This is a genomic window from Pseudomonas pohangensis, from assembly GCF_900105995.1.
GTDB classification, from domain to species: domain Bacteria; phylum Pseudomonadota; class Gammaproteobacteria; order Pseudomonadales; family Pseudomonadaceae; genus Aquipseudomonas; species Aquipseudomonas pohangensis.
The window spans coordinates 1,592,615-1,706,362 of record NZ_LT629785.1; the positions used below are offsets into that span (position 1 = coordinate 1,592,615).

Sequence of the window (113,748 nt, forward strand, 5' to 3'; positions counted from 1 at the left end):
CCAATGCCGAGCAGGCCGTTTTCGCTCTGCAGCCAGACATCCATACCCTCGGGGATGTAGTTGGCGACCAGGGTCGGCAGGCCGATGCCGAGGTTGACGTAGAAGCCGTCCTGCAATTCCTGTGCGGCACGCTGGGCCATTTGTTCACGAGTCCAGGCCATCTCATGCGCTCCTTACAGTACGTTGTTCGATACGCTTTTCCGACTGGGCATTGAGCACCAGGCGCTGCACGTAGACGCCCGGCAGATGCACCTGATCCGGTTCGAAGCTGCCGGTCTCGACAATTTCTTCCACCTCAACCACGCAGACCTTGCCGGCCATGGCCGCCAGCGGGTTGAAGTTGCGCGCGGTCTTGTTGAACAGCAGGTTGCCGGATTTGTCGGCCTTCCTGGCTTTGACCAGGGAAACGTCGGCAGTCAGCGAGTGCTCCATGACGTACCACTCGCCATTGAACTGGCGGGTTTCCTTGCCCTCGGCAACCAGGGTGCCGTAGCCGGTTTTGGTGTAAAAGGCCGGAATTCCGGCGCCACCGGCCCGTAGTTTTTCCGCCAGGGTGCCTTGTGGGGTGAAGTCCAGTTTCAATTCGCCAGCCAGGTACTGGCGCTCAAACTCCTTGTTCTCGCCCACATAGGAGGAAATCATCTTGCTGATCTGCCGCGTGGTCAGCAGTTGGCCGAGGCCAAAACCATCGACACCGGCGTTGTTGCTGATCACAGTGAGGTTCTTCTTGCCGCTATCGCGCAATGCCGCAATCAGCGCCTCGGGAATGCCGCACAGGCCAAAACCGCCGACGGCCAGGGTCATGCCGTCTTCCACCAGCCCGTCGAGGGCGGTGGCTGCATCCGGGTAGATTTTATTCATGGAGCGCCTCGTTGGTAGGGTGGGCTTCAGCCCACCGTGTAGCTAATGCGGGTGGGCTGAAGCCCACCCTACGAATTCAATCAGTGCTGGCGAGCCCGCGCCACCCGCGAGCCGTTGTCGCGGCCGAGCAGAGTGCAGATGCGTTGCCCGGCGCTGATCAGCTGATCCAGATCGATACCGGTATTTATACCCAAACCGTTGAGCATGTAGAGCACGTCCTCAGTCGAGACATTGCCGCTGGCGCCCTTGGCGTAAGGGCAGCCACCGAGGCCGGCGACCGAGCTGTCGAACACGCTGACGCCTTCCAGCAAGCTGGCGTAGATATTCGCCAGTGCCTGACCGTAGGTGTCGTGGAAGTGCCCGGCCAGCTTGTCCCGGGGAATCCTTGCACTCACCACGTCGATCAGCTGGCGGGTCGCGCCGGGGGTGCCGGTGCCGATGGTGTCGCCCAGCGAGACTTCATAGCAGCCCATGGCAAACAGCTCGGCGGCGACATGGGCGACTTGTTGCGGGTCGATGGCGCCGTCATAAGGGCAACCGAGCACACAGGAGACATAACCACGTACGCGGATGCCATTGGCCTTGGCGGCCTCCATCACCGGTACGAAGCGCTCGAGGCTTTCGCTGATCGAGCAATTGATGTTCTTTTGCGAGAAGGCTTCAGAGGCGGCGGCGAACACCGCGACTTCTTTCACGCCGGCGGCCAGCGCGCCTTCAAAGCCCTTGAGGTTGGGGGTCAAGGCGGCATAGGTGATGCCCGGCTGTTGCTGGATTTGTGCGAACACCTCGGCGCTGCCGGCCATTTGCGGCACCCACTTGGGCGAGACAAAACTGCCGACTTCGATATAGCTCAGCCCGGCGCTGCTCAGGTCATCGACCAGACGCACCTTGTCGGCCACGCTGATCGGCTGTTTCTCGTTTTGCAGGCCATCACGCGGGCCAACTTCAACCAGGCGGACGTTACTGGGCAATGGCATATCCATTTCTCCGTAGGGTGGGCTGCAGCCCACCGGATTCAAGTGGTGGGCTGAAGCCCACCCTACGTAACTGTAGTTTGATCGTTCCCACGCTCTGCGTGGGAACGCAGCTCTTGACGCTCTGGCGTCCACGCCACAACAGCGTAACGCAGAGCGTCACCGGCCAGGCTCCCACGCTGGAGTACGGGAGCCATCAGCGTAAAACGGTTTTAGGCAGATTCAAGCTCCACCAGGGTGGTGCCTTCGTTGACCAGTTCGCCTTCACTGCAATACAGCGCCTTGACCACACCGGCTTCGGCGGCGCGGATGCTGTGCTCCATCTTCATCGCCTCCAGCACCACCAGCGCGGTACCGGCCTCCACCGCCTGGCCGACTTCCACCAGGATGCGCACGATGCTGCCGTTCATCGGTGCAGTCATGCCGCCGTGCTGATGATGGCTGGCTTCGGCCGCGGCAATGGGGTCGTAGCACTGCACGCAGAGCAACTCGTCTTGCCATTGCAGATACAGATTGTCGCCGCGACGAATCGCCAGGTGCTGGCTGCGCAAACCGTCCTGCTCGACCTGCAGGAAATCACCGTGCAACTGGATCAGGCCGGGTGCGTTATGGCGCAGGCGCACCTGTTGCTGCTCGCCATTGCATTGCAGGTGCAGATTGATTTCCGTCGGGCCGCCGGCACGCCAGCCGCTATTGCTCGCCCAGGACGAGTGCAGGTCGTCACTGCGCTGGCGTTGCGCCTGGCTCTGGCGCATGGCTTCGGCGGCCAGATTCCAGAAGGCGGCGGGCAGGGTGACGGGCTCGGGCAGCAGGACCGCCTGATGCCGCTCGATAAAGCCGGTATCCAGCTCAGCCCCGGCAAAGGCCGGGTGGGCGAGGATGCGCTGCAAGAACAGCAGGTTGGTCCTGAAACCACCCACGGCGGTTTCCCTGACCATGGCCAGCAAACGCTGGCGGGCTTCCTCGCGGTTCTCGCCCCAGGCAATCAGTTTGCCGAGCATCGGGTCGTAGAAGGGCGAAATCTCGTCACCTTGCTCGACGCCGCTATCCACGCGACGACCGGGGCCGGGGTTGGATTCGCGGTACAGGTCCAAGTGGCCGGAGGCGGGCAGGAAGTCATTGGCCGGGTCTTCGGCATACAGGCGCACTTCAATCGCATGGCCATTGAGTGGCACCTGTTCTTGGCTGATCGGCAGCGCTTCGCCACGGGCCACGCGAATCTGCCAGGCCACCAGGTCGAGGCCGGTGATGGCTTCGGTCACCGGGTGCTCCACTTGCAGGCGGGTGTTCATCTCCATAAAGAAGAACTGGCCACGGGCATCCAGCAAAAACTCCACGGTGCCGGCGCCGACATAGCCGATGGCTTGTGCGGCTTTCACCGCGGCCTCACCCATGGCACGACGCAACTCTGGCGTCAGGCCCGGTGCCGGGGCTTCTTCGACCACCTTCTGGTGGCGACGCTGGATCGAGCAATCGCGCTCATTCAGGTACAGGCAGTTGCCGTGTTGATCGGCGAATACCTGGATTTCTACGTGGCGCGGTTGCAGCACGTACTTTTCCACCAGCATGCGTGAGTCGCCAAAAGCGGACAGTGCCTCGCGCTGCGCCGACTCCAGGCACTCGATCAGCTGCGCTTCGCTTTCCGCCACCTTCATGCCCTTGCCGCCACCGCCGGCAGTGGCCTTGAGCAGCACCGGGTAGCCGATTTTTTCGCAGGCGGCGCGGAAGGTTTGCAGATCCTGGGCCTCGCCGTGGTAACCAGGTACCAGCGGCACCCCGGCTTGTTCCATCAGGGATTTGGCGGCGGATTTGCTGCCCATGGCGTCAATCGAACTGGCCGGAGGGCCAAGAAACACCAGTCCGGCGGCTTCGATGGCCCGGGCAAAACCGGCGTTTTCCGAGAGAAAACCGTAACCCGGGTGAATGGCCTGGGCGCCGCTGGCTTTGGCTGCGGCGATAATCTTGTCTACCAGCAGGTAGCTGTCAGCCGGTTTCGCGCCGCCGAGGTTGATCGCGATATCCGCTTCACGCACATGCCGGGCATGGCTGTCGATGGCGCTGTGAACCGCCACGGTAGTCAGGCCCATGGCCTTGGCGGTACGCATCACGCGGCAGGCGATTTCGCCGCGGTTGGCCACCAGAAGAGTGGTAATCATCGGTTATTGCTCCTGCCAGGATGGTTTGCGCTTTTCCAGAAAGGCATGCAGCCCTTCCTGGCCTTCGGCGCTGACGCGGATGCGCGCAATGGCGCTTTCGGTTGAGCGGCGCAGGCCGGGGGTCAGTTCACCGGCGGCCACTTCGTTGTACAGCGCCTTGCAAGCGACCATGGCCTGCGGGCTGTTGAGCAGCAGATTGCTGATCCAGCCAGCGAGTTGCGCCTCCAGTTCTTCGGCCGGGTAGGCCTCGCTGAGCAGGCCCAGTTCGGCCGCTTTGCGGCCGTCAAAACGCTCGGCGGTCATCGAGTAGCGCCGCGCGGCGCGTTCGCCCATGGCCTTGACCACGAACGGACTGATGGTTGCCGGCATCAGGCCGATACGCACTTCGGACAGGCTGAACAGCGCGGTATCGGCACCGATAGCCATATCACAGCAGCTGACCAGGCCCACTGCGCCACCAAAGGCGGCACCTTGCACCACAGCCAGTGTCGGCTTCTTCAGCTGATAAAGGTTGTACAGCAGCTCGGCCAGATTGCGCGCATCGGCCAGGTTGCCGTTGAAATCCAGGGTGGCGGCTTCCTGCATCCAGCCCAGGTCGCCGCCGGCGCAGAAGTGCTTGCCGCGACCGCGCAGCAGCAGCAGGCGCACGGCCGGATCGGCCGCCACCTGGTCCAGGGCCAGAATCAGTTCGCTGATGGTGGCGCTGTTGAAGGCGTTGTTCTTTTCCGGGCGGTTCAACCACAGGGTGGCGATGCCACGGCTGTCGGTTTCCAGCTCGATGTTCTGGTAGTCAGTCATGTGCTCAGGCTCTCGGAACTCGGTAGGGTGGGCTTCAGCCCACCGCTTGTTGTGCATATCACTGGTGGGCTGAAGCCCACCCTACAGACATCCGTTACATGCGGAACACGCCGAAGGTGGTCGGCTCGATCGGGGCATTGAGGCTGGCCGAGAGCGCCAGGGCCAGGACTTCGCGGGTTTGTGCCGGGTCGATGACACCGTCGTCCCACAAACGGGCGCTGGAGTAGTAGGGATGACCCTGGCGCTCGTACTGCTCAAGGATTGGCTGCTTGATCTTCGCTTCTTCCTCGGCAGACAAGGTTTCTCCGGCCCGCTCCAGTTGCTCGCGCTTGACCTGCACCAGTACGCCGGCGGCCTGTTCGCCGCCCATAATGGAGATGCGCGCATTCGGCCACATCCACAGAAAGCGCGGGTCGTAGGCGCGGCCGCACATGCCGTAGTTGCCGGCACCGAAGCTGCCGCCGATGATCACGGTGAACTTCGGCACCTTGGCGCAGGCCACCGCCGTCACCAGCTTGGCACCGTGTTTGGCGATGCCGCCGGCTTCGTATTTTTGCCCGACCATAAAGCCGGTGATGTTCTGCAGAAACAGCAGCGGAATACCGCGCTGACAAGCCAGCTCGATAAAGTGCGCGCCTTTCTGCGCCGACTCGGCAAACAGGATGCCGTTGTTGGCCAGAATGGCGATGGGGTAGCCGTTGATATGGGCGAAGCCGCACACCAGAGTGGCGCCGAACAGCGCCTTGAACTCGTCGAATACCGAGTCATCAACAATGCGCGCTATCACTTCGCGCACGTCATAGGGCTGTTTGGCGTCGGCCGGAATCACTCCGTAGATTTCCTCGGCGGCATAGCGTGGCAGAACCGGCACTTTGCTGTTGACCACGCCCAGCTTGCGCCAGTTGAGGTTGGCGATGCAGCGCCGGGCCAGGGCCAGGGCGTGTTCATCGTCTTCGGCGTAATGGTCGGCCACCCCGGAGATTTTGCAGTGCACATCGGCGCCACCGAGTTCTTCTGCAGTCACCACTTCACCGGTGGCCGCGCGCACCAGCGGCGGCCCGGCGAGGAAGATGGTGGCCTGGTTGCGCACCATGATCGACTCGTCGGCCATGGCCGGCACATAGGCACCGCCAGCGGTGCAGGAGCCCATGACCACGGCAATCTGCGGGATGCCCATGGCACTCATGTTGGCCTGATTGAAGAAGATATGCCCGAAGTGCTCGCGATCGGGGAATACCTCGTCCTGCCGCGGCAGGTTGCCGCCGCCCGAATCCACCAGATAGATACACGGCAGGCGGTTTTCGCGGGCGATGGTCTGCGCGCGCAGGTGCTTTTTCACCGTCAGCGGGTAGTAGCTGCCGCCTTTGACCGTGGCATCGTTGGCCAGAATCATGCACTCGACACCTTCCACCCGGCCTATACCGGCAACCACGCCAGCGGCTGGTACGTCCTCGCCATACACCTCGTGGGCGGCCAGCTGGCCAATCTCGAGAAACGGCGAGCCGGCATCCAGCAGACAGTTGATACGGTCACGCGGCAGCAACTTGCCGCGCGCGACGTGCCGTGCCTGGGCCTTCTCGCCGCCGCCTTCGTGAGCACGGGCGAGCAGGGCGCGCAGTTGCACGACCTGCTCGAGCATGGCCGCGCTGTTGTTGGCGAACTCGGGGCTGCGGGTGTTGATCTGGGTGCTGAGAATGGTCATTTCTGATCCCGTACAGTGTCTTTCGTAGGGTGGGCTTCAGCCCACCAGTACGCTGGCAGCGTTGGGCTGAAGCCCACCCTGCGTCCTGAGCTATTTGGTTTCGTTGAACAGCTCGCGGCCGATCAGCATGCGGCGTACTTCGCTGGTGCCGGCGCCGATCTCGTAGAGCTTGGCGTCGCGCAACAGGCGGCCAGCCGGGTACTCGTTGGTGTAGCCGTTGCCGCCGAGCAACTGGATGGTATCCAGCGCCATCCTGGTAGCCATTTCGGCGGTGTAGAGAATTACCGCAGCGGCGTCCTTGCGCGATTCTTCACCGCGATCACAGGCCTTGGCCACGTTGTACAGGTAGGACTTGGAGGCGTTCATGCCGGCGTACATGTCGGCGACCTTGCCCTGCACCAGCTGGAATTCACCGATCGACTGGTTGAATTGGCGGCGTTCGTGAATGTACGGCAGGACCACGTCCATGCAGGCGGTCATGATCCCGGTGGGGCCGCCGGAAAGCACGGTGCGCTCGAAATCCAGACCGCTCATCAGTACGGCTACGCCACGACCTTCTGCACCAAGGATGTTTTCCGCCGGCACTTCGCAGTCCTGGAACACCAGTTCGCAGGTGTTGGAGCCGCGCATGCCGAGCTTGTCGAGCTTCTGGTGGCGGGAGAAACCCTTGAAATCGCGTTCGACGATAAAGGCGGTCATGCCTTTGGAACCGGCATTCACATCGGTCTTGGCGTAGATCACGTAGGTGTGGGCGTCCGGGCCATTGGTGATCCACATCTTGTTGCCGTTCAGCACGTAGTGGTCGCCTTTGCGCTCGGCGCGCAGCTTCATCGACACCACGTCGGAGCCGGCATTCGGCTCGCTCATGGCCAGGGCGCCGATATGCTCACCGCTGCACAACTTGGGCAGGTACTTGAGCTTCTGCTCGTGGGTGCCGTTCTTGTGGATCTGGTTGACGCAGAGGTTGGAGTGGGCGCCGTAGGACAGGCCGACCGAAGCCGAAGCGCGGCTGATCTCTTCCATGGCGATCACGTGGGCCAGGTAACCCATGTCGGTGCCGCCGTATTCTTCCTTCACGGTCATGCCCAGCAGGCCCATGTCACCGAACTTGCGCCACATGTCCATGGGAAACTCGTTGCTGCTGTCGATCTGTGCTGCGCGGGGTGCCAGTTCGGCTTGCGCAAACTGGTAGACCGAGTCGCGCAGCATGTCGTTGGTTTCACCAAGACCGAAGTTCAGGGACGGGAAGGACATGATTTCACCTCTGCAAAAGTGGATTAATTTGTTTAGTTAATAGATTGTTTTTTAAGTGTTTCTTCCAGCGCAGCACGGCAACGCTCTTCAGCGGTATCCAGTTCCAGCTGCATTTGCTGGATGTCCAGCATCTGCTGTTCCAGTTGTGCGCGACGTTCGGCCAGCTTGCCGAGCATGGTATTGAGCTGCTTCTGGTTGCCGGCTGTCGGGTCATACAAACCGATCAGTTCCCGGCACTCAGCCAGGGAAAAGCCGATGCGCTTGCCACGCAGAATCAGCTTCAGGGCGACCTTGTCCTTGCCGGAGTAAATGCGCTCCTGGCCACGCCGTTCGGGACTGAGCAGGCCTTGCTCTTCGTAAAAGCGGATTGCGCGGGTGGTGATATCCAGCTCGCGCGCCAGATCGGAGATGCTGTAACTGGGGCTCATGACTGCATTGCTCTGTGCTTACCTTTACGTTAACGTAAACCTGTAAGCCGTTACTGTCAATCCGTGGAGAGTCCTGATGTTGCCAAGCGCCGAAGACCTGCAGATCCGTGATATGGCCCGCCAGTTTGCCGAGCAGCGGCTCAAGCCCTTTGCCGCCGACTGGGACCGTGAGCATCGTTTCCCCAAAGAAGCCTTGAGCGAGATGGCCGAACTGGGCTTTCTCGGCATGCTGGTGCCGGAAGAATGGGGTGGCGCACAGACCGGACACCTGGCTTACGCCATGGCGCTGGAGGAAGTTGCAGCGGGTGATGGCGCCTGCTCGACCATTATGAGTGTCCATAATTCAGTAGGTTGCATGCCAATCCTCAAGTACGGCAGCAACTTGCAAAAAGAACAGTTTCTGCGCCCGCTGGCGACCGGACAGATGCTCGGCGCCTTCGCCCTGACCGAACCCCAGGCCGGTTCCGATGCCAGTGACTTGCGCACCCGCGCCCGGCGTGACGGTAACGACTACATACTCAATGGCAGCAAGCAGTTCATTACCTCGGGCAGCCATGCCGGGATGGTCATCGTGTTTGCCATGACCGACCCAGAGGCCGGCAAGAAAGGCATCAGCGCCTTTATCGTGCCCACCGACACGCCGGGGTTCAGTGTGGTGCGGGTCGAGGAAAAACTCGGCCAGCACGCCTCGGACACCTGCCAGTTGCAGTTCGATGACCTGCGTATCCCGGCCAGCCTGCGTCTGGGTGAAGAGGGCGAGGGCTACCGGATTGCGCTGGGCAATCTGGAAGGCGGGCGCATCGGCATCGCTTCACAGGCGGTCGGTATGGCCCGCGCAGCCCATGAGGCGGCTTGCGCCTATGCCCGCGAGCGGCAAACCTTCGGCAAACCGATCATCGAGCATCAGGCGGTGGCCTTTCGTCTGGCCGACATGGCCACCCAGATCGCCGCCGCCCGCCACCTGGTGCAGCATGCGGCCGTGTTGCGCGAAGCCGGTTTGCCCTGTCTGACCGAAGCCTCGATGGCCAAGCTGTTTGCCTCGGAAATGGCCGAACGGGTTTGCTCGGCAGCCATCCAGACCCTGGGTGGCTACGGCTACCTGAAGGACTTTCCGCTGGAACGCATCTACCGCGACGTACGGGTGTGCCAGATCTACGAGGGCACCAGCGATGTGCAGCGCATGGTGATTGCCCGCAACCTGTGATCTTTACTCGAAGCGGTATTCCAGCCCGGCGCCGACATACCAGGCGCGCTCCGGGCCGGGTTCGTAGTAACGGCCATTGCTGTCACCGACCACGATGGAGCCGATGTATTCACGGTCAAACAGGTTGTCGACGCGCAGCACCTGGTTGAACGTCAACTGCTTCACCTGCTGTTCGGCGCGTGCCTGCCAGTTGACCAGCGCATAACTGGGTGCGGTCTTGGCCGTGTTGCTGTCTTCCACATACAGATTGCTGCGGTACAACGCTTCCAGCCCGGTGCTGAAACCGTTTAGCGGCTGCCAGGTCAATTCACCGAACAGGCTGCGCTGCGGAATATTCGGGATATGCCGGCCGGACTTGACGGTCTGGCCGCGGCTGACAAAGTCCTGACTGTAGATGGCGCTCATGTCGGTGAGTGCGAAGCGGCTGGTCAGGCTGTCGGTCAGGCGGCTGTCGAGGGACAACTCGATGCCCTGACGTTCCGTTTCCGTAGCGTTCTGGTAACTGGTGCGGCCGCCGACGGAGGCCAGGACCACCAGTTCATCCTGGGTGTCGATCTGGAACAGTGCCAGTTGCAGATTGGTATTGCGGCCCAGGCGCGTCTTCAGACCGACCTCGTACTGCTCGCTGGTGGCGGCATCCAGGTCGAATCCGAAACGGCCATCCGGGCCGGAATAAAACAATTCGTTGAGCGTGGGAGTCTCGAAGCCGCGGCTCCAGCTGCTGTAGATGCTCAGCTGCGGGGTCAGCAAATAACTGACACCCAGGTTGGGCGTGTAGCCGTCATAGGTGACCTGACCGCTGTCATCGCCGTTGCTGCCGGTGATGTACTTGTCGTCCACCTGGAACTCCACGTGGTTGTAGCGCAGGCCGCCCTGCAGTTGCAGGCGATCCTTTTCCCAAACCAGCTGGCTGAAGGGCGACAGGCTGGTCACGTCGTCCTGTTCGGAGCGGCGCAGGGCACCTTTCACACCGAGCATGTCGCCGACAAAGTTCTCGTAACCCTGGCGGTCATCGCTGGAGGCGTCGTATTCCAGGCCGCTGGTCACCGTCAGCTCGCCGCTGAACAGGCCGAAGGGTTGTATCCAGCGCGTGCTGGCGCCCTGGAAGTTCCGGTCAAAGTCGATTACGCCGCCGGATGACAGCGGATTGCTCTGGACGAACTTGGGAATCGACAGGTACTGGGTGACATGCCGGGTACCGCCGTACAGGGTGTTCTGCCAGGTACCGGCGGAAAATTCGCGTTCGAAGTTCAGCGACAGGCTGGAGTTGTCGACAGTCTTGCGCGTGTCATACAGCTCCGCATTGGGCGAGGCGGCGTTCTGGTTTTCCTCATACTCGTCCCAGGTCAGCCCCTGCGGATCCTTGGTGTCATCCTGGTTGAGCCGGGTGTAGATCAGCGCCAGCCGGGTGTCGATATCTGGCGTCAGGGTCAGCTTGGCAAAGCTCTTGTCGATGCTGGCGTTGCTGTGTTCGCGGTAACCATCGGTGCTGAATTGCGACTGGTTGAGCAGAAAGCCGCCGCTCTCGTTGCCACCTTCGGCGCCGGCCTGATAGCGCTGGGTATCCCAGGCTGACATGGCGGTATTCGCCGATACGCTTGGCGCGCCAGCCCCGTCGCGGGAAAACAGCTGGATTACGCCCCCCGAGTTGCTGCCATAGAGGTTGGTGAAGGGGCCGCGCAATACCTCGATATGATCCAGGGTATCCAGATCGAAGGTGGCTGCCTGGCCCTGACCATCGGGGTTGGACAGCGGAATGCCGTCAGCCATCAGCTTGATGCCGCGAATCCCGAAGGCCGAGCGTGCGCCAAAACCGCGCGAGGAAATCTGCAGGTCCTGGGCGTAATTGTTGCGATTCTGTACCACCAAGCCGGGAACGCTGCCCAGCGCCTCGGAGATATTGACCTTGGGCTTTGCTTCGGTGGCCTGTTCGGCCTCGATGCGTTGCACGGAAAACGGCAGATTGAAACTGTTGGCCTTGTAATGGCTGCCGGTAATCACCAGCGGCGGCGCCTCGAACACCAGCGGCTCCTGCTGTGCATCGTCCTCGGCCAGCGCCGTGACCGGTAACAGCAGGGCGAGCAGGGCGGCGGCGAACTGGGGCGGAGTCAATTTGTTCAAGACGGCTGGCTACCTACTTTCTGGGCTATTTCAATGATCTGTTCGCGCATCCAGCGATTGGCCGGATCCTGATCGGTGCTCTCGTGCCAGTAAAGATGCAATTCCAGTGTGGGTATGCCGCTGACCGGCAGTTCGACACTGTGCAGATTGTGCTGGCGGGCAAACGAGCTGGTCACGGTGATGGCCATATCGGTTTCCTGTATCACCGAGGTTGCCATCAGGTAATGCTGGGAGCGCAGGGCGATCCGGCGCTGCAAGCCCATCTTGCCCAACGCCAGGTCGATATAGCCCAGACCGCTGCGGCGACTGGATATCTGGATATGGTTGAGCGACAGGTACTCATCCAGACTGATCTTGTCCCTGGCCAGCGGGTGCCCCGGACGCATGACACATACATAGCGGTCATCGAACAGCTTCACATGGCGCACCTGGGTATCGGTATTGAGCGGTGCATCCACGGCAAAATCCAGGCGGCCAGCGGCCAGTTCCTTGGTGGTTTCGCGGCGCCGCGACAGAAAGCTCTCGATCTGCACACCCGGTGCCTGCCGGCGCAACCGCTGGAACAGGGTTGGCAGCAGCATCTCTTCGCTGAGATCGGTCATGCTGATGCGGTAGGTCTTGTTCGCTTCCTTGGGCGAGAAGACGCGGCTTTCCTGCACGGAAACCCGCAGTAACTGCAGGGCATTGCGCACCGGGCCGATGATGTTCTGCGCCATTGGCGTGGGCACCATGCCCTGGGCTGTGCGCAGAAACAGCGGGTCATTGAAGGTTTCACGCAGGCGCGAGAGGGCGTTGGACACTGCCGGCTGGGTGATGCCGACAATCTGCCCGGCACGGGTCAGGTTGGCTTCGGTGTAGATCGCATCGAAAACAATGAACAGATTGAGATCAACCTTGCTCAGATTCATCCTGACGGGCTCCTGTGGCTGAAAAAACAATGCTAATCAATGGCACTTGAATATAACTTATGAATGTTCATACAGCTCGAAAATAGTTTAGGCATATTCTCGTTGCTGATCTAGCATCACTTTATCTAAAGCCAACCGGAAGCAAATGCCATGGAATTCGCCTACTCCCCCAAGGTTCAACAACTCCGCGAACGCGTCACTGCCTTCATGGATACCCATGTGTATGCTGCCGAAGCGGTGTTCGATCAGCAGGTGTCTACCGGGGACCGCTGGCAGCCGACTGCAATCATGGAAGAACTCAAGGCCAAGGCCAAGGCGGAAGGTCTGTGGAACCTGTTTCTGCCCGAGTCGGAACTGGGCGCCGGCCTGACCAATCTGGAATACGCACCGCTGGCCGAGATCATGGGCCGCTCCCTGCTTGGCCCGGAGCCGTTCAACTGCTCGGCACCGGATACCGGCAACATGGAAGTGCTGGTGCGTTATGCCAACGAGGCACAGAAGAAGCAGTGGCTGGAACCTCTGCTGCGCGGCGAGATCCGCTCGGCCTTCGCCATGACCGAGCCCGCCGTAGCCTCCTCGGACGCCACCAACATGCAGGCTCGCGCAGTACGCGAGGGCGATGAGTGGGTGATCAATGGCACCAAGTGGTGGACCTCCGGCGCCTGCGATCCGCGCTGCAAGATCATGATTTTCATGGGCCTGACCAACCCGGATGCGCCGCGGCACCAGCAGCATTCGATGATCCTGGTACCGACCGATGCGCCCGGCGTGAAAATCGTGCGTCCGCTTCCGGTGTTCGGCTACGACGATGCGCCGCACGGCCACGCCGAGGTCAAGTTCGAGAACGTCCGTGTACCGTACGAGAACGTATTGCTGGGCGAGGGCAGGGGCTTCGAAATTGCCCAGGGTCGCCTTGGCCCGGGACGGATTCACCACTGCATGCGTTCTATCGGCATGGCCGAACGCGCCCTTGAACTGATGTGCAAGCGCTCGATCAGCCGTACCGCCTTTGGCAAACCGCTGGCCCGCCTGGGTGGCAATATCGACATCATTGCCGACTCGCGCATGGAGATAAACCAGGCGCGCCTGCTGACCCTGAATGCCGCCTACATGATGGATACCGTCGGCAACAAGGTGGCCGCCAGTGAAATCGCCCAGATCAAGGTGGTTGCCCCCAACGTGGCACTGCGGGTCATCGACCGTGCCATCCAGATGCACGGTGGTGCCGGGGTTTCCGGTGATTTCCCGCTGGCCTATATGTATGCCATGCAACGCACCCTGCGCCTGGCCGATGGCCCGGACGAGGTACACCGCATGGCCATCGGCAAGTACGAGATCGGCAAGTACATGCCGCGCGACATGCCACGCAGCAAGTAACTGTCAGTAGCAAGCGCTTGGACTCTGTGCAGTGGTGCGGGGTCCAGCCTCTCCGGAAGCATAATCAGCCGCTGCGGTATCCGGGCTGTAGCTTTCTCTTCTCCGGCTTCAGTCCAATGGCTCCCAGCCGGGCAGGCTGAACTCCTGACGCAGCATTTTCACTTCCTCCTTGTGCAACTCGGCGATACGAGCCACCAGCTCCAGGCCATAAGGCAACAGGTGTATTTCTACCTGGCGTCGATCTTCCCGGCTGGGTTTGCGCTCGACCATACCCGCTGCCTCGCAACGATCAACAAGCGCAACCACGCTGTGATGCTTGGATTGCAGGTGCTCTGCAAGCTCGCCGACGGTAGCCCAATCCCTTTCGCAGGCTCCACGCAGCTGCAATAACATCTGGTATTGCAGTGCCGTTATTCCATTCGCCTTGCACAACAATTCACTGTTGCGCATGAAGCGGCGCAAGCGCTGTCTAAAGTGCGCAAGGCGCTGGTAATCCTGCTTGTCCAATCTGTTGAATTCCTTGTTGATCAATGCGGGAAATTATGCGAAACATATATCGTGTCACGATACAAAAGGCGACAACCAACCGAGCGGTACGGAGCGCGTGGTTTCCTGCCTCACTGTTCCGAACAATAGGGACTTGCTGCGGATTTGCATATCGGCACAGCAGTTAAGGAGTCAACCTGGCAGGCATGTTATGAGGGAGTAGCAATATGACTACGAAGTTTCTTTCCCCGGATGCAGTCGGTGACCAACCACTATGGATCGTGTTCTGGATCTACGGCGTGCTGGTTAGCCAAGTCTTTTTCGGCGCGATTCTGTATTACTACAACGTACTGGAAACACCGCTATTGGGCCTGTTGCTGGCGGGATTCGTTATATATACGGCATGGATAATGCGTTCTGTCTGGGTGAACGCCGGTAATGTAGGCACAGAGATATATGGCCAGCTCGCGCGCTATCTGACGGTCGCCTGGGCGCTCAATGCGGTGCTGGTATCCGCTTTCCTGTTCCTTGGGCATCTGGGCGTGATAGAGCGGCCCTTCTGAAACAGGTGACGCGACCAAACAGGCCTGCATATCTTCGGCCAATCGGGATCTCAAGCGCGGCTGCTGTCTGCGCCTGAAGGGTGTGTGGAACTGACAAAACTGCTCTGCCCGATCCTGCGAGCGGGCAGAGCGCATCGCTCAATCCAGTTGCAGCCAGATCGGCGCATGGTCGGAAGGCTTTTCCATCCCGCGCAGTTCGTAATCCACTCCGGCCGCCTGCAGGCGATCCTGCAGGCCGAGGGAGGCCAGGATCACATCGATACGCAGGCCACGGCGCGGGTTGTCCTCGAAACCGCGGCTGCGGTAATCGAACCAGCTGAAACAGTCATTCACCTGCGGATTGAGCTGCCGGTAGCTATCAACCAGCCCCCAGCCCTTGAGCCGTGCCAGCCACTCACGCTCCTCCGGCAGGAAGCTGCACTTGCCGGCCTTCAGCCAGCGCTTGCGGTTTTCCTCGCCGATACCGATATCGCAGTCCTCGGGTGAAATGTTGATGTCACCCATCACCAGCAAGCGGTGTTCGGGCTGAAAGCGGCTTTCCAGCAGCTGCTGCAGATCTGCATAAAAACGTTGCTTGGCGGGAAATTTGAGCGGGTGATCGCGACTTTCACCTTGCGGAAAATAGCCGTTCATCACGGTGACGGGATTGCCATGGCAATCATTGAAAGTACCCCAGATAAAACGGCGCTGGGCATCTTCAGCATCACCCGGAAAGCCCTTGTGGATTTCCAGCGGTGCTTCACGGGAGAGCAGGGCGACGCCGTAATGACCCTTCTGGCCGTGGTAGTGCACGTGATAACCAAGCTGGCGAATATCTGCTTCAGGGAACTGTTCGTCGGCAACCTTGATCTCTTGCAGTCCGATGACATCGGGCTGGTGTTTGTCGATCAGCGCAGACAATTGATGAGGGCGTGCGCGCAGCCCGTTGATATTGAAGGAAACGATCTTCATTGCCTGGCTTCCGGAAGAAAAAAACATGCTAGCGGATAAATGGCTTGTTCAGCCAGTAGTGGCAGGGCTGGCAGGCTAGTGATACCTTGAATCCGGGCTTTGCATTAAGTAGCGGGTTAGCAAGGCCAGACACAGACTCGAACAAAATCAAGAGGTCTTTGTGCATGCCGTTATCTACACCGGAAATTCGCATCCTTGATAGTGGATACGCCCGTGAGGCGCGCTCGCTGCTGTATCACGCATACCGTCACGAACCGACTTTCGCCTATCTGTTTGAAGCCAATCGTGCCGGCTACGATCAGCGCATCCGCGCCACGATTCGTGAACTGGTTCAGCAGCATTTTTCCCAGGAACAACCGGCAATCGGTCTGCTGATTGATGATCGGCTGGTCGGCATTGCGCTGATTGCACAGCCACAGCGCAGGCTGGATATCACCGAGAGCTGGAACTGGCGTTTGCGCATGGTGCTGACCACCGGCTTCCGCTGCACCAGACGCTATCTTGATTACCATGAAGCCATCATCAGCAGCCTGCCACCTGGCCGTTTTCACGTGCTGCCGCTGTTAGGCGTTCACCCGGAGTTTCAGGGCAAGGGTCTGGGCGAGCAACTGCTCGGAGCACTGCATGACTGGTGTGCCGAAGACCCCAACTCGCAGGGTCTGGTACTGGATACCGGGAATAATCGCTATCTCGATTTCTACAAGCGCCAGGGCTATGAAGAAGTGGGCGAGGTTGCTGTCGGGCCGATCACCGAACACGTGTTCTATCACGCCAACCCGCAGCAGACGCTGAAAGCCAGCGCCTGAATCGTCAAGGCAAAGTCGCACTGACAGCAGCGCAGTGCGACTTTTTCATTTCTCCAGCACGCTCAATAGCCCCGGGCAGCGCTCAGCGCCTGCATGATCTTTGCCGCCGGCACCTTCTGCAGGGTACAGAGAAAATCATGCGAGACCTCGCGTATGCCGTGTTGCTCACGCAACAAGCGGCTCAGATAAAGGGTCAGATTGGCCGCCATCTCGGTATCGGCCATGGCCCGGTGGGCCTTGCCGGTGTGCGGCAATCCGGCCCAGCTATTGAGCGTACCGAGCTTGTGGTTCGGCGCCTGTGGCAGCAGACGCCGGGCCAGCAACATTGAGCAGGCAAAATTCTGCCGGCGCGCCCGCTGAATCAGCGCCAGTTCGCTGTCCCAGAACTTCTGGTCAAACGCAGCGTTGTGCGCCACGAGAGGCAACGAGCCGACAAAATCGGCCACCTCGCCCATGACCTGGGTGGAAGAGGGTGCGGAACGCAGCATCGCATTACTGATCCCGGTCAGGTTTTCTATGAATGGCGGCACCCAGGCACCGCTGTTCATCAGGCTTTGATAGCGGGCAACGATCCGGCCATCCTGGACAATCACTGCGGCAATCTCGGTTGCCCGGCAGTTTTGCCCGGGCGACATGCCGGTGGTTTCGAAATCGATGACGGCGATAGGTTCCATGGAGAGGTGTCCTGTACAGCGCTGAAAAACGCTGCAATATTAATAAACTAGTTTAATATCAATTAGGTATAGTTATAAATTAATGTTTCATACGAGAAGTGGCCCGCTTGAATCAAATATCAAAGTTGATTATCAGCTTTATTATGCAACCATATGTAATCAAAGGATTTATTGATATTTATCTGGATCGCCGCCCGGCCAACACATTGACTCACATTAACAAGCGGACGAAAGCGGCAGGGCGTGCTTAAATTTCACTCTTAACACTCATCAGGAGCAGCAAACATGTCCCAGGTTACTTTGCACGGAAATCCTATCAATGTTGCCGGTGAACTTCCCGCAAAAGGACAGCAGGCGCCGGCTTTCAGCCTGGTCAACGGTGATCTGGCCGATGTCACGCTGGGCAATTTTGCCGGCAAGCGCAAAGTTCTCAACATCTTTCCCAGCGTAGATACGCCCACCTGCGCCATGTCTGTGCGCAAGTTCAACGGCGAGGCCAGCCAGATGGCCAATACCGTGGTCTTGTGTATTTCAGTCGACCTGCCATTTGCACAGAAACGCTTCTGCGGTGCGGAAGGGATCGACAATGTGGTCAATCTGTCCACCATGCGCGGCCAGTCTTTCCTCAAGGATTACGGCGTGGCGATCAGCAACGGCCCGCTGGTTGGCGTAGCGGCTCGCGCCGTGGTGGTTCTGGATGAAAACGACAAGGTATTGCACAGCGAACTGGTCAAGGAAATCGGTGACGAGCCGGATTACGCTGCAGTGATTTCCGCGCTGCAATAGGTTGCCAGGGTTGCTGCATGCGGTCTGCCTTGGCAGACCGTTTTCAGCAGCAATAACTGCCGTTTTTGCAGCAAATCAGCCAGGCCTGTTCAGGCATCAGTCTGGCTACCCGACATGCGCGTGAGCCACCAGGCCCACAAGCGCCGCAGCAAGCCCGAAAACGCCAGCAACCAGACACTCACGGCAATCCAGATGATGAGCTGGGAAATCCAGTGCAGAGGAGGGAAGTCGGCAGCCAGTCCCAGACGTTCGCTGGCCACCGTATACATGCCTAGCGGGAAGACCAGACTCCACATGGATGGCTCATAGCGAAAAGGCAGTTTGCTGATCAGGTGCTTCCAGATGCCGAACAGGAACAGCAACGGAATCCACCAGGTGGCCCAGGACCAGATCATCAACGTGATGCCATCGATAAAGGGTTTTTGCGCATTGAGAAAAGGCAGATGTGCATCTTCAATCAGCAAGCTGGTGCCTGCATTGGCGCTGATGGCCGCAGCACCCATTACCACCCAGAGCAATGGCGTAATGTCGTTCGGTTTCAGCGCCAGAAAGAAAATCCGGTAGCAGAACAGCGTGACGAAAATCCCGTAAAAGGCCAGCCCGAGGCCCCACAACATGTGCACTTCAACCATCATGTAGGGCGCGTATTGGCCAAGATCCGGAGCAATGCGCGCACCGAGCAGCACCAGTGATTGCGTGCCCACAATGGTGATCAGCCAGCCGCCATGCATGATATTGACGTTGTTCTCATGACTGAGGAACGTCAGCACGCTGAAAGCCAGATACAGCAGTGCGCACCAGGCAGTAAAGGCCAGTATCCAGCAGGCAATCGCCAGTTGCGGGTGACCTGCGGCGTGCAGCAACAGGCCGACGATATTGGTCGCGGCCACCAGCGTGAAGTACGAGAAGACCATGCGCGGATTAAGCAGGTCGATCAGCACAGAGCGGCTATACAGGCTTGCGCGAAGGCAACTCAGCAGGATCAGAATGCACCATGCAGCCAGTGCGATGAACTGAAATACTTTTGCCAGTAAATCGAAATGCAGAGCACTCAGACCGATTGAAATGATGCCCGTAGACATTACCAGTGCAAAGTTGCCGGGATGCAGTGACTGCAATGAAGGCTGCGTGGGCATGAGTGTAATTTCCAATTCTTGTTTTTATGGCTTGGCCAGCAGGATTCTAAAGCTAATGCCGTGCTGGCTGCGGTGTTTTCTTTGCAGCTATCGGGCAAGCGTTAACCAGGGGTTGAACATGAGCAACTGCGGGACAGGCTTTGATATCGTAGCCAATCCGAGCGCCACATCAGCAATTCCAGCCAGACTTGACCCTGAGACAAATATACGACAGTTCGCATAATGTATATTATGTTAAATTACGTATACGGATCAGTAGTCGCACCTCTGGCTTAAACCCTCGCCTGGACAAGATCGGCGCACCCATGCCCGGCTCTGGTTTGGCCAATGGCCGCGCCATACCTATGCTGAACATGGCTGTGCTTGCCTGCATGCTGCGTAACTGTCGTTCGCCAATTGTTTGAATGATTGCAGTGTCTGCTCGTCGAAGACACGGAGGCTTATCCATCCGGTGGCAATTGAAGTCCAGATCTATCGCTATCACCCTGAACAGGATCGGCGGCCGCGACCAGGCCGATGCCGAGCGGCTGGCACGGCTGGAAGATCCCTTCAGTCTGTTTCGCTGCCGCAGCATCGGCAATTACGTCTGGGTTTGCCCAAAGGGCCTGAATCCCATGGCCGCTATCGGAAAAATCCGTCAGGAACTGCTGGATAAGTCCACCTGGTTCTGTGCACTGAATAACGCAGCTGATTTCGCCATTCAACGCACGGCCGCCAAATTGCGCAGCCGCCTGCCCATGACCTGCGGTTCAGCCCTTCCCTGCTCCAGCGCCTTGCACACAGCGCCGACCAGCAACCGACCTGCAGGCAGGATGCTCAAGGCGTGGCTATCCAGTTCCAGCAACCCATCGTCGGCCATCTGTTCCAGTACCGGCAGGCGCGCGGCAAGGAAGTCGCTGAACAACGGGCCAAAACGTGCGGCAAGGGCCTGCAGATCAACATGAAAATTACACAGCAAGGCTTCAGTGAAAATGTGTTGCAGCTGTTCTGGCGCAGCGCAGTGGCGACCATGAAAAGCCGCCAGTTGGCCGATCTTCAGCTGTTCCTGATAGCTCGTTGCATCCCGCCGGTTCTGCAACTGCAGCGCGCCGATGTGGCTGACGGCTGCCATACCGAGACCAAGCAGATCGGCTGCCGGCTGACAGTGGTAGCCCAGCAGGCTGTGCCGCAGGGTGCCCTCCTCGCGGGCGCTGAGCAACGGATCATCTTCCAGGACAAACTGACCCAGACCGAGGTAGCAATAACCGGCCGCATCCAACTGTTCGACCGCGTGCTGATGCATGGCCAGCTTGTCGGCTACGGCAGCTATCTGGAAGCTAGCCGAGCGCTGGACCACCCGGTAACGCTGCGGCGGGTGCGCGTAATCGAAGAGCAGGATCCGCTCCGGTTGCAGCTCGACAATTGCCGCCACCTTGTTCCTGAAACTGGCCAGGCTTTGCCAGGCACGGCCATAGCCGAGATCAATATTCACCGAAGAAAAATGCAAGGCCCGCGCCGCTTCAATCAGCCAGCGGGTCCTGCGCGGATCACGGAAATTCACCACCACGCCGGGAGCTGGCGGGCAAGCGTCCGGTACGCCGATACTGATGTGGTTGAAGCCCAGCTCGCGCAGCATGCCCATGCTGGCCCAATCGGCCTGCGCCGGATCTACCTCGGCGCTGTCGGCGCCCAGTGGATTGGCTGGAATATTGAAACGTCGGCGCAAATGAGTCAGCAACCTCTGCAGTTGCCCGGCTTCGATTGCACCAGCAGCAAGATGCAGTCGCTGCACCGGCTGGTCATGTGCCAGATGGCAGCTGAGCAGGTCCGCTTCACGCGCCAGGCAATCAAGATAGCTGTCGCTGGCAGCGCTCTGTTCAGGCGGCAAACTGACCGCCAATTGCAGCGGACGGTGGCCATTGCGCAATTGGCGCAGCAGATCAAGCGCGGCAAAACCCTGCTGGAACTGGCTGACCGACGGGTAACCGCTACAGGTGGCCGCCGCATGCCCGTAGCGCTTGATCAGTTGTCGGTTCCACTGGATATCTGCAGACATAACGCTCTCCCGGCGCTTCGCTAGCCTGCAGTGTCACTGCGAACGGCGTTAAGGGTACTTGACCTGAGTCAACCCCGAGTGCATCAGCTACTTCAAACCCAGCCGGCGCGCCAGTTTATGCAGATTGCTGGGGTCCAGATCCAGGGCCCGTGCGGCGCTGGCCCAGTTGCCGGCAAAGGCTTCCAGAGCCTGCTGGATACTCTGCCGCTGGCAATTCTCGACACTCTCGCGCAATGCCCGGACACCTGTCTGCGCCGTTTCGTGCACTGGTGTCGGTGTGATGGCCGCAGGCTGTTCAACCGAGCTATCCAGATCCAGCAGCTCCGGCTCTAGAGTAAGAATTTGCGTGCGACTGGCCCCGCGGCTGAGCAACTTGACCGCCGCGCGACTGATCACGTGTTCCAGTTCGCGCACATTGCCCGGCCAGGCATACGCAAGCATGGCGCGCTCCGCAGCCGGTGACAGACGCATGCTGCGCAGGCCGAGACGCGCGCGATTGAGCTCGAGAAAATGCCCGGCAAGCATCAGTACATCCTGCTCGCGCTCACGCAGCGGCGGAATCGGCACCGGGTAGACTGACAAGCGGTGGTACAGATCGGCGCGGAAATGGCCGTCACGGATACTGTCCGGCAGGTGCCGGTTGGTCGCCGCGATGATGCGCACATCGACATGCAACGGCTTGTCGGCACCCAGCCGCTGGATCTCGCCGTTCTGCAGCACACGCAGCAGCTTGGCCTGCACGCTCAGCGGCAGTTCACCGACTTCATCAAGCAGCAGCGTGCCGCCATTGGCCGCATCGAAACGCCCGGGACGGTCGCTGGCTGCGCCGGAAAAGGCGCCCTTGACGTGGCCAAACAGCTCACTCTCGGCCAGCGATTCAGGCAACGCGGCGCAGTTGACCTGAATCAGCGGCTTATTGCTGCGCCTGGACAATGCATGAAGGCGCCGTGCAAACAGCTCCTTGCCTACCCCGGTTTCGCCCAGCAGCAACACCGGCAGTTCGGATACCGCGACCACTTCCAGTTCTGTCAACAAGTCACGGATAGCCGTACTCTGGCCGATGATCTCGCCTTCACCGGTTAGCTGCTGGGGGATTTGCCCCTCGCTGCGCGACAGACGCAGGCCCCGGGTTTCCTGTTCCAGGCGGGTTACCCGCACCGCTGCCTCAATGAGCAGGCTGTAACGCTGCAGGTCGCGCCGTGTGCCGCTGTCGAAGGTGCCCGGGTGCAGCGCATCCAGCGTCAGCGCACCCCACAGTTGCCCCTCGACATACAGGCTCATGCCCATGCAGTCATGCACCGGCAACGGCTCGCCGACGTGATTGTCGAGCAGCCCGTCATAGGGGTCGGACAAACGACTATCAGGTTCAAACCAGGTTGGTTCACGACTCGCCATGATCGCCGCCAGACGCGGATGCTGGGCAATCACAAAACGCCGGCCCAGCGCTTCATGCACCAGCCCTTCAGCTGCCACCGGACGCAGACTGTCACCGTCCAGACGCAGCAGGCCCACCGCGCCACAGTTGAAGCGTTCACGCAGGGTGCTGACCAGACGCTGCAGGCGTACGGCATTCGGCAAATCGACCAGCAAATCGGCAAGCAGGCTTTCTTCCAGCATGGTTATTTATACCCATATGGTTTTAATTACCCTAACAAACCCGGGTAATTAAAACCATGCATAAAAATAATCCGTTAAATATCAGCATGTTATATTTGGCATGCAAACTGCAAAACATGACAGCAAAGCCTCTTACCAGCCAAGGAAACTGTCATGAACCACAACCTGTTGCAGCAGACACTCGGCAACATCGCCTGCGAGCTACCCGGCGCTACACGCATTTTTCATGCGCACAAGCTCGACTTCTGTTGTGGCGGCCAGTTGAGTCTGAGCGAGGCTGCCGCGCGCCGCGGCATCGACGCTGAAGCCATCGCCGACGAGTTGCAAGCACTGGGCGCGCTCAAAGCTGAAGCGGTGGATTGGCGCACTGCGCCGGATGCCGAACTGATCAGCCATATCCTCGAGCGTTATCACGCCCGTCATCGCCTGCAGCTGCCCGAGCTGATCCGACTGGCGCAGCGCGTGGAGCAGGTGCATGGCGACCGCGATGATTGCCCCGCCGGTCTCACCGACCTGCTGCGCTACATGCAGCAGGAACTGGAAAGCCACATGCTCAAGGAGGAGCACATTCTGTTCCCGGCATTGCTCGACGGCATGGGCCTGCAGGCCACGGCACCGATCTCGGTAATGCGCATGGAACACGAGCAGCACGGCGCCGCCTTGCAGCGCTTGTTCGAACTGACACAGCAAATCACCCCACCGGCGAATGCCTGCAATACCTGGCGCGCCCTGTATAGCGGCCTCGACGAATTCGTCCGCGATCTGATGCAGCACATTCATCTGGAGAACAACGTGCTGTTCAGCAACGCCCTCAACCCGACCAGACAATCGCTATGAGCGCTACAGCAAAGCCGCTGGGCAACAGCCCCATGAGCCAGGTTCTGCAGCCACTGCTGTGGTTCCTGCTGATGGCTTCGACTTTGGCCTGCGCCAGTCACTTTGCGCTGGACATGGTCCGTTAGCCCGCACCTGGCAGCAAGAGATTCGAGCCGCTTGCCGGCACGAACGACACCACCGATTAAGGATGACAGTTATGGTGCTGCACCGCATACATCAACAGATACTTCGCAGCCATCACCTCTTCGAGCCCTTGAGCGAAGAGCAGATGGAAGAGCTGATGGGCAACAGTCAGCTGCTCAATATCGACAAGGGCGCGCCGCTGTTTCTGCAGGGCGAGCCCGCCAGTTCGTTCTATTTCATTATCAGTGGCTCGGTGAAGGTTTACCGCCTGGCTGCCGATGGCCAGGAAAAAGTCTTTGACGTCATCAACGCGCGCCAGACCGTGGCCGAAGCCATGTTGCTGACGGACTCGGCGGACTACAGTGCCTGTGCCGAAGCACTCGAACCAACCCAGCTGTACCGCCTGCCCAGCAACGTGTACCTGCACCTGTTGCAAAACAACAACCGTCTGGCCTTCGCCCTGCTTGGACGCCTCTCCGGGCGCATGCAGCAGCGCCTGAACGAGATCGAAACCCTGTCCCTGAAAAATGCCACCCACCGCGTGGTGCGCTACCTGCTCAATCAGCTGGGCCAGTGTCAGGAGAGCGTCACCAGTTTCAATCTGCCGATGGCCAAACAGTTGATCGCCGGCCATCTGTCGATCCAGCCCGAGACCTTCTCGCGGGTCATCCGCCGTCTGGCGGACGAGCAGGTGATCAGCCAGAGCGGTCGTCAGATCAACATTCTCAACCGTTTTCGACTGGAACAGTTCGAGTGAGGACTCGTCATGACTAACTGCCTGTATTGCCAGTGTGACAACCCGGACAATGCCGCTGACTGCCACAACTGCGGCATGCTCCTGCCCAGCCGGAGCCAGTTTGCCGCAGAGCGGCGCGAACGCCGCTTCATCTGGTTCTGTGCCGCCCTGACGGTGTTTTGCCTGGTCATGTCAATCTGGCTGCCGCGTGCATTGTCCTGAGCACTGTCGGGCCCATTGCACAGGCAAGGAGTGGGTCAGGCTTTGTTCCGGCAGGACTACCCTCTTCCCTGGTGAGCGCTGCTGATTTCCGCAAAGTGGGTACTCGCGAGTCGCGAGGCAGGCGCAGCAAGGGTATATTGCCGCCCCGCGTGCAAGGCCGCTTACGGCCACTGCAGCGCCCTGTTCTGTTTTGATGTTTCGAGGTGATTCCAATGGCGCAGCCCCTGTATTTCAATCGTGCTCTGGTCGAGAAATACGACCGGCCGGGCCCGCGCTACACCTCTTACCCGACCGCGCCACAGTTCCATTCGGCGTTTGCCGAGGACGATTACCGTAGCGCCGCACGGGCCAGCAATCAGCTGGCCACGCCCAAGGACTTGTCGCTGTATATCCACATCCCGTTCTGCAAGAGCCTCTGTTATTACTGCGCCTGCAACAAGATCATCACCCAGAAGACCCATCGCGCGGTCGAGTACCTCGACTACCTGAAGCGCGAGATCGCCATGCAGGCAGCGCTGTTTGATCCGACCCGTAAATTGACCCAGCTGCATTTTGGCGGTGGCACGCCGACCTATCTGAGCAGCGCGCAACTGGGCGAACTGATGGACTGTCTGCATCAGGCGTTCAATCTGGATGACAGCGATGAGCATGAGTTTTCCATCGAGGTCGATCCGCGCACCATCAGCCGCGAGCGCATCGCCGAGCTGCGCGCCCAGGGCTTCAATCGCCTGAGTTTCGGCGTGCAGGATTTTGACGAAAAGGTGCAGGCGGCGGTCAACCGGCTGCAGAGCGAACAGCAGATCTACGATCTGCTGGCAGCGGCCCGCGAAGCGCGCTTCAAGTCGGTGTCGGTGGACCTGATCTACGGCCTGCCACTGCAGACCGTGGCCAGTTTCGACACTACGCTGGGCAAGATCATCGCCCTGCGCCCGGACCGTATCGCTGCCTACAGTTATGCCCACCTGCCCTCGCTGGTACGTGCCCAGCGGCTGATCCGCCGCGAGGACATGCCGCCACCGGAACGCAAGATGGAACTGCTGGAGCTGACCATCGAACGCCTGACTGCCGCCGGCTACGTGTATATCGGCATGGATCACTTCGCCCTGCCGGACGATGAGCTGGCTCTGGCGCGCGCCAACGGCACCCTGCAGCGCAATTTCCAGGGCTACTCGACCCACGCCGATTGCGATCTGATCGGGCTTGGCGTGTCGTCCATCGGCAAGGTTGGCGACAGCTACAGCCAGAGCGTCAAGGAACTCTCGCAGTACTACGCACGGATCGATCAGGGCCTGCTGCCGGTGCATCGTGGCTATGGCCTGAATGCCGATGACCGCCTGCGGCGTGAGGTGATCAGTGATCTGATGTGCCACGGACGGATTGATTTCGCGCGCATCGAGGCGCGCCATGGCATCAGTTTCAGGGACTACTTCGCCGATGCGCTGGCCAGTCTGGATGAACACGTGGCGGATCAGCTGGTGCAGATCGAAGACGCTGCCCTGCAGCTGCTGCCGCAGGGCTGGCTGATGCTGCGCAGTGTGGCGATGGCCTTTGATGCCTATCTGGGCGACAGTCAGAAAGGCAATTTTTCGCGCACGGTGTGATGCCTTGGCGGGTGTGTGGTAACGCAGGATGTGCTTTAGGCCATGGTAATTGCCGCTGGTGGGCTGAAGCCCACCCTATGCTCGCCCTACGCCCGCCCAGTGCGCTCTAGCGGCTGAACAGGAGAAATTGCAGTGTGGTATGCCCTGTTACATGTGTTGCATCTGCTGGCGGCGATCGCCTTTATCGGCGTGGTGTTTTTCCAGCTGGTGATTCTGGCCAAAGTCAGGACGCAGGTCGAACCTGCTGCCTTGCCTGACCTGGATATCGCGCTGAGTGCGCGTATCCGCACGGTGCTGCACTGGGTGGTAGTGCTGCTGTATGGCGCCGGGCTGGGGCTGGCCTGGCAATACCGGCAAGCGCTGGGTGCGCCGTTTTCCAGCAGTTTCGCCACCCTGTTGACGCTGAAGATCGCTCTGGCGCTGGCTGTGTTTGTCAGCTACGGCGCACTGGCCCTGTTGCTGCGCAGCGGCCGCATGACCCCGGCGCTGTATCGCAAACTGCACTGGGCAGTGCTGGCACAGATGCTGGCGATCGTGGTGCTGGCCAAGGCCATGTTCTACGCCCACTGGTAGCCCGGCACGCTGGATTGGCGCTGTATCAGCCGCTATGCGGCAGTCGCACCAGAGTGACCAGCACGATTGCGCCATCGCGGGCTTGCAGGGCGTGCTCGACGCCTTCGGCAATGTATATCAGCTGCTGTTCCTGCAGGTTTTGCCACACGCCTGCGGTCTGCACCTCGACACAACCTGTGAGGCATTGAATGGTCAGTGGCCCGGCAACGGCGTGCCCGGGGATCAGCTTGCCAGCCTCCAGAACCAGACGCATGACTTCAAGGCGCGGGGCGCAGACCAGGGCCTGGGAGATCAGCGCGGTGGCTGGCGTAGCCGGCAGCAGCTGGAGCACTTCCCCGGATGCCGCGTGTTTCAAGGCCATGAGTCAGGTCTCCATAGTGAGCAGTTACTCGACCATACCCCAGACAAGCGGCAATGTTCAAAGCCTGCTTGTACAGCCTGCCGGGCAGGCAAGCGGCTTGCCTGTACGCCGTTGCGCCAAGGTTGGCGATGATCCCGGACAAGAATCGCTGCTGTTCCAGTGGCGCTGATGGAGCCTGATTCAGGCTCTGGAGCATCCTCGGTTTTGCCTGCGGGTCTGGTTAAGGTGGCAATTCAACCATAGTCCAGACCGTCCGAGGTTCCATATGAATTTTGCCTACAGCGCCCGTACTGAAGCCTTGCGCCTGCAACTGCGGCGTTTTCTTGATGAGCATATCGTGCCGCGTATCGCTGCCTGGCACGCCGAGGTGGCGGCCGGCCAGTACCCGCCTTCGTTCATGCCCGACCTGAAGGCGCTGGCGCGCGCCGAAGGTTTGTGGAACCTGTTTCTGCCGGCGTTGCAGGCCGATGAGCCGGGCACCGCACTGACCAATCTGGAATACGCCCCGCTGGCAGAAATCATGGGCCGGGTGTCCTGGGCCTCCGAGGTGTTCAATTGCAACGCGCCGGACACCGGCAATATGGAGCTGTTGCATCTGTTTGCTACGCAGGAGCAGCGCCAGCGCTGGCTGTTGCCCTTGCTCGAGGGGCAGATCCGTTCGGCCTTCGCCATGACCGAGCCGGACGTGCCCTCCTCCGATGCCAGCAACATCCAGACGCTGATTCGCCGTGACGGCGATGAATATGTGATCAATGGCCGCAAGTGGTTCATCACCAACGCCGCGCACCCCGATTGCAAGTTGCTGATCGTCATGGGCAAGACCGACCCGGATGCCGCCGCGCACCAGCAGCAGAGCATGATTCTGGTGCCGTTCGACACCCCCGGCGTGCAGCTACTGCGCAATATCCCGGTGCTCAACCACATCGCCCCCGAAGGCCATTGCGAGATGCTGCTGCGCGATGTACGGGTACCGGCCAGCAACCTGCTTGGTCGTGAGGGTGACGGTTTCATGATGGCCCAGGCGCGTCTGGGACCGGGACGCATTCACCACTGCATGCGTTCGATCGGCATGGCCGAGCTGGCGCTGGAGTTGATGGTCGAGCGCTGTCAGGAGCGCAAGGTGTTCGGCAAGTATCTGCAGCAGTACGCCAATATCGGTGACTGGATCGCCGAGTCACGCATTGAAATCGAACAGGCGCGCCTGCTGGTGCTGAAGACCGCCTGGATGATCGACGAGGTCGGCGCCAGGGCCGCGCGCAATGAAATCGCCATGATCAAGGCACTGGTGCCGGCCATGCATACCCGCGTGGTCGATCGCGCCATTCAGGTCTACGGCGCCATGGGCTTGAGCCCCGATACCCCGCTGGCGGATATGTGGACGGGGGGCCGAGCGCTGCGCTTTGCCGACGGTCCCGACCAGGTTCACCTGCGCAGCATTGCGCGTTTCGAGCTGAAGGCTGCCGAACAGCAGCGCGGCGCCACCGCCGCCTATCTGACGCCGCCGCACAGCCTCGGCTGATGCTTTGCAGCCTGCCGGAGCAAACTGTGCGTAAAACCTAAAGCTGATTGCAGTCAAGTCGCCCGACCTGCTGGTGCCTGTACAAAGACCTTGCCAGTCACAGAGCAGCTAGTGGAGAAATGGATGGACAGCGAGTTTGCCGATCGCCTGGTGGTGATTACCGGCGCCAGTTCAGGGATCGGTCTGGCGCTGACCGCGCAACTGTTGCAGCAAGGCGCGCGGGTGCTGGGCATGGCCCGGCATGTACGTGGTTCGCAGACACTGCAGGCGTTGCTGCAAAGCTATCCGCAGCAGCTGCTGTTGCAGGCCGGTGACGTCACCCGCAGTGCCGATCTGGCAATGCTGCGCCAGCGTGCGGTGCAACTGGGTGGCGTGGATTATCTGGTCGCCTGCGCCGGTCATGCCGAGCTGGCCGGCAGTCTTGATCAGGCGGCGTTCGACCGGCAGTGGGCGGTCAACGGCGCCGGCGCGCTGAATACCCTGGCGGCGTTGCGCGGCGCTCTGGGCAGCAACAGTTCGGTGGTGTTTCTCGGCAGCTTTCTCAGCCAGGCGAGTTTTCCCGGGCTGGCCGCGCACAGTGCCGGCAAGGCGGCACTGATTACCCAGGTACGCAGCCTTGCCGTGGAGTTTGCACCGCTCGACGTACGGATCAATCTGGTGTCGCCAGGACCGACTGCCACCGCCCTGTGGGACGGGTTGGGATTGGCTGAAGGAGAGCTGGAACAGCTGGCCGGACAACTCGGTCGGCGCCTGCTGCCCGGGCACTTTGTGGATGCTGCAGCAGTGGCGCAGGTGATCGCCTTTCAGCTGTCGCAAGGCGCACGGGGCGTCTACGGGCAGGACTGGGTAGTGGATAACGGCTACAGCCTGCGCCAGGGCCACGGAGCAGCGTAAGCCCCGGCAATCAATGGCCTGACCACTCCGGCCAGATCGCCGCGACCCCTATGCTGGCCGTCCGCGCTATCGGGTTAAAGCCCCGGCTTTTGTGCCAATGGTTTTATCCAGCCATTCAATCATTTCCGCCACGGTGTCGAGCAAGGTATCGGTACCGCGGAAATGATGGCCCTCGTAGGGCAGCACCACCAGTCGGGCGGTGGCGCCATCGCCAACCAGCGCATGAAAGAAGCGGGTTGACTGGAACGTCGGTGTACCGGTGTTTTCATCATCCGCACCATGCATGATCAGAATCGGCCGGGTCAGCTCATTGGCATAAAAGAATGGCGAGACGCTCATGTAAAACTCCGAGGCCTCCCATAAATTGCGCTTTTCACGCTGAAAGCCGAACGGGGTCAGCGTGCGGTTATAGGCCCCGCTGAGCACCACTGCCGTTGCGAACAGGTCTGAGTGGATCAACAAGTTGGCGGATGAAAAAGCGCCATAGCTTTGCCCGCCAATGGCGATTTTCCCTGCTGTGCTTATGCCGCTTTCCGTCAGGTAGTTCACCGCAGCCTGGGCGTCGGCGGTCAGTTCGGTCAGATAGTTCTCATTCAGTTCATCGCCTTCCTGAATGATCGGCATGGACGGGTTGATCAACACCGCATACCCGGCCAGAGCCGCAGAAACGGGTGAAGGGCCACGGATATGGTGGAACTGGTACCAGCGCTCGTTCACCTGTTCGGCAAATTCAACATCCGAATATTCGTAGGGATAAATCCAGATGAGGGTTGGCAACGGCGTACCCTTGGGCACGTTTTTCGGGCGATACAAAGTACCCCGCAGTGCCACACCATCGCTGCGCTGGTAATTCACGATGGAGCGCTCGACCTGATCCAGTTGTGGATACGGGTTGGCCAGCGCACGCAGGGTTGTTCGTCCATGCCCGGAAAGCAGGAAAAAACCGGGTGGCGACGTTTGGCTTTCGCGGGAAGTGATCCACTCCTGTGCAGCAGCATCCTTTATGCCGATAACCTTTTCAAACACACCCTTTTCGGACTCATAGACGCGCTTGCGGGTGCCGGTCTGCAAATCCATCTGATCCAGAAACGGACGTGCGCCCGCGTCACTCAGGCCATCACCGGACAGGTAAATATTGCCCCTGATCTCGAGAATCGCCCCGTTCTCGCCTTCGGTCCTCAGGGCTTTGCCGGGATTTTCGTATTTGTCCTTGGTCTCGATCGAGGCCACCAGACGCGCCTTGTGGTTTTCAACTACAAAATAATCAAGCCCGTTTCTTTCACTTGAACGCGTCGAAAAATAAGGGGTCCCGGAAGAGGTCCAGCCGAAGTCGCGGATCCGTTTGGGCGAAGTTGCGACTTCCTGCAGGACACCCTGATGCAGGTTCATCCAGCGGTAAATTTTCTCCTTGCTGTCATCCGCCGGGCGCTGGATCCAGCCAAGTGACGAACCAACATCTTCACGCCAGACAAACTCGCGAACAGTCGGCGCATCATCGCCCGACTCATCGCTGTCGACGTTGTATCCGGCAACGCTGGACTGGTAGAGCTGCTTCTGGTTTGCCAGATCCCAGATTTCTATCGTCGATGGGAACTGATTGGCCCTGACCAGGTTGGAAAAGGGCCGTTGCAATTTTTTGATAACCACCAGGGTTCCATCAGGCGATGGTTTCATCCGCGAAATCAGTCCGCTGATATCGCGCAAATACGTGGTAGCTCCGTGGATATCGACACGCGCCAGAGTGACGTCGAAGTAATGTTCGAAGGCCAGTTCATCGGCGGTATTTTTCAATAAATTGCTGTAGGTACGCACCGGCGCCGGTCCGCCATCATGCTCGATCGCTACCGGTTGATTGAGTACCGGTGCGGAAAATTCGCTGGTGTTGCTGACCAGACGGCACAGCATCTCCTGATTGGAAAACCACTGGCAGGGAGAACCCCAGGCAGGATTGATCGGCGTATTGAAAATGGTCGCCTTGCCGGTCTGCGTGTCATACACAGACAGTCGGGTTGGACCGGTAGACACCAGCTGTGCAGACAGATAGCGACCATCCGGCGAAAACTGCACATCGTCGAAACGTGCCTGCTGGTCAGTGGGCTCCCATACCCTGACAGCACCCGCAGCAGCCTTGTCGGTACTGATTATCTCCACCTTGGTCAACAAGGACCCGACCCCCGAGCGGCGGGTCTGCGGGTTAAACCTAAATCCGGCAAGCCCCCGGTACGGCTGACTCAAGCGGGCCATGGACATGGTTGCTTCGCTATACAGCAAAGCGAGCTTGCCGGAAGCGTGATGCACCAGAGGCTCGGGTGGCGGGGTTGCAGTAAGCAGCGCCGAAATTTCCGCTGACGGTCGTTTGTAGCCACTGGCAAGCGGTTCGGCCAGCGCTGACGTCGCCAGTGCCAGACAACCGATGAAAGCCATAATCTGAGCGCGCAAGGGAGTTTGCATGGTGAATCCTGAATACATGTCCGGGGAAATAGTCGCGAGGCGAAGTCTAACAGCGTTCAAAGCAGCGTAATTCAATCTTGCGTTTTACCTTCGCATCAGCGGCTGATTCCACCCCGGCTTGACGCCAATCAAGAGTTCCGCGCAGGCGCCTTGAGCCGCTGACAAGCGACCGCTAGCGTGCAAGCCTGAACAATCTTGCATGAGGTGTGCCGTGAATGCTCCGCTGACTATGGCCCAGGTAACCCCACCGCCGACGCGGCCTTTCTATCAGGCCTGCGGCAATGAAGAAATACTGTTCCAGCATGCCTGGGAGCATGGCTTGCCGGTACTGATCAAAGGCCCGACCGGCTGCGGCAAGACCCGTTTTGTGCAACACATGGCCCATCGCCTGAACCTGCCGCTGTACACCGTGGCTTGCCATGATGACCTCAGCGCTGCCGACCTGGTGGGTCGGCATCTGATCGGCGCACAAGGCACCTGGTGGCAGGATGGCCCGTTGACCCGCGCAGTGCGCGAGGGCGGCATCTGCTATCTGGATGAAGTGGTCGAGGCGCGGCAGGACACCGCCGTGGTGTTACACCCGCTGGCCGATGACCGCCGCGAACTGTATCTGGAACGTACTGGCGAGGTGTTGCGCGCGCCGCCGGGCTTCATGCTGGTGGTGTCCTACAACCCCGGTTACCAGAACCTGCTCAAGGGCATGAAGCCGAGCACCCGTCAGCGCTTTGTCGCGTTGCGCTTCAGCTATCCGGAACCTGCCGAAGAACAGCGCATCGTCGCCACCGAAGCGCAGGTCAGCGATGCGCTGGCAGCACAACTGGTCAAGCTCGGCCAGGCGTTACGCCGTCTGGAGCAGCATGACCTGGAAGAGGTTGCCTCGACCCGTTTGCTGATCTTCGCCGCACGCATGATCAGCGCCGGCATGAGTCCGCGCGAAGCCTGCCTGGCGTGCTTGGCCGAACCGCTGTCGGACGATCCACAAACCGTGGCGGCGCTGATGGATGTGGTCGACCTGCACTTTGTCTGAAGCACATGCGGTTGCGGCCCGGCGCTTGCCCGGTGATCTGGCGATGTGGTGGTTCATCCTCGCCGAACTGACGGTGTTTGCCATGCTGCTGCTTTCCTTCGCTGCCGCCCAGGCCCTGCAGCCGGAGCTGTTCCATGCCAGCCGGCAATTGCTCGATCGCTCCATGGGCCTGGCGCTGACCCTGAGCCTGCTGACCTCCGGCCTGCTCGCTGCCCTGGCGCTGGAACAACTGCGTCAAGGGCGTTCGCGGCACGCTGCGGGTTTACTGCTGGCTGCGCTCGGCTGCGCCTGTGGCTATGTGTGGCTCAAGCTTGGCGAGTACCGGCATCTGGCCGGGCTGGGACTGGATATCGAACACAACACCTTCTTCACCCTGTACTGGATCGTCACCGGCTTCCACTTTCTCCATGTACTGCTCGGCATGCTGATTCTCGGCTGGCTGGCCAAACATTGCTGGCAGCGAGCCAATGCCGCCGGCAACCACCCGGCTGCGGAATCCGCAGTGCTGTATTGGCACATGGTCGATCTGGTCTGGGTGCTGCTGTTTCCGCTGGTGTATGTGCTCAATTAACCGGATGTTGAACACGCAGGGTGGGCTTCAGCCCACCAGTAATCCCTGCCCAACGGTGGGCTGAAGTCCACCCTACGGTCATTTTTTCCGACACTGAAGGGTTCGATGAATTCGACTTCCAGACTATTGATCGCTTGCTGGCTGGCACTGGTGGCGCTCAGCGTGGCCAGTGTGCAACTGGCCGGCAGCGGCATGCTGTTGGCAGCACTGGTGCTATTGGCTGCGGTAGCCAAGGCGTGGCTGATCAGCGAGCGTTTCATGGAGCTGCGGTATGCGCCGCCTCTATGGCGCGGCTTGCTGTTCAGCTGGGCGCTGGTGATGGCGCTGGGCATGTTGCTCAGTCTGCAGTTTGCGGTTTCATCTTGAACGGATGGCTGGAACAAACTGCACCCTCTACTACCCCGCCTGCCCGGCTAATCCAGGCGGGCTAACCGCGTAACACCGGCCTCCTCCCCTCCTCTATGGGTCAAACCCTATATCCGAGTAAAACCATCAAGCTTTCTTGATTGCCATCAAGCGGGTTTGTCTGGCCGGCTTTCTAGAATGGGCGCGCCAAGTAAAGAGGAAACGGCCATGTCAGATACCTTCACTAAAGGCATGGCCAGAAACATCTACTTCGGGGGGAGCGTGTTCTTCTTCCTGGTGTTTCTGGCCCTGACCTATCAAACAGAGCAGTCCTACCCGGAACGTACCAATCAGGAGCAGATGAATGAGTCAGTGGTGCGCGGCAAGCTGGTCTGGGAGCAAAACAACTGCATCGGCTGCCACAGCCTGCTCGGCGAAGGCGCCTACTTCGCGCCGGAGCTGGGCAATGTGTTCCAGCGTCGCGGTGGCGAGGACGGTTTCAAACCCTTCCTGCATGCCTGGATGAAGGTGCAGCCACTTGGCGTACCGGGGCGGCGGGCAATGCCGCAGTTTCACCTGACCGACCAGCAGGTGGACGATATGGCGGAGTTCCTCAAGTGGACTTCGAAGATCGATACCAACAACTGGCCACCAAACAAGGAGGGTTGAGTGATGAGTACTGCAAATCCCTATCTGAAATTTGCCTCGCAGTCCGTGGCCAAACCTTACTTCACCTTTGCCCTGATGCTGTTTGTCGGGCAGATATTGTTCGGTCTGATCATGGGGCTGCAATACGTGGTGGGCGACTTCCTGTTCCCGCTGATTCCGTTCAACGTGGCGCGCATGGTGCACACCAACCTGCTGATCATCTGGCTGCTGTTCGGCTTTATGGGCGCGGCTTACTACCTGATTCCCGAGGAATCGGATCGCGAGCTGTACAGTCCGAAACTGGCATTGGTGCTGTTCTGGGTGTTCGCTGCGGCAAGCGTGCTGACCATCATTGGTTACCTGTCGCTGCCCTATGCCGGGCTGGCCGCGTTAACCGGCAACGAGTTGCTACCGACCATGGGTCGTGAGTTTCTCGAACAGCCGACCATCACCAAGATGGGCATAGTGGTGGTCGCGCTGGGCTTCCTGTTCAACATCGGCATGACCGTTCTGAAGGGGCGCAAGACCACCGTCAGCATGGTGATGATGACCGGCCTGATCGGCCTGGCGGTGTTCTTCCTGTTCTCCTTCTACAACCCGGATAACCTCGCACGCGACAAATTCTACTGGTGGTGGGTGGTGCATCTTTGGGTGGAGGGCGTGTGGGAATTGATCATGGGCGCCATGCTGGCCTTCGTGCTGATCAAGATCACCGGCGTTGACCGCGAAGTGATCGAGAAGTGGCTGTACGTGATCATCGCCATGGCGCTGATCTCCGGCATCCTCGGTACCGGTCACCACCTGTTCTGGATTGGCGCGCCCGGCTTCTGGCTGTGGATCGGCTCGATCTTCTCGGTGATGGAACCGATGCCGTTCTTCGCCATGGTGCTGTTCGCCTTCACCATGGTCAAACGCCGCCGTCGCCAGCACCCCAACCGCGCCGCTACCCTGTGGGCACTGGGCACCACGGTTACCGCCTTCCTCGGTGCCGGCGTGTGGGGCTTTCTGCATACCCTGGCACCGGTCAACTACTACACCCACGGCACCCAGCTCACCGCGGCCCATGGCCATCTGGCCTTCTACGGCGCCTACGCGATGATCGTGATGACGCTGATGAGTTACGCCATGCCGCGCTTGCGTGGTCTGGGTGAAGCACCGGATGTGCGCTCGCAAACCATCGAGGTCTGGGGCTTCTGGCTGATGACCGTGTCGATGGTGGTGATCACCTTGTGTCTGACGGCTGCCGGGGTCATGCAGATCGTCCTGCAACGTCTGCCGGACGATGCCAATGCCCTGCCGTTCATGGCCACCGTGGATCAACTGGCGGTGTTCTTCTGGGCGCGTCTGGCGGCCGGGGTGGTGTTCCTGATTGGCCTGATCTGCTACCTGTGGAGCTTCATGCCACGCCGCGCGCCGCAAGAACTGGGCGAAGTGTCACCGGCGAGCTGAGGCACTGCGCAATAACGGCCCGGCTAACACAGCGGGCTGATTCTCAGGCGTTGCGCCCGTTATCAGTTGGCTAGCTCTGCAGCCGTATTTGTGGGAGCGGCCTTGGCCGCGATAGAGCGTCAAGCACAGCATCGCGGGCAAGCCCGCTCCCACAGAATATGCGCTTCGTCTGTTTTGGGTCGGTTCTACGCGGAACTGCTACAGCGCCTTTTAAAAGGGTTAGACCTATGGGGTTCACCGTCGAAGTAGAGGAATGGGTCGGCAGCATCTGGCACCGCTTTATTACCCGTCGCGCCAGCCCTGACTTTCCCGAGGCGCGGGTCGAGTTGAGCGAACAGCAACGCGCGCTGGCCTTGCTGTTTCGTGCTGTTGGTGGCGCCAGCGGGGTTGCTGTCGAAGCGGCCAGTGGCCGTGACCTGGTGTTGCGTCGCAGCTTGTTGCAGAAAGTGGCCGGCACCTGCCAGCAATTGCCGCTGGCCTGGTGCGATGCCGGCAGCCTGCGTTTGCCGCCGCAGCTGGCGGTTTACCCTGACCTTGAATTGAACCGCGAACTCTATCGCTGGCTGGCGCTGCTGGCCGCGCAGGCCGGTGAGATGCGTCACTGGGCGCGTGACAACCAGCGCTGGACGCGGGAATTGTTGCAGCGTTTTCCGGCGCTGCTACCTCGTTATCAGCGGCTGGTCGAAGCGCATCTGGCGCTACGCCCGGACAGTAAAACCCTGAACCCGGCGGAAGCCGCGCTGGAGCAGGCGTTGTGTCAGGCGCTGCGTGACCCCGGCAGCGTCACGCAGTTTCCGCGTAGCGAACGCGCACCCTGGCCGCTGCCACTGTGGTTGTACCCGGCCGAACAACTCGGTGCGCCACAGGCCGGCGATCTGGATGAGGAAAGCGATAGCAATCTGCTCACTCCGCCGGATCAGCAAGCAGTGGTACGCAAGCGCGCCAGGCGCATCGAGGACAGCCAGAGCAAGGGCGGCCTGATGGTGTTTCGCCTGGAGAACCTGTTCAGCTGGTCCGAACATGTCGAGCTGGATCGTGCCGGCGACGATAGCGAGGACCTGGATGCGGCGCGGGTCGCCGAGGATCTGGACGAACTGGCCCTGTCACGCCAACGCAGCCGTAAAGGCGGCGGGCTGAAATTGCATCTGGATCTGCCGCCGGCGGAGGTCGATGACATACCACTGGGCGAAGGTATCAAGCTGCCCGAATGGGACTATCGCAAACAGGCGCTGCAGGAGCACTTCGTCAACCTGCAAATGCAGTTGCCGCGCGGCAGCGAGGCGCAGCCATTGCCGCTGCGTCTGGCGCCACTGGCGCGGCGTCTGCGTCGGCAGTTCGAGCACCTGCGCAATGATCGCCAGTGGCTGCGCCAGCAACCCCAGGGCGCCGAGCTGGACATGCAGGCCTGGCTGGATTTTCATGTGGAACGCCAGCACGGCCACTGCGCCGAACGCGGCCTGTTCATGGAGCAGCGCCCCGGGCGCCGCGATCTGGCCTGCCTGCTGTTGGCCGATCTGTCGATGTCCACCGACGCGCATCTGAACGATGAGCACCGGGTGATCGATGTGATCACCGACAGCCTGCTGCTATTTGGCGAATCCCTCGCGGCCATTGGCGACCCCTTTGCCCTGTACGGCTTCTCCTCGCTACGCCGGCAACAGGTGCGCATGCAGGAACTGAAAACCTTCAAACAGCGCTATGACGACAATACTCGCGGGCGCATTCAGGCGCTCAAACCGGGGTACTACACCCGCATGGGTGCAGCCATTCGCCAGGCCAGCAAGCTGCTGGGCGAGTGCAAACAGAAGCGCCGCTTGCTGCTGCTGGTGACGGATGGAAAACCCAATGATCTGGATCTGTACGAAGGCCGCTATGGCGTCGAGGACACCCGCGAGGCGGTACTGGAAGCACGCCGCGCCGGGCTGCTGCCGTTCTGCATCACCATCGACCAGAAAGCCGGCGACTACCTGCCCTACATGTTCGGCGCCAATGGCTACACGCTGATCCGCCAGCCGGAGCAACTGCCCCTGCGCCTGCCGCAACTGTACCGCCAGCTGACGCAGAACTGAGGCTGGCAGGCATGCGCGGTTGTTGGCCTTGGCGCGCGTTCTTGACTACTGTCAAGGCATCTGGAATGTGAAGTCTTGACACTCTAAAACTTTCATACATTCGGGTTTGCCAGTTCACATGAAAAGCAATCAGCTCTCTATGTCGAGTGACGGCCTGTCTCCGTGGAAGGTTGTTTGTCTGTTTTTGCTGCTTTGTGCCCTTTCCACCGTGCAAGTGGTGTACGCCAAAAGCTACGGCGAGATTGAACAGCAGCGTATAGCTCTTGCTTTCCCCGGGGATATTGCAGTCTCCGCACCCGAAGGCGAATTCAACGTACGCACCATCTCGGGCAAGGATGGCTCGGGAAAAGCCGGCGTGCTCGGCTATGTGTTTCAGAGCCAGGATGTGGTGAATATTCCGGCCTATTCCGGCAAACCGATCAATATGCAGGTGATTCTTGACCCTGCCGGGGAAATCAAGGATGCCTATGTCCTTGAGCATCACGAGCCAATCCTGCTGGTGGGTATCCCCGAGTCAAAGCTGCATGACTTTGCCGCCAAATACACCGGTATCAAGGTTGGCCAACGGGTAGTTATCGGTCACTCCAGTGATCCAGGTGCGGTGACCATCGATGCTATTTCCGGCGCAACTGTCACCGTGATGGTGGTCAACGAAGTGGTTACGCGTGCCGCCCACGAAGTGGCAGTGTCGCTTGGCTTGATTACGGATCATGGAGGCGTCAAGCAGAAGCCTGCCACCGTGCGTGAAGATATCTACCAGCCGGCCGACTGGACCCAACTCACCGGCAATGGAGCGATCCGCCGCCTGAAACTGACCCGTGGCCAGGTTGACGAGGCCTTCGCGGGCAGTAAAGCCGAGGGCGTGCACAAGGCTTCAGCTGAACAAGCCAATGACACCTTTATCGATCTGTACGTCACCGATCTGAATCCGCCGACCATTGGCCGCAATCTGCTGGGTGACAACCAGTACCGCTTCCTGATGCGCGATCTCAAACCGGGCGAACAAGCCATTGGTGTTTTCGGCCAGGGTGAGTATTCCTACAAGGGTTCCGGCTATGTACGTGGCGGTATCTTCGATCGGGTACAGCTGCGTCAGTTCGGCGAGGTAATCAGTTTCCGTGACATGGATCATGAGCGTCTGTCCGATGTCTTCGCTGCCGGTATGCCGAAGTTCGACGAGATGTCTATCTTCATTATCCGTCCGCAAGCCGAGTTCGATCCGGGCACACCCTGGACTCTGGAGCTGCTGGTGCGCCGTCAGACCGGTGCAATCAGCGCGGAGTTCGTCAGTTTCGAGCTGCCTTACCAGATGCCCGAGGAGTACCTCGAGCGGCCACTACCGACCGCTGAGGAACTGGCAGCAGCCGAGGAAGCCAGTCGGCCGATCTGGCTGAACATCTGGTATCAGAAGAGCTTCCAGATCGGTGTGATAGTTGTTGCTCTGCTGTTGCTGACAATCATTCTGTTCCTGCAGGACACCTTCACCAAGAAACCACATTTTCTGCACTGGCTGCGTCGTGGTTACCTGGTGTTTACCGTAGTGTTCATTGGCTGGTACGCCCTGGGCCAGTTGTCGGTGGTCAACGTGCTGACCTTCGTCCATGCGTTGATACAGGACTTCCGTTGGGAGCTGTTTCTCACCGATCCGGTGATCTTCATTATCTGGACTTTTACCGCCGGCAGCATTCTGCTCTGGGGGCGCGGCGTGTTCTGTGGCTGGCTCTGCCCGTTCGGTGCCTTGCAGGAACTGATCAACGAGACGGCGCGCAAACTAAAGATTCGTCAGTTCGAGTTGCCATTCGCGCTGCATGAGCGGCTCTGGGCTATCAAGTACATCATCCTGCTGATGTTGTTCGGTATTTCTCTGGAGTCGATGTCGGCGGCTGAGCAGTTCGCCGAAGTGGAACCGTTCAAGACCGCGATCACACTGAAGTTCGATCGACAGTGGTGGTTTGTGCTGTACGCCGTAATTCTGCTGGTAATCAATATTTTTACCCGCAAAGTTTACTGTCGCTATGTCTGCCCGCTGGGCGCGGCGCTGGCAATTCCGACCAAGCTGCGTCTGTTCGACTGGCTCAAGCGGCGCAAGGAATGTGGCGACCCCTGCCAGCTGTGCGCCAAGGAATGCGAGATTCAGGCGATTCACCCGGATGGCAAGATCAATGCCAACGAGTGCCACTATTGTCTGGACTGCCAGATGACCTATCACAACGACAACAAATGTCCGCCACTGATTAACAAACACAAAAAACGCAACAAGAAAGCCCCGGAGGGAGTGCAACTGATCCCTGTAATCGATTTGGTGGAAGCAAGGTGAATACCACCTTCAAGCCTGTATCAAAGGAGAAAAACCATGAGCGATAACAAGAGCGATAAAGAACAGAAGGACAGCCCCCAGGCCATGGAAACCAGCGGCTTGAGTCGACGCGGCTTCCTTGGTGCCAGCGCGGCAACTGGCGCAGCGCTGGTTGGTGCAACGGCACTTGGCGGCGCGGTGATGAGCCGCGAGACATGGGCGGCCGCAGTCAAGGATGCCCACGCCAACTACACCGTCGCTCCCGGTGAGCTGGATGCTTACTATGGCTTCTGGAGCGGTGGCCATCAGGGCGAAGTGCGCATCATGGGTATTCCGTCGATGCGCGAGTTGATGCGCATCCCTGTGTTCAACGTCGACTCGGCCACGGGCTGGGGATTGACCGACGAAAGCAAGCACATCATGGGTGAGAGTGCCAAATACCGGAACGGCGACTGCCACCATCCCCACATTTCCATGACGGATGGCAAATACGACGGCAAGTACCTGTTCATCAACGACAAGGCCAACAGCCGTGTAGCGCGTATCCGTCTGGATATCATGAAGTGCGACAAGATGCTCACGGTACCAAACGTCCAGGCCATTCATGGCTTGCGCTTGCAGAAGGTGCCATACACCAAGTACGTATTTGCCAACGCCGAATTCATCATCCCGCATCCCAACGATGGCAGCAGCTTCGATACCCAAGGCAAGAACGGGTTCACCATGTTCAACGTTATCGACGCCGAGAAAATGGAGGTGGCTTTTCAGGTCATCGTCGATGGCAACCTCGACAATACCGATGCCGACTACACCGGCAAGTATGCTGCAGCAACCTGCTACAACTCGGAAAAGGCCACAGACCTGGCCGGTATGCTGCGCAACGAGCGTGACTGGGTGGTGATATTCAACATTCCGCGCATAGAAGCTGCGGTCAAGGCTGGTAAGTTCACTACTATCGGAGACTCCAAGGTGCCTGTGGTAGATGGCCGCGCCGGCTCTGAGTTGACCCGCTACATTCCGGTACCGAAGAACCCGCACGGCTGTAACACCTCATCCGATGGCAAGTATTTCATTGCCAACGGCAAGGTTTCACCGACAGTGAGCATGATCGAGATCGCCAAACTCGACGACCTGTTTGACGGCAAGCTGAAAGACCCGCGCGATGTTATCGCCGCAGAACCGGAACTGGGTCTGGGCCCGTTGCACACCACCTTCGATGGCCGCGGCAACGCCTACACCACGCTGTTCATCGACAGCCAGGTGGCCAAGTGGAACATGGCTGACGCCGTGCGTGCCTGGAACAACCCTGATCAGAATATCGAGTTCATCAAGCAGAAGATTGATGTGCAGTATCAGCCGGGCCACCTGCATGCTTCGCTGTGCGAAACCAGTGAAGCCGATGGCAAGTGGCTGGCAGTACTTTGCAAGTTCTCCAAGGACCGCTTCCTGCCGGTCGGACCGTTGCATCCGGAGAATGACCAGTTGTTCGATATCTCTGGCGACGAGATGAAACTGGTGCACGATGGTCCGACTTTCGCCGAACCCCATGACTGCATCATGGTGCGTCGCGACCAGATCAAAACGAAAAAGATCTGGGATCGCAACGATCCGTTTTTCGGGCCAACCACTGCGCAGGCCAAGAAAGACGGAATCACCCTGGAGACCGATAACAAGGTCATTCGTGATGGCAACAAGGTCCGTGTTTACATGACCTCGCAGGCGCCGATGTATGGCATCACCGAGTTCACGGTTAAACAGGGCAATGAAGTGACGGTGATCGTCACCAACCTCGATAATATCGAAGATGTGACCCACGGCTTCTGCATGGTTAACCATGGTGTGAGCATGGAAATCAGCCCGATGGAGACATCGTCGATCACCTTCACGGCCGACAAGCCAGGCTTGCACTGGTACTACTGCAACTGGTTCTGCCATGCGCTGCACATGGAAATGGTTGGCCGCATGCTGGTTGAGAAGGCATAAGTCATCATGCGCCGGGGCCGACAGGCCCCGGCATTTTGATGGCTATTTACTAGGTACGCGTTGCTTTCAGGAGCGTAGGGTTTGCTGGCACCACTATTGTCCCCTCGCCTCTTCGGGGATGCTTGGTGCAGAGTCTGGTTCCTGGCTATTTCGTGACTTCTATAAGTGAATGACGATCCGGCATGCTGTGCCAGCATGCGTAAAGAACCCCAACCGCCTGGAAGCTGAAGAAGGTAAACGCAGTGCCCAGACTTTCGGCTATTGCATCACTGCGCCACAGCTTGTGGATGGCGCTTTTATTTCCCTTATGCGTGGCTCAGGCCTCGACGCAGGACATTACCCAGCTACCACTACAGGCCTCTGACAAGCAGGTCTGGCACTTGCCGGCCGGTGAGTACACAGGCTCGTTCCGTATCGACCAATCCATGCATATCCGCTGCGAACCTGGTGCAGTGATCAGTGCGCAGGGCCTGGGAAATGTGCTGACCATTGGCGCACCGGATGTGAGCATTGAAGATTGCACGCTGCGGGACTGGGGGCACGACCTCACCGCGATGAATGCTGGCGTGTTTATCGAGCCCAAAGCACAGCGTGCCCTGATCAAGAATAATCGCCTGCAAGGGCAAGGCTTTGGCATCTGGGTCGATGGCACTCATGACGTGACGCTGCTCGACAATGACATTCAGGGCGACCCGGAAATCCGCTCTCAGGATCGCGGTAATGGCATTCACCTTTACTCCGTCCGTGGTGCCCGGGTTGAAGGTAATCACGTGCGCAATACCCGCGATGGCATCTATATCGGCATGTCCAATGGCAACCTGATCCAGAGCAATACCATGGAGGATCTGCGCTTCGGCGTGCATTACATGTATTCCAACGACAATCAGGTGCTCGACAACCTGACCCGCCGCACCCGTACCGGCTACGCATTGATGCAGAGCCGCAATCTGACGGTGCTCGGTAACCGCTCCGAGCAGGATCAGAATTACGGCATTCTGATGAACTACATCACCTATTCGACCCTGCGCGACAATTCGGTGAGCCATGTGCGCAACGGTGGTAGCAGCAACACCAGCAAGATTTCCGGCGCTGAGGGCAAGGCGCTGTTCATCTACAACTCGGTATTCAACACCATCGAAAATAACCATTTCACGGACAGCGCTCTGGGTATCCATATGACGGCTGGATCGGAGGACAACCGCATCGCCGGTAACGCCTTCGTCAACAATCAGCAGCAGGTCAAGTATGTTGCCGTGGTTACCCAGGAGTGGTCCCGGGACGGTCGCGGCAACTTCTGGAGCGACTATCTGGGCTGGGATCGCAACAATGATGGGCTGGGTGATATTGCCTACGAACCCAATGACAATGTCGACCGCTTGCTATGGCTTTACCCGCAGGTACGTTTGCTGATGAACAGCCCGGGCATCGAACTGCTGCGCTGGGTGCAGCGGGCATTTCCGGTGATCAAGTCCCCGGGAGTGCAGGACAGTCATCCGCTAATGCAACTGCCTACCGGAAATCTGCAAGCGGCATCTCAGGAGTCTGCACCATGAATGTCGTCGAGATCCGCGACGTAAACCAGCGCTACGGCAACATGACTGTTTTACATGGATTGGACTTGAGCCTGAGTGAAGGTGAAGTGCTGGGGCTGTTTGGTCACAACGGTGCTGGCAAAACCACCTGCATGAAGTTGATCCTCGGCCTGCTGCAGCCCAGTGAGGGCCAGGTGCGGGTGCTCGGCCATTCGCCCGGCGAGGCGGATGTACGGCGTCAGCTTGGCTATCTGCCGGAGAACGTCACCTTCTATCCGCAGTTGACCGGTCGTGAAACGTTGCGCCATTTTGTCCGGCTCAAAAGTGCCCCACTCCGTCAGATTGACGAACTGCTTGATCAGGTAGGCTTGGCTAACGCTGCCGGCCGCCGGGTAAAAACCTATTCCAAAGGCATGCGCCAACGCCTTGGTCTGGCGCAGGCATTACTGGGCGAGCCACGCTTGTTGCTGCTGGACGAACCAACGGTTGGTCTGGATCCTATTGCTACCCAGGATCTCTACCAGCTGCTTGATCGCCTGCGTTTACAGGGCACCAGCATCATCCTCTGTTCCCACGTACTGCCAGGCGTCGAGGCGCATATCAACCGGGCAGCCATCCTCGCTAATGGCCGTCTGCAGGCGGTCGGCAGTCTGGCCAACCTGCGCCAGGAATCCGGCTTGCCGGCGCTGATCCGCGCCAGTGGGCTCAAGCACCGCGAGCAGTTGCTGCAGGGCTGGAGCGCTGCCGGTCATCAAGTACGCAGCATAAACGAGGCAGGCATCGAAGTGGTCGCGATCAACGAGCACAAGCTTGGTTTGTTACGCCAGCTGCTCGACGAAGGCGAAGCGCAGGATGTCGACATCCATCAACCGTCGCTGGAGGACCTGTATCGCTATTACATGCAGAAAGCAGGCAATGGACTGAGCGCCGGAGACAGGACATGAGGCAGATCTGGAATATCGCCCGCAAGGAACTAAGTGACGGCTTGCGCAACCGCTGGTTGCTGGCTATCAGTCTGCTGTTCGCCGTGATGGCTGCCGGTATAGCCTGGTTCGGCGCAGCAGCCTCAGGGCAACTGGGCTTTACCTCTATTCCGGCGACTATCGCCAGCCTGGCCAGTCTGGCGACCTTTCTGGTGCCGCTGATTGCACTGTTGCTAGCCTATGACGCCATAGTCGGCGAAGACGAAGGCGGCACCCTGATGTTGCTGCTGACCCATCCGCTGGCGCGTGGGCAAATTCTGCTGGGCAAGTTTGTCGGCCACGGTCTGATTCTCGCCCTGGCCACCTTGATCGGTTTCGGCTGCGCAGCTGTGGCTATCGCCCTGCTGGTCGATGATGTCGAACTGGGCCTGCTGGCATGGGCCTTTGGCCGCTTCATACTGTCCTCAACGCTGCTCGGCTGGACGTTCCTCGCCATGGCCTATGTGCTGAGCAGCAAGGTCAATGAAAAATCCAGTGCCGCCGGGCTTGCTCTGGGCGTGTGGTTTCTGTTTGTGCTGGTGTTTGACCTGGCGTTGCTGGCGCTGCTGGTACTCAGTCAGGGCAAGTTGAATCCGGACTTGCTGCCCTGGTTGTTGCTCCTCAATCCAACCGATGTTTATCGGCTGATCAACCTTACTGGCTTTGAAATGGGTGCTAATGCCACCGGTGTTATGGCGCTGGGTGGCGATTTGCCACTAACTGGAGGGCTGCTGTGGTTGTGCCTGCTGTTGTGGATTGCGCTGCCGCTGGTGCTGGCTTATCGGGTGTTTTTGCGCAGGCCTGCGTGACCTTTCATACATGGATTATTCAAAGATGAAGACGTGCTACACAACGACTACACGGCTGCTGCTCACGGCCTTGCTCTGTCTGGGCCTGTTGGCTTGCGGTGATGCCGACAAACAGACGCTGGAGCTCAAGCCGGTACCCTTCCACTCTGGTGACGAGTGCCATGTCTGCGGCATGATTATCACGGACTTTCCCGGTCCCAAAGGCGAGGTGGTAGAAAAAGGTTCAGTGAAAAAATTCTGTTCAGTTGCCGAAATGATCGGCTGGCACCTGCAACCGGAAAATCAGCACCTGACGGCCAGGCTCTATGTCCACGACATGGGCCGCAGCGAATGGGACAAGCCTGACGACGCCCAGCTGATTGATGCGACTCAGGCCTATTACGTAGTAGGGACCCAGCTCAAGGGCGCAATGGGCCTGGTTCTAGCCTCATTTGCTGACCAACAGGCCGCACAGCAATTGGCCGAACGTGATGGCGGAAAGGTGCTGCGTTTCCCGGATATCGATCAGAAGGTTTTGCAGATGGACCCGGCCATGTGTGTGACAGGGGATCACGAGGCAGCGGACCACCAGCATTCCGGACATTGAGACAAGTCGAACTTCACAATAGAGGAACACATCATGGGAATCAGTATCTGGCAGCTTCTAATCGTGTTGCTGATCGTGATAATGCTGTTTGGCAGCAAGCGTCTACGCAACCTGGGATCCGATCTGGGTGATGCTATCGGTGGCTTTCGCAAGTCGATCGGGGATCAATCTTCCTCCGAGGACGCCACTTCCGAACCACCGCAGAAGAAGTAGTTACCTCGAAAAAGCACCGCTTCCGGGCAGCCCCGTGCGTGACTGATCCGCAAACAAAAATGCCGGAACAACTGTTCCGGCATTTTTGTTTGTTGCAGCTCTATTACCAGTGATAGCCACGCAGTGTTTGCGAGAACAACCTGCGGGCAATAGCCAGTGCGCTCGAAGGCGCTTCCGCTTTTTCGGCAGCGGCTTCTTCCGGCGTTAGTCCGCGGGCAGCAGCCGAATCCGGGAACAGATGGTAAGCCTGATTGAGGAAGAACTCGGTGACCTTCGGCGCAACAGCCTGCCCCAGTGCACCGGCCAGACCCATGCCCGTCGCCACCCGCTTGGGCTTGTCGACAATGGAGTTCATTACCAGATTGGCGGCCTGATCCGGCGACAGCGTCGGGAACGCGTCATACATCTTGGTAGGCGCGATCATTGGTGTGCGTACCAGCGGCATGTTGATGGTGGTGAAGCGCACATTGCTATCGGCAAATTCCGAAGCAGCACATACCGAGAACGCGTCCAGTGCCGCTTTTGATGCGACATAGGCAGAGAAACGCGGTGGCGATGCCAGCACGCCAATCGAGGAGATATTGACGATCTGTCCGGTTTTGCGCTCGAGCATCTTCGGCGAGAAGCCCATGATCAAACGCAGTGCGCCGAAGTAATTGAGCTGCATGGTGCGCTCGTAATCGTGGAAACGGTCGAAGGAGTACTTCACCGAACGGCGAATCGAGCGACCGGCATTGTTGATCAGCACATCCACGTGATCGTGATTTTTCAATACGGTGGCAACAAACTTGTCGCAGTCGGCCATATCCGAGATATCACATGGATAGGCGTAGACATCACCACCCTCCTTGCGCAGCTTCTTGACTTCTTCGTCCAGTTTCTCCGGAGTCCGCGCAGCCAGAATGACTGTTGCGCCAGCATGGGAAAGTTTGGTGGCACAGTCCAGACCAATACCGGAAGTAGCACCGGTTACGACCACAACCTTGCCTTCGACTGCTTTACGCAGGCGCTGTGAGTTACTGCGTCCCAGCATTTTTTTCACCGTATTGTCCAAGTTCAATCCTGCCCTGCCGTTTTTTCCGGATGCCAAATGCTGTTCCCAGTAAGCCCAGATCACATCGAAATAGTCTTCCGGTGCAGGGCAGCTGATACCGCCTTTTGCCAACAGTATCGCGGTTTTGTCGGAGTCGAAGTGGGTCGGATAACTGACGAATTTAAGGACGTCTGCCGGAATGCCCAGCTGCTTCATCAGGCGTTTGGTCAACGCATTTTCCGAGCTCATCTTCACCAGTTGATTGATCGGAATGCGCTTGCTCAGGTTGTTGATGACGCCGTTATCCCAGACCAGGGTCGACGGGCCATGTGCAGTCTTGAGCAGCAACTGGATCAGTTCGCCAACCGATGTTCCTTCAGGCTCGGTGAGATGAAAGGTTTCATGGTCATGCTTTGGCAGGTGTGCCAGGTAGTCCAGGCTGTTGACCACGAAATCAACCGGCACGATGTTCAGCTCGCCGCCTTTGACCATGATTGCCGGAATCCATGAAGGAACCGTCTTGCTGATCTGGCGGATCGAGTTGAAGAAGTAATACGGACCATCAATCTTGTCCATCTCGCCGGTTTGCGAATCGCCGACCACCATGCCCGGACGGTAGACACGCCAGGCAATATCCTTCTCGTTACGGACGATTTTTTCCGAGTCATGCTTGGTGCGGAAGTACGGGTGGTCGAGACCTTCGGCTTCGTCGAACATGTCTTCGCTGAAGGTGCCTTCATACAGGCCGGCAGCTGCAATCGAACTTACGTGATGGAAACAGCCTGCCTTCATCGCCTTGGCACAGGCTACGGCATGCCGTGTACCTTGTACGTTGGCCTTGATCTGCGAGTCGGCATCAGCCGACATGTCGTAGATAGCAGCCAGATGGAAGAAGTGATTGACCTTGCCGGTCAGGGCATCCATATCCTTCTTGCTGACACCAAGACGCGGCTTGAGCAGATCGCCACCGACCGCAATCAGTTGTTCTTCGGACACACCCCAGAGCGCGCGCAATTCATCAATTTTGCCCAGTGAGGACGGACGAACCAGCATGAAGACCTTGCCGCCGCGATCAAGCAATTTGGGCACAAGAAATCGACCGATAAAGCCGGTACCGCCGGTAACAAAATAATTCATTCAGCAACTCCTGAAGTACATGGATGTTGGTCAGATAGCGGGTTGTAAGAACTGTGAAGCGGATGCACTTGTTTTGTGCGTACCTTCATCATAGAACAGCCTCGGCCCCAGTCGAAGATTCAAATGCCTATTTAGCGGAAAAACGCAAAATACATGCCTGGCGATAAGTATCAGTGATTTGATTGTCAGACAATGCCGGGCCTTGAACGGCTTCTGACGTTGTACTTTTGTCTGGCAAACGCGGAAGATAAACTTTCGATCCGGCTTGCCCAACTCTCACTCCAACCGATAAGGAAGACTCACATGCTGCGCATCCTGATGGCTACATTGCTGGCCACTTTCTGCACCCTGGCAACAGCTCATGAATTCACTGTGGGCAGCCTGCGTATCGACCACCCATGGTCACGCGCGCTGCCTCCCAATGCGCCGGCCGGGGCCGCCTATATGGTTATTCACAACGAAGGGACGGATGCCGATGCGCTGGTTTCAGCCAGCACCCCGATTGCCGACAAGGCTGAGCTGCACACACACGTGATGAGCGGTGAGGTCATGAAAATGCAGCAGGTCGAGTCCGTAGCCATTCCAGCCGGTGGTGAGGCCAGGTTTGCTCCCGGTGGCAATCACGTCATGCTGTTCGGCCTGAAGAAGCCGTTGGTTGCCGGTGAGTCTTTCCCGCTGACGCTGGTCTTCGAGAAGGCCGGTGCAGTCGATGTTGAAGTCAAGATCGAGCAGGATGCGCCAGCAGCCGACGAGCACATGAATCACTGATGACAGCGCGGGCTGGCACACGCCAGCCCCCTGCCCCGGGTTCCGCCAGACTCAGGCGGAAACGGGCGTACGCATGGTGACGAACTCTTCAGCCGCACTCGGATGTATACCCATCGTCTCGTCAAATATGCGTTTGGTGGCACCCGCGCGGAGGGCCACGGCGATTCCCTGAATGATTTCCCCGGCATCCGGCCCGACCATGTGGCAGCCCAGCACCCGATCTGATTGCGCATCCACAATCAGCTTCATCAGGATCTTTTCCTGAATGTCGCCGAGGGTCAGTTTCATCGGCCGAAAACGGCTCTCGAATATCTTCACCGCATGCCCTGCAGCCCTGGCCTGCTCCTCGCTCAAACCGACAGTACCTATGTTCGGCAGGCTGAAAACTGCCGTAGGTATAAGGTCGTAATCGACCGGGCGATACTCTTCCGGCTTGAACAACTGGCGCGCGACGGCCATGCCTTCGGCCAGCGCCACCGGCGTCAGTTGCACCCGGCCGATGACATCGCCGATTGCCAGAATCGAAGGCTCGCTGCTGCGATACTGCTCGTCTACCAGCACGCAGCCACGGCTATCGAGTTCGACCTGTACATTTTCCAGCCCGAGATTGTCCAGCATTGGCCGCCGCCCGGTGGCGTAGAACACGCAGTCGGTTTCAATAGTCCGGCCGTCCTGCAAGGTTGCCAGCAGGCTTCCGTCAGCCTGGCGGACGATGCTGCTGATATCACTGTTGAACTGCAGATCCACACCTTTCTTCAGCATTTCGTCGCGCAAATGGATGCGCACCGAATGATCAAAACCACGCAGGAACAGTTCACTGCGGTACAGCTGGGTGGTTTGCGCACCGAGCCCATTGAAGATCGAGGCAAACTCTACTGCGATATAGCCGCCACCCACTACCAGCACGCGCCTGGGCAGGGTCGGCAGGAAGAAGGCTTCATTGGAGGTAATGGCCAGCTCCTTGCCCGGGATATCCGGTACTTGTGGCCAGCCACCGGTGGCAATCAGGATATGTTTGGCGGTGTGCTGCACCCCGTCGACCTCAACCCTGTGGGCGTCAACGATCCGCGCGTGGCCGTTCAGGAGTGTCACACCACTGTTCACCAGCAAAGACTGGTAGATGCCATTCAGGCGGGAAATTTCACGGTTCTTATTGGCAATCAGGGTCGGCCAGTCAAAGTCTGGCGAGCCTACCGACCAGCCGAAACTGCCGGCCTGGGCAAACTCCTCATGGGCATGGGCTGCATACACCAGCAACTTCTTCGGCACACAGCCCACATTCACGCAGGTACCGCCCAGGTATCTGCTCTCGGCCACCGCCACTTTGGCAGCATAACCTGCAGCAAAGCGCGCAGCGCGCACGCCACCCGAACCGGCGCCGATCACAAACAGGTCAAAGTCATAGGTCATATACTTGCTCCAGAGGCCTCCGGGCGGTACATGTGCCCAAGCCGCAATACGGATTATTGGAAATCATGGGAGGTGAAACCATGCGCCCCACTCTAACCCATTTGGCTCTGCACGTTCCCGACCTGCAGGCCTGCATCGACTTTTATCACCAGTTTTGCGGCATGCGGGTGATTCATGAGCGCGCCGGCAAGGGCTCGAAAATAGTCTGGATGAGTGAGCCAGGTAAAGAACATGAATTCATTTTCGTGATCATGCCCGGAGGCACTGATCGCAACCTGCCGGACAATGATTACAGCCATTTTGGCTTTGCAGTCGATAGCCGCGAGTCGGTGGATGCCGTCGCGTTGCAGGCAGAAAGAGCCGGTTGTCTGATCTGGCCGCCGAGGGATGAGCCGTATCCGGTTGGCTACTATTGCGGCTTGCGCGATCCGGCCGGTAATTACGTCGAATTCAGCTACGGGCAACCGCTGGGGCCAGGCTCCGAGGCCATGCCAATCCCCTGAGCAGCAGCACATATGACGAGGCCGCCCACCGGCGGCCTTGTCGTTGCAGGGCTCGATCAGTAAGCCTTGCCGGTTTTATAGAAGTGCTCGTAGCAGAAGTTGGTGGCATCGATATAGCCCTCGGCACCACCGCAATCGAAGCGCTTACCCTTGAACTTGTAGGCAATCACGCAACCATCCCGGGCCTGCTTCATCAGGGCATCGGTTATCTGGATCTCACCACCCTTGCCGGGCTCGGTCTGTTCGATCAGTGCGAAGATGTCCGGGGTAAGGATGTAGCGGCCGATAATGGCCAGATTCGAAGGCGCCACTTCCGGCTGGGGTTTCTCCACCATGTTGTGAACACGGTAGATATCTTCGCTGATCATTTCTCCGGCGATCACCCCGTACTTCGAAACCTCGTCCTGGGGCACTTCCTGAATAGCTACGATCGAGCAACGGAACTGGTTGTACAGCTTGACCATCTGTTGCAGTACGCCGTCACCGTTGAGGTTGAAGCACAGATCATCTGCCAGCACCACGGCAAACGGCTCGTCACCGATCAACGGCCGCCCCGAGAGGATTGCATGCCCCAGTCCTTTCATCTCCACCTGGCGGGTGTAAGCGAACGAACATTCATCGATCAGGCGGCGAATGCCGACCAGGTATTTCTCTTTGTCGGTACCCTTGATCTGGTGTTCCAGTTCATAGCTGATATCAAAGTGGTCTTCCAGTGCACGTTTTCCGCGCCCGGTAACCATGGCTATTTCCTTCAGCCCGGCTTCCAGAGCCTCTTCGACGCCGTACTGGATCAGCGGCTTGTTGACAACCGGCAGCATTTCCTTGGGCATTGCTTTGGTTGCAGGCAGGAAGCGCGTGCCGTAACCGGCCGCGGGAAACAGACATTTCTTGATCATGTGGGGAGTCCATCGAGAAGGCATTGAAGAATGCCCGCGAAAGTCTAATCAGCAACAAAGCGGCATTCAATGGGATGAGTCAAATAAGCGCACGTTTTCATGGCGGCAGGCCACTAGAACTCCGCCAGACACTGCTGTTTCTGGTCCCGATCCTGGATGCTGTAGCAACGGCTCCGGTCATTGCCGACCTGGGCCAGACAACTGTTCTTCAGATCGCGATCATTGATAGCGTAGCAACGTGACTTGTCGTGATTGACCGTGGCCAGGCAATTATTTTTCATATCGGCATTCTTGATCGCATAGCAATGGCTGGCATCAGCCAGAGCCGCAGCTGGCAACAGTGCAACAACAAGACCCAGTAAACCCAAAAGATTTTTCATGGCAACGACCCATCTGCGTCAGCTATATGCCTTCATTGCTTGCGGTGCGTCCCGGCTGTTCGTTGCGGACGCAGTATCAGGTTAAACCCCGCAAGAACTTCTGGCATCAAGATAACGAAAATTCTCCTTTATACAGGCCGATTTACGCTGAAATGCACTGTATTGGGGGATTTAAGGCTGTTCGCCATTGTCGAGTTGGCGGGTTACGCGCTAAGGTTCCGGTTCCTCGCCTGGCTGATCCAGTCGCACTGCCTGGTTGTGCATTGACGACTTCAAACCTGCGATCCGATTTCTCCGACCTGATGACGAGCACGATGGCTGATTTACCTATTGATGACCTTAACGTTGCCTCCAACGAGACACTGATCACCCCGGAGCAACTGAAACACGAAATCCCGCTTACCGATGCTGCCCAGCAGACTGTTACCAATGGCCGCCAGGTTATTCGTAACATTCTGGACGGCAAGGATCACCGTCTGTTCGTGGTAGTGGGCCCCTGCTCGATCCACGACATCAAGGCAGCCCACGAATATGCCGAGCGCCTGAAAAAGCTGGCTGCCGAAGTTTCTGACAGCCTGTTCCTGGTGATGCGTGTCTATTTCGAAAAACCGCGCACCACGGTCGGCTGGAAAGGCCTGATCAACGATCCGTATCTGGATGACTCCTTCAAGATTCAGGATGGCCTGCATATTGGTCGCAAGCTGTTGCGGGACCTCGCCGAAATGGGCTTGCCGACCGCTACCGAAGCGCTCGATCCAATCTCGCCGCAGTACCTGCAGGATCTGATCAGCTGGTCGGCTATCGGTGCGCGTACCACCGAGTCGCAGACCCACCGTGAAATGGCTTCCGGATTGTCATCGGCAGTTGGTTTCAAGAACGGTACCGATGGCAGCCTGACCGTGGCCATCAACGCATTGCAGTCGGTGTCCAGCCCGCATCGTTTCCTTGGCATCAACCAGAAAGGCGGCGTTTCCATCGTCACCACCAAAGGCAATCCCTATGGCCATGTGGTTCTGCGTGGTGGTAATGGCAAGCCGAACTACGACTCGGTGAGTGTGGCTGTCTGCGAGCAGGAGCTGGCCAAGGGCAAGATCTCCGGCAATATCATGATCGATTGCAGCCACGCCAACTCCAACAAGGACCCGGCTCTGCAACCGCTGGTAGTCGATAACGTGGCCAACCAGATTCTTGAAGGCAACAGCTCGATTATCGGCTTGATGATCGAGAGCCATTTGGGTTGGGGCAGCCAGTCGATCAACAAGGACCTGAGCCAGCTCAAGTACGGCGTTTCCATCACCGATGCCTGCATCGATTGGGAGACCACCGAAAAGACCCTGCGCGGCATGCACGAAAAGCTCAAGGATGTGTTGCCTAAACGTCCACGCAGCTGAGTTTCAGACAAGTCCACACTGCCAGATAAAAAACGCCCTTGATCGGGCGTTTTTTATTTGAAGGCTTTTTACAGGGTTACAGATAACAGAAAGCCACCCGCAGGTGGCTTTCTGACAGCTTGCAGACTCAGCCTTTGACTTGCCAGCCAGTCAGCTCAGCCAGTGCCTTGCCGATATCAGCCAGCGAACGCACGGTTTTGACCCCGGCGTCCTGCAGTGCGGCAAACTTCTCGTCGGCTGTACCTTTACCGCCCGAGATGATGGCGCCCGCATGGCCCATGCGCTTGCCCGGAGGGGCAGTCACACCGGCGATATAGGAAACCACCGGCTTGGTCACATTGGCTTTGATAAAGGCCGCAGCCTCTTCTTCGGCCGAACCACCGATCTCGCCGATCATCACGATCGCTTCGGTTTTCGGGTCATCCTGGAACAGTTGCAGGATATCGATAAAGTTGGAGCCCGGAATCGGGTCACCGCCAATACCGACACAGGTCGACTGGCCAAAGCCGGCGTCAGTGGTCTGCTTGACGGCTTCATAGGTCAGGGTGCCGGAGCGCGACACGATGCCCACTTTGCCTGGCAGGTGAATATGGCCAGGCATGATGCCGATCTTGCACTCACCGGGAGTAATCACGCCCGGGCAGTTAGGCCCGATCAGACGCACGCCCAATTCGTCACACTTGACCTTGGCTTCCAGCATATCGATGGTCGGAATGCCTTCAGTAATGCAGACAATCAGCTTGATGCCGCCGAAGGCAGCTTCCAGGATGGAGTCCTTGCAGAACGGCGCAGGTACGTAAATTACGCTGGCATCAGCGCCGGTAGCCTCTACCGCTTCCCTGACCGTGTTGAACACCGGCAGATTCAGGTGCGTGGTGCCACCCTTGCCCGGCGTTACACCGCCAACCATCTTGGTGCCATAGGCAATGGCCTGTTCACTGTGGAACGTACCCTGACTTCCGGTGAAGCCCTGGCAGATTACTTTGGTATCTTTATTGATCAGGACGCTCATTACTTGCCCTCCGCAGCTTTGACAACCTGTTGCGCAGCGTCGGTCAGGCTGGTCGCGGCGATGATATTCAAGCCACTGTCAGCCAGTACTTTAGCGCCCAATTCGGCGTTGTTACCTTCCAGACGAACGACCACCGGAATCTTCACACCTACTTCCTTGACTGCACCAATGATGCCTTCGGCAATCATGTCGCAGCGCACGATACCGCCGAAGATGTTTACCAGAACGGCAGCCACATTGCTGTCGGACAGAATGATCTTGAAGGCTTCGGTTACGCGTTCTTTGGTAGCACCACCACCTACATCGAGGAAGTTGGCCGGCGCGCCGCCGTGCAGGTTGACGATGTCCATGGTACCCATGGCCAGGCCGGCACCGTTGACCATGCAACCGATGTTGCCTTCCAGCGCCACATAGTTGAGTTCGAACTTGGCCGCATGGGCTTCACGCGGGTCGTCCTGCGACGGGTCATGCATGGCACGCAGCTTGGGCTGACGGAACATCGCATTGCTGTCGATGTTGATCTTGGCGTCCAGGCAATGCAGGTTGCCATCCTTCTTGATCACCAGCGGGTTCACTTCCAGCAGTGCCAGGTCATAGTCCTGGAACAGCTTGGCCAGACCGACAAATATCTGCGTGAACTGCTTGATCTGGTCACCCTTGAGGCCGAGCTGGAAAGCCAGTTCGCGACCCTGATAAGGCTGAGCACCTACCAGAGGATCAATGGTTGCCTTGAGAATTTTTTCAGGGGTGTCGTGCGCGACTTTCTCGATATCCACACCGCCTTCAGTAGAGGCCATGAACACGATACGGCGGCTCGAACGGTCGACTACGGCGCCAAGGTAGAGCTCCTGGTCGATATCAGTGCAGGATTCAACCAGAATCCTGGTGACCGGTTGGCCGGCGGCGTCTGTCTGGTAAGTTACCAGACGCTTGCCCAGCCAGTTCGCGGCGAAAGCCGCAGCTTCGTCCTTGTTCTTGACCAGCTTTACACCGCCAGCCTTGCCGCGACCACCGGCGTGAACCTGGGCCTTGACCACCCACTCTGTTCCGCCAATCTTGTCACAGGCCTCTGCAGCAGCCTCGGGACTATCAACTGCATAGCCCTGGGATACAGGCAGACCGTACTCAGCAAACAACTGCTTACCCTGATACTCGTGGAGATTCATGCTTTCCTACCGTGTTTGAATGGGTATTGCGCATTTCGGCACCGTATTTTTGATATGGCACCACCTGTTACCGTTTCTCTGATAAGAGAAAGCAACTGTCAGAACAGAACCGCGATAGCTCTGCGCGAATTAGTCGCTTTGGTAAAGCGCCCCCTACTGGGTAGGGGGGGTAATCTGATTTCAGCGTTTTTTACGATTGGCTATATGAATCGCATGGCCATTTACCGCCAGTGCCGCTTCATGCAGTGCTTCGGACAGCGTTGGGTGTGAGAACACCATCATGCCGATGTCCTCTGCGCTGGTGCCAAATTCCATGCCGATGGCACCCTGCTGAACCAGTTCGGCTGCACCTGGGCCAATTACGTGTACACCCAGCACGCGATCCGTTTCTGCATCCGCGATAACCTTGACGAAACCACCGGTGTCATTGGCGGCCATGGCCCTGCCGCTGGCCGCAAACGGGAATACGCCGACATTCACTGCCACGCCTTCGGTCTTGAGGGTCTGCTCGGATTTGCCAACCCATGCGATTTCCGGGTGGGTGTAAATAACCGAAGGGATCAGGTCGTAGTTCATCTGTGCCTTGTGACCGGCAATCCGCTCGGCAACCATGATCCCTTCCTCGGATGCCTTGTGTGCGAGCATAGGTCCACGCACCACATCACCGATGGCGTAAACGCCTGGCGCGCTGGTTTTGCAATGGTCATCGACGAAAATAAAGCCGCGCTCGTCCAGTTTCACACCACTGTCGACCGCGAGCAGTTCGTTGGTGATCGGACGCCGGCCGACAGCCACAATCAGCTTGTCGAAAGTGAGGCTCTGATCGCCTTCAGCATCAACAAAGCTGACCGTGACCTGCTTTTTCTTGATTTCCGTACCCGTCACACGGGCACCCATGCGAATGTTTAATCCCTGCTTGCTGAGGGTCTTGTACGCTTCTTTGGCGACCTGCTCATCTGCCGCCGGGAGGAATTTATCCAGCGCCTCGAGCACGGTAACTTCAGCACCGAGACGTGCCCATACCGAGCCCAGTTCCAGACCGATTACACCAGCACCAATCACGCAAAGCTTCTTCGGTACAGCCTGGAAGTCCAGCGCCCCTGTCGAATCAACAATCACATCCTGATCAACCGGTGCCGGAGGAATAGTGCTCGGCACAGAACCGACCGCAAGAATCACGTTTTCTGCCGCAACCACCGAAACACTGCCGTCCAGCGCAGTGATCTCAACCTGTTTGTTGGCAAGCAGCCTGGCCTGCCCTTCAAGGAGCGTCACACCATTTGCCTTGAACAGGGTGGCGACACCGCCGGTGAGGTTTTTCACGATGACGTCCTTGCGCCCGACCATCGCGGGCACGTCCATCGTTACGCCTTTGGCCTCGATGCCATGGACTTTGAAACCAGAGAGTGCTTCATGGTATTTCCAGGAGCTGTCCAGCAGGGCTTTTGAAGGAATGCAGCCTACGTTGAGGCAGGTTCCACCCAAGGCTACCTTACCCTGCTTGTCCTGATACTTCTCGATACAGGCAGTCTTCAGGCCAAGCTGCGCAGCCTTGATGGCTGCCACGTAGCCACCCGGGCCGGCACCAATCACCACTACGTCAAATTGCTGTGTCATAACACTATTCCTTTTCGTGTAAACCGGACGCCACCCTGTCGATGGCTGTCCTTGCATTAGTTACCGGCTGTTCAGACATCCAGCAACAGGCGTGCCGGATCTTCCAGCAGGTTCTTGATGGTCACGAGGAAGCTGACCGCTTCCTTGCCGTCGATCAGACGATGATCGTAGGACAGCGCCAGATACATCATCGGACGGATTACTACCTGGCCGTTGATGGCCATCGGCCGCTGCAGGATGTTGTGCATGCCCAGGATCGCTGCCTGCGGCGGGTTGACGATTGGCGTCGACATCATCGATCCGAACGTACCGCCGTTGGTGATGGTGAAGGTCCCTCCAGTCATGTCTTCGATCGACAGCTTGCCGTCTTTGGCCTTCTTGCCGAACCCGGCGATGGTGCCTTCGATATCCGCCAGTCCCATCAGCTCGGCATTACGCAGAACCGGAACCACCAGACCGCGATCGCTGGATACCGCTACACCAATATCCTGGTAGCCGTGATAGACGATATCAGTACCGTCAATCGAGGCGTTGACTGCGGGGAAGCGCTTGAGTGCTTCCACGGAAGCCTTGACGAAGAACGACATGAAGCCCAGACGCACACCATTATGGGTCTTCTCGAACAGATCCTTGTACTTGGAGCGCAAGGCCATGACTTCAGTCATGTCCACTTCATTGAAAGTGGTCAGCATCGCCATCGAAGACTGGGCTTCGACCAGACGCTCGGCAACTTTGGCACGCAAACGCGTCATCGGTACGCGTTTTTCTACCCGGTCACCGCCGGCAAACAAAGGTGCTTCGGCAGCAGGCGCAACGGTTTTTGCTACTGGCGCAGCCGGTGCAGCCTTTTTCGCTTCTACTGCAGCAGCAGCATCTTCCTTGGTGACGCGCCCGCCTTTACCCGTGCCGCTGATGCTGGCCGGGTCAATACCGCCTTCCTCAGCCAGTTTGCGCGCTGCCGGTGAAAGGATCGGCGCCTCTGCACTTTTCGCAGCGGTTGCAGTAGCGACTGCAGGTGCGGCGGCTGGTGCCGGAGCGGCCGCCGCAGTTGCGGCTCCACCCTCACCCAGGCGGCCCAAAAGTTCGCCGCTCAGAACCGTGTCGCCTTCATTCATGATGATCTCTGCAAGCACACCATCAGCTTCGGCAAGCACTTCCATGACCACTTTGTCGGTTTCGATATCCACCAGCAACTCGTCACGCTTGACCGCTTCTCCCGGCTTCTTGTGCCAGGTTGCGACTGTGCCGTCCGCAACCGATTCAGGGAATGAGGGTGCTTTGATGTCGATAGCCATGCTCTTGTGTTCCTGTTTATTTGCGTTCTGTTCTGCATAGCTGCGAAACCCAAAGCATCGCAGCACCGTTTTTTCGTGGGTGTTACACAGTAAAGGCGTCTTCCAGCAGTTTTGCCTGTTGCTCCGCATGCATTGAAGCGTAACCGCATGCCGGAGCTGCTGAACCGTCACGTCCGGCATACTCGAGGAATAGTGATTTCTTGTGAGCAGCTATGACACGGCGCATATGATGCTGGCTGCAATACCAGGCACCCTGGTTCATCGGCTCTTCCTGGCACCAGACAATGTGCTTGATGTTTTTGTAGCCAGACAGAACCTCAGCCAGATCGTTTTCCGGAAACGGATAAAGTTGCTCAATGCGCACAATGGCAATGTCCATGCGCTCCGCTGCACGGCGCTTCTCCAGCAGGTCGTAGTAAACCTTGCCACTGCACAGAATCAACCGTTCGATTTTTTTCGGGTCAACCGGATCAATCTCGTTGATCACTGTCTGGAAGGTGCCCTCAGCAAGATCTTCAAGTGTCGAAGTGGCTAATTTGTGCCGCAACAGGGACTTGGGCGTCAATGCGACCAAAGGCTTACGCAGCGGACGAACCACCTGGCGCCGCAGCATGTGGTAAACCTGTGCAGGCGTCGTAGGCACGCAGACCTGCATGTTGTGCTCGGCACAAAGCTGCAAATAGCGCTCAAGACGTGCGGAGGAATGCTCCGGTCCCTGCCCTTCATAGCCATGCGGCAGCAGCATGGTCAGACCACAGAGCCTGCCCCATTTGGTTTCACCGCTGGAAATGAACTGATCGAATACCACCTGGGCACCGTTGGCGAAATCACCAAACTGCGCTTCCCATACAACCAGTGCATTCGGCATGGTGGTCGAATAGCCGTATTCAAAAGCCAGTACTGCTTCCTCTGACAGATAGGAGTCGTAGAGGTCCATTCGCGGCTGATCGATACTCAGATGCTGCAAAGGCAGATAAACACTTGCATCCTTCTGATTGTGCAAAGCCGCATGCCGGTGCGAGAAAGTCCCGCGACCCACATCCTGGCCGGTAAAACGCACCGGGTGACCATCATTGAGCAATGTCGCATAGGCCAGATTTTCGGCATAACCCCAGTTGATCGGCAGCGCTCCGGCGGTCATTTTCTGGCGATCTTCAAGAATCTTCGCCACTTGCCGCTGCACTACCAAGCCGTCCGGAATATCCAGCAACTTGTCAGCCAGCCTCTGCAGGGTTTTCAGGTCTACACGGGTATCGTAATGAGCCGTCCAGACGTGCCCCAGATACGGGCGCCAGTCAACGAACAACTCCTTGTTGGGTTCCTTGACCAGGCTCTTGACTACATGGTGACCGTTGTCCAGGTCATTGCGATAATCATTTATCTTGTTCTGGACTTCTTCCTCGGTAATTACACCGTCCTGTACCAGGGCGTTGGCATAGAGTTCCCGCGTGGAAATCTGCTTGGCAATCTGCTGGTACATCAAAGGCTGGGTACCGCTTGGTTCATCCGCCTCGTTGTGGCCGCGACGGCGATAGCAAACCAGATCGATAACCACGTCCCGCTTGAACTGCATGCGGTAATCGACAGCCAGCTGGGTTACAAACAGGACAGCTTCCGGATCGTCACCATTGACGTGGAAAATCGGCGCCTGAATCATTTTTGCCACGTCAGTGCAGTACTCGGTAGAGCGTGCATCTTCCTGACGACTGGTGGTGAAGCCGACCTGGTTGTTGATCACGATATGAATGGTGCCACCAGTTTTATAGCCCCTGGTCTGGGACATCTGGAAGGTTTCCATGACCACGCCCTGACCGGCGAACGCAGCATCGCCGTGAAGAGAGATAGGCAGAACCTTTTCCCCAAGCGCATCTTTACGCCGGTCCTGGCGCGCCCTGACAGAGCCCTCCACTACCGGTGAAACAATTTCCAGATGCGACGGGTTGAAAGCCAGGGCCAGGTGTACCTCGCCCCCGCTAGTCATTACGTTGGAAGAAAAACCCTGGTGATATTTAACGTCACCGGAGCTAAGCCCTTCCGTTTTCTTGCCTTCGAATTCGTCGAATAGTTCGCGAGGATTCTTGCCAAAGGTATTGACCAGTACGTTAAGGCGGCCACGGTGGGCCATGCCGATAACAATTTCCTTGACGCCATAAGAGCCGGTGCGCTGAATGATTTCGTCAAGCAGGGGAATCAGGCTCTCGCCACCTTCCAGACCAAAGCGCTTGGTGCCTGGATACTTGGTGCCCAGATATTTTTCCAGACCCTCTGCGGCGGTGAGTCGCTCAAGCAGATGTGTCTTGGCCTCAGCAGAGATGAGCGGCCGGCCCTGAACGCTTTCCAGACGCTGCTGAAACCATTTGCGCTGCTCGGTATCAACAATATGGGTAAATTCTGCGCCTATGTTTCTGCTGTAAGTATTCTGCAGGGCAGAATAAATCTCACGCAGAGTGGCTACGGATTGCCCTACAAAAGCATGCCCGCCGATATCAAAAGTCGTATCGAGGTCTGCATTGGTAAGTCCGTAATGCTCCACCGTCAGATCGTCCGGAATTGGACGACGCCATAAACCCAGTGGATCGAGAGTGGCCGCCTGATGACCGCGCATGCGGAAGGCCTGAATCATCCGCAGGACTTCCAGCTGCTTCTTTTCATGGGCACTACTGGTTGCACCAGCAGCCGCCGGCTTGGCGTTGCGCTGATTTTTTGCGAGCAATACAAACTGGTCGCGAATCGTGGCATGGGAAACGTCACTGGCCGCAACACCACTGGCCGGCAGTTTCTGGAAGTAGTTGCGCCACTCCTCAGGAACAGCGTTTGGATCATGCAGATAAAGCTCATAGAGCTCTTCCACATAGGCCGCATTTCCGCCGGACAGATGTGCACTGTTCCACATGCGCTGCATCACGCTTTCTTGCATGCTAGGTCACCCTCTTGAAGGGGGGCACTACCGCGCGAATCCGTTGCATTTTACCAGTCCAATGCAGCGACTTGGTAAGCCACTACGGGTCCCGCAGATAGTCCGGGCACCAGCCCGGATCCCCTGCTGGTCGTCTAATTCAATTCGAGCTGCGGCTTTGTGGGCTACGGCTCATGTCAGTTACTTGGCACCGGTTTGTTACCAGCACCAAGGCTAGATCAAGCGAATGTATCAAGTGCCGCTTTGCAGCAGCATATTGCGCACATGCCCAATAGCTTTGGTCGGATTCAGACCTTTCGGACAAACATTCACGCAGTTCATGATGCCACGGCAGCGGAATACACTGAACGGATCATCAAGTGCTGCCAAACGCTCAGCCGTCCTGGTATCGCGACTGTCAGCCAGAAACCGGTAGGCTTGCAGCAAGGCTGCCGGGCCAAGGAACTTGTCGGGATTCCACCAGAACGAAGGACAGGATGTAGAGCAACATGCGCACAGAATGCACTCATATAGCCCGTCGATCTTTTCTCTCTGCTCGGGAGATTGCAGACGCTCGATAGCAGGCGCCGGCGTGTCATTCTGCAGATATGGCTGCACCTTCTCGTACTGCTTGTAGAAGATGCCCATATCCACTACCAGGTCACGAATAACCGGCAGACCAGGCAGAGGACGAATTACCAGTTTCCCGCCCTTGAGCCCTGCTTCGGACAGCGGGGTGATGCAGGCAAGGCCGTTCTTGCCGTTCATGTTCATGCCGTCAGAACCGCAAACACCTTCACGACAGGAGCGACGGTAAGAGAAGCCCTCATCCTGTTCCTTGATCAGCGCGAGCACATCGAGAACCATGATGTCCTTGCCGCCGGTATCGACCTGAAAGTCCTGCATCAACGGGGCAGCATCTTTCTCAGGGTTGTAGCGGTAAACACTGACTTGCAACTTATTGGCTTGTGACATGCCCATTACCCTTAATAAGTACGAACCTTGGGTTCAAAAACAGGAACGGTCTTGGGCGCGAAGTTCACTGCGCGCTTGGCTACACGCTTCTCGCCCGGGAAGTACAGCGAATGGCACAGCCAGTTCTCGTCATCACGATCTTCAAAGTCTTCACGGGCATGTGCGCCGCGCGACTCTTTGCGCTCCTCTGCCGCAATCGCTGTGGCTTCGGCGACTTCCAGCAGGTTCTGCAACTCAAGTGCTTCGATACGGGCCGTGTTGAACGCCTGGCTCTTGTCAGCAATCTTCACACCGGCGATGCGCTGACGCAGGTCTGAAAGCTGGGCAATGCCCTTCTGCATGTATTCACCGGTACGGAACACACCAAAGTAGTTCTGCATGCAGTTCTGCAGTTCTTTACGCAGAGGTGCAACATCCTCACCGGATGACCGCTCATTCACACCGGCCAGTCGCGACAGCGAGCTCTCGATATCTGTTTCACTGGCGCCACGCAGTTCAATGCCTTCCTTCAGTGCTCGCTCCAGATGCAGACCAGCCGCACGGCCGAATACCACCAGATCAAGCAAGGAGTTGCCACCCAGACGGTTGGCGCCGTGAACGGATACGCAAGCCACTTCACCTACCGCAAACAGGCCTTCAATGACCTTGTCGTTGCCGTTGGCATCCTGGGTGATCGCCTGACCATGAATATTGGTTGGCACGCCACCCATCATGTAATGGCAAGTAGGCACAACCGGCACCGGAGCGGTTACAGGGTCAACGTGGGCGAAAGTCTTGGACAGCTCACAGATACCTGGCAGACGACTGTGCAGCACCTCCTCACCCAGATGATCCAGCTTGAGCATTACGTGGTCGCCATCCGGACCACAGCCATTTCCGGCAATGATTTCCTTGACCATGGAACGCGCAACCACATCACGGCCAGCGAGATCTTTGGCGTTGGGTGCATAACGCTCCATGAAGCGCTCGCCATGCTTGTTGATCAGGTAACCGCCTTCGCCGCGGCAGCCTTCGGTAACCAGTACGCCAGCACCGGCGATACCGGTCGGGTGGAACTGCCACATTTCAATATCTTGTACCGGTACGCCGGCACGCAACGCCATACCGATACCATCACCGGTATTGATCAGGGCATTGGTGGTCGATGCATAGATTCGTCCAGCACCACCGGTTGCCAGAACCACGGCTTTTGAGCGGATATAAACGGTTTCACCGGTTTCGATGCAGATGGCAATGACACCGACAATCGCACCGTCCTGGTTCTTTACCAGATCAACGGCATACCACTCGTTGAGGAACGATGTATTGGCCTTGAGGTTTGCCTGGTACAGCGTGTGCAGCAAGGCATGGCCGGTACGGTCGGCAGCCGCGCAGGTACGGGCGGCCTGGGTCGGATTGTCCGGACCTTTGGACTGGCCACCAAAGGGGCGCTGGTAGATGCGACCCTGTTCGGTGCGCGAGAATGGCAAACCCATATGCTCGAGTTCGAATACTGCTTCCGGGCCTACGGAGCACATATATTCGATAGCGTCCTGGTCACCGATATAGTCGGAGCCCTTGACGGTGTCGTACATGTGCCAGCGCCAATCGTCATTCGGGTCAGCCGAGGCAATGGCGCAAGTAATGCCGCCCTGGGCAGAAACCGTGTGCGAGCGAGTAGGAAAAACCTTGGTGACTACTGCGGTCTTGTGGCCGCCTTGCGCCAACTGCAGCGCAGCACGCATGCCCGCACCACCGCCACCAATAATGATGGCGTCATAGGAAAGAGTAGGAATGTTAGCCATTAATCAGATACCCCAGAGAATCTGTACGCCCCAGACGAAGAGCACGAACATCAACATGCCGCAGAACGCCTGCACGAGAAACCGCACACTTGTAGCCCACTTGCCCAACGCCATCGGGGTCAGGTAGTCGGTAGTAATTGTCCACATGCCAACCCACGCGTGGACGCTACCGGACAGCAGTGCCAGCAAAGCGAAAATACGTACCCAGTTCTGGGAAAACAGTGCTTTCCAGTCGCTATAGGTCAGGCCCGGATGCGCAACCAGATAGCCCAGCAGGAAAAGGAAGAACGCAGCCAGCACGACGGCCGAAACGCGTTGAGCCATCCAGTCATAGAGACCCGAGCGCGAGAAATTCGTAACGTTGGTTACCATATCCAAACCCCTGCAAGCAGAATCAGAACTGCGGAAACAATCAGGACAATCTTGGAGCCAAGCTTGCCGCCTTCCAGCGTTTCACCAATGCCCGCATCCATGACCAGATGGCGGACGCCGGCGACGAGGTGATAGAGCAGTGCGGACAGCAGACCCCACACCACCAGTTTGGCCAGCGGGCTGCTCATGCAAGCCTGAAGCCGGGCGAAACCTTCTTCTGAGGAGAGCGACATTTCCAGGCCATACAGGAGTATGGCAATACCGAAAAACAGGATGACCCCGGAGATGCGATGCAGAATCGAGGTATAGGCAGTGATCGGGAGCTTAATTGTCCGAAGATCAAGATTTACAGGGCGTTGGCTATTCAAGGCTGCTTACCACACTGAGAGCCCCTGACTTGGGGGGATTGTCGGGAAACGCACCGCAAGCCCCACCACCCGAAAGTGACGAGCATCAAGCCGAAGGCCCAATACTGCGGTGTTCGGCTGCGGAGTATAAGGCAGCCAAAGCACCCTTTACAATTAAAACGGTACCCTCCTTCCTGCGCATTGCACATCGGCCGGAAATCGCGTAAATGAGCATTAACAACTTCCAAAACCCAGTAGAAATCGAGCCCTTGGCTCGTTTTAGTCAAATTGACTTTCAACTTTTTGACTCTATAGTGTCTCGGCCCCGCATCGGGGCGGACAGTTGATTTCAAGCAATCAGGGAGGCCGATATGGCTGACAATAAAGCCCAGTTGATCATCGAGGGCTCAGACCCCGTCGAACTGCCTATTTTGCGCGGCACAGTTGGTCCGGATGTGATCGATGTGCGCGGACTCACCGCTACAGGCCGCTTCACTTTTGACCCTGGATTCATGTCAACGGCATCCTGCGAGTCGAAAATCACCTACATCGATGGTGACAAGGGTGTCCTGCTGCATCGTGGCTATCCGATCGAACAACTTGCAGACAATTCAGACTATCTGGAAACCTGCTACCTGCTGCTAAACGGCGAATTGCCGACAGCTGCCCAGAAAGAAGCCTTTGTCAGTGTGATCAAGAATCACACCATGGTTCATGAGCAGCTGAAGAACTTCTTCAACGGCTTCCGCCGTGACGCGCACCCCATGGCCATCATGTGCGGTGTGGTCAGTGCTCTTTCTGCCTTCTATCACGACTCGCTGGATATCAATGACCCGCACCACCGCGAAGTTTCGGCTATCCGCCTGATCGCCAAGATGCCGACCATTGCCGCCATGGCCTACAAGTATTCAACCGGCCAGCCGATCATGTATCCGCGTAACGATCTGTCCTATGCAGAAAATTTCCTGCACATGATGTTCAACACGCCCTGCGAAACCAAGCCGATCAGCCCTGTTCTGGCCAAGGCGATGGACAAGATTTTCATCCTGCACGCCGATCACGAGCAGAATGCTTCTACCTCGACTGTGCGTCTGGCCGGCTCTTCCGGTGCCAACCCGTTCGCCTGTATTGCTGCCGGTATCGCAGCGCTCTGGGGCCCGGCCCACGGTGGCGCCAACGAGGCCGTATTGAGCATGCTGGATGAGATCGGTGATGTTTCGAACATCGAAAAATACATTGCCAAGGCCAAGGACAAGAACGACCCGTTCAAGCTGATGGGCTTCGGTCACCGCGTCTACAAGAACTTCGATCCGCGCGCCACGGTAATGAAACAGACCTGCGACGAAGTGCTGGCCGAACTGGGCATCAACGATCCGAAACTCCAATTGGCAATGAAGCTGGACGAAATAGCGCGTAACGACCCCTATTTCAAAGAGCGCAACCTGTATCCGAATGTGGACTTCTATTCGGGCATCATTCTCAAGGCCATCGGCATACCAACCAGCATGTTCACCGTGATTTTTGCTGTATCGCGGACTGTTGGCTGGATCTCGCACTGGAAGGAGATGCTCTCCAGTCCGTACAAGATCGGTCGTCCTCGTCAGCTTTACACGGGTTACGACAAGCGCGATTACCTTCCGCTGGACTCCCGCAAATAAGCTTCGCGTTATCTGAAACAAGGCTGCTCCGGCAGCCTTGTTTCATTTCAGCGAGGTCAAATCTTCCAGCCAGCCGATCAGGCGCAATGCCTCTTCACGGGTAGCCCCGCAGACACTGGCATCGGCCTGAAAACCGAGGCATACAGCCGGTCGCTCGGGCAAGCCGAAAAGCCTGCACCGGTTGCCCTCATCCAGCTGTACGCAACGCTCACCGGCCGCCTTGCCGGCAGGCATGCCGGGAATGGCAGAAGTGATCGATGGCGCGATACAGCACGCACCGCAACCTGCACGACATTGCATCAAGCCGTTCTCCCGGATTTATCTGCAGTCGATTTTAAGCTGCGCCAGTATGACTTTGAACGCCAGGTCGATCAGTGCAGCTTGAGCCCGCCCTTGAACAACAGATCCAGACGGTCGATAAGGATGCGCAGAATGGTCCTGGGAATGCCGAAACAGGCGGCCTGATGCATGCGGTAAAGCGAGACGTACATCAGCCTGGCAATGCGCCCCTCGACCAGCAGTGGATTGGCCGAAAACAGCCCGATCAGGCTGCCCAGAGTCTTGTACTGGCTCAGATTGATCAGCGAGCCCATCTCCTTGTAGACATAGGCCTGCGTGGGTTCTCCAGACAGTACCCGGTGCAGGTTTCGGTAAACCACGCTGGCCATCTGATGCGCCGCAGCCGCACGGGCTGGAGAGACGCTACCATCCGCCATCTGCACATAGGCGCAATCACCTAGCGCCCAGATATGGCTGTCCCGACTGGTACGCAGATCGGCATTCATCACCAGCTGGTTATTGCCGGTGGTTTCCAGGCCGCCAAGCCCCTTCATATAGTCTTCGCACTTGACCCCGGCCGACCATATGCGCAGTTCGGCTTCGATCAGTTCGCCCTGATCGGTGACAAAACCTTGAGCGGTTGCTTCGCGAACCTTCACTCCGGTGCGAACTTTCACGCCCGCATCCTGCAGGCCTTTGGTTGCTGCGCTGGAGATGCTTTCCGGGAGCATTTGCAGAATGCGCGGTGCGGTTTCGATCAAGGTGGTGTCCAGCGCATCGGCACGCAGCTTGTAACCCGCCTGCTGGGCCCGCAGCAGCACATTCTGCAGCTCGGCAGAAAGCTCCACACCGGTAGCACCGCCACCGACAATAGCCACATTCAGATGGAAATCCTGCGGATTGTTGCTGCCGGTGATTTGCGCCATATTGGCTTTCATGCCATAGGCCTGCAGCAGGCTTTGCAAGCGTTCGGCCGCCGCAGCCGTGTCCAGAAACAGGCAATGCTCCTTGATACCGGGGATGCCGAAATCGTTGCAGACGCTGCCGACAGCGATGACCAGATGGTCGTAGTGCAAGGGCCGCTCCGGCAGCAATTCGACGCCGCCCTCACCGAGAAAGGCCGACAGCATCAATTGCCGGGCCTGCCGGTCCAGGCCGACCATGCGCGCATGGACAAATTCGAAATGATTCTTCAGCGCGTGCAAATGGTAACGAATGGCTTCACTGCCCGGATCAATGGTTCCTGCAGCCAACTCGTGCAACAGTGGCTTCCACAGATGGTAACGATGGCCATCAACCAGAATGATCCTGGCCAGACCTTTCTTGCCCAGGGAACGCCCAAGCCGGGTCACCAGCTCAAGACCGCCAGCGCCACCACCCACCACCACAATTACCGGAGCATCAGACATGTCTGCTCACTTGCTGGAAAATAAAAATGGCCAGACTTGCGTAATGCGTCTGGCCCGGTTCAACCCAGCATAGCCGATGGCACCTGCGGCAAATGCTCAATCGCGGGGCTTCAGTCTCGCTATCAGGCTGGAAGTATCCCAGCGGTTGCCGCCCATCGCCTGCACATCGGCATAGAACTGATCGACCAGCGCCGTAACAGGTAGTTGCGCACCGTTACGGCGCGCCTCATCCAGCACGATCGCAAGGTCCTTGCGCATCCAGTCCACGGCAAAACCATGCTCGAATTCGCCGGCGAGCATGGTCTTGTGGCGATTTTCCAGCTGCCAGGACTGCGCTGCGCCCTTGCTGATCACCTCCATGGCGCCCAGTCCGTCCAGTCCGGCGCACTGGGCAAAATGCAGTGCTTCGGAAAGCCCTTGCACCAGTCCGCCGATGCAGATCTGGTTGACCATCTTGGTCAGCTGCCCGCTGCCAACCGGGCCCATCAGACGGATCATCTTGGCGTAGCTGTCGATCACCGGCGCAGCGCGCTGGTAAAACACCGGCTCGCCGCCGACCATGACGGTCAGCATACCGTTTTCCGCGCCGGCCTGGCCCCCAGACACCGGCGCATCAAGAAAGCCCAGCTCCCGCTCGGCAGCAATGACGGCCATTTCGCGCGCCACATCGGCAGAAGCGGTGGTGTGATCAACCAGCACCGTACCCGGACTCATGCCGGCAAAGGCACCCTGCTCGCCCAGCAGCACCGCGCGCAGATCATCATCATTGCCGACACAGACCATCACGAACTCGGCACCTGCGGCAGCCTCGCGTGGCGTGCCGGCGCTTTCTCCGGAATATTTCTCACACCAGGCCAGCGCTTTCGCCGGATTACGGTTGTACACCCGCACCTGATGCCCCTCGCAGGCCAGATGGCCGGCCATGGGGAAGCCCATCACGCCCAGTCCGATAAATGCTACTTTTGCCATGTTTCACCTCGATTCAAAGTCCTCCCAGCCTAGCATGCAGGCTCGGGCCGGGGCACCTGCACAGCCAAAGCCGCCCCTAGTGACGCTGCAAGGGCTCTTGGGCATAATGCGCCACCTCTTTTTCACCCTTTCGGGGAGTCCTGCATGTTCAAGGTCAACGAATACTTCGACGGCACCGTCAAATCCATTGCTTTCGGCATGAGCGAAGGCCCGGCCACCATTGGCGTCATGGCTGCCGGCGACTATGAATTCGGCACCGCCCAACTGGAAATCATGCATGTGATCGCCGGCGCCCTGAGCGTGAAGCTGCCCGGCAGCGATAGCTGGGAAACCTTTGCCAGCGGCAGCAAGTTCACTGTCCCGGCCAACAGCAAGTTCCAGCTCAAGGTAGCGCAGGACACCGCCTACCTCTGTGAATACCGCTGAGTCGGTAACCTGCATCGTTGCAGCGATAGCCAAACAATCCCGCGATCACTTGTGCTATCGCTGCGCAACACGAAGCCGTAACGTTACAGCGCCCTTCGGCTTCGACGCTTCTGCCAGACGCTGTCGGGCAGGCAGCAATCCTCTCTGTAATTACCTCGACTAGGCTTCAGGCTATGTTCATCCAGCCCGACCGGCGCGTCTCTGCCAGGCACAGGTCCGGCAAAGGCACCCGCCCAGCGGCTGGTACCAGTCATCCATTACTCGCCAGAACCCGGGGTTAGCAGCATGCCAGGCAGCAAATCCCTCTCGATTGTTATCCTGCCAATTGCACTGCTGGTCATCGCCATGTGCTCGATTCAGGGTGGTGCGGCGCTGGCTAAAAGCCTGTTTCCGTTGGTCGGTGCCGAAGGCACAACGGCGTTACGCCTGAGTCTGGCCGCCCTGATTCTCGGCCTGGTCATGCGCCCGTGGCGCACGCGCCTGAACATAGCTGCCTGGCGTGCGCTGGTGGCCTATGGTACTGCACTCGGCGGAATGAACCTGATGTTCTACATGTCGCTGAAAACCGTGCCGCTGGGGATTGCCGTGTCACTGGAATTCACCGGCCCGTTGCTGCTGGCCATCCTGTCATCTCGCCGGGCAATCGATTTTGTCTGGGTGGTGTTGGCGGTCTGCGGGCTGGCCCTGTTGTTGCCCAGTCAGCTGACCGATGCACCGCTGGACCCGACCGGTGCCGCTCTGGCGCTCGGCGCCGGAGCCTGCTGGGCGCTGTATATCATCTTCGGGCAGAAAGCCGGGGCTGCACACGGCGCACAAACCGTTGCCCTCGGCACCCTGGTAGCGGCGCTGATTGTCTTTCCGATTGGTGTGATGCAGGCCGGAAGCAGCCTGTTCCACTGGTCACTGCTGCCTGTCGCGCTGGCGGTGGCGTTACTCTCTTCGGCCCTGCCCTATTCTCTGGAAATGGTTGCCCTGGCACGCATGCCGGCGCGTACCTTCAGCATCCTCATGAGTCTGGAACCGGCCATCGCGGCACTGAGCGGCATGCTGTTTCTGCAGGAACAACTGACAGGCCGGCACTGGCTGGCTATCGGCGCGATCATTCTTGCCGCACTGGGCACTGCCTCGACCATCAGGCCCAGAGCGAATCCTCCCCAGAGTTGCTGAACGGCGCTGCAAACCTAGTCTTCATTGAATTGCAGCTCTGCCAGACGCCGGTACAGGGCGTTGCCAGCCACCAGTTGCTGATGGGTACCGAGCGCCACCAGCTTGCCGTGATCGATAACCGCAATACGATCCGCACCTTTCACGGTGGCCAGCCGGTGGGCAATCACCAGCGTGGTACGGCCGGCCATCAGGCCGGGCAAGGCTTGCTGGATCAGATGTTCGCTTTCGGCATCCAGGGCGCTGGTGGCCTCGTCGAGCAGCAGTACCGGCGCATCCACCAGCAAGGCACGGGCAATGGCCAGCCGTTGGCGCTGGCCACCGGACAAGCCCAGACCAGCATCACCCAGACGGGTCTGGTAGCCCTGCGGCAGTTTCATGATGAAGTCGTGGGCATAGGCTGCCCGGGCCGCCGCTTCAACTTCGGCTGCACTGGCCTGCTGCCGACCGTAGCGGATGTTTTCCTCCACACTGCCGAAAAACAGCGCCGGATTCTGTGACACCAGGGCAAAGCAGCGGCGCAAATCTGCCGGGTCGAGTTGCTGAATCGGTATCCCTTCGAGGCGAATCTCGCCTTGCTGGGTATCAAAGAAGCGCAGCAACAGGTCGAACAAGGTCGACTTGCCGGCACCACTTGGCCCGACCAGTGCCAGCGTCTCGCCGGCGGCGACCGTCAGGCTGATGCCATCGACCGCAAAATGCTCCAGCCGCGACGGGTAGGAAAAGCGCAGATCGCGCAATTCGATGGCGCCGCTGACCCGCGCCGGCAGCTTTTGCAGACCGCTCGGCGGAGCGGTAATGGCGTTGCCGGTCTTGAGCAATTCGGCTATCCGCTCGGCTGCACCGGCCGCGGTTTGCAGCTCGCCGATCACTTCGCTGATAGTGCCGAATGAGGAACCGACGATCAGGCTGTAAAACACGAAAGCCGCCAGATCACCCGGCGAAATGCGTCCGGCAATCACGTCCATGCCGCCGACCCAGAGCATCACCCCGACCGCGCCGAGCACCAGCAGAATGACCACGCTGATCAACGCGGCGCGCTGCCTGATGCGCTGCCGCGCGGTATTGAAGGCCGCTTCTGCCGTCTCGGCAAAACGCAGCTTGTCCTGCTGCTGATGGTTGTAGGCCTGCACGGTCTTGATCTGCCCGAGCGTTTCGCCGACATAGCTGCCGACATCCGCCACGCGGTCCTGACTCTGCCGCGACAGGGCACGCACGCGCCGGCCAAACAGCAGGATCGGCACCACCACCAGCGGCAACGCAGCAATCACGATGGCGGTCAGTTTGACGTTGGTGAAAAACAGGAAGATCACCCCGCCGATCAGCATGATCAGGCTGCGCAAGGCCATCGACAGCGAGGAGCCGATCACCGATTGCAGCAAGGTGGTATCGGCGGTTAGGCGCGACTGGATTTCCGAACTGCGGTTGCTTTCGTAGAAGCCCGGATGTAACTCGACCAGATGATCAAACACCTGCTTGCGGATATCCGCAACGCAGCGCTCGCCGAGCCAGGACACCAGATAAAAGCGCACATAGGTGCCCACGGCCATGCACAGCACCAGGATGAAGAACAAGCCGATCGACTGATTGAGGGCGTGCGGTGACTGGGTGGCCAGGCCCTGATCGACCAGCAGACGGATGCCCTGCCCCATCGACAGGGTAATTGCAGCAGTGAACAGCAGCGCAGCCAGTGCAGCCAGCACCCGCCAGCGATATGGTGCGATAAAGCGCCCGGCCAGTTGCAGGGCGTGACGCTGGCGTGCTGAAAGCAAAGATCTCAAGAGCGGGATTCTCCGGTGGTATAGCCGAGGGGATAAAGCAGTTCTTCCTTGTAGCCGGCCCAGACGCGCACGGCATCGGGAAAGCTGTCATCCAGTTGCGGGTCACCGCTATCGACCAGCAGCGGGCGGCCGGCAAGGGTGCCCAGCTTGCGCTTGGTGGCCACCACCCGCAACCGCTCGGGACCAATGCAGCGCACTACGCGCGGACTGATCTGCTGGTTGCCACGGCCGAGGATATGGCCCTGGCCGCCGATAGCGGTAACCAGCAGATACGCCGGGTGCCCGTCCACCAGCGCAAACAGCTGTGCCTCGGTGAGGTCACGGCCAATCACCTGACCATTCTCGATCACATCGACACCCAGCAAGGTGGTCTGCAGGCCGAGATTCTGCGCCAGGCCATGCAGGGTCGAGCCGGGGCCGAATACGTAACGCACATCCGCTTCCCAGCTGTCACTCAGCCAGTCGGCCAGATCGTTGAGTACCAGTTCCTCGGACTCCATGCCGGCCTGCTTGACGTGTTGCATGTACTGACCCGGCTCCGGCACTGTGAGCTCGCCATACCAGCGTGCGGCTACCCGTCCCTCGCGCAAGGCCTGCTCATCCAGATCGCGCACTTCACCGGACGTCAGCCTGACCAGCCCGCCTTCAATCAGTTGCCGCGCCAGCTCACCCGCCGCACGCGGACTGATGGCGTAGACGCCGGAGTGGATCTTCACCCCGGCCGGAATACCCAGCACCGGCTGCCCCTCGCGCACCACGGCACAGACATCGCGGGCGGTGCCATCGCCACCGGCAAACAGGAGCAGCGCGCACCCGGCAGCCTGAAGTTCCTGCACCGCTGCCCGGGTATCTGCCGCACTGGTCGGGCCTGCATGCTTTTCTGCAAGCACACGATGGGCAAAGCCCATGCTCGCCAGCAGATCCGCACCCATCGGCCCCGGAAAGGTCAGAAATTCAATCTGCTCAAGCAGTGGCAGCAACAACTCCAGCGCCTGCCTTGTGCGCACTGCAGCCTGTGGCTCGGCGCCAAGGGCGAGTGCCTGTTCGGCCACCCCGTCACTGCCCTTGAGTGCCAGGGTACCGCCCAGACCAGCCAGCGGATTGATAATCAAGCCCAGATGAAACATGCCTTCTCCCGTGTAAGGAAAAATTCGATTGATTGTCACATTGCGGTTATCTGGCAGCGATAACGTGCAACTGCCTCAGTTAAAGGAGATCAGTCATGCATCAGTTAGCATCTACCCTTAGCCGCGTCCGCACACCATCCCGCGCTTTTCTTCACGGCGGTTTCAACAATGACCGGGTCACCCGCCCGATGCTGCTCCAGGCCTGCCGTGATGTAGAGCATGAACTCCAGCGTTTGTTGCGCAGGCAGCGCTGGATGCGTCTGGGCAAACTATTGCGGCGCTCCATCGGCTTCTGAAATCAGTCGCGCGCCCAGAGCACTGACCAGGCTGCGTAACGTCGCAGGTGCGCCGGGCAGGCGCACCTGCAAACCCTCGATTTCACGACGCACCGGATAGTTCTTGCGCAAGCGGTCAAAGGCCGCGCCGCGCTGTGCCGGCGTGCCCTGCAGGGTGCGGCGGAAATCGGCATCGTCACGCTGCGGGTCGTATACCGCCCGGCACAGTAACGGCAGCACACTGCCTGGCTCAACGGCCTTATCCAGTGGTAGTTCAATTTGTGCAGGCGCCGGCATCAGCTGTTCCAGCTGTACCGTCGCCGGCTGATTCATGCAGGCACAAAAAGCCTGGTAGATCTGCGCCGTACCACGCAACTTGCCGTCCAGACTGTAGCCGGCGATATGCGGGGTGGCTATCTGGCACAATCCGGCCAGTGCCACATCGACCTGTGGCTCGCCTTCCCAGACATCCAGCACCACCTGCAGATCAGCACCGTTCTCAAGCTGTTGCCGCAGCGCCAGGTTATCCACCACCGCTCCGCGACTGGCGTTGAGCAGCCAGGTTCCGGGGCGCAGCGCAGCAAGCTGCCTGGCACCGATCAGATGCCGGGTATCGGCAGCCAGTGGCGTATGCAGACTGATGACATCGCAATCACGCAGAATTTCCTCCAGCCCGACGAATTCACCACCCTCAAGTGCGGCCCTCGGCGGATCACAGACCTTGACCGCCCAGCCCAACCCGCGCAGCACGTCGAGCAACCGGCCACCGACCTGACCGGCGCCGACTATGCCGTAGCAGCGTAACGCCGGATCGACGTTCTGCCGCTCGGCCAGTGCCAGCACGCACCCGAGCACATAATCGACCACCCCGCGCGCATTGCAGCCCGGCGCGCTGGACCAGTGGATGCCTGCCGCGTCGAAATAGTCCAGATCCAGATGGTCGGTACCTATGGTGCAGGTACCAACGAAAGCTACCTTGCTGCCTTCAAGCAAGGCGGCATCTACCCGGGTCACCGAGCGCACCAGCAGCACATTGGCATCGCGCACCGCGGCAGTGTCAATGCTGCGCCCCGGATAGCGGCGAATCTCGCCGAAACCGGCAAAAAATTCGTCGAGTAAAGGAATGTTTTCGTCGGCAACAATCAGCATGCAGGGCTCCCGGTTGAGGCTCGACATTCTACTGCATGGCACCCTTTACGCGGCTGATTCCTTACCCGACAGGCAGCTCAGCGCGTAAACTGGCCGGCCTTTCATGTGCAGGTTGCCACCGTGTCCCGTCTTGCTTCGCGTCTTGCCCGAGCCCGTACTGAATTCCGCGGGCTGCTGGTGCTGGCTATTCCGATCATGATCGCGCAGTTGTCTTACGCGGCGATGGGCTTTGTCGATACCGTGATGTCCGGCCAGGTCAGTGCACAGGATCTGGCTGCAGTGGCACTGGGCAACTCGTTGTGGGTGCCGGTTTTTCTACTGATGACCGGCACGTTACTGGCTACCACCCCTAAAGTGGCGCAGCGCTTTGGTGCCCGGCAAGACAGCGAAATCCCGCCACTGGTACACCAGGCCTTGTGGTTGGCGCTAGGAATCGGTGCCTTGTGCGGCACAGCGCTGTGGAATGCCGAAGCGGTGCTGCAACTGATGCAGGTCGAACCGAGCCTGATCGAACCGGCCATGGGTTATCTGCGCGCGGTGGCTTGCGGCTTTCCGGCGATAGCCCTGTTCCATGTGCTGCGCTGCTATAGCGACGGTCTGGGCATGACCCGCCCGACCATGGTGCTGGCAGTCATTGGTCTGCTGCTGAATATCCCGCTCAACTACATCTTTATTTACGGCAAGTTCGGACTGCCGGCGATGGGCGGCGTGGGCTGTGGCTGGGCCACTTCACTGGTGATGCTGGTCACGCTGCTGGGCATGCTCGGCTGGGTCAGCCTGGCACCGCACTATCGCAACAGCCGCGTGCTGCGCCAGTTCCAGTGGCCACAGCTGGCGGTTATCCGTCGTTTGCTCAGCGTCGGGTTGCCAATCGGGATCTCGGTGTTTGCCGAATCGAGCATCTTTGCGGTGATTGCCCTGCTGATCGGCGCCATGGGCGCCACCATGGTCGCCGGGCACCAGATTGCACTGAACTTCAGCTCGATGGTGTTCATGATTCCCTACTCACTGGGCATGGCCGTGACCGTGCGGGTCGGCCACGCGCTAGGCGCCGGATCACCCCGTGGCGCGCGCTTTGCCGCCGCTGTGGGCATGGCTACTGCGCTGATCTACGCCTGCCTGTCGTCCAGTGCCATGCTGTTGCTGCGCGAACAGATTGCGCAAATCTACACCGACAACCCTGCGGTTATCGCCATTGCCGGCTCGCTGCTGATCTACGCGGCAATCTTCCAGTTTTCCGATGCCATCCAGGTCACTGCGGCCGGGGCCCTGCGCGGCTATCAGGACACCCGCATCGCCATGCTGTTCACCCTGTTTGCTTACTGGGGTATCGGTTTGCCGGTCGGCTACAGCCTTGGACTGAGCGAGCAATTCGGTGTGATGAGCGGTCCTGTCGGACTCTGGCAAGGGCTGGTTGTCGGCCTGACCAGCGCGGCATTCATGCTCGGTATTCGCCTGGTCCTCAGTGCCCGGCGGCGTATTCGCCTGAGTGAACAGCTGTCCGGAGCACCCTTGCCCTGAGCGGCAGGCCGGTCAGACCTTTACTCTCCGTGAACCCGGGTAGCGGCCAGCAGTTGCCAGTAGGCTTCACTCAGATGCTCGCGGCCGGCCAGCAAGTGCTCGAGATAGGCGCGGGTCGGTCGCAAGCCATCGCTACGCCAGGCCGGATTGGCCACATATACCCAGCCCGGCAACATGCCTTGCGCGGTAAGCACCGGCATGCGCTCGCGGCTGTAGAAAACCGGCGTGCCTTCGAACGGGTCCATCTTGAAGATTTCCGCCGGAGCATCCAGCCGGTACATAACGCCTTCGACCAGCGCGCCCTGACGATGGCGGATGTTCGCGTAAGCGGTATCCGGCCGATCATGGGCCCGCTTGTTGAAACACAGCTCGTACCCGTGCAGCTGTCCGGCCAGGACCTCGCTGAACAACAAACCGCGGGTCCGCATGCGCTGCGGATTCATGTTCGAGCCGTAGGCAAAGTACCAGCTGCTCATTCGCCGACCTTGATCCGTATCCAGTACAGATAGGCGCTGTCCTGTTCGGCCTGCTGCAGCAGCTCATGGCCGAGAAACATGCAGAATTTCGGGATATCACGCCGTGTAGACGGATCGGTGGCGATCACCTTGAGCAAGGCGCCGGGTGGCAGATCACGCACCTTGTTGTGCAGCAGCATCACCGGCTCCGGGCAATGCAGGCCGGACGCATCCAGCTCGGCATCAAACACGGGATCAAAGGATTGATTCATGCGCTAACTCCTTGGCTGGCGCTATTGTCCCGCAAACCACCCGCGCCGGTCACCCGCTGCATGCAATAGCGTGAATTGTCATAACCGCCGCAGGTGACAAGTCACCTCTTCACGGTCGTGATAGAGCTGCTTGCAACCGATAGTGGCCTTGACGCCCCGTGCCTGCAGGCCGTCCTCGATGCGCTGCAGCAGGCGCATGACTTCGGCATAGCGCTGCTTCATCGGCAATTTGAGGTTGACTACCGCTTCGCGGCACCAGCCCTCGCCCAGCCAGGTTTCGATCAGCGCCGCATTGCGCGCCGGCTTCTCGACGATATCGCAGACCATCCAGTGCACCGGATGCCGCGGCTTGAAGGCGAAACCGTCAGCCCGCTGGTGCTCGACCAAGCCCAGGTACATGAGGTTTTCATCCATCGGGCCATTGTCGACGGCAATCACGCGGATGTTGCGCTTGACCAGCTGCCAGGTCCAGCCACCGGGTGCCGCGCCCAGATCGACTGCGGTCATGCCCGGCGCCAGCCGCTTGTCCCAGTCATCGCGCGGGATGAAGTGATGCCAGGCCTCTTCCAGCTTGAGCGTCGAACGACTCGGTGCTTCGCGGGGGAACTTCAAGCGCGGGATACCCATCGGCCACATGGCGCAGTTATCCGCTTCGGCCAGACCGACAAACACCGCGCGACCACTCTTGAAGGTCAGCAGCAAACGCGGCTTGCGCGGATCATCCACCAGCCTGCCCGCCTTGCTCAGGGCCTTGCGCAACGGCACCTCGAACATCTTGCAGAATTTGGACAGCTCCTTGCCGTCATTGGTATCCAGCACTTCCAGCCACAGGCTGCCGCAAACCGGATAACTCGCCAGATGCGCGAGCAGCACGCTGATACGGTCTTTCTCCGGCAAGTCGATGAAATCGCCGCGCGCCCACTGGCGGGGGAAGATCAGCTTTGCAAAGCGCTGGCCATGCATGAGTGTTTGCGGGCCATCGGCCGCATTGCAAACAAACTCTGCATAAGCGCTGTCAGGCTTGGCTTTGGCGTAACCGGCCACATCGAGACGGGCGGCCAGATCGCTGATTTCCGCACAGACTTCATTTTCAAAACCGGCACGGCAATGCAGAAACAGGGTTTTCATCGGCGCTTCTCACAAGGCGGCGCAGGAAAGCCGCGATGTGCTGACTGACTGCTTTTTTGATAGTTGGTGTTCAAGCGGACAACAGCGCACTGCTGTTAACCCTGTGCCGGTTCAGGGCACAGGGCATGTGCCGGATCAGAAGTCGTCCTCGACCTCACCATCCTGCACACCGAACTCACGGCTTTGCAGATAGGCATTACGAATGAACGTGTACTTGTCCCCGGTGATCAGCTTTTCCGCAGACAGCAGACCGGCGCGGGTCTGTACCACATTGAGGCCGTATGCCGAATTACGCACCGGTACATCGCTGACATAACGATAGGGCTCTACAAAGGTGTCCGGCAGTTTGCCAAAGGCATCACGCACGGTACTCGGGCCAAAGAACGGCAACACCAGATAGGGGCCGGAACCGACACCCCAGGAACCCATGGTCTGGCCAAAATCCTCATCACTGCGTTTCAGATCCATCTTGCTGGCCACGTCGAACAGGCCCAGCAGACCGAAAGTGCTGTTGAACAGTACGCGGGCCGTATCAATGCCGGCTTCCTCGAACTTGCCTTGCAGAAGATCGTTGGCAAGGTTCTTCACATCACCCAGATTGCCGAAGAAATTGCTCACGCCGTCTTCCACCGGATCCGGAGTGACGTATTGATAGCCCTGCGCCAGCGGTTTCAGGGCATAGGTGTCGAGCGTGTCATTGAAAGTAAAAATCGGCCGGTTGAAACTTTCCCAGGGATCATCTTCTTCACTGCCCAGAGCCAGTGTGGACATCAGCGTCAGCGAACCCAGCAGCAGTATCTTGCAGGTCTGGCCAATGTTTTTTAATCCGAATGAATCCATTTCACTAACTCCTGGAGCATCTGCCGGCTAAGAGCAGGTAATTTAAATCTGCGGGAAGCGCAAGAACGCTGATTATAGAGGTCGTCGGAGAATTTTCGCAGCATTCTGCTGGCAATCAACGCAACGGGCGGCTGTCATGGTCTGCATTGATATGAATCAGGCAACCCGGCTCAAGCTGAATTACCATTAACCTCAAGCAGGGTTGCCATTCGCGGCCCGTGATTCGAACACGCCTTGAGGGAAATCCGATGCCGCAAAAACTTCAGCAACAATTGCAGCAACTGCACAACGAACTGGCCAAGAATCCGCCTCTGAGCGATGAAGAGCGGGCGTCATTGACCACCTTGCTGCACGATATCGAGGCCAATCTGGAGGCAACCACCGACAGCACAGAGGACGACTCACTGGTAGATGGTGTCAACCTGGCGATAGAGCGCTTTGAAGTCAGTCACCCGACGGTTACCGCCACCCTGCGCAATATTCTGCAAAGCCTGGCCAACATGGGGATCTGATCGTCGCCTACTGGCGAGCCAGCCGCTGGTTCGCCGGTTCAACTGCGTGCGTACTGCGATAAGGGTTGATATCCAGCCCCCCGCGGCGCACATAACGCGCATACACCGTCAGTCGCTCGGGCTTGAGCAGGCGCTGCAGATCAAGAAAGATGCGTTCCACGCACTGTTCGTGGAAATCCGCATGCTGACGAAAGCTCACCAGATACGCCAGAAAGCTGGCGTGATCCAGTTGCGGCCCCAGGTAATCCACCGCCACACTACCCCAATCCGGCTGCCCGGTTACCGGGCAATTCGACCTGAGCAAATGGCTGTGCAGGCTTTCACTGACCTGAACTGAACCGGCACAACGCAACAACTCCGGTTGCGGCTGCGCGTAATTGCTGACACTTATTTCCAGATCGTCGATACACACCCCGGGCAAAACCGTTACGCCCTCGGCACTAACTTCGTCCAGACTGCGTATGCGCACTGCCACCGGCGCATCAGCACAGGCTGACAGGTCACGGCACAGGGTTTTCTGCAGTTCATCGTGCGTGGCAAACACACTCTGGTTTAGCGAGTTGAGATACAGCTTGAACGATTTCGACTCGATGATATTCGCCGAGTCCGCCGGAATGCTGAATTCGCCAATTGCCACCACCGGCTTGCCCGACGGCAGCAACCAGGACAGCTCGTAACAGTTCCAGATATCCACACCCTGATACGGCAGGTTGCCGGCATGCAGCCCGAGTTCTGCCCACTTGGTGCTGCGCGCAATCGGGAACAACAGCCCCGGAGCGTACTGGCTGGTGTATTCACTGGACTTGCCCAGCGGCGAATGTTCGGCAGGGTGCTGCATGGATTCAGACCTGAAGCGCGGTAGAAAGGAACCTGCTCATTCACGCATACCGCGGCCAGTGACCATCAGATGAATGCAGAACAGATAGAAAATCACGGCCGTCAGCAGCATCAGACTGATGGCCACGCCGATATTGATGTCCGATACGCCGAGAATCCCGTAGCGAAAGGCATTGACCATATGCAGGATCGGGTTGGCCATGGAAACCTTCTGCCAGAACACCGGTAGCAGGCTGATCGAGTAGAACACGCCGCCCAGATAGGTCAGGGGCGTCAACACGAAGGTCGGGATAATCGAAATGTCATCAAAGCTGCGGGCAAACACTGCATTGATGAAGCCGCCCATGGAAAAAATCGTGGCGGTCATCAATACCACCAGCATGGTAATGCCGATGTGATGCACCTGCAGATCGGTGAAGAACAGCGACAGCAAAGTCACGATCAGGCCCACAACCAGGCCGCGCACCACACCACCCATGACATAGCCAAGCAGGATGATATGCGGCGAAACCGGCGACACCATCAACTCCTCGATATTGCGCTGGAACTTGCTGCCATAAAAGCTCGATACCACATTGCCGTAGGAGTTGGTGATCACCGACATCATGATCAGGCCCGGCACGATGAACTGCATGTAGGTGAACTCGCCGACGCCACCGATCTGGCGGCCAATCAGGTTGCCGAAAATCACGAAATACAGCGCCATGGTGATCGCCGGCGGTAGCAATGTCTGCGGCCAGATGCGCATGAAACGCCGTACTTCGCGGTAGACGATGGTCTGCAGGGCAATCAGATTGTCGTGAATCTCGCTCATGGGGTCACCTTCGACAAGTTCTTCTCGACCAGGGAAACGAACAGTTCCTCCAGACGATTGCTCTTGTTGCGCAGGCTGAGCACCTCGATATTCTGAGCAGCCAGCTGGCGAAACAGTTCGGTAACGCCCTGTGCCTTGTCCACCAGCACCTCCAGCGTGCGCGAATCAAGCAGGTGTGAGCGGTAGCCGCTCAACTCGGGCGCCAGCAGCTGTGGTTCGGCGAGATCGAGCAGGAAAGTCTCGGACTGCAACTTGAGCAGCAGTTCGCGCATGCTGGTGTTTTCGACAATCTGCCCCTTGTCAATGATGGCGATATTGCGGCACAGCTGCTCCGCCTCTTCCAGATAGTGGGTCGTAAGGATAATGGTCACGCCCTGCTGATTCAGCTCGGTCAGAAAACCCCACATCGAGCGGCGCAACTCGATATCCACACCGGCAGTCGGCTCATCGAGAATCAGCAGTCGCGGGCGGTGCACCAGTGCCCGGGCGATCATCAGACGGCGTTTCATGCCGCCGGACAACATCCGCGCGGCCACATTGCGTTTGTCCCACAAGCCCAGCTCGCTCAGATACTGCTCGGCGCGCTCGCGTGCCTCACGCCGGGGAATACCGTAATAGCCGGCCTGGGTGGCAACAATATCGAAGGGTTTCTCGAACTGGTTGAAGTTGAACTCCTGTGGCACCAGTCCGATACAACGCTTGAGCGCGCCGGGCTCGCGATCCAGGTCGTGACCGAACACGTTGACCGTACCGGAAGTCTTGTTTACCAGCGTGGACAGAATGCCGATGGTGGTGGATTTGCCAGCCCCGTTCGGGCCTAACAAGGCAAAAAAATCGCCTTCTGTGACATCCAGATCAATTCCCTTGAGGGCCTGAAAGCCATTGCCGTAGGTCTTGGTCAGTTGCCGAATGGTCAGAGCAGAACTCATGAATATAAATACACCGGGGAAAGATAAGTCTGGATGTGATGGGTAACCGATAGCGACAAGCCGGTCAGATTCAACCCGTCATCTCGCTGTGCAAGTCGCCAGCCAGGAAGGCTGCATCGGCGGCAAACAGGTGCGGATACACCTTGCGCAGATGTTCGAAGAACAGCTCCAGCGGAAAATCTGCAAACTGACCGTGATCAAGCAGGTACTCCATATAGCGCTCACCGTCCTGATTGAACGGGTGAAAGACGCTATCGCTGCGGCCATCAAACTCCAGCGGTTCGACCTTGAACAAGCGGCAAAGCGTCAGATTGAAAGCCGGAGTGGCCTTGACCCAGCGCCCTTCAATGAACAGCTCGGTGTAACCGTGCATGGCGAACACTTCGGTACGCAGCAGTTCGATCAGCCTGGGAGTAGACAGGTGATTGCGCACATCGGCCAGACCGATGCGTGCAGGAATCCCGCAATGTCTGGCGCAGGCTGCCAGCAGCAAGGCTTTGGGCACACAGTAGGATTCGCCGGCCTGCAGCGCGTAGCTGGCTTTCAGTGTTTGCGGATCGGCGCTGAAGGAATACGGGTTGTAGCGAATTTCATCACGCACTGCGAGATAGAGGCTGACTGCCTGCAACCGAGGATCGGAACTCGCGCCACGATGCTGCTCGGCGAAACTCACCACCAGCGGGTGGTCACTGTCTATGAAGGGCGTCGGCTGGAGAAATTCACGCATGATGGCTCTCGCTCACAAGGCCGGTAAGTTTAACCGCAATTGGCTGGACAGCGCAGGTCAATCCCGGCGAACTCGCCGCCGAATGCGCCAGCTCGTCAGACGATAAGGCTATACTGCGCGCCCTTTCCAGCCCGAGGACCGCGCCGTGACCAGCCCCTACCTTGACCACCATTTGGCCCTACTGCAGCATCTGCGCAGCATTCTGCTGGCACTTGGCGAGGCTGAACAGGTACCGGATGAAACCCACGCCCTGTTCCTCGAACGCTACGATGAACTGCTGGCTGAACTGCCGGACGACACCGAAAACAATCTGTATCTGGGTCAGGACCTGCTCAGCCAGATATTTCACCGCTATCCGCAAATCGCTCACCTGATTCCGCGGGACTTGCTGTGGTTCTTCGGCGGCGATTGCCTGCACTTCATGCCGGACGAAGAAATCCAGCTCTATCAGCAACTGGACGAACGCCGCTTTGCCGCCATCGAGAATGACGAAGAGTTCGACTGGGCCGCGGAAAAACAGCTGCTGGCGATGCCTACGGATGGCTCCAGACACTGAGCTTGATCACCTAAACCGCACAAACAAAAACGCCGCTCAAATGAGCGGCGTTTTTGTGAATCTGGAGCGGGAAACGAGACTCGAACTCGCGACCCCGACCTTGGCAAGGTCGTGCTCTACCAACTGAGCTATTCCCGCAATGGCGTCCCCTAGGGGACTCGAACCCCTGTTACCGCCGTGAAAGGGCGGTGTCCTAGGCCACTAGACGAAGGGGACGCAGCCCGGAACGTGCAACTTGTTTTCCGGCCTCCCCGGTTGGCCAGAAGGCTTCACCGTGGAAGTGGCGCGCATTCTAGGGAGCCATCGCACAAGCGTCAACCCTCGAAACAAATTCTTCCTGAAGACTATCGGCAGAGCCAGATTCCGCGGCTGTTGCCGAACGCTGCCGGATTACGCCGGCTCGTGCTGAATGGCGCAGGCATCGCTGATAAAGCGCTCCAGCAGCCCGCCCAGTTGCTCCCGCAATTCGACCATCTGATCCAGGTTAAGACCACTGCTACACAACAGCTGATCCCGCAAAGGCAGCACCCGTGACTGCAAGGTAACACCCTGCCCGGTCAACGCCAGATGCACTTCACGTTCATCATGCACGGCACGCTTGCGTTCAACCAGCCCCAACTGCTGCAAGCGTTTGAGCAGTGGCGTCAGGGTGCCGGAATCAAGCATCAGCCGTTCTCCCAGCGCTTTGACCGTAGGCTGCGCTGGTGCAATGGCGTGCCACTCCCACAGAACCAGCATGACCAGATACTGCGGATAGGTAAGCCCCAACTGGTCAAGCATCGGCTTGTAGCCACGCACCACCGCACGCGAGGCTGCATAGAGCTTGAAGCACAACTGGTTATCCAGCAGCAATTCCGGCTGCAATGAAGACGAACCGGTCATTTCAGCAGGGCTTCAATCTCGCTGGTGAGGTCTTCCGGCTTGGTTGTCGGCGCAAAACGCTTTACCAGCTTGCCGTCCTTGCCAACCAGAAACTTGGTGAAGTTCCACTTGATGCCCTTGCTGCCCATCAGGCCGGGAGCACGCTGCTTCAGTTCGGCATACAACGGATGGGTATTGTCGCCGTTGACTTCAATCTTCTTGAACAGCGGGAAGGTCACGCCGAAATTCAACTCGCAGAATTCGGAGATGGCGCCCTCGTCGCCCGGTTCCTGGTGGCCGAACTGGTTGCACGGAAAGCCGGCAATCACCAGACCTTTGTCCTTGTATTGCTGCCACAAGGCTTCAAGGCCCTTGTACTGTGGCGTAAAGCCGCATTTGCTGGCCGTGTTGACCACCAGCACCGCTTTGCCACCGAAATCGGCAAGCGTCTTGCTGTCGCCTTTGATGGTGGTTGCAGGAATATCGAGAAGGCTATTGCTCATGATCAAACTCCGGTCAGTTCAGTTAGTGGGCAAAGGATAACCGGATATTGAATTGTGAACAATCCAATTGTTATCAATCATTCGCATCCCGAGGTACCAGCCTCAGGCACACCGAATTGATGCAGTAGCGCAACCCGGTTGGTTTCGGCCCGTCAGGAAACACATGCCCCAGATGGGCATTGCAGGCAGCACAGCGCACTTCGGTGCGCCGCATGCCATGGCTGTGATCATCCAGCTGCAGCAGCGCCGCGGGATCAATGGCCTGAAAATAACTGGGCCAGCCGCAGCCGGAATCGAATTTGGCGGAAGAATCAAACAGCGCGGCATCACAGCAAACACAGTGATAAGTCCCGGGCTCCTTGCTGTCATGGTATTTACCGCTGAAGGGTCGTTCGGTGCCACCCAACCGGCACACCTGAAACTCTTCAGTACTCAAGGATGCACGCCACTCTTCCGGCGTTTTTTCAATTCTGGCCATGTTCATTCTCCTGATCTTTGCTGTATGCGTGACGCCTTTCCCCGCAGCCATGGCGCACGTATCATGCGTGGCTTTCAGTAGCCAGTCTGAGCCAGTAATCGCAACCAGCCAAGTTGCCATTCGCTTCAGCACCAAGGAGCATCATGCAGGTCAGTAAATCAAACAAGCTTGCCAACGTCTGCTACGACATCCGCGGTCCGGTGCTCAAGCATGCCAAGCGCCTCGAGGAAGAAGGCCAGCGCATTCTCAAGCTGAACATCGGCAATCCGGCACCGTTCGGCTTCGAAGCACCCGAAGAAATCCTCCAGGACGTAATCCGCAACCTGCCTACGGCCCAGGGCTACAGCGATTCCAAGGGACTGTTCAGTGCCCGCAAGGCGGTCATGCAGTACTACCAGCAAATGCAGGTAGAGGGTGTTGGCATCGAAGACATCTACCTCGGCAACGGGGTTTCCGAGCTGATCGTGATGTCGATGCAGGCGCTGCTCAACAATGGCGACGAAGTACTGATCCCCGCGCCTGACTATCCGCTATGGACCGCGGCGGTCGCCTTGTCCGGCGGCAATCCGGTGCACTACCTGTGCGATGAGCAGGCCGGCTGGTTTCCGGACATCGACGACATCAAGGCCAAGATCACACCGAATACCAAGGCACTGGTGCTGATCAATCCGAACAATCCGACCGGTGCGGTGTATTCCCGCGAGGTGCTGCTGGAACTGGTCGAACTGGCCCGCCAGCACAAGCTGGTGATTTTTTCCGACGAGATCTACGACAAGATCCTCTACGACGAGGCCAAACATATCTGCACCGCCTCACTGGCGCCCGATGTGCTCTGCCTGACCTTCAATGGCCTGTCGAAATCCTACCGGGTAGCCGGTTTCCGCTCCGGCTGGGTGGTGATTACCGGTCCCAAGCAGCACGCCCAAAGCTACATTGAAGGCATCGACATGCTGGCCAATATGCGCCTGTGCGCCAATGTGCCCAGCCAGCACGCCATCCAGACCGCCCTTGGCGGCTACCAGAGCATCAATGATCTGGTGCTGCCCAATGGCCGCCTGCTGGAGCAGCGCAACCGCACCTGGGAACTACTCAATGACATCCCCGGGGTCAGCTGCGTAAAGCCTATGGGGGCACTCTATGCCTTCCCCAGGATCGACCCCAAAGTCTGCCCGATCCACAACGACGAGAAGTTCGTGCTTGACCTGTTGCTGTCAGAAAAGCTGCTGATAGTCCAGGGTACAGCCTTCAACTGGCCTTGGCCCGATCACTTCCGCGTGGTCACTTTGCCCCGCGTGGATGATCTGGAGCAGGCGATCGGCCGCATTGGCAGCTTCCTGAAAAACTACCAGCAATAATCCGGAACTTGCCATGGCCCAGACCAAGCGCTACCTGCTTACCGGCGCCAGTTCCGGCATCGGCGAAGCCCTCGCCCGCCAGCTGGCCAGCCATGCTTACGACCCGGTACTGGCGGCACAGCGGATCGATACCCCGCTCAATCGGGGCATGGAGAACCGCCCGCTTGTCATTGATGTCGAGGTTGGTGCCGAATTGATCGCCAAGCACATCGAGAACCGCCGCGGATGCGCCTACGTTCCCGGCTGGCCGAGGGCGCTGATCACACCTGTGCTGGGCCTGTTACCACCCCGACTGCTGGGAAAATACTTCTAGATGGACCTGCAAATCGACGAGTTCTATAAAGATTGTGCTGCCGGCTTATTGCAGTTGTATCTGGCGTTTCCGCGACGCACGGCGCTGTATGTGGAAGACCTGATCGGACTGGAAGAGACCGATGAGTTCGGCTTGCCCAGCAAACGCCATCAGAGCTGCCTGGGCGCCCTGTTGTGGCTGGCAGATGAGGGTTACCTGCGCTACGACTCGACGATACGCCACGAGGCCCTTGATCAGGCTGTACTCAGCGAGAAAGGCTTTGTCCGTCTGTCCCGTTCGGTCGCCCATCTGCTGGATACCCCGGCGGATCTGCCGGCTGCTGTCTTGCGCGTACAAGCCACGCTGGCCTGGCAACTGCGCGCAGCCCTGCGCAGCGGGCACAGTGAACGGGTGGTTCAGCTGACTCGCCTGGTTTTCGAGAGCAACCTCGGCGGGTCCGAGGACACAGTTTGAAATAGCTCCCCGGTTGAAGCCGCCCCTGCCCGCCTTATATAAGTCCCTGCGAAATAAACATTTTTCCACTCGGAGAACGTTTCAACCATGATGCGTATTGTGCTGTTTCTGGCAACCAACCTGGCGATCCTGCTGATAGCCAGCATTACCCTGAGTCTTTTCGGCTTCAACGGCTTCATGGCTGCCAACGGCGTTGATCTGCAACTGGATCAGTTGCTGGTGTTCTGTGCAGTGTTCGGCTTCGCCGGCTCAATCATTTCGCTGTTTCTCTCCAAATGGATGGCCAAGAAAGGCACCGGCACACAAATCATCAGCCAGCCACGCACCCGTCACGAGCAGTGGTTGCTGCAAACCGTCGAAGAGCTGTCGCGCCAAGCCGGTATCAAAATGCCGGAGGTGGGTATTTTTCCGGCCTATGAGTCGAATGCCTTTGCCACCGGGTGGAACAAGAACGATGCCCTGGTAGCCGTCAGCCAGGGTTTGCTCGAGCGCTTTTCACCCGAAGAAGTGAAAGCGGTGCTGGCCCACGAGATAGGTCATGTGGCCAACGGCGACATGGTGACCCTTGCACTGATCCAGGGCGTGGTGAACACCTTCGTGATGTTCTTTGCAAAGATTATTGGCAACTTTGTCGACAAAGTTATCTTCAAGACAGAGGAAGGAAATGGCCCGGCCTTTTACATCGCCGACATCGCCGCGCAGCTAGTGTTGGGTATCTTGGCCAGCACGATCGTCATGTGGTTCTCGCGTAAGCGCGAATTCAAGGCCGATGAGGCCGGTGCCCGACTCGCCGGCACTGGCTCGATGATCGCCGCACTGCAGCGGCTTAAATCTGAACAGGGTGTACCGGTGCATATGCCCGAAAGTCTGACTGCCTTCGGTATCAACGGCGGCCTGAAGCAAGGCATTAAAAGTCTGTTTATGAGTCACCCGCCGCTGGATGTGCGTATCGAAGCGCTGCGCCAGCGTGGCTGATTAGCCATAACAACAAACCCGCCTCGTGCGGGTTTGTTGTTATGGCGCCGCTGAAAGTTTACCTTCCCCTCACAGGCCAGTATGCAGCCGGGAATCCGGCAATACAGCCTTCGCCTATTCGTTTGACTGAACAACTGCAAGCCGGACTACCTTTACCCGCAGCCCCTAACTGTTTGATGGGGCAATGGAGAACCTGAATATGCGCTGGGAACGTGGCCGACGCAGTGACAACGTAGTGGATGCGTCTGGAAGCACTGGTGGCAGACGACTGGGCGGACGTGGACGATTGAGCCTTACCGGCGTTGCCATTGTGGTCGTGGTCGGCTTGTTGATGGGTCAGGATCCCCTGCAGATTCTCGGGCAGCTGCTGGGTCAGGGCGGCATATCAACAGCCCCTACCACTAGCCAAACGTCATCCAGCAACAAACAAACATCAGGCAAAGCTGACCCGCAGCGTGAATTTGTCCGGGCAATTCTCGGCAGCACCGAGGATGTCTGGGGCGCCTTGCTGGCCAACAGTCGAACCCCCTACCAGCAACCGAAACTGGTGCTGTTCAAGGGCCATGTCAATTCGGCCTGCGGCATGGCCAGCTCGGCCAGCGGGCCGTTCTATTGCCCGGCCGATCAGCAGATTTATCTGGATATGGATTTCTTTCGCGAACTGGAACAGCGCTTTGCGGCAGCTGGCGACTTCGCCCAGGCCTATGTAATTGCCCATGAAGTGGGACATCACGTGCAAACCCTTACCGGCCTGACCAGCAAGATCAATCAGGCCCGGCAGCGCGGCGAGAAGGTCGAAGGTGCTGACGGCTTGCTGGTACGCCAGGAGCTGCAGGCCGACTGTCTGGCTGGCACCTGGGCGTTCTATGCACAAAAACAGTTGCAGTGGCTGGAACCCGGCGACCTTGAGGAAGCGCTCAATGCCGCCCATGCCATCGGTGATGATCGCCTGCAAAAACAGGCACGCGGCACGGTCACACCCGATGCATTCACCCACGGCACCTCGGCACAAAGAGCGCGCTGGTTCAGACAGGGTTTTGATAGCGGTGATCCCGGACGCTGCAATACCTTCAAAACAGCCAGGCTCTGACAGCCGGGTATTACAGACAACGCCTCGACTAACGCGCACCCAAGCCGGAAACTTGAGTGCACGCAAGCATGTCGGTAACAGTCTTGGGAGAAACTACTGATTGCTAACCCAGAAAACCGCAGTAGCAACCACGAGCATGATGATGGCAAAAATGGCGCGGGCATCAACCACGCTGTCATTGCTTTCGACTTGGGCTTGTTCGCTCATGACTTCCTCTTGTTTTTGTAATGAATAGGATTTCAAGCGCTCCGAGTAAAACCCAGTCAGGCGCTGCACTCAAGCTGCACCGGCAAATAAACCTTGAGCACTTATAACTACGTGTTTAGCGTTTAGATTAAAACATCACTTTTGCGCATAACCACTAGCTGGTATCTTGCGCCGGCTCCACTCACCGGAGTGCGCCGTTCTGCGCGAAGAAGTGCTGCAACCGCCTGAAAACAGGACCTTTATGTACGTATACGACCAGTACGACCAACAGATCGTCGAGGATCGCGTCAAGCAGTTCCGCGACCAGACCCGCCGTTATTTGGCCGGCGAACTGTCTGAAGAAGAATTTCGCCCTCTGCGGCTGCAGAACGGCCTGTATATCCAGCGTTATGCGCCGATGCTGCGCATAGCCGTGCCTTATGGCCTGCTTGCATCCAGACAGGTACGCAAACTGGCACAAATCGCCCGTGACTACGACAAGGGTTATGCGCACATCAGCACCCGGCAGAACGTGCAATTCAACTGGCCCGACCTGGAAGATGTCCCGGATATTCTGGCGGAGCTGGCGACCGTGCAGATGCACGCCATCCAGACCAGCGGCAACTGCATCCGTAACACCACCACCGACCAGTTTGCCGGCGTGGCTGCAGATGAACTGATTGACCCGCGCCCCTGGTGTGAAATCATTCGCCAGTGGTCAACCTTTCACCCGGAATTTTCCCACCTGCCACGCAAGTTCAAGATCGCCGTGAATGGTTCGGTCAGCGATCGCGCAGCGATCGAAGTACACGATATCGGCCTGGAAGCGGTGAAGAACGATGCCGGCGAACTCGGCTTCCGCGTTGCTGTGGGCGGTGGCCTGGGGCGTACGCCGGTGGTCGGCAGCTTTATCAATGAGTTTCTGCCCTGGCAACACCTGCTCAGTTATCTCGACGCTATCCTGCGGATTTATAACCGTTATGGACGTCGCGACAACAAGTACAAGGCGCGCATCAAGATTCTGGTCAAGGCACTGACTCCCGAGGTATTTGCCGAACGGGTCAACGCCGAATGGGCGCACCTGAAGGATGGCCCGACGACGCTGACCGAAGCCGAAGTTGCACGCGTAGCAGCTCACTTCACGGATCCCGCCTATCAGAACCTGCAGAATGAAGACGCCCAGCTTGAGCGCATGGAGCAAGAACATCCCGGCTTTGCCCGCTGGCGCCAACGCAACACCGTGGCCCACAAGAAGCCCGGCTATGTTGCCGTAACCCTGTCGCTCAAACCTACCGGCACGGCGCCTGGCGATGTAACCGACAAGCAACTGGATGCCATTGCAGACCTGGCTGATCGCTACAGTTTCGGCGAAGTACGCAACAGTCATAACCAGAACATCATTCTCGCCGACGTCGAGCAACAGCAGCTGTTCAGCCTGTGGAGTGAGTTGCGCGAACTCGGTTTTGCCACCCCGAACGTGGGCTTGCTGACCGACATCATCTGCTGCCCCGGTGGTGATTTCTGCTCGCTGGCCAATGCCAAGTCGATACCGGTTGCCGAAGCCATCCAGCGCCGTTTCGACGACCTGGATTACCTGTTCGACATTGGCGATCTGGAGCTGAATATTTCCGGCTGTATGAACGCCTGCGGCCATCACCATGTCGGCCATATCGGCATTCTCGGGGTGGACAAGAAAGGTCAGGAGTTCTACCAGGTGTCTCTGGGTGGCAGTTCCGACCGCGAAGCCAGCCTGGCGCAGATTCTCGGCCCCTCATTCGCCCAGGACGACATGCCGGAAGTGATCGAGAAAATCATCAGCGTCTATGTGGGGCAGCGCCACGCAGATGAGAACTTCCTCGATACCTTCCGCCGGATTGGCACCGACCCATTCAAGGAGCGCGTCTATGCAGCGAATCATTAAGAATGGTCAGGTGGTTGACGAGAGCTGGCACCTGATTCCCCGGGAAGCAACAATGGACCAACTGTCCAACTGCGACGACCTGATCGTGCCGCTGGCACTCTGGGTTGATCACAGCAAGGCACTGCTGGCCCGTGATGGCGGCCTGGGTATCTGGCTGGATGCCGGAGATGAAATCGAGGAAATTGCCGATCAGCTGGACTGCTTCGAGGTGATTGCTCTGAACTTCCCGGCTTTCACCGATGGTCGTCACTCCTCGACAGCCTACCTGCTGCGTACCCGCTATGGTTATCAGGGGGAAATTCGTGCGATAGGCGATGTCCTGCGTGACCAGTTGTTTGCCCTCAGACGTTGCGGTTTCGATGCTTTTGCCCTGCGTGAAGACAAAGACCCGATCGATGCCCTGCAGGCCTTTGAAGATTTCAGTGAGGTGTATCAGGCCTCCAGTGATGTTCCACAGCCGCTGTTTCGGCGCCGTTAACTGGTCTTGCCTGCGTTTTTCCGGAGCATGACTGCCTGGCCCAGCGGCCCAACCCGCCAAGCGAGGCAGTTATGCGCCTGTTCTTTGCCTTGCCCTGCCCTGATCAGGTGGCTGCCAGAATAGTCAGCTGGCGTGACGGACTGGCCCTTGACGGCAGCCCTGTGCGCGCCGAAAACCTGCATGTAACGCTGGCTTTTCCAGGCCTGCAACCAGCCGACAAACTGCCGGCACTAATACGCCTGGCGGCATCCATCGAAGCTTCAGCCTTTTTGCTGCAACTGGATCAGTTACGTTGCTGGGCCGACGGCTTGTTGCACCTGGCTCCCGGGAAACGACCCGGGGCTTTGTTGAATCTCGCCAGCCAGCTGCAGCAGAAGCTCGACGCCGAGGGATTCAAACTGGACCAGCGCGAGTATCTTCCACACCTGTCGCTGGCCCGTAACTGCACGGTACCGGTGTCTGTTGCGCCCCCCGCCTTTTGCTGGAAAGTAGAAGAATTCGCGCTTTTCCATTCGCAATCCCGGCCCGGCGGTGTGCATTACGAGGCGCTGGCCAGCTGGAAGCTGCAACTGGCCGAGTAACAGCGCAACGCATTTTCACCGTCACATGCGGTTGTTCGCGACATTTCGCAGAAAACCTGCAACCGCATCCGCTGCCGTTTGCATATGCTGCTCATGGGTAAAACCGGAGCGCTTGAGTGGCTTGAAATCGTGGTCGGCTGCTTCCAGCCAGTGCATCTGGATAGCGGATGAAAGCCGGTAACCCTCGACTGTCTGCCGCTTGCCCATCGGATCCCGCTCTCCCTGCACAATCAGCGTGGGCGTAAGCAACCCCGACAGATGGGCCACCCGCGGCGTATCCGCCTTGCCAATGGCATGAAACGGGTAACCCAGACATACCAGCGCGTCAGCCGCCAACTCATCAGCCAGCATACTGGCCATGCGTCCGCCCATGGACTTGCCGCCTATGGCCAGAAAACCCGGATAGCTGCTTCTGACCTGGTGATAAACCTGCTTCCAGCAGTCCAGCAACAGGTTCCGGGGGTTGGGTGGCCGGCGAATTCCGTCATCACGTCTGGCGGCCATGTACGGGAACTCGAAGCGCAACACGCGGATATCCCTCTGCGCCAGGTTCGCAGCCATGGTCTGCATGAATCCGCTATCCATCGCTGCACCAGCACCATGCGCCAGCATCAACGTCGCAACAGGCTGATTTTTTGGGGAATTTTCAAGAAACATGTTTGCTCCGGTCAGCTCCAGACGTTGATACGAGTCAATATTTTCCTTCACCCGTTCACTTAGTATCAGCTTGTTACAAAAACACTCTGCCAAAAAACCGTGGATGGAAGCCATTAAATGAGCACAGCAACCAGTACCACCTACAACTACAAGGTGGTCCGCCAATTCGCCATCATGACGGTGGTGTGGGGGATCGTCGGGATGCTTGTTGGCGTCGTAATCGCCGCCCAACTTGCCTTTCCTGAACTTAACCTGGGACTCCCCTGGACCAGCTTCGGACGGCTGCGACCGTTACACACCAACGCAGTGATCTTTGCGTTTGGTGGGTGTGCACTGTTCGCCACCTCTTACTACTCCGTGCAGCGTACCTGCCAGACCCGCCTGATATTCGACAAACTGGCGTCGTTTACCTTCTGGGGCTGGCAACTGGTCATTCTGCTGGCGGCTATCAGTCTGCCCATGGGCTGGACCAGTTCCAAGGAGTATGCCGAACTGGAATGGCCGATCGACATTCTGATTGCTGTGGTCTGGGTCAGCTATGCCATCGTGTTCTTCGGCACCATCATGAAGCGCAAGACCAAGCACATTTACGTGGGCAACTGGTTCTTCGGCGGCTTCATCCTGACGGTTGCCCTGCTGCACATCGTCAATAACCTCGAACTGCCGGTCAGCCTGACCAAGTCCTACTCGCTCTATTCCGGCGCTACCGATGCCATGGTGCAGTGGTGGTACGGCCATAACGCGGTAGGTTTCTTCCTCACTGCCGGCTTCCTCGGCATGATGTACTACTTCGTGCCCAAGCAGGCTGGCCGCCCGGTTTACTCCTACCGCCTGTCGATCGTGCACTTCTGGGCGCTGATTGCCGTCTATATCTGGGCCGGTCCGCACCACCTGCACTACACCGCGCTACCGGACTGGGCACAATCCCTGGGCATGGTGATGTCGCTGATTCTGCTGGCACCCAGCTGGGGCGGCATGATCAACGGCATGATGACCCTCTCCGGCGCCTGGCATAAGCTGCGCACCGACCCGATCCTGCGCTTCCTGGTGGTGTCCCTGGCCTTCTACGGCATGTCCACCTTCGAAGGCCCGATGATGGCGATCAAGACCGTCAACGCCCTGTCCCACTACACCGACTGGACCATCGGCCACGTACATGCCGGCGCCCTCGGCTGGGTGGCCATGGTATCGATGGGCGCGCTCTACCACATGATCCCGAAAGTCTTCGGTCGCGAGCAGATGTACAGCGTCGGTCTGATCAATACGCACTTCTGGATGGCTACCATCGGCACCGTGCTGTACATCGCCTCGATGTGGGTCAACGGTATTGCCCAGGGTCTGATGTGGCGTGCAGTCAACTCCGACGGCACCCTCACCTACTCCTTCGTCGAAGCACTGGAAGCCAGTCATCCGGGTTTTGTAGTACGCCTGGTAGGTGGCGCCATTTTCTTTAGCGGCATGCTGGTCATGGCCTACAACACCTGGCGCACCGTGCGTGAAGCCAAGCCGGCTGAATACGAAGCCGCCGCGAAGATTGCCGCCGAGGTAGCCCACTGATGAAAAAGCACGAAATACTCGAAAAGAACATCGGCCTGATGGCGCTGTTCATGGTTCTGGCCGTCAGCATCGGCGGCCTGGTACAGATCGTGCCGCTGTTCTTCCAGGACGTCACCAACACCCCGGTTGACGGCATGAAGCCACGCAGCGCGCTGGAAATGGAAGGTCGCGACATCTACATCCGTGAAGGCTGCGTCGGTTGCCACTCGCAGATGATCCGTCCGTTCCGTGCCGAAACCGAACGTTACGGCCACTACTCGGTAGCCGGTGAAAGCGTCTGGGACCACCCGTTCCTGTGGGGCTCCAAGCGTACCGGTCCGGATCTGGCCCGCGTTGGCGGCCGCTACTCGGATGACTGGCACCGTGCGCACCTGTACAACCCGCGCAACGTCGTGCCCGAGTCGATCATGCCGGCTTACCCGTGGCTGGTGGAAAACACCCTCGACGGCAAGCTGACCGGCGCCAAGCTGCAAGCCATGAAAACCCTCGGTGTGCCTTACACCGATGAGGACATCGCCGGAGCTGGTGACGCCGTCAAGGGCAAGACCGAAATGGATGCACTGGTGGCCTTCCTCCAGGGGCTCGGTACCAGCCTGAAGAACAAGCGCTAAGCCGATGGACAGTTCTTTTATGGACATCGGAACCCTGCGCGGACTCGGCACCCTTCTGGTACTGGTCGCATTCGTCAGCGTGACCCTCTGGGCCTACAGCGGCCGGAACAAGGCACGCTTTGACGAAGCCGCCAATCTGCCGTTTGCGGACGAACCCGTGCACAAAATAGCGCAAAAAGAACAACTCTCTAGGAGTAACAACCAATGACCGCGTTCTGGAGTTGGTACATCACCATTCTGACACTGGGCACCATAGTCGCGCTGCTCTGGCTGATCTTTGCCACCCGCAAGGGCGAAAGCAAAGGCACTACAGACCAGACCATGGGGCACGCCTTCGACGGTATCGAGGAATATGACAACCCGCTGCCCAAGTGGTGGTTCATGCTGTTCATCGGCACCATCGTCTTCTCCATCGGCTACCTGATCCTTTATCCGGGTCTTGGCAACTGGAAAGGCATCTTGCCTGGATACGAGGGTGGCTGGACCCAGGACAAGCAATGGCAACACGAAGTCGACAAGGCGCAAGCCGAGTACGGCCCGATCTTCGCCAAATATGCAGCCATGCCGATCGTCGATGTCGCCAAGGATCCGCAAGCCCTGAAGATGGGTGGTCGCATGTTCGCCACCTATTGCTCGATCTGCCATGGCTCGGACGCCAAGGGTGCCGTTGGCTTCCCCAACCTGACTGACAATATCTGGCGCTGGGGCGGCACTCCGGACGACATTCAGGCGAGCATCCTCAATGGCCGCCATGCTGCCATGCCGGCTTGGGGCGCCATTCTCGGTGATGCCGGCGTAAGGAATGTTGCCGCCTATGTCCGTCAGGATCTGGCCGGCTTGAAGCTGCCTAAAGACAGCAATGCCGATGCAGCTGCCGGCAAGCAGCTTTTTGCCACCAACTGCTCCGCCTGCCATGGTGCGGAAGGTCAGGGCATGGCGATGATGGGAGCTCCTGATCTGACCAAGCCTGCCGGTTTCATTTACGGTACCAGCCTGATCCAGCTGGAGCAGACCATTCGTAACGGCCGCAACGGACTGATGCCAGCCCAGGAGCAATACCTCGGCGCTGACAAGGTGCATATTCTGGCCGCGTACGTTTACAGCCTGTCCCATCAGGAAACCGAACAAGCCAGCAAATGATGTACTGCCAGCAGCACCGCCCGGTGCTGCTGACTCCACCGACCAGACCAGCTCTCCCGGTTAAACCAGCGTTCTACCACCTCCCCCCTGCACCTTGTGCGTCCTGCTCCACTCCTGCTCTCCGGCCACCCCCTGAAACACTCCCGTCTGCGACAATTCACCGCAGAACAGTCCGCCACTACCCGTCGCACTTGCCATTCGGCGGCAATTGTTTGCGGATTCAGCATGAGTTCAGGCAATAACAGAAAGTCTGGTCTACCCTTGAATTCCTAGCGTCAAGCTCGGTTTTCACTGCAATTTCACTGCGTATCAAGGCCAAAAACTCGCCATCATTTCAGCCAGCCGCTGAATCATTGGTGTTTTGCCCGGCGCAGGCGGGTTTGCAATGCGAAATGCCTTTCTCCATACTTGCCGCCGTTTTTTCCCAACTGTAACCGAAAGTTACAGCGCACCTGCCCAAACCTGGAAATTTCTAGCATGAGCACAGCACTGAGTCCCACTGCTTACAACTACAAAGTGGTCCGCCAGTTTGCCGTTATGACGGTAGTCTGGGGGGTTATTGGCATGTTGGCTGGCGTTTTGATTGCGTCCCAACTGGTATGGCCCGAGCTCAATTTCGGAATACCATGGCTGAGCTTCGGTCGCCTGCGACCTTTGCACACCAACGCGGTGATCTTCGCGTTTGGCGGCTGTGCACTGTTCGCCACGTCCTACTATGTCGTGCAGCGCACGTCACAAGCCCGACTCATTTCCGATGGTCTGGCGGCGTTTACCTTCTGGGGCTGGCAAGCAGTGATCATCGGTGCGGTGATTACCCTTCCTCTTGGCTACACCTCCTCCAAGGAATATGCCGAACTGGAATGGCCGATCGATATCCTGATCACCCTGGTGTGGGTGACCTACGCGGTTGTATTCTTTGGCACCATTGCCAAGCGCAAGACCAAGCACATTTACGTGGGTAACTGGTTCTTTGGCGGCTTCATCCTGACGGTTGCCCTGCTGCACGTAGTCAACAGCATGGAGTTGCCGGTTTCAGCGTTCAAATCCTATTCCGTCTATTCCGGTGCTACCGATGCCATGGTGCAGTGGTGGTACGGCCATAACGCGGTAGGTTTCTTCCTCACTGCCGGCTTCCTCGGCATGATGTACTACTTCGTACCGAAGCAGGCCGAACGCCCGATCTACTCCTATCGCCTGTCCATCGTGCACTTCTGGGCACTGATTACCGTCTATATCTGGGCCGGTCCGCACCACCTGCACTACACCGCGCTGCCGGACTGGGCCCAATCGCTGGGCATGGGTATGTCGCTGATTCTGCTGGCACCCAGCTGGGGCGGCATGATCAACGGCATGATGACCCTCTCCGGCGCCTGGCATAAGCTGCGCACCGACCCGATCCTGCGCTTCCTGGTGGTGTCCCTGGCCTTCTACGGCATGTCCACCTTCGAAGGCCCGATGATGGCGATCAAGACCGTCAACGCCCTGTCCCACTACACCGACTGGACCATCGGCCACGTACATGCCGGCGCCCTCGGCTGGGTGGCCATGGTATCGATTGGTTCGCTGTATCACCTGATTCCCAAGGTCTACGGCCGCGAGCAGATGTACAGCATCGGGCTGATCAACACGCACTTCTGGCTGGCTACTGTCGGCACCGTGCTGTACATCGCCTCGATGTGGGTCAACGGCATCACCCAGGGTCTGATGTGGCGTGCAGTCAACTCCGACGGCACCCTCACCTATTCCTTCGTCGAGTCGCTGGAAGCCAGCCATGCCGGCTATCTGGTGCGCGTAATTGGTGGCGCCTTCTTTGCCTCGGGCATGCTGTTCATGGCCTACAACACCTGGCGCACCGTGCGTGAAGCCAAGCCGGCTGAATACGAAGCCGCCGCGAAGATTGCCGCCGAGGTAGCCCACTGATGAAAAAGCACGAAATACTCGAAAAGAACATCGGCCTGATGGCGCTGTTCATGGTTCTGGCCGTCAGCATCGGCGGCCTGGTACAGATCGTGCCGCTGTTCTTCCAGGACGTCACCAACACCCCGGTTGACGGCATGAAGCCACGCAGCGCGCTGGAAATGGAAGGTCGCGACATCTACATCCGTGAAGGCTGCGTCGGCTGCCACTCGCAGATGATCCGTCCGTTCCGTGCCGAAACCGAACGTTACGGCCACTACTCGGTAGCCGGTGAAAGCGTCTGGGACCACCCGTTCCTGTGGGGCTCCAAGCGTACCGGTCCGGATCTGGCCCGCGTTGGCGGCCGCTACTCGGATGACTGGCACCGTGCGCACCTGTACAACCCGCGCAACGTCGTGCCCGAGTCGATCATGCCGGCTTACCCGTGGCTGGTGGAAAACACCCTCGACGGCAAGCTGACCGGCGCCAAGCTGCAAGCCATGAAAACCCTCGGTGTGCCTTACACCGATGAGGACATCGCCGGAGCTGGTGACGCCGTCAAGGGCAAGACCGAAATGGATGCACTGGTGGCCTTCCTCCAGGGGCTCGGTACCAGCCTGAAGAACAAGCGCTAAGCCGATGGACAGTTCTTTTATGGACATCGGAACCCTGCGCGGACTCGGCACCCTTCTGGTACTGGTCGCATTCGTCAGCGTGACCCTCTGGGCCTACAGCGGCCGGAACAAGGCACGCTTTGACGAAGCCGCCAATCTGCCATTTGCGGATGAGCCCACAACAAAGAAAAGTAAAGAACAAGCTTCTGGGAGTAAGAGCGAATGACCGCGTTCTGGAGTTGGTACATCACCATTCTGACACTGGGCACCATAGTCGCGCTGATCTGGCTGATTTTTGCCACCCGCAAGGGACAACGCGCGGACACCACTGAGCAGACTGTCGGACATTCATTCGATGGTATCGAGGAATTCGACAATCCACTGCCGAAATGGTGGTTCATGCTGTTTGTTGCCACCATCATTTTTGCGCTGGGTTACTGGGTAATTTATCCAGGTTTGGGCAACTGGAAGGGTATCCTGCCGGGCTATCCAGGTGGCTGGACACAAGATAAGCAATACGACCATGAAATGGTCAAAGCTGAAGCAGAATATGGCCCGATCTACGCCAAATATGCTGCGATGCCGCTCACCGAAGTCGCCAAGGATCCGCAAGCCCTGAAGATTGGCGGCCGCCTGTTTGCCTCCAACTGCTCGGTTTGCCACGGTTCAGACGCCAAAGGCACTTACGGCTTCCCCAACCTGACCGATGATATCTGGCGCTGGGGCGGCGAACCGGACGCCATTCAGGCCAGTATTCTGAATGGCCGTGAAGCAGCCATGCCGGCCTGGTTGTCCATTCTGGGTAACGATGGCGTCAAGAACGTTGCCGCCTATGTCGTCAGCGATCTGGCCGACCGCAAGCTGCCCGAGGGTGCCAAGGTTGACGTAGCTGCAGGCAAGGCCTTGTTCAGCACCAACTGCTCTGCCTGTCACGGTGCCGAAGGGCATGGCAATCCGGCGATGGGTGCGCCAAACCTTACCCAGCCGGCTGGCTTCATCTATGGCACCAGCCTGGCCCAGGTCGAGCAAACCCTGCGCTATGGTCGTCACGGCAAAATGCCGGCGCAACTGGAGTTCCTCGGCAAGGACAAAGTGCACTTGCTGGCGGCCTATGTTTACAGCCTGTCCCATGACAAGCAAAAAACAGAATAAGCAAATTACTTTCTGTTCTATTGAGCGGCGTCAGGGGAAACCCGGCGCCGTTTTGCTTTAATTCCTCGTGAAATCAGTCGAGACCCGGCGACCATAGGTCGCAGACTGACTGTAGACAGGGCGGCGTATCATCTGTAACGCAGGCCCTTTTGCTTCGGCTCCGAGTACTTTTCACTACCCGAAGCCATCACCAACGGATGCGGTACGCAGTAATGAGCGAAAAAATTCCCGTTAAGGACGTAACCCCGACTTCAGCAAAAACAGTCGAGTACACCGATCTCTATGCCAGCCGGGAGAAGATTTATACCCGCTCGTTTACCGGTTTTTTTCGTAATCTGCGCATTTCCGGCGGAGTTTTCCTGTTCATTCTGTACTTCGGCACAGTCTGGCTGAACTGGGGTAATCGCCAGGCGATCCTCTGGGATCTGCCTGAACGCAAGTTCTATATTTTCGGTGCGACCTTCTGGCCACAGGACTTTGTCCTGCTGTCCTGGAGTCTGATCGTCTGCGCCTTCGGCCTGTTCTTCATCACGGTTTTCGCCGGGCGCGTCTGGTGTGGCTACACCTGTCCGCAAAGTGTTTTTACCTGGGTCTACATGTGGGCAGAACGGGTAACCGAGGGTGAGCGCAACCAGCGCATGAAACTCGACAAACAACCCATGAGCAGCGCCAAGTTCCTGCGCAAATCTGCCAAGCATGGCATCTGGCTGTTGGTCGCGCTGGCCACCGGCCTGACCTTTGTCGGCTACTTCACGCCCATCCGCGACCTGATACCCAGCCTGTTCGACGGCACTGCCGATGCGTGGGCGTATTTCTGGATCGGCTTCTTTACCCTGGCCACCTACGGCAATGCCGGCTGGTTGCGGGAAAATGTCTGCATCTACATGTGTCCCTATGCCCGTTTCCAGAGCGTGATGTTCGACAAGGACACCCTGATCGTTTCCTACGACACCAGCCGCGGCGAATCACGTGGGCCGCGCAAACGTGATGCCGACTACAAGGCCAGCGGCCTGGGTGACTGTATCGACTGCAAGATGTGCGTGCATGTCTGCCCTACCGGTATCGATATCCGCGATGGCCTGCAGATCGAATGCATCGGCTGTGCCGCCTGTGTCGATGCCTGCGACAGCATCATGGAGAAAATGGGCTACCCGAAAGGACTGGTCAGCTACACCACCGAGCACAACCTCTCCGGGCAGACCACACATATGCTGCGGCCACGCCTGATCGGTTATGCCATCGCCCTGCTGACCATGGCCAGCCTGCTGGCGGTTGCGGTATACATAAGGCCGCTGGCCGGGCTGGATGTTCTCAAGGACCGCGTGCTCTATCGTGAAAATGAAGAGGGCCGGATTGAAAACGTCTACGTCCTGAAAATCATGAACAAGGCACAGCGCCAACTGACATTCCGCATCGAGGCAGACGGCCTGGAAGGTCTGGTCTACGAAGGCAAGCGCGAAATCGTGGCCGCCGAAGGTGAGGTGCTGTCGTTGCCGGTAGAATTGTCGATTGATCCGGAAAACCTGCCGTCCAGCACCAATGATATCGAGTTCCGTATCCAGGCAATCGAAGATCCGAGCATTACCGCCGACTCCGAAAGCCGCTTTATCGGTCCGGCAGTCCGGTAGAATCTGCTGGCGTTTGCCCCGAATCACTCGGGCAAACGCCAGCTGCCCTAACTCCAAGGAATTCCATGCACAGCAATACCCCTGTTCAACCCTGGTACAAAGAGTTCTGGGCCTGGTTCATCATCGCCATCCTGGTGTTCGCCGTGGTCATCGGTCTGACACTGGTGTACATCTCCATCAAGGGTGGCGACACACTGGTAGTCAGTAACTATTACGATGCCGGCAAGGGGATCAACCAGTCTCTTGAGCGCGAAAAGCTGGCTGAACGGCTCGGCATGAGCGCCGAACTGACGCTCGACAATGTAACCGGCAGCGCAGAGTTGGTACTGAATGGCATCAGCCGCCCGCAAGTGCTGACGCTAAACCTGATTTCACCAACCCAGGCGGAAAAAGATCGCCGCGTAATTCTGCAACCCGTAGACAGCAACATTTACCGCGGCATCCTGCAGGATGAAGTCAGCGGCCGGCGCTTCGTCGAGGTGCTCGGCCTCGAAGAGGGCAAGGAATGGCGCTTGTTTGACGAGGAAGAACTGGCACCTGGCCAGGTGATCCTCATCGGCAACTGAGCCACCCGTGGCCACGCCCCTTCCGTGCTATCACTGTGGCTTGCCGGTCCCCGCTGGCAGCCGTTACCGCACTACCGTGCTGGGTGAATTGCGCGAGATGTGCTGCCCGGGCTGTCAGGCCGTAGCCGAGGCCATTGTCAGTGGCGGGCTGGAAAGCTATTACCTGCACCGCAGCGAAACTTCAGTCAACCCTGACTCGCTGTCGCGAGCCGTGCCTGACGAACTGATCCTGCTGGACCGTGCGGACATCCAGCAGCCTTTCGTTGCGCATCAGGGGGCGGTTGCCGAGGCCAGCCTGCTGATCGAAGGTATCAGTTGCGCAGCCTGCGGCTGGCTGATCGAGAAACACCTGCGCGGCCTGCCGGCCATCGCCGAAGCCAATCTCAATCTGTCCAATCACCGTCTGCAAGTGCGCTGGGCCGACAGCCAGCTGCCGCTCAGCCAGCTGCTCGGTAGTTTGCGCAGCATCGGCTATGTCGCCCATCCGTATCAGGCTGACCGCGCAGCTGCGCAACTGCACGCAGAAAATCGCCGGGCGATCCGCCAGCTCGGCGTAGCCGGTCTGCTGTGGATGCAGGTGATGATGGCCAGCATGGCGACCTGGCCCGAGTTCAATCTCGACCTTTCAAGCGAAATGGACCAGATCCTGCGCTGGGTCAGCCTGTTTTTAACCACGCCGATCGTTTTTTATTGCTGCACGGATTTTTTCAAAGGCGCCCTGCGTGATCTGCGTACCCGCCACCTGACCATGGATGTGTCGGTATCGCTGGCCATCGGCGGTGCCTATCTGGCCGGCATCTGGGCCACCATCAACCGCAGTGGCGAGCTGTATTTCGATGCGGTCGGCATGTTCGCCCTGTTTCTGCTCGCCGGACGCTATCTGGAGCGACGTGCGCGGGAGCGCACCGCCGCCGCTACGGCGCAACTGGTCAAGCTGCTGCCGGCATCCTGCCTGCGCCTGGACCCGTCCGGCCAGAGCGAACGCATTTTGCTCAGTGAACTGTCGCTGGGCGACCGGATACTGGTGCCGCCCGGCGCCCTGTTACCGGCCGACGGCATCATCATCGAGGGGCAGTCCAGCGTTGACGAATCGCTGTTGACCGGTGAGTACCTGCCGCTGCCGCGCAACAGCGGCGATGCAGTTACCGCCGGCACCCTGAATGTCGAAGGGCCGCTGACCATCGAAGTCGCGGCGCTGGGTGACAACACACGGCTGTCCGCCATCGTCCGCCTGCTTGAACGCGCCCAGAGCGAAAAACCCGCGCTGGCCCAGCTGGCTGACCGTGTGGCCCAGTGGTTCCTGCTGGCGGTGTTGCTCAGTGCCGGCGTGGTTGGTCTGGTCTGGTGGCAGATTGATCCGGACCGCGCATTCTGGATCGTCCTCGCGTTGCTGGTTGCCACCTGCCCCTGCGCCCTGTCGCTGGCCACCCCGACAGCCCTCACTTCCGCTACCGGCAGCCTGCACAAGATGGGCCTGCTGCTGACCCGGGGGCATGTTCTGGAAGGTCTGGGGCGGATTGATACGGTAATTTTCGATAAAACCGGCACCTTGACCGAGGGCCGCCTGACCTTGCGCGAAGTTCGCCAGCTCGCTGAACTGGATACCGATAGCTGTCTGGAACTGGCCGCCGCACTGGAAAATCGTTCGGAACACCCGATAGCCAAAGCATTCGGCCGGGCACCACAGGCGGCAGAGAATGTTCAGGTCAGCGCCGGACTGGGTCTGCAAGGCCAGGTTGGTGAGCGGCTGTTGCGCATTGGTCAGCCGGATTATGTCGCGCAACTGGGCAAGCAGCCTGCTCCTGCGATCCCTGACGAACATGGCCAGTGGCTACTGCTCGGCGACCGGTCCGGGCCACTGGCCTGGCTGGTGCTGGATGATCACCTGCGTAGCGACGCCGTTGACCTGATCAACGCCTGCAAACAGCTCGGCTGGAAAACCCTGCTGTTATCCGGTGACAGCTCGCCAATGGTCGCCGAGGTGGCCGGACAGCTGGGCATTGCCGATGTGCGTGGCGGTCTCACCCCCAACGACAAGCTGGAGGTACTGCGCCAGCTGCATCAGCAAGGTCACCGCGTGCTGATGCTCGGCGATGGCGTCAATGATGTGCCGGTACTGGCGGCTGCCGATATAAGTGTGGCCATGGGCAGCGCCACCGATCTGGCCAAAACCACTGCCGATGCCGTGCTGTTGTCCAACCGCCTGGACAGCCTGGTGCAGGCCTTTGCCATGGCCAAACGCACCCGCCGCATCATCCTCGAGAATCTGCTCTGGGCCACGTTGTACAATGCGCTGGTTCTGCCGTTCGCCGCACTGGGCTGGGTCACGCCGGTGTGGGCCGCGCTGGGCATGTCCGTCAGCTCCCTGCTGGTGGTACTCAACGCCCTGCGCCTGACGCGCAGTTGAATTCGCCCTTACCCACCGGAGCTAGCATGCCCGCCCTGTACGTCATGATTCCCATCGCCGTGATCATTGTCGCCCTGGCCATCTGGCTGTTCTTCTGGGCGGTGGATAGTGGCCAGTACGATGATCTGGAAAGCCCCGCTCACAGCATTCTCTTTGATGACGAAGATCCGGCACACCAGGCCGGTATCGAGGAGGCTGAAGGCAGGCAGGACACTCCCCGTGACTGAACTGTTACCGCAACTGGCTTCGGCGCTGATTCTCGGCTTGCTTGGCGGCGGTCACTGCCTGGGCATGTGCGGCGGCCTGATGGGGGCGCTGACCCTGGCCATACCGCCGGAACAGCGCAACCGGCGCCTGCAACTGCTGCTGGCCTACAACGCCGGTCGCATCTGCAGTTACGCCATTGCCGGCCTGCTGCTGGGCCTGGCTGGCTGGGCGGTGGGCAACAGCCCTGCAGCCATGCTGCTGCGGGTTGCCGCCGGATTGTTGCTGATCTGCATGGGTCTCTATCTGGCCGGCTGGTGGAGTGGCCTGACCCGCATTGAAAGCCTTGGCCGGCATCTGTGGCGGCACCTGCAGCCCCTGAGCAAGCGCCTGATGCCGGTCAGCTCGATCCCGCAAGCCCTGTGTCTGGGCGCGATCTGGGGCTGGTTGCCGTGCGGTCTGGTCTATAGCAGCCTGCTCTGGGCAGCCAGTCAGGGCTCACCGCTGGATAGCGGGCTGCTGATGCTTGCCTTCGGTCTCGGCACCCTGCCCGTGCTACTGGCGACCGGTCTGGCAGCAGAACGCCTGACCAGCCTGTTGCGCCGGCGCAGCGTGCGCCTGGGGGCCGGTTTACTGGTCATGCTGTTCGGCCTGTGGACCCTGCCCGGCCCACACCAGCACTGGCTGATGGGTCATTGAGCAGGCTGCCGCGACGCAAGCAGCACCTCTGGCAGCCCTGCTGTCGGCCATAGAAAGCGCCGCAGCTGTGCGCAAACCCGGCGCGCGCAAGGCACTGCAAGCAACGCAGGATGACGTCCGCGCTATCCGAATGCCCGACTATTCCGCTCGTTGATTCAGATCAAAACGTCCGAAACCCCTGCTGCCTAGACTGCCGGTCATTGTCTGCCCATCCGGACCTGTAAGCATGCTTGATGCCATACGTTGGGATACCGACCTGATTCGCCGCTATGACTGCGCCGGACCTCGGTATACCTCCTACCCAACCGCCGTACAGTTTCATGGCGATATCGGTTCATTCGAGCTGCTGCAAGCCTTGCGTGACAGCCGCAAAGCCTCACGCGCCCTGTCCCTGTATGTGCACATACCGTTCTGCGCGAACATTTGCTACTACTGCGCCTGCAACAAGGTCATTACCAAGGATCGCGGCCGCGCCCAGCCCTATCTGGAAAGTCTGGCCCGCGAAATGAAACAGCTGGCGCATCATCTGGGCGCGGATCAGATCGTCGAACAATTGCACTTTGGCGGCGGCACACCGACTTTCCTCAGCCATGATGAATTGCGCTGGCTGATGGCCGAAATCCGCAGCCACTTCAACCTGCTGGACGATGACAGCGGCGACTACAGTATCGAAATCGACCCGCGCGAAGCCGACTGGGCCACCATGGGCCTGCTGCGCGAACTGGGCTTCAACCGGATCAGTCTTGGCGTACAGGATCTCGACCCGGATGTGCAGCGCGCGGTAAACCGCCTGCAAACCCTGGAGCAGACCCGCGCCGTACTGGATGCCGCGCATACCCTGCAGTTCCGCTCGGTCAACATCGACCTGATCTACGGCCTGCCCAAACAGACCCCGGAAAGCTTTGCCCGCACCGTGGCCGAAATCATCACCCTGCAACCTGACCGCCTCTCGGTGTTCAATTACGCTCACTTGCCTGATCGTTTCAAACCGCAGCGGCGTATCAATGCCGAGGATCTGCCCAGCCCCGGCGACAAGCTGCGGATGCTGGAAAACAGCATCGAACAACTGACAGCGGCCGGTTATCGTTACATCGGCATGGACCACTTCGCCCTGCCTGACGATGAGCTGGCCAGCGCACAGGAAGATGGCACCCTGCAGCGCAATTTTCAGGGCTACACCACCCACGGCCATTGCGACCTGATCGGCTTCGGGGTGTCCTCGATCAGCCAGATCGGTGACCTCTACTGCCAGAACAACAGCGATATCAACGCTTACCAGAGCAGTCTTGACAGTGGTCAGCTGGCCACCGCGCGGGGACTGCAATGCAATGCCGATGATTGCGTGCGGCGCGCGGTCATTCAACAGCTGATCTGCTCCTTCAGCCTGGACTTCGCCAGCATCGAAAACGCCTTCAAAATCGAGTTCCGCAGCTATTTCAACGATTGCTGGCCGGCGCTTCAGCAAATGGCCAGGGACCAGCTGATCAGTCTCACGGCAACAGGCATAGATATCCTGCCCGCCGGTCGATTGCTGGCGCGCTCGGTATGCATGCTGTTTGACCACTACCTCAACGAACAGAGCCGGCAACGCTTCTCGCGGGTCATCTGAAACACGTCGAGTTTCTGCCAAATGGCCAAAACCCCGCAGCTTCCGGCGGATTTCTACGCAAATTTGCCAAAGGTCTAGTTGGCGGGTTTCGGCTCGCTACGGTAACCTCTGCACATTGAAATGCACCGAGGTCGCCTTCCATGCCTGAAACGCTCAAGGCACACAGCCCACATCAGCCCCATTGCAATGAGTGCAGCCTGTCCGGACTGTGCCTGCCAATTTCACTGGAGTTTGACGATGTCGATGCCCTTGACCAGATCGTCAAGCGCGGGCGTCCGCTGAAAAAGGGTGATTTCCTGTTTCGTCAAGGCGACCCCTTTGTCTCCGTGTTCGCTGTTCGCTCCGGCGCCATCAAGACCTTCAGCCTGAGCGACAATGGCGAAGAACAGATCACCGGCTTTCATTTTCCCAGTGAACTGGTCGGTCTTTCCGGCATGGATACCGAAACCTACCCGGTGTCCGGTCAGGCACTGGAAAGCACTGCAGTCTGTGAAATTCCCTTCGATCGCCTCGAAGACCTTGCCCTGCAACTGCCGCAATTGCGTCGCCAGCTGATGCGCGTGATGAGCCGCGAGATTCGCGATGACCAGCAGATGATGCTGCTGCTGTCGAAGAAGACCGCAGACGAGCGGATTGCCGCTTTCCTGGTCAATCTTTCCGCGCGTTTCCGTGCCCGCGGCTTTTCCTCCAATCATTTCCGCCTGTCCATGTCGCGCAATGAGGTCGGCAACTACCTCGGACTGGCGGTAGAAACCGTTTCCCGCGTCTTTACCCGCTTCCAGCAAGCCGGCCTGATCGAAGCCGAGGGCAAGGAAGTGCATATCCTCAAGACTATCGAGCTGTGCGCGCTGGCCGGCGGCAATCTGGAAGTCTGACACATCCCCTGCAACCGAGTACGCGACATGCGCGCTGACGCTTTTAACATCAAGCACCTGATCCGCGCAGTTGCCGACTTCCCCAAGGCCGGCGTGACTTTTCGCGACATCACCCCCCTGCTGCAGTCTCCCCAGGCTTTCCGGCTGATTTGCGACACCCTGGTGCAGCGCTATGTGGCATCCGGCATCACCCATGTAGGCGCCATGGATGCCCGTGGCTTTCTGCTCGGCTCGGTGGTCGCCTACGCGCTCAACAAGCCACTGGTGCTGTTTCGCAAAGCAGGCAAATTGCCAACCAGTGTGATTGCCGAGACTTACCAGACCGAATACGGCGAAGCTATCCTCGAAGTACAGCAAGACAGCCTGCACAAGGGTGACAGCCTGTTGCTGCTGGATGACCTGCTCGCCACCGGCGGTACCCTGCTGGCTGCGGCGCGCCTGAGCCACCGCCTGGGGGCACGCATTCACGAAGCAGCGGTAATCATCGATCTGCCGGAACTCGGCGGCTCCCATCGTCTCGAAGAAGTCGGCATTGCCACTTTCAGCATGGCCAATTACGCGCTTGACGAAGCCTGAGGGCGGAATCGGTCGTTGAACTTTTTCTAACCGGCAGCGGCCTGATACAGAACAACGGATAGGGCGCCACGCGCTGGAAATAAATTGCCCATCGGTGCAATCTTGCCTGCGCGCAATGATTTTCAACCTGCAGACGCACACAATAAAAAGACACCTTTTACCGGGGACGCCTCTCATGCAGTCATTCAATTACAAAGTTGCCGCCATCACCGGTGCAGGCTCCGGCATCGGCCGGGCGCTGGCCTACGCTCTGGCCCGGCGCGGTTGTGATCTGGCACTGTCGGATATCAACGCCGGGGGCATGGCCGAAACAGCCGCGCAGGCAAAAAAATTCGGCATCAAAGTCAGCGAACGTGTAGTCGATGTCAGCGATCGTCTGGCCATGCATGACTGGGCAGATGCCGTGCTTGCCGAGCATGGCAAGGTCAACATGATCTTCAATAACGCCGGCGTTGCCCACTGCGGAACCGTTGCCGATACCCAGTACGCCGACTACGAGTGGCTGATGGGCATCAACTTCTGGGGCGTGGTGTACGGCACCAAGGAGTTTCTGCCACACCTGCAAGCCAGCGGCGAAGGTCATGTGATCAATATTTCCAGCGTCTTCGGCCTGTTTGCCCAGCCGACCCAGAGCGTTTACAACTCGAGCAAATTTGCCGTACGCGGCTTTACCGAGTCGCTGCGCCAGGAACTGGACCTGAGTGAAGGCTGCGTGTCGGCCACCTGCGTGCATCCGGGCGGGATCAAGACCAATATCGCGCTGGCTGCCCGCTTCAACGATAGCGGCGGCGAGATACTGGGCAAGAACACCGAACTGACCCGTCAGGCCTTCAACGACAATATGCTGCGCACCTCTGCGGAGAAGGCCGCCGAGGTCATTCTGCGTGGTGTGGAACGCAACCGCAGACGGGTCATCATCGGCCTCGATGCGCGCCTGGCGGATATTATCCAGCGCCTGCTGCCTGCTGCTTATCAACGCCTGATCGTGACCCTGAGTCGCTGGAGCCGCTGAACCGGCGCCGGGCCCCATGCCGCAAGTCTTATGGCGGGTCATACAGCACAGTGATAAATGCCGATTTATGCTTCAAAGCAGGCTGTTCAATGCCCCTGATGCAGTCCAGAATCGGGTGCTATAGCCATCCGGTATCAGGGGTCAATAATGGAATTCTTACGCAAGCAGGTTCTTCACCTGAGTGCCATCCCGCGCGATCTGGACTCGGTCATCACGATTGATGCCGAAAAGGAAGTTGACCCGCAGGAAGTCGGCATGCTGCATGCCGATGTGGAGAAAATCTGGAACAACGTGATCAAGGTCTACAAGACCGGCGTACATCCAGCCATCACTGTCAGCCTGCGCCGCCAGGGCAAGATCATCATGTCCCGCGCAATTGGCCATGCACGTGGCAATGGCCCGGCAGACCATGCCGAGACGCCGAAAGTGCTGGCCACACCCGATACGCCGATGTGCCTGTTTTCCACATCCAAGGCCGTTACAGCCGTACTGATGCACATGCTGGCCGAGGACGGTCTGATCAACGTGATGGATCCGGTGTCGTTCTATGCGCCGGAGTTTGCCCGCAAGGGCAAGGGCAATATCACCATTCACCAGATCCTCGCCCATCGCGGTGGCATCCCCGGCCTGCCAAAGAACGTCGCCCTGGATACGCTATGGGATGAGGACGCAACCTGGGAACTGCTGTGCGACGCCGAGCCGATCATGACCGATGGCTCCAAGCTGGCCTATCACGCGATTACCGGCGGTTTCGTGCTGGAACGGGTGATCCGCAAGGTCACCGGCGAAAACATCAATGCCTATATCGACCGCAAGGTTCGCCAGCCAATGGGCATGCAGCACTTCACCTATGGCATGCCGGCAGAAAAACTGCCACAACTGGCACTCAACTACGCCACCGGCCCACGCCCGGGCATGCTGCTTGGCGCCTTCATCAAGCGTGCACTGGGTTCGGATATCGTCACTGTCGAAGGTCTGTGCAATGACCCGCGCTTCTATCAGGCGATCATTCCGGCAGGCAATCTGGTTGCCACGGCAGACGAGGTTTCCGCGTTCTTCCAGATGATGCTCAACGGCGGCAAATGGGGCAGAAAGCGTATTTGCGCCGAAAGCACTGTGGTACGCGCCGTACAGGAATTTGGCAAACGTACCATTGATGGCACCCTGTTCCTGCCGATGCGCTACAGCGCCGGCCTGATGCTCGGAGATGAGCCGTTCGGTATATGGGGCCCACACAGCTCGCAGGCTTTCGGCCACGTTGGTTTGATCAACAAGTTTGCCTGGGCTGACCCGCAGCGTGAACTATCGGCCACAGTGTTGACCAGCGGAATTCCGGTGATCGCCCATCACATCCTGCCTTTGGCCAACCTGATCCGCAGCATCGGCAATCTGACCCCGCGCTCCGACGAGATCCAGCCGTTTGCCCTGCAATTCAAGTAAGCGCAGCGCAGCAGCCGGTTGACCGATCACTGCTGCGTACCTTGAGCGGCGTTGCCCGGGGACTAGCCCTCCTCGGACTCTGCCAGCTGCAACTGCATGCTGAGTATTCCGGGGTCGCTGCCCCTGAGCATGACAAAACCGGCCTTGTGTCCCAGCTTCTGCATCGGTTTGTTTTCCGGCAAGGTTTCAAAACGCAAGGTAGCAATACCCCGCGCCCTGGCGTAATCCACCAGTTGCTGCAACAACAGAGCACCCAGCCCCTTGCCCTTGAAGGCGGAGCTGACCACCATGGCCAGATCAGCCACCCGGTTGTCCGCATCGCTGATCAGCCGTGCCTCGCCCAGCGCCTGCGGCTTGCCCTTGGGATTCTGGCGAATGACCACCAGCGACATTTCACGGTCGTAATCGATCTGGGTGAAACGCGCCAGTTGCGAGTGCGTCTGCCGGCGCATCGCAACAAAGAAGCGCATCCGTGAATCATCCGCGGTCAGTGATTCGAGCAACTGGCCCAGCATGGGTTCATCTTCCGGACGAATCGGCCGAATCAGCAGCTTTTCACCCTGCCAGTTGAGCCGGTGTTCCAGCTCCTTGGGATAGGGACTGATGGCGAAACGTTGCGAGCCGGATTTGCGCGTACGTTTGCCGAGCTGGATTTTTCCATCCAGTGCCAGCACCCCGTTGGTTTCCACATGCAACGGGTCCAGTTCGACGGCAACCACTTCGTCAATATCGCTGAGCATTTGCGACAGCCTGACCAGAGCTGCACTGGCGCTGCATTCCAGCCGGGCACGCACCTCGGCGGGTAACTCGTCCGCCAGTCCGCTGCGCAGCACCATATCGCGCGCCAGTGTCAGGTTCAGCGGCGGCAGACCAATGACAAAACGCCCCTTGCCCGCGAGTGCCGCAGATGACGGGCCGAGGAAAATGATTGGCCCGAACAGCGCATCACTAGCCACACCGATGCTTACCGGAGCCACACCGCTGCGGGGTGCACTGCGGCGCAGATGATAGCCACTGACCCGGCAGTCCGGGCGCAGCGTTCTGGCCTTATGCCGCAGACTGCGGATGGCTATATGGATATCCGATGGCGACTGCAGGTTTACCCGCACCGCCTCGAAAGGCACGGCATTGGCCAGCACCAGACCAAGATCAACCGGATAACCGATTTCGTTGGCAACTTCGATGGCGGCGGCGGCACTGGCAGCTGTGCGCGACTCCACCGCCTCGATGGCAAAAGCCTGCAGCAGCTTGCGCATCAGCCTTGAGGGCAATATCCGCGCCCCCGCTTCCAGCCCTTCGGCAACCGCAGCCCGGGCCTGCTTGAGATCCGTGGAAAAGCCTTCCGGCAATGAGGGCGGCATCTGCATCAGCAACTCGCGGTTACGGTAGTAGTGCACCAGCCCGGTGAACACCGCAATCGCCTGCTCGGGCGAATCATGGCTGAGCAAACCGTGGGC

112 protein-coding genes and 2 tRNA genes (2 of these 114 only partly in view) are annotated in these 113,748 nt (G+C 58.7%); 62 read left to right on the forward strand and 52 right to left on the reverse strand.

All coding sequences use genetic code 11. The annotated features are described in order from the left end of the window. The 8 genes from BLT89_RS07420 to BLT89_RS07455 form a co-directional block, all read right to left on the reverse strand. Positions 1-161, reverse strand: the 5' end (the start) of a protein-coding gene (locus tag BLT89_RS07420; RefSeq protein ID WP_090193872.1) for a CoA transferase subunit B. It extends 469 nt beyond the left edge of the window; the window shows 161 of its 630 coding nt (coding positions 1-161); its start codon is at positions 159-161; its stop codon lies off the left edge, out of view. 1 nt (position 162) lies between these two features. After that, positions 163-861 (reverse strand): CoA transferase subunit A, encoded by a 699-nt coding sequence (locus BLT89_RS07425; RefSeq protein ID WP_090193874.1) that lies wholly within the window; start codon positions 859-861, stop codon positions 163-165. An 80-nt stretch (positions 862-941) separates the two neighbouring features. Further along, positions 942-1,838: a hydroxymethylglutaryl-CoA lyase gene (locus tag BLT89_RS07430; protein WP_090193876.1), complete on the reverse strand. Its 897-nt coding sequence runs from the start codon at positions 1,836-1,838 to the stop codon at positions 942-944. A gap of 209 nt (positions 1,839-2,047) precedes the next feature. After that, positions 2,048-3,991: an acetyl/propionyl/methylcrotonyl-CoA carboxylase subunit alpha gene (locus BLT89_RS07435; protein ID WP_090193877.1), complete on the reverse strand. Its 1,944-nt coding sequence runs from the start codon at positions 3,989-3,991 to the stop codon at positions 2,048-2,050. Between the two features lie 3 nt (positions 3,992-3,994). After that, entirely contained in the window at positions 3,995-4,789 is a 795-nt protein-coding gene (locus BLT89_RS07440; protein WP_090193878.1) for a gamma-carboxygeranoyl-CoA hydratase, read from the reverse strand. 94 nt (positions 4,790-4,883) lie between these two features. Beyond that, positions 4,884-6,491 (reverse strand): carboxyl transferase domain-containing protein, encoded by a 1,608-nt coding sequence (locus tag BLT89_RS07445; protein ID WP_090193880.1) that lies wholly within the window; start codon positions 6,489-6,491, stop codon positions 4,884-4,886. A gap of 90 nt (positions 6,492-6,581) precedes the next feature. Then, positions 6,582-7,745, reverse strand: coding sequence for an isovaleryl-CoA dehydrogenase (locus tag BLT89_RS07450; protein WP_090193882.1), 1,164 nt, complete (start codon positions 7,743-7,745; stop codon positions 6,582-6,584). Between the two features lie 32 nt (positions 7,746-7,777). Next, entirely contained in the window at positions 7,778-8,173 is a 396-nt protein-coding gene (locus BLT89_RS07455) for a MerR family transcriptional regulator (protein ID WP_090193883.1), read from the reverse strand. A gap of 76 nt (positions 8,174-8,249) precedes the next feature. Here BLT89_RS07455 and BLT89_RS07460 point away from each other — a divergent pair, with 76 nt between their 5' ends. Further along, complete coding sequence (locus BLT89_RS07460; protein WP_090193885.1) at positions 8,250-9,377, forward strand: acyl-CoA dehydrogenase family protein; 1,128 nt, start codon at positions 8,250-8,252, stop codon at positions 9,375-9,377. Positions 9,378-9,380: 3 nt separating this feature from the next. Here the strand turns inward: BLT89_RS07460 and BLT89_RS07465 are convergent, their stop codons facing one another. Further along, a complete protein-coding gene (locus BLT89_RS07465; RefSeq protein ID WP_090193886.1) occupies positions 9,381-11,498 on the reverse strand; it encodes a TonB-dependent receptor family protein in 2,118 nt (705 codons plus the stop codon). Beyond that, complete coding sequence (locus BLT89_RS07470) at positions 11,495-12,406, reverse strand: LysR family transcriptional regulator (RefSeq protein WP_090193888.1); 912 nt, start codon at positions 12,404-12,406, stop codon at positions 11,495-11,497. The genes BLT89_RS07465 and BLT89_RS07470 overlap by 4 nt, the downstream gene beginning before the upstream one ends. Positions 12,407-12,556: 150 nt before the next feature. Here BLT89_RS07470 and BLT89_RS07475 point away from each other — a divergent pair, with 150 nt between their 5' ends. Beyond that, on the forward strand, positions 12,557-13,783 hold the full coding sequence (locus BLT89_RS07475; RefSeq protein WP_090193889.1) for an acyl-CoA dehydrogenase: 1,227 nt from the start codon (positions 12,557-12,559) through the stop codon (positions 13,781-13,783). A 108-nt stretch (positions 13,784-13,891) separates the two neighbouring features. Here the strand turns inward: BLT89_RS07475 and BLT89_RS07480 are convergent, their stop codons facing one another. Further along, complete coding sequence (locus BLT89_RS07480) at positions 13,892-14,290, reverse strand: MarR family winged helix-turn-helix transcriptional regulator (protein WP_090193890.1); 399 nt, start codon at positions 14,288-14,290, stop codon at positions 13,892-13,894. A gap of 206 nt (positions 14,291-14,496) precedes the next feature. On the opposite strand from BLT89_RS07480, the gene BLT89_RS07485 reads away from it, so the two are divergent. Next, on the forward strand, positions 14,497-14,832 hold the full coding sequence (locus BLT89_RS07485) for a hypothetical protein (protein ID WP_090193892.1): 336 nt from the start codon (positions 14,497-14,499) through the stop codon (positions 14,830-14,832). Positions 14,833-14,970: 138 nt separating this feature from the next. Here the strand turns inward: BLT89_RS07485 and xthA are convergent, their stop codons facing one another. Further along, positions 14,971-15,783 carry an exodeoxyribonuclease III gene (xthA, locus tag BLT89_RS07490; RefSeq protein WP_090193893.1) on the reverse strand — a complete coding sequence of 271 codons (813 nt, stop codon included), beginning with the start codon at positions 15,781-15,783 and terminating at the stop codon, positions 14,971-14,973. 164 nt (positions 15,784-15,947) lie between these two features. On the opposite strand from xthA, the gene BLT89_RS07495 reads away from it, so the two are divergent. Next, positions 15,948-16,589: a GNAT family N-acetyltransferase gene (locus tag BLT89_RS07495; protein WP_090193895.1), complete on the forward strand. Its 642-nt coding sequence runs from the start codon at positions 15,948-15,950 to the stop codon at positions 16,587-16,589. A gap of 62 nt (positions 16,590-16,651) precedes the next feature. Here the strand turns inward: BLT89_RS07495 and BLT89_RS07500 are convergent, their stop codons facing one another. After that, complete coding sequence (locus BLT89_RS07500) at positions 16,652-17,263, reverse strand: 3'-5' exonuclease (protein WP_090193897.1); 612 nt, start codon at positions 17,261-17,263, stop codon at positions 16,652-16,654. 285 nt (positions 17,264-17,548) lie between these two features. Here BLT89_RS07500 and tpx point away from each other — a divergent pair, with 285 nt between their 5' ends. Further along, complete coding sequence (gene tpx, locus BLT89_RS07505; protein WP_090193898.1) at positions 17,549-18,049, forward strand: thiol peroxidase; 501 nt, start codon at positions 17,549-17,551, stop codon at positions 18,047-18,049. 89 nt (positions 18,050-18,138) lie between these two features. Here the strand turns inward: tpx and BLT89_RS07510 are convergent, their stop codons facing one another. The 3 genes from BLT89_RS07510 to norR all read right to left on the reverse strand — a co-directional run bounded on the left by BLT89_RS07510 (position 18,139) and on the right by norR (position 22,837). Beyond that, on the reverse strand, positions 18,139-19,185 hold the full coding sequence (locus tag BLT89_RS07510) for a tellurite resistance/C4-dicarboxylate transporter family protein (protein ID WP_090193900.1): 1,047 nt from the start codon (positions 19,183-19,185) through the stop codon (positions 18,139-18,141). A gap of 700 nt (positions 19,186-19,885) precedes the next feature. Beyond that, a complete protein-coding gene (locus BLT89_RS07520; RefSeq protein WP_090193901.1) occupies positions 19,886-21,220 on the reverse strand; it encodes an oxygen-independent coproporphyrinogen III oxidase in 1,335 nt (444 codons plus the stop codon). 87 nt (positions 21,221-21,307) lie between these two features. Next, positions 21,308-22,837, reverse strand: coding sequence for a nitric oxide reductase transcriptional regulator NorR (gene norR / locus BLT89_RS07525; RefSeq protein WP_090193903.1), 1,530 nt, complete (start codon positions 22,835-22,837; stop codon positions 21,308-21,310). A gap of 153 nt (positions 22,838-22,990) precedes the next feature. Here norR and ytfE point away from each other — a divergent pair, with 153 nt between their 5' ends. From ytfE to BLT89_RS07550, 6 genes are all read left to right on the forward strand, one after another. Beyond that, positions 22,991-23,674 (forward strand): iron-sulfur cluster repair protein YtfE, encoded by a 684-nt coding sequence (ytfE, locus tag BLT89_RS07530; RefSeq protein WP_090193904.1) that lies wholly within the window; start codon positions 22,991-22,993, stop codon positions 23,672-23,674. Further along, a complete protein-coding gene (locus tag BLT89_RS17985; protein ID WP_269457172.1) occupies positions 23,671-23,799 on the forward strand; it encodes a hypothetical protein in 129 nt (42 codons plus the stop codon). Before ytfE ends, BLT89_RS17985 begins: the two co-directional genes overlap by 4 nt. 71 nt (positions 23,800-23,870) lie before the next feature. Then, positions 23,871-24,554 carry a Crp/Fnr family transcriptional regulator gene (locus tag BLT89_RS07535; RefSeq protein WP_090193907.1) on the forward strand — a complete coding sequence of 228 codons (684 nt, stop codon included), beginning with the start codon at positions 23,871-23,873 and terminating at the stop codon, positions 24,552-24,554. 9 nt (positions 24,555-24,563) lie between these two features. Further along, positions 24,564-24,755: a DnrP protein gene (locus tag BLT89_RS07540; protein WP_090193909.1), complete on the forward strand. Its 192-nt coding sequence runs from the start codon at positions 24,564-24,566 to the stop codon at positions 24,753-24,755. A 212-nt stretch (positions 24,756-24,967) separates the two neighbouring features. Beyond that, complete coding sequence (hemN, locus tag BLT89_RS07545) at positions 24,968-26,356, forward strand: oxygen-independent coproporphyrinogen III oxidase (RefSeq protein ID WP_090193911.1); 1,389 nt, start codon at positions 24,968-24,970, stop codon at positions 26,354-26,356. Between the two features lie 132 nt (positions 26,357-26,488). Continuing rightward, positions 26,489-26,929: a hypothetical protein gene (locus BLT89_RS07550; protein ID WP_090193913.1), complete on the forward strand. Its 441-nt coding sequence runs from the start codon at positions 26,489-26,491 to the stop codon at positions 26,927-26,929. A 25-nt stretch (positions 26,930-26,954) separates the two neighbouring features. On the opposite strand, the gene BLT89_RS07555 is transcribed toward BLT89_RS07550, so the two are convergent. Next, positions 26,955-27,290: a cupin domain-containing protein gene (locus BLT89_RS07555; protein ID WP_090193915.1), complete on the reverse strand. Its 336-nt coding sequence runs from the start codon at positions 27,288-27,290 to the stop codon at positions 26,955-26,957. A gap of 265 nt (positions 27,291-27,555) precedes the next feature. On the opposite strand from BLT89_RS07555, the gene BLT89_RS07560 reads away from it, so the two are divergent. Continuing rightward, the gene (locus tag BLT89_RS07560; RefSeq protein WP_090193917.1) at positions 27,556-28,809 is read left to right on the forward strand and encodes an acyl-CoA dehydrogenase family protein; all 1,254 of its coding nucleotides are present in this window, start codon (positions 27,556-27,558) and stop codon (positions 28,807-28,809) included. 123 nt (positions 28,810-28,932) lie between these two features. Continuing rightward, positions 28,933-29,703, forward strand: a complete 771-nt coding sequence (locus BLT89_RS07565; RefSeq protein ID WP_090193918.1) for an SDR family NAD(P)-dependent oxidoreductase — start codon at positions 28,933-28,935, stop codon at positions 29,701-29,703. A gap of 66 nt (positions 29,704-29,769) precedes the next feature. On the opposite strand, the gene BLT89_RS07570 is transcribed toward BLT89_RS07565, so the two are convergent. Beyond that, a complete protein-coding gene (locus BLT89_RS07570) occupies positions 29,770-32,154 on the reverse strand; it encodes an alpha/beta hydrolase family protein (RefSeq protein ID WP_157718817.1) in 2,385 nt (794 codons plus the stop codon). A gap of 229 nt (positions 32,155-32,383) precedes the next feature. Here BLT89_RS07570 and BLT89_RS07575 point away from each other — a divergent pair, with 229 nt between their 5' ends. From BLT89_RS07575 to tatA, 13 genes are all read left to right on the forward strand, one after another. After that, on the forward strand, positions 32,384-33,181 hold the full coding sequence (locus BLT89_RS07575; RefSeq protein WP_090198804.1) for a CbbQ/NirQ/NorQ/GpvN family protein: 798 nt from the start codon (positions 32,384-32,386) through the stop codon (positions 33,179-33,181). Positions 33,182-33,224: 43 nt separating this feature from the next. Next, entirely contained in the window at positions 33,225-33,752 is a 528-nt protein-coding gene (locus tag BLT89_RS07580) for a cytochrome c oxidase subunit 3 (protein WP_090198806.1), read from the forward strand. A gap of 105 nt (positions 33,753-33,857) precedes the next feature. After that, positions 33,858-34,118 (forward strand): cytochrome C oxidase subunit IV family protein, encoded by a 261-nt coding sequence (locus tag BLT89_RS07585; protein WP_090193921.1) that lies wholly within the window; start codon positions 33,858-33,860, stop codon positions 34,116-34,118. 207 nt (positions 34,119-34,325) lie between these two features. After that, on the forward strand, positions 34,326-34,766 hold the full coding sequence (locus BLT89_RS07590) for a c-type cytochrome (RefSeq protein ID WP_090193922.1): 441 nt from the start codon (positions 34,326-34,328) through the stop codon (positions 34,764-34,766). 3 nt (positions 34,767-34,769) lie between these two features. After that, positions 34,770-36,194, forward strand: a complete 1,425-nt coding sequence (locus BLT89_RS07595) for a cbb3-type cytochrome c oxidase subunit I (RefSeq protein ID WP_090193924.1) — start codon at positions 34,770-34,772, stop codon at positions 36,192-36,194. 227 nt (positions 36,195-36,421) lie between these two features. Continuing rightward, a complete protein-coding gene (locus BLT89_RS07600) occupies positions 36,422-38,263 on the forward strand; it encodes a nitric oxide reductase activation protein NorD (protein ID WP_090193925.1) in 1,842 nt (613 codons plus the stop codon). A 139-nt stretch (positions 38,264-38,402) separates the two neighbouring features. Further along, positions 38,403-40,580 (forward strand): transcriptional regulator NosR, encoded by a 2,178-nt coding sequence (gene nosR / locus BLT89_RS07605; RefSeq protein WP_172829160.1) that lies wholly within the window; start codon positions 38,403-38,405, stop codon positions 40,578-40,580. Between the two features lie 84 nt (positions 40,581-40,664). Beyond that, positions 40,665-42,542, forward strand: coding sequence for a TAT-dependent nitrous-oxide reductase (gene nosZ / locus BLT89_RS07610; protein WP_408003068.1), 1,878 nt, complete (start codon positions 40,665-40,667; stop codon positions 42,540-42,542). Positions 42,543-42,829: 287 nt separating this feature from the next. Further along, the gene (locus BLT89_RS07615) at positions 42,830-44,095 is read left to right on the forward strand and encodes a nitrous oxide reductase family maturation protein NosD (protein ID WP_090193931.1); all 1,266 of its coding nucleotides are present in this window, start codon (positions 42,830-42,832) and stop codon (positions 44,093-44,095) included. After that, on the forward strand, positions 44,092-45,018 hold the full coding sequence (locus tag BLT89_RS07620; protein ID WP_090193932.1) for an ABC transporter ATP-binding protein: 927 nt from the start codon (positions 44,092-44,094) through the stop codon (positions 45,016-45,018). The genes BLT89_RS07615 and BLT89_RS07620 overlap by 4 nt, the downstream gene beginning before the upstream one ends. After that, positions 45,015-45,845 carry an ABC transporter permease gene (locus BLT89_RS07625; RefSeq protein ID WP_090193933.1) on the forward strand — a complete coding sequence of 277 codons (831 nt, stop codon included), beginning with the start codon at positions 45,015-45,017 and terminating at the stop codon, positions 45,843-45,845. Before BLT89_RS07620 ends, BLT89_RS07625 begins: the two co-directional genes overlap by 4 nt. 25 nt (positions 45,846-45,870) lie before the next feature. Then, positions 45,871-46,431 (forward strand): nitrous oxide reductase accessory protein NosL, encoded by a 561-nt coding sequence (locus tag BLT89_RS07630; RefSeq protein WP_090193935.1) that lies wholly within the window; start codon positions 45,871-45,873, stop codon positions 46,429-46,431. Between the two features lie 33 nt (positions 46,432-46,464). Beyond that, entirely contained in the window at positions 46,465-46,644 is a 180-nt protein-coding gene (gene tatA, locus BLT89_RS07635) for a twin-arginine translocase TatA/TatE family subunit (RefSeq protein WP_090193937.1), read from the forward strand. Between the two features lie 103 nt (positions 46,645-46,747). On the opposite strand, the gene BLT89_RS07640 is transcribed toward tatA, so the two are convergent. Further along, positions 46,748-48,814, reverse strand: coding sequence for an SDR family oxidoreductase (locus BLT89_RS07640; RefSeq protein WP_090193938.1), 2,067 nt, complete (start codon positions 48,812-48,814; stop codon positions 46,748-46,750). Positions 48,815-49,117: 303 nt separating this feature from the next. Between BLT89_RS07640 and BLT89_RS07645 the strand changes: the two genes are divergently transcribed. Beyond that, positions 49,118-49,582 carry a copper chaperone PCu(A)C gene (locus BLT89_RS07645; protein WP_090193940.1) on the forward strand — a complete coding sequence of 155 codons (465 nt, stop codon included), beginning with the start codon at positions 49,118-49,120 and terminating at the stop codon, positions 49,580-49,582. Between the two features lie 51 nt (positions 49,583-49,633). On the opposite strand, the gene gorA is transcribed toward BLT89_RS07645, so the two are convergent. Then, entirely contained in the window at positions 49,634-50,992 is a 1,359-nt protein-coding gene (gorA, locus tag BLT89_RS07650; RefSeq protein WP_090193942.1) for a glutathione-disulfide reductase, read from the reverse strand. An 80-nt stretch (positions 50,993-51,072) separates the two neighbouring features. Between gorA and BLT89_RS07655 the strand changes: the two genes are divergently transcribed. Next, complete coding sequence (locus tag BLT89_RS07655) at positions 51,073-51,495, forward strand: VOC family protein (RefSeq protein WP_090198809.1); 423 nt, start codon at positions 51,073-51,075, stop codon at positions 51,493-51,495. Positions 51,496-51,551: 56 nt separating this feature from the next. Here BLT89_RS07655 and galU read toward each other — a convergent pair whose 3' ends face one another. Together galU and BLT89_RS07665 are read right to left on the reverse strand one after the other, a co-directional pair. Further along, positions 51,552-52,391: a UTP--glucose-1-phosphate uridylyltransferase GalU gene (gene galU, locus BLT89_RS07660; protein WP_090193944.1), complete on the reverse strand. Its 840-nt coding sequence runs from the start codon at positions 52,389-52,391 to the stop codon at positions 51,552-51,554. 113 nt (positions 52,392-52,504) lie between these two features. After that, entirely contained in the window at positions 52,505-52,771 is a 267-nt protein-coding gene (locus BLT89_RS07665) for a hypothetical protein (protein ID WP_090193946.1), read from the reverse strand. Between the two features lie 314 nt (positions 52,772-53,085). On the opposite strand from BLT89_RS07665, the gene BLT89_RS07670 reads away from it, so the two are divergent. Further along, positions 53,086-54,162 (forward strand): 3-deoxy-7-phosphoheptulonate synthase, encoded by a 1,077-nt coding sequence (locus tag BLT89_RS07670; protein WP_090193948.1) that lies wholly within the window; start codon positions 53,086-53,088, stop codon positions 54,160-54,162. Positions 54,163-54,289: 127 nt separating this feature from the next. Here the strand turns inward: BLT89_RS07670 and sucD are convergent, their stop codons facing one another. The 9 genes from sucD to sdhC all read right to left on the reverse strand — a co-directional run bounded on the left by sucD (position 54,290) and on the right by sdhC (position 65,647). After that, positions 54,290-55,174: a succinate--CoA ligase subunit alpha gene (gene sucD / locus BLT89_RS07675; RefSeq protein ID WP_090193950.1), complete on the reverse strand. Its 885-nt coding sequence runs from the start codon at positions 55,172-55,174 to the stop codon at positions 54,290-54,292. Continuing rightward, positions 55,174-56,340 carry an ADP-forming succinate--CoA ligase subunit beta gene (gene sucC / locus BLT89_RS07680; RefSeq protein WP_090193951.1) on the reverse strand — a complete coding sequence of 389 codons (1,167 nt, stop codon included), beginning with the start codon at positions 56,338-56,340 and terminating at the stop codon, positions 55,174-55,176. The genes sucD and sucC overlap by 1 nt, the downstream gene beginning before the upstream one ends. Before the next feature lie 180 nt (positions 56,341-56,520). Then, the gene (gene lpdA / locus BLT89_RS07685) at positions 56,521-57,957 is read right to left on the reverse strand and encodes a dihydrolipoyl dehydrogenase (RefSeq protein ID WP_090193953.1); all 1,437 of its coding nucleotides are present in this window, start codon (positions 57,955-57,957) and stop codon (positions 56,521-56,523) included. A 71-nt stretch (positions 57,958-58,028) separates the two neighbouring features. Continuing rightward, the gene (gene odhB / locus BLT89_RS07690) at positions 58,029-59,252 is read right to left on the reverse strand and encodes a 2-oxoglutarate dehydrogenase complex dihydrolipoyllysine-residue succinyltransferase (protein WP_090193954.1); all 1,224 of its coding nucleotides are present in this window, start codon (positions 59,250-59,252) and stop codon (positions 58,029-58,031) included. 82 nt (positions 59,253-59,334) lie between these two features. Further along, positions 59,335-62,169, reverse strand: a complete 2,835-nt coding sequence (locus BLT89_RS07695; protein WP_090193956.1) for a 2-oxoglutarate dehydrogenase E1 component — start codon at positions 62,167-62,169, stop codon at positions 59,335-59,337. Positions 62,170-62,400: 231 nt separating this feature from the next. Then, complete coding sequence (locus BLT89_RS07700) at positions 62,401-63,123, reverse strand: succinate dehydrogenase iron-sulfur subunit (RefSeq protein WP_090198814.1); 723 nt, start codon at positions 63,121-63,123, stop codon at positions 62,401-62,403. An 11-nt stretch (positions 63,124-63,134) separates the two neighbouring features. Further along, positions 63,135-64,907 carry a succinate dehydrogenase flavoprotein subunit gene (gene sdhA, locus BLT89_RS07705; protein WP_090193957.1) on the reverse strand — a complete coding sequence of 591 codons (1,773 nt, stop codon included), beginning with the start codon at positions 64,905-64,907 and terminating at the stop codon, positions 63,135-63,137. Between the two features lie 3 nt (positions 64,908-64,910). Further along, positions 64,911-65,279 carry a succinate dehydrogenase, hydrophobic membrane anchor protein gene (gene sdhD / locus BLT89_RS07710; protein ID WP_090193958.1) on the reverse strand — a complete coding sequence of 123 codons (369 nt, stop codon included), beginning with the start codon at positions 65,277-65,279 and terminating at the stop codon, positions 64,911-64,913. Beyond that, positions 65,273-65,647: a succinate dehydrogenase, cytochrome b556 subunit gene (gene sdhC, locus BLT89_RS07715; protein WP_090193960.1), complete on the reverse strand. Its 375-nt coding sequence runs from the start codon at positions 65,645-65,647 to the stop codon at positions 65,273-65,275. The genes sdhD and sdhC overlap by 7 nt, the downstream gene beginning before the upstream one ends. 350 nt (positions 65,648-65,997) lie before the next feature. Between sdhC and gltA the strand changes: the two genes are divergently transcribed. Further along, positions 65,998-67,284, forward strand: a complete 1,287-nt coding sequence (gene gltA, locus BLT89_RS07720) for a citrate synthase (protein ID WP_090193962.1) — start codon at positions 65,998-66,000, stop codon at positions 67,282-67,284. Positions 67,285-67,326: 42 nt separating this feature from the next. On the opposite strand, the gene BLT89_RS07725 is transcribed toward gltA, so the two are convergent. From BLT89_RS07725 to BLT89_RS07735, 3 genes are all read right to left on the reverse strand, one after another. Next, positions 67,327-67,584: a YkgJ family cysteine cluster protein gene (locus BLT89_RS07725; RefSeq protein WP_090193964.1), complete on the reverse strand. Its 258-nt coding sequence runs from the start codon at positions 67,582-67,584 to the stop codon at positions 67,327-67,329. Positions 67,585-67,655: 71 nt separating this feature from the next. Further along, positions 67,656-68,972 (reverse strand): NAD(P)/FAD-dependent oxidoreductase, encoded by a 1,317-nt coding sequence (locus BLT89_RS07730; RefSeq protein ID WP_090193965.1) that lies wholly within the window; start codon positions 68,970-68,972, stop codon positions 67,656-67,658. 96 nt (positions 68,973-69,068) lie between these two features. Then, positions 69,069-69,941, reverse strand: a complete 873-nt coding sequence (locus tag BLT89_RS07735; RefSeq protein WP_090193967.1) for an NAD(P)-dependent oxidoreductase — start codon at positions 69,939-69,941, stop codon at positions 69,069-69,071. Positions 69,942-70,085: 144 nt separating this feature from the next. Between BLT89_RS07735 and ppnP the strand changes: the two genes are divergently transcribed. Then, the gene (gene ppnP / locus BLT89_RS07740) at positions 70,086-70,367 is read left to right on the forward strand and encodes a pyrimidine/purine nucleoside phosphorylase (RefSeq protein ID WP_090193968.1); all 282 of its coding nucleotides are present in this window, start codon (positions 70,086-70,088) and stop codon (positions 70,365-70,367) included. Between the two features lie 285 nt (positions 70,368-70,652). Further along, positions 70,653-71,534, forward strand: a complete 882-nt coding sequence (rhtA, locus tag BLT89_RS07745) for a threonine/homoserine exporter RhtA (protein WP_090193970.1) — start codon at positions 70,653-70,655, stop codon at positions 71,532-71,534. Between the two features lie 14 nt (positions 71,535-71,548). Here the strand turns inward: rhtA and BLT89_RS07750 are convergent, their stop codons facing one another. After that, positions 71,549-73,312, reverse strand: coding sequence for an ABC transporter transmembrane domain-containing protein (locus tag BLT89_RS07750; protein WP_090193972.1), 1,764 nt, complete (start codon positions 73,310-73,312; stop codon positions 71,549-71,551). Further along, positions 73,309-74,439: an ATP-NAD kinase family protein gene (locus tag BLT89_RS07755; RefSeq protein ID WP_090193974.1), complete on the reverse strand. Its 1,131-nt coding sequence runs from the start codon at positions 74,437-74,439 to the stop codon at positions 73,309-73,311. Before BLT89_RS07755 ends, BLT89_RS07750 begins: the two co-directional genes overlap by 4 nt. Positions 74,440-74,534: 95 nt before the next feature. On the opposite strand from BLT89_RS07755, the gene BLT89_RS07760 reads away from it, so the two are divergent. Further along, a complete protein-coding gene (locus tag BLT89_RS07760; protein WP_090193975.1) occupies positions 74,535-74,735 on the forward strand; it encodes a hypothetical protein in 201 nt (66 codons plus the stop codon). Here BLT89_RS07760 and pdxB read toward each other — a convergent pair. Continuing rightward, positions 74,709-75,863, reverse strand: a complete 1,155-nt coding sequence (gene pdxB, locus BLT89_RS07765) for a 4-phosphoerythronate dehydrogenase PdxB (RefSeq protein ID WP_090193977.1) — start codon at positions 75,861-75,863, stop codon at positions 74,709-74,711. The two genes, BLT89_RS07760 and pdxB, sit on opposite strands and share 27 nt — an antisense overlap. A 120-nt stretch (positions 75,864-75,983) precedes the next feature. Between pdxB and BLT89_RS07770 the strand changes: the two genes are divergently transcribed. Then, positions 75,984-77,384 (forward strand): MATE family efflux transporter, encoded by a 1,401-nt coding sequence (locus BLT89_RS07770; RefSeq protein ID WP_231975072.1) that lies wholly within the window; start codon positions 75,984-75,986, stop codon positions 77,382-77,384. A gap of 20 nt (positions 77,385-77,404) precedes the next feature. Here BLT89_RS07770 and BLT89_RS07775 read toward each other — a convergent pair whose 3' ends face one another. The 4 genes from BLT89_RS07775 to BLT89_RS07790 all read right to left on the reverse strand — a co-directional run bounded on the left by BLT89_RS07775 (position 77,405) and on the right by BLT89_RS07790 (position 80,010). Further along, the gene (locus tag BLT89_RS07775) at positions 77,405-77,860 is read right to left on the reverse strand and encodes a gamma-glutamylcyclotransferase family protein (RefSeq protein ID WP_090193979.1); all 456 of its coding nucleotides are present in this window, start codon (positions 77,858-77,860) and stop codon (positions 77,405-77,407) included. Further along, entirely contained in the window at positions 77,857-78,111 is a 255-nt protein-coding gene (tusA, locus tag BLT89_RS07780; protein ID WP_090193980.1) for a sulfurtransferase TusA, read from the reverse strand. The genes BLT89_RS07775 and tusA overlap by 4 nt, the downstream gene beginning before the upstream one ends. 78 nt (positions 78,112-78,189) lie before the next feature. Continuing rightward, the gene (gene rlmM / locus BLT89_RS07785; protein ID WP_090193982.1) at positions 78,190-79,239 is read right to left on the reverse strand and encodes a 23S rRNA (cytidine(2498)-2'-O)-methyltransferase RlmM; all 1,050 of its coding nucleotides are present in this window, start codon (positions 79,237-79,239) and stop codon (positions 78,190-78,192) included. Between the two features lie 135 nt (positions 79,240-79,374). Further along, the gene (locus BLT89_RS07790) at positions 79,375-80,010 is read right to left on the reverse strand and encodes an MlaA family lipoprotein (RefSeq protein ID WP_408003069.1); all 636 of its coding nucleotides are present in this window, start codon (positions 80,008-80,010) and stop codon (positions 79,375-79,377) included. Between the two features lie 317 nt (positions 80,011-80,327). Here BLT89_RS07790 and BLT89_RS07795 point away from each other — a divergent pair, with 317 nt between their 5' ends. Then, the gene (locus tag BLT89_RS07795; protein WP_090193985.1) at positions 80,328-80,591 is read left to right on the forward strand and encodes a DUF4404 family protein; all 264 of its coding nucleotides are present in this window, start codon (positions 80,328-80,330) and stop codon (positions 80,589-80,591) included. A gap of 7 nt (positions 80,592-80,598) precedes the next feature. Here BLT89_RS07795 and queF read toward each other — a convergent pair whose 3' ends face one another. The 4 genes from queF to BLT89_RS07815 form a co-directional block, all read right to left on the reverse strand. After that, complete coding sequence (gene queF, locus BLT89_RS07800; RefSeq protein ID WP_090193987.1) at positions 80,599-81,429, reverse strand: NADPH-dependent 7-cyano-7-deazaguanine reductase QueF; 831 nt, start codon at positions 81,427-81,429, stop codon at positions 80,599-80,601. A gap of 36 nt (positions 81,430-81,465) precedes the next feature. Next, a complete protein-coding gene (locus BLT89_RS07805) occupies positions 81,466-82,242 on the reverse strand; it encodes an ABC transporter permease (protein ID WP_090193988.1) in 777 nt (258 codons plus the stop codon). Next, complete coding sequence (locus BLT89_RS07810) at positions 82,239-83,171, reverse strand: ABC transporter ATP-binding protein (RefSeq protein ID WP_090193990.1); 933 nt, start codon at positions 83,169-83,171, stop codon at positions 82,239-82,241. The genes BLT89_RS07805 and BLT89_RS07810 overlap by 4 nt, the downstream gene beginning before the upstream one ends. Positions 83,172-83,241: 70 nt before the next feature. Continuing rightward, positions 83,242-83,898: a transglutaminase-like domain-containing protein gene (locus BLT89_RS07815; RefSeq protein WP_090193992.1), complete on the reverse strand. Its 657-nt coding sequence runs from the start codon at positions 83,896-83,898 to the stop codon at positions 83,242-83,244. Positions 83,899-84,043: 145 nt separating this feature from the next. Between BLT89_RS07815 and BLT89_RS07820 the strand changes: the two genes are divergently transcribed. Then, positions 84,044-84,454: a PA2817 family protein gene (locus BLT89_RS07820; protein ID WP_090193994.1), complete on the forward strand. Its 411-nt coding sequence runs from the start codon at positions 84,044-84,046 to the stop codon at positions 84,452-84,454. A gap of 62 nt (positions 84,455-84,516) precedes the next feature. Here BLT89_RS07820 and BLT89_RS07825 read toward each other — a convergent pair. The 5 genes from BLT89_RS07825 to msrB form a co-directional block, all read right to left on the reverse strand. Beyond that, a tRNA-Gly gene (locus BLT89_RS07825) sits at positions 84,517-84,592 on the reverse strand. Between the two features lie 2 nt (positions 84,593-84,594). Next, positions 84,595-84,670, reverse strand: a tRNA-Glu gene (locus tag BLT89_RS07830). 174 nt (positions 84,671-84,844) lie between these two features. Next, positions 84,845-85,336, reverse strand: coding sequence for a MarR family winged helix-turn-helix transcriptional regulator (locus tag BLT89_RS07835; protein WP_090193996.1), 492 nt, complete (start codon positions 85,334-85,336; stop codon positions 84,845-84,847). Next, positions 85,333-85,818, reverse strand: coding sequence for a glutathione peroxidase (locus BLT89_RS07840; protein WP_090193998.1), 486 nt, complete (start codon positions 85,816-85,818; stop codon positions 85,333-85,335). Before BLT89_RS07840 ends, BLT89_RS07835 begins: the two co-directional genes overlap by 4 nt. A gap of 73 nt (positions 85,819-85,891) precedes the next feature. Then, positions 85,892-86,296: a peptide-methionine (R)-S-oxide reductase MsrB gene (gene msrB / locus BLT89_RS07845; protein ID WP_090194000.1), complete on the reverse strand. Its 405-nt coding sequence runs from the start codon at positions 86,294-86,296 to the stop codon at positions 85,892-85,894. A 143-nt stretch (positions 86,297-86,439) separates the two neighbouring features. Between msrB and BLT89_RS07850 the strand changes: the two genes are divergently transcribed. The 8 genes from BLT89_RS07850 (at position 86,440) to thpR (ending at position 93,648) form a co-directional block, all read left to right on the forward strand. After that, entirely contained in the window at positions 86,440-87,651 is a 1,212-nt protein-coding gene (locus BLT89_RS07850; RefSeq protein ID WP_090194001.1) for a pyridoxal phosphate-dependent aminotransferase, read from the forward strand. 13 nt (positions 87,652-87,664) lie between these two features. Then, the gene (locus BLT89_RS07855) at positions 87,665-87,964 is read left to right on the forward strand and encodes a hypothetical protein (protein WP_090194003.1); all 300 of its coding nucleotides are present in this window, start codon (positions 87,665-87,667) and stop codon (positions 87,962-87,964) included. Beyond that, entirely contained in the window at positions 87,965-88,417 is a 453-nt protein-coding gene (locus BLT89_RS07860; protein WP_090194005.1) for a hypothetical protein, read from the forward strand. 87 nt (positions 88,418-88,504) lie between these two features. After that, positions 88,505-89,392 (forward strand): protease HtpX, encoded by an 888-nt coding sequence (htpX, locus tag BLT89_RS07865; protein WP_090194007.1) that lies wholly within the window; start codon positions 88,505-88,507, stop codon positions 89,390-89,392. Between the two features lie 199 nt (positions 89,393-89,591). Further along, positions 89,592-90,482: a KPN_02809 family neutral zinc metallopeptidase gene (gene ypfJ / locus BLT89_RS07870; RefSeq protein WP_090198821.1), complete on the forward strand. Its 891-nt coding sequence runs from the start codon at positions 89,592-89,594 to the stop codon at positions 90,480-90,482. 448 nt (positions 90,483-90,930) lie between these two features. Further along, positions 90,931-92,589, forward strand: a complete 1,659-nt coding sequence (locus BLT89_RS07875) for a nitrite/sulfite reductase (protein WP_090194008.1) — start codon at positions 90,931-90,933, stop codon at positions 92,587-92,589. Continuing rightward, positions 92,573-93,067 (forward strand): DUF934 domain-containing protein, encoded by a 495-nt coding sequence (locus BLT89_RS07880; protein ID WP_090194010.1) that lies wholly within the window; start codon positions 92,573-92,575, stop codon positions 93,065-93,067. The genes BLT89_RS07875 and BLT89_RS07880 overlap by 17 nt, the downstream gene beginning before the upstream one ends. A 71-nt stretch (positions 93,068-93,138) precedes the next feature. Beyond that, complete coding sequence (thpR, locus tag BLT89_RS07885; RefSeq protein WP_090194012.1) at positions 93,139-93,648, forward strand: RNA 2',3'-cyclic phosphodiesterase; 510 nt, start codon at positions 93,139-93,141, stop codon at positions 93,646-93,648. A gap of 21 nt (positions 93,649-93,669) precedes the next feature. On the opposite strand, the gene BLT89_RS07890 is transcribed toward thpR, so the two are convergent. Next, positions 93,670-94,305 (reverse strand): alpha/beta family hydrolase, encoded by a 636-nt coding sequence (locus BLT89_RS07890; RefSeq protein ID WP_090194013.1) that lies wholly within the window; start codon positions 94,303-94,305, stop codon positions 93,670-93,672. A 117-nt stretch (positions 94,306-94,422) separates the two neighbouring features. Between BLT89_RS07890 and ccoN (BLT89_RS07895) the strand changes: the two genes are divergently transcribed. The 18 genes from ccoN (BLT89_RS07895) to BLT89_RS07980 all read left to right on the forward strand — a co-directional run bounded on the left by ccoN (BLT89_RS07895) (position 94,423) and on the right by BLT89_RS07980 (position 112,291). Beyond that, positions 94,423-95,862: a cytochrome-c oxidase, cbb3-type subunit I gene (gene ccoN, locus BLT89_RS07895; RefSeq protein WP_090194015.1), complete on the forward strand. Its 1,440-nt coding sequence runs from the start codon at positions 94,423-94,425 to the stop codon at positions 95,860-95,862. Beyond that, positions 95,862-96,473, forward strand: a complete 612-nt coding sequence (gene ccoO, locus BLT89_RS07900; protein WP_090194017.1) for a cytochrome-c oxidase, cbb3-type subunit II — start codon at positions 95,862-95,864, stop codon at positions 96,471-96,473. The genes ccoN (BLT89_RS07895) and ccoO (BLT89_RS07900) overlap by 1 nt, the downstream gene beginning before the upstream one ends. Positions 96,474-96,492: 19 nt before the next feature. Further along, positions 96,493-96,681: a cbb3-type cytochrome oxidase subunit 3 gene (locus BLT89_RS07905; RefSeq protein ID WP_090198824.1), complete on the forward strand. Its 189-nt coding sequence runs from the start codon at positions 96,493-96,495 to the stop codon at positions 96,679-96,681. After that, on the forward strand, positions 96,678-97,613 hold the full coding sequence (ccoP, locus tag BLT89_RS07910) for a cytochrome-c oxidase, cbb3-type subunit III (RefSeq protein ID WP_090194018.1): 936 nt from the start codon (positions 96,678-96,680) through the stop codon (positions 97,611-97,613). The genes BLT89_RS07905 and ccoP (BLT89_RS07910) overlap by 4 nt, the downstream gene beginning before the upstream one ends. Positions 97,614-98,090: 477 nt before the next feature. After that, entirely contained in the window at positions 98,091-99,533 is a 1,443-nt protein-coding gene (gene ccoN, locus BLT89_RS07915; protein ID WP_090194020.1) for a cytochrome-c oxidase, cbb3-type subunit I, read from the forward strand. Continuing rightward, positions 99,533-100,144: a cytochrome-c oxidase, cbb3-type subunit II gene (ccoO, locus tag BLT89_RS07920; protein WP_090194017.1), complete on the forward strand. Its 612-nt coding sequence runs from the start codon at positions 99,533-99,535 to the stop codon at positions 100,142-100,144. Before ccoN (BLT89_RS07915) ends, ccoO (BLT89_RS07920) begins: the two co-directional genes overlap by 1 nt. 19 nt (positions 100,145-100,163) lie before the next feature. Continuing rightward, positions 100,164-100,349, forward strand: a complete 186-nt coding sequence (locus BLT89_RS07925; RefSeq protein WP_090198826.1) for a cbb3-type cytochrome oxidase subunit 3 — start codon at positions 100,164-100,166, stop codon at positions 100,347-100,349. After that, the gene (gene ccoP / locus BLT89_RS07930; RefSeq protein WP_090194022.1) at positions 100,346-101,275 is read left to right on the forward strand and encodes a cytochrome-c oxidase, cbb3-type subunit III; all 930 of its coding nucleotides are present in this window, start codon (positions 100,346-100,348) and stop codon (positions 101,273-101,275) included. The genes BLT89_RS07925 and ccoP (BLT89_RS07930) overlap by 4 nt, the downstream gene beginning before the upstream one ends. A gap of 212 nt (positions 101,276-101,487) precedes the next feature. Next, complete coding sequence (ccoG, locus tag BLT89_RS07935) at positions 101,488-102,903, forward strand: cytochrome c oxidase accessory protein CcoG (RefSeq protein WP_090194024.1); 1,416 nt, start codon at positions 101,488-101,490, stop codon at positions 102,901-102,903. 65 nt (positions 102,904-102,968) lie between these two features. Further along, complete coding sequence (locus BLT89_RS07940) at positions 102,969-103,469, forward strand: FixH family protein (protein WP_090194026.1); 501 nt, start codon at positions 102,969-102,971, stop codon at positions 103,467-103,469. A 7-nt stretch (positions 103,470-103,476) separates the two neighbouring features. Continuing rightward, complete coding sequence (locus BLT89_RS07945) at positions 103,477-105,876, forward strand: heavy metal translocating P-type ATPase (RefSeq protein WP_090194028.1); 2,400 nt, start codon at positions 103,477-103,479, stop codon at positions 105,874-105,876. 26 nt (positions 105,877-105,902) lie between these two features. Then, positions 105,903-106,103: a cbb3-type cytochrome oxidase assembly protein CcoS gene (gene ccoS / locus BLT89_RS07950; protein WP_090194030.1), complete on the forward strand. Its 201-nt coding sequence runs from the start codon at positions 105,903-105,905 to the stop codon at positions 106,101-106,103. Further along, positions 106,096-106,779, forward strand: a complete 684-nt coding sequence (locus tag BLT89_RS07955) for a sulfite exporter TauE/SafE family protein (RefSeq protein WP_090194032.1) — start codon at positions 106,096-106,098, stop codon at positions 106,777-106,779. The genes ccoS and BLT89_RS07955 overlap by 8 nt, the downstream gene beginning before the upstream one ends. Positions 106,780-107,005: 226 nt before the next feature. Beyond that, complete coding sequence (hemN, locus tag BLT89_RS07960; protein WP_090194034.1) at positions 107,006-108,388, forward strand: oxygen-independent coproporphyrinogen III oxidase; 1,383 nt, start codon at positions 107,006-107,008, stop codon at positions 108,386-108,388. A gap of 140 nt (positions 108,389-108,528) precedes the next feature. Continuing rightward, a complete protein-coding gene (gene fnr / locus BLT89_RS07965; RefSeq protein WP_090194036.1) occupies positions 108,529-109,263 on the forward strand; it encodes a fumarate/nitrate reduction transcriptional regulator Fnr in 735 nt (244 codons plus the stop codon). Between the two features lie 27 nt (positions 109,264-109,290). Further along, entirely contained in the window at positions 109,291-109,839 is a 549-nt protein-coding gene (locus BLT89_RS07970) for an adenine phosphoribosyltransferase (protein ID WP_090194038.1), read from the forward strand. Between the two features lie 175 nt (positions 109,840-110,014). Next, the gene (locus tag BLT89_RS07975) at positions 110,015-110,851 is read left to right on the forward strand and encodes an SDR family NAD(P)-dependent oxidoreductase (protein WP_090194040.1); all 837 of its coding nucleotides are present in this window, start codon (positions 110,015-110,017) and stop codon (positions 110,849-110,851) included. A gap of 147 nt (positions 110,852-110,998) precedes the next feature. Continuing rightward, on the forward strand, positions 110,999-112,291 hold the full coding sequence (locus BLT89_RS07980; protein ID WP_090194041.1) for a serine hydrolase domain-containing protein: 1,293 nt from the start codon (positions 110,999-111,001) through the stop codon (positions 112,289-112,291). A gap of 62 nt (positions 112,292-112,353) precedes the next feature. Here BLT89_RS07980 and BLT89_RS07985 read toward each other — a convergent pair whose 3' ends face one another. Further along, on the reverse strand, positions 112,354-113,748 hold the 3' portion of the coding sequence (locus BLT89_RS07985; RefSeq protein ID WP_090194043.1) for a bifunctional acetate--CoA ligase family protein/GNAT family N-acetyltransferase. 1,269 nt of this gene lie beyond the right edge of the window; the window shows 1,395 of its 2,664 coding nt (coding positions 1,270-2,664); its start codon lies beyond the right edge, outside the window; the stop codon is at positions 112,354-112,356.

Coding starts and splice junctions, on each gene's coding strand:
- ccoP (WP_090194018.1), top strand. CDS start 96,678: ATGACCGCGTTCTGGAGTTGGTACATCACCATTCTGACACTGGGCACC.
- hemN (WP_090194034.1), top strand. CDS start 107,006: ATGCTTGATGCCATACGTTGGGATACCGACCTGATTCGCCGCTATGAC.
- BLT89_RS07580 (WP_090198806.1), top strand. CDS start 33,225: ATGTGGTGGTTCATCCTCGCCGAACTGACGGTGTTTGCCATGCTGCTG.
- BLT89_RS07590 (WP_090193922.1), top strand. CDS start 34,326: ATGTCAGATACCTTCACTAAAGGCATGGCCAGAAACATCTACTTCGGG.
- BLT89_RS07595 (WP_090193924.1), top strand. CDS start 34,770: ATGAGTACTGCAAATCCCTATCTGAAATTTGCCTCGCAGTCCGTGGCC.
- BLT89_RS07585 (WP_090193921.1), top strand. CDS start 33,858: ATGAATTCGACTTCCAGACTATTGATCGCTTGCTGGCTGGCACTGGTG.
- BLT89_RS07625 (WP_090193933.1), top strand. CDS start 45,015: ATGAGGCAGATCTGGAATATCGCCCGCAAGGAACTAAGTGACGGCTTG.
- BLT89_RS07760 (WP_090193975.1), top strand. CDS start 74,535: ATGCATCAGTTAGCATCTACCCTTAGCCGCGTCCGCACACCATCCCGC.
- BLT89_RS07725 (WP_090193964.1), bottom strand. CDS start 67,584: ATGCAATGTCGTGCAGGTTGCGGTGCGTGCTGTATCGCGCCATCGATC.
- galU (WP_090193944.1), bottom strand. CDS start 52,391: ATGATCAAGAAATGTCTGTTTCCCGCGGCCGGTTACGGCACGCGCTTC.
- norR (WP_090193903.1), bottom strand. CDS start 22,837: ATGCTGGAAGAAAGCCTGCTTGCCGATTTGCTGGTCGATTTGCCGAAT.
- BLT89_RS07560 (WP_090193917.1), top strand. CDS start 27,556: ATGAATTTTGCCTACAGCGCCCGTACTGAAGCCTTGCGCCTGCAACTG.
- rhtA (WP_090193970.1), top strand. CDS start 70,653: ATGCCAGGCAGCAAATCCCTCTCGATTGTTATCCTGCCAATTGCACTG.
- tatA (WP_090193937.1), top strand. CDS start 46,465: ATGGGAATCAGTATCTGGCAGCTTCTAATCGTGTTGCTGATCGTGATA.
- ytfE (WP_090193904.1), top strand. CDS start 22,991: ATGAACCACAACCTGTTGCAGCAGACACTCGGCAACATCGCCTGCGAG.
- BLT89_RS07430 (WP_090193876.1), bottom strand. CDS start 1,838: ATGCCATTGCCCAGTAACGTCCGCCTGGTTGAAGTTGGCCCGCGTGAT.
- BLT89_RS07730 (WP_090193965.1), bottom strand. CDS start 68,972: ATGTCTGATGCTCCGGTAATTGTGGTGGTGGGTGGTGGCGCTGGCGGT.
- odhB (WP_090193954.1), bottom strand. CDS start 59,252: ATGGCTATCGACATCAAAGCACCCTCATTCCCTGAATCGGTTGCGGAC.
- BLT89_RS07925 (WP_090198826.1), top strand. CDS start 100,164: ATGGACATCGGAACCCTGCGCGGACTCGGCACCCTTCTGGTACTGGTC.
- BLT89_RS07615 (WP_090193931.1), top strand. CDS start 42,830: ATGGCGCTTTTATTTCCCTTATGCGTGGCTCAGGCCTCGACGCAGGAC.
- BLT89_RS07485 (WP_090193892.1), top strand. CDS start 14,497: ATGACTACGAAGTTTCTTTCCCCGGATGCAGTCGGTGACCAACCACTA.
- ccoN (WP_090194015.1), top strand. CDS start 94,423: ATGAGCACAGCAACCAGTACCACCTACAACTACAAGGTGGTCCGCCAA.
- BLT89_RS07565 (WP_090193918.1), top strand. CDS start 28,933: ATGGACAGCGAGTTTGCCGATCGCCTGGTGGTGATTACCGGCGCCAGT.
- ccoN (WP_090194020.1), top strand. CDS start 98,091: ATGAGCACAGCACTGAGTCCCACTGCTTACAACTACAAAGTGGTCCGC.
- BLT89_RS07775 (WP_090193979.1), bottom strand. CDS start 77,860: ATGAGCAGCTGGTACTTTGCCTACGGCTCGAACATGAATCCGCAGCGC.
- BLT89_RS07640 (WP_090193938.1), bottom strand. CDS start 48,814: ATGAATTATTTTGTTACCGGCGGTACCGGCTTTATCGGTCGATTTCTT.
- BLT89_RS07445 (WP_090193880.1), bottom strand. CDS start 6,491: ATGACCATTCTCAGCACCCAGATCAACACCCGCAGCCCCGAGTTCGCC.
- ccoO (WP_090194017.1), top strand. CDS start 99,533: ATGAAAAAGCACGAAATACTCGAAAAGAACATCGGCCTGATGGCGCTG.
- BLT89_RS07575 (WP_090198804.1), top strand. CDS start 32,384: ATGGCCCAGGTAACCCCACCGCCGACGCGGCCTTTCTATCAGGCCTGC.
- BLT89_RS07425 (WP_090193874.1), bottom strand. CDS start 861: ATGAATAAAATCTACCCGGATGCAGCCACCGCCCTCGACGGGCTGGTG.
- sdhA (WP_090193957.1), bottom strand. CDS start 64,907: ATGGCTAACATTCCTACTCTTTCCTATGACGCCATCATTATTGGTGGC.
- htpX (WP_090194007.1), top strand. CDS start 88,505: ATGATGCGTATTGTGCTGTTTCTGGCAACCAACCTGGCGATCCTGCTG.
- BLT89_RS07475 (WP_090193889.1), top strand. CDS start 12,557: ATGGAATTCGCCTACTCCCCCAAGGTTCAACAACTCCGCGAACGCGTC.
- BLT89_RS07835 (WP_090193996.1), bottom strand. CDS start 85,336: ATGACCGGTTCGTCTTCATTGCAGCCGGAATTGCTGCTGGATAACCAG.
- BLT89_RS07455 (WP_090193883.1), bottom strand. CDS start 8,173: ATGAGCCCCAGTTACAGCATCTCCGATCTGGCGCGCGAGCTGGATATC.
- BLT89_RS07600 (WP_090193925.1), top strand. CDS start 36,422: ATGGGGTTCACCGTCGAAGTAGAGGAATGGGTCGGCAGCATCTGGCAC.
- BLT89_RS07810 (WP_090193990.1), bottom strand. CDS start 83,171: ATGAGTTCTGCTCTGACCATTCGGCAACTGACCAAGACCTACGGCAAT.
- BLT89_RS07645 (WP_090193940.1), top strand. CDS start 49,118: ATGCTGCGCATCCTGATGGCTACATTGCTGGCCACTTTCTGCACCCTG.
- ccoS (WP_090194030.1), top strand. CDS start 105,903: ATGCCCGCCCTGTACGTCATGATTCCCATCGCCGTGATCATTGTCGCC.
- BLT89_RS07450 (WP_090193882.1), bottom strand. CDS start 7,745: ATGTCCTTCCCGTCCCTGAACTTCGGTCTTGGTGAAACCAACGACATG.
- pdxB (WP_090193977.1), bottom strand. CDS start 75,863: ATGCTGATTGTTGCCGACGAAAACATTCCTTTACTCGACGAATTTTTT.
- BLT89_RS07630 (WP_090193935.1), top strand. CDS start 45,871: ATGAAGACGTGCTACACAACGACTACACGGCTGCTGCTCACGGCCTTG.
- BLT89_RS07790 (WP_408003069.1), bottom strand. CDS start 80,010: ATGTCCACACTGGCTCTGGGCAGTGAAGAAGATGATCCCTGGGAAAGT.
- BLT89_RS07655 (WP_090198809.1), top strand. CDS start 51,073: ATGCGCCCCACTCTAACCCATTTGGCTCTGCACGTTCCCGACCTGCAG.
- BLT89_RS07980 (WP_090194041.1), top strand. CDS start 110,999: ATGGAATTCTTACGCAAGCAGGTTCTTCACCTGAGTGCCATCCCGCGC.
- ccoG (WP_090194024.1), top strand. CDS start 101,488: ATGAGCGAAAAAATTCCCGTTAAGGACGTAACCCCGACTTCAGCAAAA.
- BLT89_RS07805 (WP_090193988.1), bottom strand. CDS start 82,242: ATGAGCGAGATTCACGACAATCTGATTGCCCTGCAGACCATCGTCTAC.
- BLT89_RS07880 (WP_090194010.1), top strand. CDS start 92,573: ATGCAGCGAATCATTAAGAATGGTCAGGTGGTTGACGAGAGCTGGCAC.
- BLT89_RS07855 (WP_090194003.1), top strand. CDS start 87,665: ATGGCCCAGACCAAGCGCTACCTGCTTACCGGCGCCAGTTCCGGCATC.
- BLT89_RS07905 (WP_090198824.1), top strand. CDS start 96,493: ATGGACATCGGAACCCTGCGCGGACTCGGCACCCTTCTGGTACTGGTC.
- BLT89_RS07500 (WP_090193897.1), bottom strand. CDS start 17,263: ATGGAACCTATCGCCGTCATCGATTTCGAAACCACCGGCATGTCGCCC.
- BLT89_RS07795 (WP_090193985.1), top strand. CDS start 80,328: ATGCCGCAAAAACTTCAGCAACAATTGCAGCAACTGCACAACGAACTG.
- BLT89_RS07555 (WP_090193915.1), bottom strand. CDS start 27,290: ATGGCCTTGAAACACGCGGCATCCGGGGAAGTGCTCCAGCTGCTGCCG.
- tusA (WP_090193980.1), bottom strand. CDS start 78,111: ATGAATCAATCCTTTGATCCCGTGTTTGATGCCGAGCTGGATGCGTCC.
- BLT89_RS07665 (WP_090193946.1), bottom strand. CDS start 52,771: ATGAAAAATCTTTTGGGTTTACTGGGTCTTGTTGTTGCACTGTTGCCA.
- BLT89_RS07460 (WP_090193885.1), top strand. CDS start 8,250: ATGTTGCCAAGCGCCGAAGACCTGCAGATCCGTGATATGGCCCGCCAG.
- BLT89_RS07510 (WP_090193900.1), bottom strand. CDS start 19,185: ATGCCCACGCAGCCTTCATTGCAGTCACTGCATCCCGGCAACTTTGCA.
- gltA (WP_090193962.1), top strand. CDS start 65,998: ATGGCTGACAATAAAGCCCAGTTGATCATCGAGGGCTCAGACCCCGTC.
- sucD (WP_090193950.1), bottom strand. CDS start 55,174: ATGAGCGTCCTGATCAATAAAGATACCAAAGTAATCTGCCAGGGCTTC.
- hemN (WP_090193911.1), top strand. CDS start 24,968: ATGGCGCAGCCCCTGTATTTCAATCGTGCTCTGGTCGAGAAATACGAC.
- BLT89_RS07875 (WP_090194008.1), top strand. CDS start 90,931: ATGTACGTATACGACCAGTACGACCAACAGATCGTCGAGGATCGCGTC.
- ppnP (WP_090193968.1), top strand. CDS start 70,086: ATGTTCAAGGTCAACGAATACTTCGACGGCACCGTCAAATCCATTGCT.
- nosZ (WP_408003068.1), top strand. CDS start 40,665: ATGGAAACCAGCGGCTTGAGTCGACGCGGCTTCCTTGGTGCCAGCGCG.
- BLT89_RS07540 (WP_090193909.1), top strand. CDS start 24,564: ATGACTAACTGCCTGTATTGCCAGTGTGACAACCCGGACAATGCCGCT.
- msrB (WP_090194000.1), bottom strand. CDS start 86,296: ATGGCCAGAATTGAAAAAACGCCGGAAGAGTGGCGTGCATCCTTGAGT.
- rlmM (WP_090193982.1), bottom strand. CDS start 79,239: ATGAAAACCCTGTTTCTGCATTGCCGTGCCGGTTTTGAAAATGAAGTC.
- BLT89_RS07975 (WP_090194040.1), top strand. CDS start 110,015: ATGCAGTCATTCAATTACAAAGTTGCCGCCATCACCGGTGCAGGCTCC.
- queF (WP_090193987.1), bottom strand. CDS start 81,429: ATGCAGCACCCTGCCGAACATTCGCCGCTGGGCAAGTCCAGTGAATAC.
- BLT89_RS07755 (WP_090193974.1), bottom strand. CDS start 74,439: ATGTTTCATCTGGGCTTGATTATCAATCCGCTGGCTGGTCTGGGCGGT.
- ypfJ (WP_090198821.1), top strand. CDS start 89,592: ATGCGCTGGGAACGTGGCCGACGCAGTGACAACGTAGTGGATGCGTCT.
- BLT89_RS07700 (WP_090198814.1), bottom strand. CDS start 63,123: ATGTCACAAGCCAATAAGTTGCAAGTCAGTGTTTACCGCTACAACCCT.
- BLT89_RS07570 (WP_157718817.1), bottom strand. CDS start 32,154: ATGCAAACTCCCTTGCGCGCTCAGATTATGGCTTTCATCGGTTGTCTG.
- BLT89_RS07440 (WP_090193878.1), bottom strand. CDS start 4,789: ATGACTGACTACCAGAACATCGAGCTGGAAACCGACAGCCGTGGCATC.
- BLT89_RS07670 (WP_090193948.1), top strand. CDS start 53,086: ATGGCTGATTTACCTATTGATGACCTTAACGTTGCCTCCAACGAGACA.
- xthA (WP_090193893.1), bottom strand. CDS start 15,783: ATGAAGATCGTTTCCTTCAATATCAACGGGCTGCGCGCACGCCCTCAT.
- fnr (WP_090194036.1), top strand. CDS start 108,529: ATGCCTGAAACGCTCAAGGCACACAGCCCACATCAGCCCCATTGCAAT.
- BLT89_RS17985 (WP_269457172.1), top strand. CDS start 23,671: ATGAGCGCTACAGCAAAGCCGCTGGGCAACAGCCCCATGAGCCAGGTT.
- BLT89_RS07520 (WP_090193901.1), bottom strand. CDS start 21,220: ATGTCTGCAGATATCCAGTGGAACCGACAACTGATCAAGCGCTACGGG.
- BLT89_RS07815 (WP_090193992.1), bottom strand. CDS start 83,898: ATGCGTGAATTTCTCCAGCCGACGCCCTTCATAGACAGTGACCACCCG.
- BLT89_RS07695 (WP_090193956.1), bottom strand. CDS start 62,169: ATGCAAGAAAGCGTGATGCAGCGCATGTGGAACAGTGCACATCTGTCC.
- gorA (WP_090193942.1), bottom strand. CDS start 50,992: ATGACCTATGACTTTGACCTGTTTGTGATCGGCGCCGGTTCGGGTGGC.
- sucC (WP_090193951.1), bottom strand. CDS start 56,340: ATGAATCTCCACGAGTATCAGGGTAAGCAGTTGTTTGCTGAGTACGGT.
- BLT89_RS07495 (WP_090193895.1), top strand. CDS start 15,948: ATGCCGTTATCTACACCGGAAATTCGCATCCTTGATAGTGGATACGCC.
- BLT89_RS07940 (WP_090194026.1), top strand. CDS start 102,969: ATGCACAGCAATACCCCTGTTCAACCCTGGTACAAAGAGTTCTGGGCC.
- BLT89_RS07620 (WP_090193932.1), top strand. CDS start 44,092: ATGAATGTCGTCGAGATCCGCGACGTAAACCAGCGCTACGGCAACATG.
- BLT89_RS07735 (WP_090193967.1), bottom strand. CDS start 69,941: ATGGCAAAAGTAGCATTTATCGGACTGGGCGTGATGGGCTTCCCCATG.
- sdhD (WP_090193958.1), bottom strand. CDS start 65,279: ATGGTAACCAACGTTACGAATTTCTCGCGCTCGGGTCTCTATGACTGG.
- BLT89_RS07435 (WP_090193877.1), bottom strand. CDS start 3,991: ATGATTACCACTCTTCTGGTGGCCAACCGCGGCGAAATCGCCTGCCGC.
- ccoO (WP_090194017.1), top strand. CDS start 95,862: ATGAAAAAGCACGAAATACTCGAAAAGAACATCGGCCTGATGGCGCTG.
- BLT89_RS07850 (WP_090194001.1), top strand. CDS start 86,440: ATGCAGGTCAGTAAATCAAACAAGCTTGCCAACGTCTGCTACGACATC.
- BLT89_RS07535 (WP_090193907.1), top strand. CDS start 23,871: ATGGTGCTGCACCGCATACATCAACAGATACTTCGCAGCCATCACCTC.
- BLT89_RS07470 (WP_090193888.1), bottom strand. CDS start 12,406: ATGAATCTGAGCAAGGTTGATCTCAATCTGTTCATTGTTTTCGATGCG.
- BLT89_RS07890 (WP_090194013.1), bottom strand. CDS start 94,305: ATGTTTCTTGAAAATTCCCCAAAAAATCAGCCTGTTGCGACGTTGATG.
- nosR (WP_172829160.1), top strand. CDS start 38,403: ATGTCGAGTGACGGCCTGTCTCCGTGGAAGGTTGTTTGTCTGTTTTTG.
- thpR (WP_090194012.1), top strand. CDS start 93,139: ATGCGCCTGTTCTTTGCCTTGCCCTGCCCTGATCAGGTGGCTGCCAGA.
- BLT89_RS07970 (WP_090194038.1), top strand. CDS start 109,291: ATGCGCGCTGACGCTTTTAACATCAAGCACCTGATCCGCGCAGTTGCC.
- ccoP (WP_090194022.1), top strand. CDS start 100,346: ATGACCGCGTTCTGGAGTTGGTACATCACCATTCTGACACTGGGCACC.
- BLT89_RS07860 (WP_090194005.1), top strand. CDS start 87,965: ATGGACCTGCAAATCGACGAGTTCTATAAAGATTGTGCTGCCGGCTTA.
- lpdA (WP_090193953.1), bottom strand. CDS start 57,957: ATGACACAGCAATTTGACGTAGTGGTGATTGGTGCCGGCCCGGGTGGC.
- tpx (WP_090193898.1), top strand. CDS start 17,549: ATGTCCCAGGTTACTTTGCACGGAAATCCTATCAATGTTGCCGGTGAA.
- BLT89_RS07840 (WP_090193998.1), bottom strand. CDS start 85,818: ATGAGCAATAGCCTTCTCGATATTCCTGCAACCACCATCAAAGGCGAC.